Origin of the sequence: Brucella thiophenivorans (assembly GCF_002252445.1) — a bacterium.
In the GTDB taxonomy this organism is placed as follows: Bacteria; Pseudomonadota; Alphaproteobacteria; order Rhizobiales; family Rhizobiaceae; genus Brucella; species Brucella thiophenivorans.
Map to the genome: position 1 here is coordinate 1 of NZ_NNRJ01000049.1, position 115,343 is coordinate 115,343.

Here is a 115,343-nt window from a genome sequence, read left to right on the forward strand (position 1 = left end):
CCAATTTGAAAACCCAGTTTATGAGTGTGCGACCTAATTTACAATCTCCATAAAATTCCCCGCAACTGATTCCCAGTAGTGACACCAGTTTCAATTATGCAGAAGTTCACAGTCATCGCCGTATATTTGCGGGCCGAGCTAGATTATGGCTAGGTTATCTTGTATGACAGGTCAGAAATTACGACAAGTATCCGTCAATTATTTCCATGGGCTCTCTACTAATTAATCTAAGTTTAACAATATGCTAAAGGTTATCTTGCAGTGCATTCAGGTAATTTTTACACCAAGTAAACACGTTGTTTTCCTTGATTATTTTAATGATCGTTGAATGCCGCTCCTTTCTCTGATCCAATGGCATAGATACCGCACGACCGATCGCGTCAGCAATACTTTCCACGTCATAAGGGTTAACCAACAAAGCGCCAGTTCCGAGTTCATGTGCTGCGCCGGCAAAACGCGATAAGACAAGGACACCAGGATCTTCGGGATTTTGCGCGGCAACATATTCTTTCGCGACAAGGTTCATTCCGTCACGCAGAGGAGTTACCAATCCCACTTTTCCCATACGGTAAATAGCCGCCAAAACGTTTTGGCTGAAGGCGCGGTTTACATAGCGCACCGGCGTCCAGTCCAACCGTCCCATTGCACCGTTTATATGGCCGGCAATCTCGGCGACCTCACGTTGCAGAGCATCATATTCACCAACACCAGAGCGGCTTTTAGGCGTTACCTGCAAATAGGTCACTTTTCCATGCCATGCAGGATTTACCTCAAGAAAGCGCCGGTAGCCTGTCAGTCGTTCGGGAAGCCCTTTTGTATAATCCAACCGGTCGACACCGACGATCAGGTCGCGGCCTTCGAGCGAGGTTCGGAAGCGCTGTAAGGTGGCGCTGTTATTAAGCGTTTCGGCCGTTCGTATAAAAGCGTCTGTATCGATGCCGATTGGAAAAGCGCCGATGCGGAAACGACGATTTGGGTTCTCAAAGAGACTAGGGTTACCGTTAACCGGCTTTGCCAGACCTCCCCGTTTAAGGCATAGCGCGAAGTTTTCAGCATCATCTTCTGTTTGAAAGCCGATAAGGTCGAGTGCGGTCATAGCGCGTAGAAGTGTGTCCTGGACAGCGAGCGTGAAAAACACGTCCGGGGATGGCCATGGAATGTGCATGAAAAAACCCATGCGGTTTTTCAAGCCCATCTGCCGTAGTTCAGCGGCAAGCGGTAGCAGGTGATAGTCATGTATCCATATAAGATCATCATCTTTGATAAGCGGTGCGAGACGCTCGGCAAACAGACGATTTACCCGCAAATATCCCGCCATGTCGCGCCGGGCATAATCAGTCAGATCAATTCTATAATGACAAAGCGGCCACAGAACACTGTTTGCAAGCCCCTTATAATATTCTGCGAGATTGCGATCAGACAAATCAGTCAGGGCATAGGTAATGTGGCCTTCCTGACGTGTAATGAGGGGGCCGGGGCTATCCTCACCACTTGATTTTCCCGACCAGCCCATCCAGATACCTCCGCGCTCGTTGAGCGCTGCGTGAAGAGCAACAGCCAGCCCTCCGGTTGGTGGTTTGTCTGGGTCGGGTACACGATTTGAAACGACAATCAACCTGCTCACAGAACTTCCTCCCACGATCTTGAGAGAGCCATCGCCGCGTTGATCAGTCCAACCATCGAATAAGTCTGTGGAAAATTGCCCCACAATTCGCCGCTTTCGACATGCACTCCTTCAGACAAGAGACCTAGGTGATTTCTGCGCAACAGAACCTCATAGAATATTTCCCTCGCTTCGGCCTTACGGCCTGTCCTGACAAGTGCATCGATCAGCCAGAACGTGCACGCAGTAAATGCAGTCTCCGGTGCCCCAAAATCGTCAGGGGCTCGATAGCGATAAAGATGATTACCGAAGCGCAACTCGCTCTCACAGGCCGCAACTGTTGCCAGAAAACGTGGATCATCCGGCGGTATAAAGCCGGTTTCGGCCATCAGAAGCAGGCTGGCATCAAGCTCTGTCCCTCCGAATGTGGAGACAAAACTGTTCCGCTCTGCGCTCCATGCATTTTTTAGAATGAACTCGCGAATACGCAATGCACTGGCAGACCATCGCTCTAAGGACTCAGTCAGATTCAGCTTTTGTGCGATGCGCGAAAGCCTGTCACAGGCAGCCCAGCACATGAGCGCGGAATGTGTATGAACGTCATTTCTTGTTCGGAATTCCCAAAGTCCTGCGTCAGGTTTGTCCCAACGGGCTTCGGCTTCAGCGCCTAAACGCTCTAATCTACGGAAAAGTTGTTCTCCACCTATGTTGGGCAAGCGCTCATCGAAGAAGTATTGAGTTGCAGCCAGAATGACTGATCCATAGCCATCATTTTGAACCTGCGTCCAGGCAGCATTGCCGCGTCTTACCGGGCCAAATCCCTTGTATCCCTGGAGGCTGGGAACGGTATGTTCGTCGACCTCACGCTCCAGACCTAGCCCGAACAACGGTTGCATATAGCCATCAGACGATCCTGCTACGATATTTGACACATAAGTGAGATAATCTTCCATGGTCAGCGTTGCGTTAAGACTGTTAAGTGCTTTCACAGTGAAATAGGAATCCCGCAGCCAGCAGAAACGATAATCCCACGTGCGCTCGCTATCTCCATATTCAGGGATTGATGTTGTAAGTGCCGCGACGATCGCCCCAGTTTCTTCATTTGAACAAAGCTTGAGCGTTATCGCAGCACGAATAACAATGTCCTGATAATCGGCAGGCAATGCCAGGCTACGAACCCATTCAGTCCAGTAGGTCTGAGTTTTCTGCTGAAATAAACGGGCAACGGCCATCGGGCTGTCTGTCAAGCGCTCATCTGGTCCAAGAATAAATGCCAAAGGCCGGTCCAGAAGAAACTCAGTTTCGTTGAGTACATAATCAACGGCCGCATTTGTGGTCATTCTTAGGATCTGATTTCCGAGAATGTAGCGAACATGGCTCGTGCCCCTTGTCGTATCGGGTTTTTGTGCGCCATAATTATAGCGGGGTCTGAGTGATGAGCTGATAAATGGAGAGCCGGACAAAGCTTCGACAATGCGCACGAGAGTGAAGCCACGAAAAATGCGCCCTCCCATTTTGTATCGAGGCGCAAAATCTGTGATCTTAGCCTGATTGCCATGCTTGTCTGTCAGTATCGTTTCCAAAATAGCGGTGTTGCGAACATAATGCTGTTTGCTGCTAACCTGATCAGCCAACCGAAATTGCCACATCCCATCTATTTCATCTTCACTTGGATTGAGCAGTCCGCAAAAGACGGGGTCACCATCCATGCGTGGCGCGCACATCCACGAAACACCGGCGTCGCGACTGATAAGCGCTGCAAGTGAGGCATTTCCGACAACCCCGAGATCAAGGGACTGCGAAGCTCGTAAACCAGTATCTAATCTATTCATTCAACGAGTTTCCTGATCCATTTGCGGAAAAGCTGAGGGCTTTCTGCCACCAGCATTGCATTTGTTTTAAAGTCCTCAGTTGGAGAGCCGATGCGGATGCTCACACCATGCAGCCGATTTACCGTTGAAAACATGGCTTCGTCAGTGTGATCATCACCCGCAGCAATCGGACGCTTTCCTTTGAATGGCTCCGTTGACATCAGCGTTTCAATGGCAGTGCCCTTGTTGCTGGCAGAAGGCTTGAGTTCGATTACAAATTTACCCGCTTGCAACTCGAATTCTGGGCCCGCAATTTGACTTGCATCAGACATTAGTCGCCTGACCAAATGTTCCTGATGCGGGGTCTGGCGATAGTGAACAGCGAAGGCCCGACCTTTGTCTTCAAACACAAGGTCCGCGATCATTTTTGCAGAGTGTCGCGTTTTTTCGCGGGCTTTGTTGAAAGCTGAAGATGCATCTCCAGCGAAAATTTCAGTGGATCCATGAGATCTGATTTCTGCGCCGTGCAAGCCCGCTACAGTTAAATGATGTCCGGGAAGCAGCCGATCAATAAATTCAATGGACCGGCCGGAAACAATTGCAATGGCGCCATCTGTTTCTTCGGCCATTTTTTGCAACACAGCCTGCAGGCCATCTTCGACAGACACTTCATCAGGCGTTGGAGCCAAGTCCAGCAACGTTCCGTCCAGATCGAAAAAGAAACAGTATTCTCTTAAATTCATTCATCAGCAAATAGGAGACACGTCGCAGTTGGCAACCCGTTTGTCGAGTTTGACCTGATTTTGAACCAGTTTATGTTTCGGGGGGATTGCCGTAACCCACACTTCGACGGAAATAAACAACAAAATCAACAGGATATAGGTAGTATATCTGATAAGCACCAAACACGAAACTGGGTTAAACTCAGACAGAATTCAACAGTATCAACCCAAAATCACGATTTTCGCGCTGATAATAAGATGATGCGAGCCGTGTAGTTCTCGCAGATTGGTATGGTGTGGGTGTCTATTCAATCCATTTTGATTAGCTAGATGTATCTACACTGGTGTGTACGGACATGCCGGGCCTAATGTGCTCAACCGCATCTTGACCGCGTTCAAGGCCTATTTTTACTGTTAGACGCTGCACGACTTTGATGAGATTACCACTGGCATTGCCGGTTTTGAGCACGCTGAACTCGGTACCGGTGGCAGGAAAGATTTGCTCCACGACGCCTTGCAGCATCGCCCCATCGAGAGCGTCGACGCTAATGGTGGCGGGCTGGCCAGTCCTCATGTTCTTCGTCTGCGTTTCCTTAAAGTTCGCAACAACCCATGTTTCCTCGGGAACGAGCGACTGGACTTGCCCTGAATTAGTGGAGAGTTTCCGGCTCTAGATTTCGCATTGTCATCTCATATGAGATTGGCGATTTATATCGCAGTGCGAAATGTCTTCGGCTGGAATTATAGAAGCCATCAATATATTGTCCAATAGCCTTAATGGCTTCAATTCTTGGTTGAAACACCGTGCGTATCCGTCGTCATATAAAATTGGACATCAGAGCGGCTTGATTATTGGAGGCTCTGGTTCGTTTGTGAGACTGATTATGCCGCTTGTTTTTTATGTTGCAAGCGGCGTTGGTGGATTGTCAGTTTCTTGATCTTGTCCCTTTCTCTCAAGATGGCTTTGTCGCGTCCAAAATAGACGTCGGTGGGCGTGACGTTTTTCAAGCTCTCGTGGTAACGCTGATTGTTGTAGTATTCCACGAAGGTTCCGATCTGGTGTTTAAGGTGGCCCGGCAGGTCGTAATTTTCCAGTAGACCCCGGTTCTCCAGGGTCAGATCGGCGACGTATTCCTTCAACGACAAAGCTTCAGAGCGAAGGTCCTTTACTTCCGGCGACGTAGCTTGCCGTGCCGTGTTGCCCCCAGAGCTGACGCTTGCCCGCTTCCAGGAACTCCTTCGACCAACTGTAATAAAGGCTTTCGGCGATGACTTCGCGGCGGTACAACACAGAGATGCTTTCCTCTACCAAATAGGTTTGACGGGTCTTGCGACGGATGTTTTTGACAAGCTTGTCCGCCGCGTCCTCCGATGTCCCGGATGTCTTGTTCATCTTCAATCCATGAAAGTTATGATGAACCAGAAATCCTCCTTTGTCCACGCGACCTAAATCTGTCCCAAGGGTGCTGACTTCAGACAATCCATACATAAAAGGCCATCAGAGATAGAAGGCCATCAGAGATAGAAGAGCGTTCAATATGGGGTCATTGGGAAGGTGACCTGATCAGCGGTTCTGGAAATACACATATCGCCACATTAGTCGATAGAAAAACACGATTTCCGATGCTGCTTAAACTCCACGGCAAAGATACAATCTCCGTAACACGGGCGCTTGTAAAGCAATTTAAAAACCTACCCCATGTATTACGAAAAAGCCTGACTTGGGATCGTGGTATGGAGTTGGCAAAGCATCAAGAGTTCACAGAAGCAACAGGCATGCCTGTTTATTTTTGCGATCCGCAAAGTCCATGACAAAGAGATACGAACGAAAATACAAACCAGCTTTTACGGCAATCTTTTCCAAAGAAAACTTGCTTGAAGCAACATTCATCCAAGATGCTCGAACAGGTGGCCGATCAACTCAATTGCAGCCCCAGAAAAACATAGGCTATCAAACGCCACGAACCGCCATTTTATATGACGTTGGGTTGACGGGGGTGAATCTACATCGCTTTTATTCATAAGTCTCGTTCCTGATGCGAAAGGTTGGCCCTCTTTCGAAAGCGCGCCAGTTTCTGACTCCTGTCCTTATGCGGACGCGCAAGTAAATTTTTCTCAGCAAAATTACGCCGCCAACACTCAAGTGTTGACTCGCCAATTCCAAAAACACCGACAAGCGACGAAATGCTTCAGCCGCTTGGAGTGAAAATTCAAACGGCTTCGCGTTTAAACTCTTCGGTACATTCGCGCTGCATCAACTCTAAGCCTCCTGTCCGTTCTTTCTAACAGAAGCCCTTCACTTTTGATGGGGAAGTTCACCCGTTTATAGACTTCGCTGCGTCGGCAGTCGCCCGTTTGCGTTCACACTGGCGTCGATGATTGTTCCTCGTATTGTCCTTGCGGTGGGGCCGTTTAATCTGTTCGCTCAAATAAGGCTGGTCGCAACAAATTAGGGCTTGGTCATGGGCAATACCGTTTTATCAATCCCCTTCACCTTCATCGCGATTGCAGCCGCGCTCAACAGTTACGATTGGCAGCCTGATCAGGCAGCTTTGTCTTTGGGCGCAAGTCGCTTTCAGAAACCGTCGTGGGTTAAATGCAGAAAAAGTTGCGGTTCTCCTGACTGAATGAACGAATTTCTCTCATTTAGGGGCTGTCTGTCAGGAGGCCTGAAAAACAGGAAATCGTAATAAACCACCCTTAAAAGTATTGACTTTTACGCCTTATTATTCATAACCGACTGGTTGGTATTTAATTTGGTGATGCAATGTCTCGACCTCGACACATAGATCCTGATACAATCCTTGATGCTGCTGAAACGGTCATCTTGCGTGACGGCCTTGCTAAGCTGACGCTTGATGCTGTTTCGCAAGAAGCAAATGTTAGCAAAGCAAGCGTGCTTTATGATCTTAAATCGAAGCAAGGCCTTGTTCGCGCGATCGTTTCAAGACGTCTTTCCCGAGATCAGGAAGCTTTAGAGACGGCAATTGCTGCTTGCTCCAGCAGTTCCAATCCTCCGTTGGCTGGGATGATCGCCTTAACGCGAGAAAAAATATCTGAACGCGATCGGGTAATCACTATCGGGCTTTGCGCGGCATTCGTTCAAGATGAAGAAATATTAAAACAGGTTCGAACCTATTACAAATCGCTTTCTGATCGGATTCAAGAAGCGTCCGACAACAAAAAATCCGCAACGCTGGCCCATCTGGCTCTCGAAGGGCTGCGGTCGCTCGAATGGTATGATCTCTACGATTTGACACCTGCAGCTCGCACGCAAATCCTAGACGAAATTACGCAACTCTCCGGAATTAACGGCCCGCTTGGCGCGACGTGATCTCGCTTAAAAATCAAACTGAATTTGGTGCTCCAACCCCCTGGATAACACATGCTATCGACTAAAAAGACCCTCCTTTATGCCACCTCTCTTACAATGCTTCTTATTCTTGCTGCGTGCGGTGAAGGTGAGCAAGCCGCTTCTGAACAGCAAATGCCTCCGACATCGGTCGGTGTTATTGAAGTGAAATCTGAGAACATTCCGATCATTAGCGATCTTCCCGGACGTGTTGCTCCCACGCGTATCGCTGAGGTGCGCCCGCGGATTACCGGGATATTGGTTGAACGGGTTTTTGAACAAGGTGGCATGGTAGAGGCCGGCGATGTTCTTTATCGCATTGATCCGCAGCCATTCCGTGTACAAGTAGAGAGCGCCAAAGCCACGCTGCAAAGAGCTGAATCTGTTCAGATGCAAGCCAGGCAGACACAGGATCGCCAAAAAAATCTCGGCTCACGAAACATAGTTTCGACCCAACAGGTGGAGAACGCGGTTGCAGCGCTTGCGCAGGCGGATGCGGATGTCGCGATTGCAAAAGCCGGTCTTGCTTCGGCTGAACTCGAATTGAATTATGCCGATGTGAAGGCTCCTATCTCCGGCAAGATTGGGCGCGCACTGATTACCGAAGGTGCACTGGTGAGTTCTACCAATGCAGAGAGTCTTGCGACCATTCAGCAGTTGGACCCGGTTTATGCGGACTTTACACAAACTGCTGGTGATTTGATTAAGCTTCGCCGTGCCCTTGAGAGTGGTGCAGTTTCCAGCTCGGACGCAGAAGCGGCGACCGTAACATTGATTTATGACGATGGAACCGAATATCCACATAAAGGGAAGCTGCTGTTTCAGGAAGCGACTGTTGATCAAACAACGGGTCAAGTAACCTTACGCGGCGAGTTTCCAAATCCTGATGGCAATCTTCTGCCTGGAATGTATGTCCGCGTTCATGTGGAACAGGGCATCCAGCAAAATGCATTTGCGATCCCCCAACAAGCCATTCAACGAGACAATAGCGGTCAGGCCAGCATTCTGGTGGTTGGTGCTGAAGATAAAGCGGAGCTTCGCCGCGTTCGAACGGACCGCACTATTGGGGAGCGCTGGGTTATTTCAGAAGGCCTAAAAGATGGTGATCGCGTCATCGTTGATGGATTCCAGAAAATTGCACCGGGTGCCGCGGTAAATCCAACGCCTTGGCAGGCTGATGCTGATGAAGAAAAATCGGAGACTCAAACGCAGTCTTCCGATCAGTCCAGCGCGACCAAAGAATAACGGCAAAGGGATCGATTTTTTATGGCACAGTTTTTCATTGGACGGCCCATCTTTGCCTGGGTCGTTGCAATTTTCATCATGCTTGCGGGCATCATCGCAATTCCGATGCTGCCTGTTGCGCAGTATCCGAATGTTGCGCCGCCCCAAATCACTGTCTCAACTTCTTTTCCGGGTGCGTCGCCAGAGGATATTTATCAGAGTGTTACACGGCCCATTGAGGAAGAACTCAATGGCGTCAGTGGTTTGATCTACTTTGAATCAACGTCAGACTCTTCTGGTAGCGTATCCATCAATGTCACCTTCGCACCGGGTACGAATTCTGCGGAAGCCTCCATCAATGTTCAGAACGCCATTCGTCGTGTTGAAGCGCGACTTCCTCGCGTTGTAACGCAGCAAGGCGTTCAGGTCGAAGAAGCCGGCTCAGGGTTCTTGATGATGGTCGCGCTTGTTTCAAGCGATGGCAACACGGACGTAATTGGACTTGGCGACTATCTAAACCGAAATATTGTTGGAGAAATTCGCCGCGTGGACGGCGTCGGGAAGGCTCAGGTTTTTGCCAGCCAGCGAGCTATGCGTGTCTGGATTGATCCAGACAAAATGGTCGGCCTGAACATATCCGTCAGCGACATCAACGACGCAATAACCGCTCAGAATGCACAGGTCGCTGCGGGGCGAATTGGCGCGCAGCCGAACCCTATCAATCAACAGATCGCCGCAACGGTCCTCGTAAAGGGACAACTGACATCAGCAGAAGAATTCGGATCAATTGTTTTGCGGGCAAACGCTGACGGTTCTTCTGTATTGTTGCGCGATGTTGCACGTATTGAAGTTGGTGCCGAAGGCTATAATTTCTCGACGCAGATCAACGGGCAACCCGCAGCTCTTGTTGGTGTGCAGCTGGCACCAACGGGCAACGCTATGGCAACGGCGGATGCTGTGCGCGAAACTATGGAGGGGTTATCTGGCTATTTCCCTCAAGGGATAGAGTATATGATCCCTTACGATACGTCGCCCTTCGTGAAAGTTTCTATTGAAAAGGTTCTTTATACACTCCTCGAAGCCGTGGCGTTGGTCTTCGTCGTCATGTTCCTTTTTCTGCAGAACTTTCGCTATACAATCATTCCAACAATTATCGTGCCAATAGCCCTACTGGGCACGTGTGCAATTATGTACGTGTCAGGTTTCTCGCTCAACGTGCTCACGATGTTTGCAATGGTTCTTGCTATCGGCATTCTCGTCGATGACGCCATCGTCGTGGTCGAGAACGTCGAACGTATCATGGCGGAAGAAGGGCTGTCGCCCAAAGAAGCCACAAGAAAAGCCATGACCCAGATTTCCGGCGCCATCATCGGTATTACGACGGTTTTGACGGCCGTGTTTGTCCCTATGGCCTTTTTCCCGGGTGCTGTTGGCGTCATCTATCAGCAATTCAGTTTGACGATGGTGGTTTCAATTCTCTTCTCGGGCTTCCTAGCGCTGTCGCTGACACCGGCTCTTTGCGCGACTTTTCTAAAGCCGATCAAAAAAGGCCATCACGTTAAGAAAGGCTTTTTCGGCTGGTTTAACCGCAAGTTTGATAGCACAACCAACGGCTATACCGGTTGGGTGACTTATATCGTCAAGCGTAGCGGACGGTTTATGATCATTTACGTTGCAATTGTTGCAGGTCTTGCATACGCGTTCATGCAACTTCCTTCATCGTTTCTGCCAAATGAAGATCAAGGCTTTGTCATTGTTGATATGCAGGCGCCTGCAGAGGCCAGTGCCAATCGTGCAATGAACGTCACTGATCAGGTTGATGCAATCTTTGCTGAAGAACCGGCCGTTGATCGTCGCACGATGATCCAGGGCTTCTCGTTCTCGGGTGCAGGTGACAATGCGGGTCTGGCTTTCGTTACACTAAAAGACTGGTCAGAACGCGATGCGGATAACTCAGCCGATGCGCTTTCTGCGCGCATGAATGCCAAACTGTTCCAGATCCGCGATGCGATTGCATTTGCACTATCACCGCCTCCTATTCAGGGGCTTGGTACAACCGGCGGCTTTGAGTTCCGTTTGCAGGATCGCTCTGGTGCGGGCACGGAAGCGCTTGCAGCTGCGAGCCAGCAATTGTTGGCTGCCGCAAATAAAAGCCCTCTTCTGGTGGGCGTTCGCATCGAAGGCATGCCGGATGCGGCACAGCTCAATCTGGATATAGATCGCGAGAAAGCCAATACTTTCGGTGTCACTTTTGCGGCGATCAACCAGACGATCTCGACTAATCTTGGCTCCGCATACGTTAATGATTTCCCTAATGCAGGTCGCATGCAACGCGTGACAATACAGGCGGATCAGGAAAAGCGTATGGGGCCGGATGATCTGCTCAATCTGAATGTTCCCAATTCTAATGGCGGAATGGTTCCAATTCGTTCATTTGCGACAGTTGAGTGGAATAAGGGGCCTGCTCAGGTTGTCGGCTACAACGGCTATCCGGCTGTGAGAATAGGCGGCAATGCAGCTCCGGGCTACTCGTCCGGTGCCGCAATAACGGAGATGGAACGACTTGCAGGTGAGTTGCCTGACGGCTTCGGTTATGAGTGGTCGGGCCAGTCATTACAGGAAATTCAGTCGGGATCGACTGCTCCAATATTGGTCGCTCTGACAATCCTCTTTGTCTTTTTGCTTCTGGCTGCGCTTTATGAAAGCTGGTCCATCCCGCTTTCGGTCATGCTGGTTGTGCCGCTTGGCGTTATTGGCTCGGTACTCGCTGTTATGCTTCGGGACATGCCCAATGATGTGTATTTCAAGGTAGGTCTGATCACGATCATTGGTCTGTCCGCTAAAAATGCAATTCTCATTATCGAGTTCGCCAAAGATTTAAGAGCAGAAGGTAAACCATTGCTGGAGGCTACGATTGAAGCCTGTCGCCTGCGTTTCCGACCCATCTTGATGACATCTCTCGCCTTTACTCTTGGTGTTGTTCCTTTGGCGATCGCTTCAGGAGCAAGTGCGGCAAGTCAGAATGCGATTGGTACCGGCGTGTTGGGTGGCATGATCTCAGCTACGGTTCTTGCGATTTTCTTTGTGCCGGTATTTTTCGTTTTCATCATGAGCATCTTTGATCGCTCTCGTACTAAAGAGAACATCAGCGAGACAAAAGAAGAGACGAACGCCGTATAATCAAATCATAAGGAGCGTATGTTTGTACGCTCCTTAGCCTTCTGAAAAAATGGTGATAGACATTTGCTCCGCTGCCCTCGCAGCTTTACTATGTCTGCACCGATATACACATTTATCTCTCTGAAATTTGGGGCAAAACTCCAAACTCAGCCGTTGATTTTTAACGTGATTACGCTGCCTCACACCTGCGTTTCGTCGGTGCTGATACGCTCTGGCCGCCGATCTGCCGGTCCTGCCCGAAAACAATTGCTCCTAAGCTGTGCCAACACGATTCCGAAGGAGTATAGAATGCGCGGCGCGGATATTTTGGTCCAAATGTTGATTGGCTATGGTGTGGAGACAATCTTCGGGGTGCCGGGCGATACCAACGTGCCATTATATGAAGCGCTACAGCAGCGTGAAGGAGAGATCCGCCATATCATGGCCCGAGATGAACGCTCTGCGGGTTATATGGCCGATGCTTATGGACGGTTTACCAACAGGCCTGGTGTTTTTGAGTGTCCTTCTGGCGCAGGCGCGATGTATTCGCTGCCACCCGTCGCTGAATCAAACGGCTCGTCCATCCCTGTTATCCTGCTGACCATCGATATTCCGCTGCCTGGGGAAGGGCGTGGTGTTCTCACCGAGCTTGATTGTGCCAAGCTTTTTGAGCCGGTGACCAAGCTTTCTGTACAGGTAAAATCAGCCGATAAATTACCCGAAATCATTCGCCGCGCGTTTCGCGTCGCCTGTTCCGGCAAACCCGGCGCGGTACATCTTCAGATCCCTGAAGATATGCTTCTTGCTGAGGTTGATCCCGAACGAATTTCTCTCCATGTTGAAAATGAGTGCAAAACATTCCCCGCTTTCCCAACTCTTCCGCCCAAGCAGAAACTGCATGAACTTTTAGAACTGATTGCCAAGGCTGAGCGCCCGCTCATTGTGGCGGGCGGTGGCGTTAATCGCGCCAGAGCCGGTGAGCAGATTTCGCAACTTGCAGAAAAATACAACATTCCCATGTGCACAACCATGACGGGGCAGGGCGCTATTGATGATGATCATCGTTTGGCCATTGGTGTGATTGGTGACAATGGTTACCATCCCCATGCCAATTGGGCGCTGGAACATTCCGATTTCACATTGTTTGTCGGATCGCGCATCGGTTCTGTGGTGACGATTGGCTGGACATTTCCCAAGATTACACTCAATCGGCGTTTGGCCCAGATCGATATTTCGCCGGAAATCATGGCCAATAATTACGAGAACCTGCTCTCTGTTCAAGGAGACGCTTTGTTGGTCCTCGAAGAATTATTGCAGATTGAGCTGACAATCGAGCCTAAGAAGCACGATGACTGGATTGAAGACTTAAATGCTCACCGGCGTATTTTCTGGGAACATGCTGAGGAAGCTTTGAACGACGAGCGTATTCCTTTGCGTCCCGAACGTGTTGTGCGCTCCTTTAATAAGGCACTCAGTCAGTCGGGCCAACCAGCACTAATCTATTCAGACGCGGGCACACCGACACCTTATATGACCCGCTTTCTCAAGATCAATGACCAAGAAACCCGTTTTGCCATTCCGCGCGCTTTTGGCGGATTGGGTTCGGCTTTGCCTGCAACTGTTGGCGCATGGCGTGCAGACCCCGATAAGCGACCAATCGGACTGTTTGGTGATGGCTCCTTTGGCATGACAGTCGGTGAATTAGAAACGCTGGTGCGATTACAGGTGCCCGCGCTTCTGATCTTGTTCAACAATGCGACATTTGGCTGGATCAAAGGTCTGCACCGATTAAAGGGTCATAATCAGTGTTTCGGGGTCGATTTTCTGGCGCCAAAGGGACAGGCCATTGCCGAAGCCTATGGTCTGAAGGCATGGACTGCCAGAACCGCCGATGAGGTTGATCAAGCGATGGCTGAAGCCTTCGCGTGGAAAGATGGACCGTGCTTCATTGATATTCATGTTGAATCAATCGCTGATCGGGTGCCGCCCGTTTATTCATGGCTTTTGAAACGCGGCGAAGATCCTCTCAATCTAACGCCAACTGAACGTAGCTATATTTAAGCTTACGACGCCACAGACAGAGAATGTCTGTGGCGTTTTGCTTCTGCAATAAATCCATCGCGAAACAGGCGAACATTTTTTGAACCCTGACGCGCCTGCGCAGCACAGAGAAAATAGCTTTCTCCCGATGTTTGCACACGATCAAGCGCAAGCTTTAGTTTTCCGGACCGCAACTCCTCCTGTACGAATATTCTGGGCGCTATGGCGAGCCCCATACCAGCAACAGCACACTCGATAATAACGTCATGCGTTGGCAGGCGCGGACCAAAAATGCGCTTGTTGTAATGAATACCCGCACCACGCAGCCAGTGCAGCCAGAGGCTTGGCCGGTTTGAATTCTGAATCAGCGGAAAGTCGAGCAATTCGACATCTCCAGCCACCCCGTTTTCAGGCACAAGATCGGGTGAGCCGATAACCACAAGTTCTTCCGGGAAAAGCAGATGGCTGCGGACATTCGCCCAATTTCCAATGCCGCGCAGTACGGCTAGATCGAGATCGGACTTGCTCCAGTCGAGATCATGTGAGCAGGGAAACACTTCAAACCATATTTGCGGATAGGTTCGGGCGAAGGTGCTTATAATGTGAGGCGCCCATTTCCGCATAAGCGTCGGCGGCAGGCCAACTTTGAGCAGGCTTTGCGTTTTGTAACCACGCACTGCATCCATCGACACTTCTTCGAGCTTTGCAAGAATACGTGCGACTTCTTCGTAATAGCTTTGTCCTTCTTCCGTCAAAACCAGCCGTGGCCCGGCACGTTCAAAGAGCTTAAGCCCTAGAAAAGCTTCAAGATTTTGAATCTGCCTGCTGACGCCGCTCTGTGTCATGCCAAGATTCTCAGATGCACGCGTGAAACTCAGATAGCGTACGGACGCATCAAAAGCGTGCAAGGCGGAAAGAGATGGAAGAAAGCGGCGCATGGTTTCCCTCAGATTTCAATCATGATTTTAATTCATGCTTAATCCATTTTTCAATGCTTTTATTTGATGAGAAAGGGCCGCATTCTCATAAAAAATAAATATAAGGGAACACGATGGACTACGGTGATAGCATCGACCGAAATCTGGTCAGTATCCTGGAAGAGAATGCACGGCTTCCTGCAAGCGAATTGGCCCGGCGCGTCGGGCTTGCCCGATCAAGCGTTCAAGAGCGCATAGGCCGTCTGGAGCGGCGCGGTGTTATATTGGGCTATCGTGCCATTGTTCGTCGGGCAACGGACGATAACAGCATTTCTGCCTATTTGTTTATCACGGCCGCACAGCGCATCGCACAACGTTTGTTTGCGACATTGCGTGCTTATCCGGAAATCCTTACGGCGGATGCGATCAGTGGACCGGCCAACATTATGTGCCGCGTGCATGTCGGCTTTCTCGAAGACCTTGAGGCTTTGATTGAAGAGCTGGCACAGATAGAAGAGATCGAGAACGTCAGTTACTCGGTGGTACTTTCCAATAAATTTAATAGAGAAAGCAGCCTGGCGCATTCAAGTGCACAATAATGCTCGGTCAAAAAAGAGGGAAACAAAATGAACAGACGTAAGTTTATCCAGACAACGCTTATGGGCGGTACTGCTATCATGCTTGCACCCGGACTTTCCTGGGCTGTCGAAGAAGGTGTGACGCTCAAAGCGATCAAGGATCGGGGTGCGTTACGCATTGGCGTTTTTAACGGTACCCCGCCCTATTATCAGAAAAATCTTGCAACCGGCGAATGGGACGGCTTCTGCGTTTCCATGGGCCGCGACTTGGCCGAAAATATCGGTGTCCCGTTGGAAATGGTCGAAACCACTTGGGGTAACTCCGTTATGGACCTTCAGAGCGGCAAAATCGATATCATGTTTGCTCTGAGCAATAATCCTGAACGCGCGAAGACTGTCGATTTCACTGAAGCGATGATGGACAATGTCTTCACCATCATCACCAACAAGGACCGCGACGTCAAAACGTGGGAAGAACTGAACAAACCGGAAATCCGCGTCACGGTTGATCTTGGTTCTACGCAGGACCTTTTTGCCCGTAAAACATTGCCCAATTGTACGCTCGTCGCGCTCAAAGGTGCGGATGAAACCGTTATTGCCCTACAATCTGGTCGGGCCGATGCCATCGTGCAGGTCGCACTGATGTCTGTGGTAACAGCGCACAAGCTGGGTGACAAATTTAAAGTGTTTGTTCCGGAGCCATTGGATAGCCAGCCAACGACGATTGGTGTGCGTAAAGACGAAAAAGGCGAATTCCGCGACTACGTTGATGTCTGGCTGAAAAAGCGTCGCGAGGAGGGCAAGGTCAACGATTGGATCGTCGGCAGTCTTTCGCTTGTTGGCGTGCAGCCATCTGATCTGCCGCCAACGCTGAAATTCTGACGCGTCAATCGTCATGCAGTTCGAGCAAAAATCACTCGGTGTCATCATGCTTGACACCGGCTTTCCCCGTCCGCCCGGAGATGTCGGTAATCCGGCATCTTGGGAAATGCCGGTCCGGTTCCAAAAGGTATGCGGAGCATCGCCCGATAAAATTATTCGTCAGGGTGGCGCGGACTTGATTGAAGACTTCGTCAGGGCCGGGGAGGCTTTGATTGCTGTGGGTTGCAGTGCGCTTGTGACTTCATGCGGTTTCATGGCACGGCACCAAGGCACATTGAGTGCAAAGCTCTCGGTGCCGATAGGCACTTCAAGCCTGCTCCAGTTGCCAATGGTCAGCAGACTGATTGGCCCGCAGCGCAAGGTCGGCGTAATCACTTATGACGAAGTCAGCCTTGATGATGCGATCCTTATGGCCTGTGGAGCCGACATTCAAACACCGCGCATTGGCATGCCGAATGGCGGTGCGTTTCGCGAGTTGATTGAGGGGAACGGCGATTATGATCGCATCGCCCTGGAAGTGGAAATCATACAAGCGGCGCAAGAGCTGAAATTACGCGAACCTGATCTTGGTGCCGTTGTGCTTGAATGCACGAATATGCCGCCATTTGCACAAGCAGTGTCAAGAACATGTGGCTTTCCGGTTTTCGACGTTCTGTCGCTTGGACACTGGCTGTTCAGCTCAACCTCTGCCCGTGCCTTTGCCGGAATGTCAGAAAGAGTGAATTAATGGACTATCAATGGGATTTTTCCGGCCTGTGGCAATATCGGGGATTGTTTCTCCAAGGTCTGGCCTACACCGTCGGTTTCACATTTATAACAGTGATCTCCGGCATATTCGTTGGAACGGTCTTCGCTCTTGGCAGGCTTTCCGGCAATAAGATCATCACCGTACCCATTATGACGGTTGTAGAAGTATTCCGTTGTACGCCGGTTCTGGTGCAGCTTATCTGGTGCTATTACGCGCTCCCGATGCTGATCGGCCTGGAAATTTCGCCAGCAATGGCGGCGTTCATTACGCTTACTTTCTATGGCGCGGCATTTTATGCGGAAATCATTCGTGGTGGCATCGTTTCAATTGATGCAGGCCAGTGGGATGCGGGTCGTGCAATCGGTATGCGCCGCGGGCAGCTTATGAGCAAAATTATTTTGCCGCAGGCGTTGCGTCGCATGGTTCCGCCATTGGTCAACCAGTCCGTGCTTCAGCTTAAGAACACATCGCTTTTGTCGGTTCTTGCGGTGCCAGACCTCTTATACCAAGGCCAGCTTGTCACCTCAGCGACCTACCGACCGCTTGAAACCTACACCTTGATTGCAGTGCTATATCTTGCAGTTCTCTTCCCTCTGACACGGCTCGCTCATGGGCTTGAAGGCAGGCTGAAATGATGAGCCGCATGAAGCAAGTAATCGTTGGGGAGTTTAGCCATGAATGTTGAACCGATGATCGAAGTGCGTGGGCTTAAAAAGTCTTTCGGCGACATCGAGGTGCTGCGCAATATCAGCCTCACAGTGGAGCGAGGACAGGTGGTCGGTTTGATTGGACCGAGTGGTTCCGGCAAATCTACGCTGCTTCGCAGTCTCAATCTGCTTTCAATGCCTGATGCGGGCTACATCGCCATCGGTGAGCAGAAGATAGATTTTTCGTCCGGGACCTTGTCCTTAAAGGATAAATACCTCGCTGCATTTCGTGCCAACACCGGCATGGTGTTCCAGAACTTCAACTTGTTTCCGCATATGAGTGTTCTCGATAACGTCATGATCGGACCGGTTACGGTTTTAAAGCAAGACAAAAAAGAAGCGCGTCAACTGGCAATCGAACTGCTGGAAAAGGTAGGGCTTGCGGCGCGCGCTGATGCTCGGCCTGAGCAGCTTTCAGGCGGGCAGAAACAGCGTGTGGCGATTGCAAGAGCGCTCGCGATGCGTCCCGAGGTTATGCTGTTTGATGAGGCGACGTCGGCTCTTGATCCGGCACTGGTCGGTGAAGTGCTGGCGGTCATCCGGCAACTGGCTGAGCAAGGGATGACGATGATCCTTGTGACCCATGAAATGGCCTTCGCACGCGATGTTGCTGACAAAGTCATCTTCATGCAGGACGGCTACGTCGTTGAAACCGGCGATGCACGTGAGATGATTAATGATCCGCGTGAAGCCGCAACACGAGAGTTCTTGAGCCATTTCCATGGTGGTCTCGCATAGAGCGCCGCGCGTCTCGGACGCACAAAGCATGCTCTAACTATTTTATCTAAGCATCGTGCTGAACAAAAATCGATTTTGATTTCGTATCCGATGCTTCAAGCGCACACGCAGAACGGATAAATGTCATGACAGGCAATGTTATTGTCGTTGGGGCTGGCATTATCGGCTCCACCATCGCCTTAAGACTTGCTGAGGCTGGCCTGAAAGTAACGCTATGTGACGGCTCAGAACCGGGTGGCGAGCAAAGTGCGAGCTATGGCAACGGCGGCTGGATCAGCCCAGCTTCAATTATTCCCATGAGCATGCCGGGCCTATGGCGGCAGGTTCCAGGCTTCTTGCTGGATCGCAATGGTCCACTCACCCTTGACTGGAAATCGGTTCCAAAGCTTGCACCCTGGCTCACGCGGTTTCTGCTCGCAGGCGCTACAAAATCGAGGGTAACCAAGACCGCAGCAAAGCTGAACTGGTTGCTCAATGATGGACCAAAACGACACCTCGAACTCGCAAGAAAGACGGGGCAGGAGCATTTGATTGTCCAGAAGGGTTTGCTTTACGCTTATCCAGATCGGGCTGCCTTTGAGACCGAAGCACTGAGCTGGCAGTTGCGCCGCGATAACGGAATTCTGTTTGACGAATGGCAGGAAGCAGAACTGCGCGAACGTATTCCGGCGCTTGGGGGCAATTTTCGCTTTGCCATTCATGTTACGGAAGGTGCGCATTGTCTTGATACTGGCGGATATGTTGCCGGTATCGCAGCTCAGGCCGAAAAGGAAGGCGTTCGGTTCATTCGCAAAAATGTCGTTAGGGTACTCACCGGTGTTTCGCCGCGTGTCGTCTTTGATGACAATGAAAGTATTGCTGCTGATCACATCGTTCTTGCAGCAGGCATTCATTCCGGGCGCATCATGAGCGATCTCGGTTTGTATGTGCCGATGCAAAGCGAGCGGGGCTATCATGTCACTTTACCGATGAGTGAGCTTCCCTTTGATATTCCGATCATGCCGAGCACCGGGCGAATGGGAAATACGCCGACCAATATGGGGTTGCGTCTATCCGGTCAGGTCGAACTCGCAACGGTAGAAAAAGCCCCCGACTGGCGGCGTTCTGAGGTGCTGCTCAAACACGCTTTGGCAAGCTATCCCAATCTTGAGAAACAAGACTTGCAGCATCTCAAGCTCTGGATGGGGCATCGCCCGTCGCCTGCGGATGGCATTCCGGTGATAGGCAAGCTCACGCATCATCCGGGGATCATTGCAGCCTTCGGTCATGGCCATATCGGGATCGCCGCAGCGCCCAAAACCGCTGACATGGTGCTCAACGCAATCAACAATGTCCCATTTGAAAGTGCTGGTGTTTTCTCGCCTGCACGCTTCGGTCACTAATTCTATAATTTCCAAAGGAATGCAAACATGATGCTCAAAGGTGGCTACACCAATTATGGCCAGCAGATCGGTGTGCTTATGCTGGATACGATTTTTCCGCGTCCCGCTGGAGATATTGGCAATGCGCTATCCTATGATTTTCCTGTTCGCTACAAGACTGTGAAAGGTGCTCATGCCACCCGCATCATGGGCAACAATCCAGATCCAAAATTGATTGAACCATTCATTGATGCGGCGCGAGAACTCGAAGCAGAGGGCGTACGCGCCATTACCACGAGCTGCGGTTTTTTGGGTCCGTTTCAAAAAGACATTGCTGCAGCGGTCAATATCCCAGTCTTCACTTCATCGCTTATGCAAGCGCCGATTATTCACGCCATGCTGGCACCCGGCAAGGTGATCGGTGTCTTTACCGAGCGCGCACATCATATGAATGACGCTCATTTCAATGGTGTGGGCTGGTCCTCGGATGTGATCCCGGTCCAGGTTCAGGGCATGAAGGAGAATGCTGAATTTCCGCAAACCTACATCGACGGGCGCGATTATCTTGATACGGACGTTTTGAAAGAAGAAATGCTGGAAATGACGCGTGAATTCATGGCGAGCTGTGAAAATCCCGGGGCCATTCTGTTTGAATGCACCAATATGTGTCCGTTTTCGTCCTATGTTGCTGCAGAATCCGGATTGCCGGTTTTTGATATTAATACGCTGATCAATACTTTCTACCTGGCCGCCAATCCGCGCCGTTATCTCTAAATATATCACTACGATCTATTGCAGCGGCGGTCTGTTTTAGCCGCTGCAAGTTCTGTGGGAGACCGAATTTGAATCCCGGTTTGTTTACTCTAGAGCGGTTCATCTTTAAACGGAATCGTAGGAACCGCTCTATCGAATTGTTTTTACGCATTATACTACGTAAAATCGCTTCGCACTTTTGCTGGAAATGCTTTAGATTTGTCGGGAAAATCAGCACTGTTGTAGTGAATGTAGTCAGTTAAGTTTAAACAACTCAGCGTCAGGGTCTTTAACGCCATTGATTGCAGCCGAAACGATCTCTGCAGCAATCTGGCTAAACGTAATGCCGTTACCTCCAAATCCCATAACGCAATATACATTCTGCATTTCAGGCACTGGGCCTATTAGCGGCAGCCCCGTTGTTGTGGTTCCGAACGCTGCAGCCCATCGATATTCTACCGCACCGATCTCGCAACCAAGCAGGGAACTGACTTTTTCACGAATTGTTTTTGTCTTTGCATGAAGTTTGTCTTCAGATTGATAGGCAAAGGCATTTTCTTCATCTTCGCCACCGACGATGAGACGACCTTGGCTATCAGTTCTGAGATAAAGATAGGGATCTGATGCTTCCCATAAAATATGGTTACTCAACCAGTCCGGTAACGGGATTCCTGCTTTGCTGGCCATGGCCCATGTCGATATGATTTCGTGCTTTTTGTTTGCTACATTTTTCAAAAATTCGTAGCCGGTGCAGAACACCACATTCTCAGCGCAGATCAGTTTACCTTCTCCTGTTGCCAGGACCACCTCTTGGCCTAAACTTTTCATGTCGGTGATTTCCACACCGCTTACGATTTCTGCGCCTTGTTTTGCTGCGTAACGTAATAATCCGGCAGTGAGCTGTCCGGGATTGGCCGATGCTGATATGTCACTTAAAATCGCACCGGTTCGTTCAATCCCGTAGAGCTTTTTTAGTTCGGTCTTGTCGATGAAGCGGGCTTCAATTCCAGCATTTTTTCGTGCTTCGATTTCGGTGCTAAGGCCACGTGATCCCAACTGATCGCCTGCAAGATAGAGAGCCTTTTTACGTTTCATTGAGCAGGATATTTCAAGTGATCTAACAATATCTTCGAGTTTTAGAACCGCCTTTGCCGAGCGTTGCCAAGCCCTGTTTGCCTGCTCTTCTCCGATAAGTTTTTGGAGCTGGTGCAATGGAACGTCAATTTCATGTTGAATCATTGCGGTGCTGGCAATGCTGCTGCCGCCAACCGGTCGCCGCTTATCGACGATGAGCACTGATTGCCCTGGCTTTACCAAGGCTTGAGCGACCAGTGCCCCGCTGATACCCGCGCCGACAATAACAGTGTCATATCGAGCCATCTCGATATGACACTTGCTTCGTACTGTTATGCGAGGGCTATCGAGCCAAAGAGGGCGGGAATCTCTAAGGCTACGCTCGGTTGTCAGCTTATTCGTTGTCATGGCTGCTCACTGGGTAATCCGTAAGGCGGCAGTGCCGCTGGATGGAAGAAAATTGAGACTTATGACTGGGCTCGGCATTTAAGACGGTGGCGTATGATTGGCAGGTCGTAAGACCGACACTGCAATGACGATAAGAGCGAATTCGATAATGAGACCTTGAGAATTTTCAGCAAAAGTGCGAAGCGGTTTTGCGTAGAATAATGCGTAAAAACAATTAGATGGAGCAATTCCCACGATTCCGTTTAAACAGGAAACGCTCTAGCGTGATGAGATGAACAAACAGCCATTCCTCTCGCTAAGTCTTAGTTTTGATGAAAACGTGTTGGTGCTGAAGTTGTTCCAACTACGCTGTTGGATCAATCAGGGCGATGCCGAACTCTGGACGGTAGGTCCGCCGCAAGGCGGCAGGTGTCTCTCTGACAATTACCTCCAGCGTTGGGCGGACATAACCTCGAACAAAATGACCGCCACGCGTGTGTCCATCTGAAAGTCCCAATACGGCATGTAAATGTGGATTGGGTTTTCCATGCTCGTCCAAGGTAATATCGCCCATCAAACTGAGAACTTCACTTTGAACATTAACCGGAATATCGTTGTATTGCTGTGAAAGAATGTCAAAAAAGGCCAGTGTAGCTTTTTCAAATGCACCAATAGCTGTAACGGACGCCGCGTTGATGTTCTGATCAATTGCAAAGTCTTTGATAGAAGCAAACGCTTCTTCTCCGGGTTCAACAATCAGTATAAAAACACGATCACCATCATTTGAGAGCAGCTTGCTTTGCATTTTATCTCCCTTGCCTAAGTAGATGCCTGAAAAAAGGTTCAACGTAACAGATTTCTAATCTCAGGCCTTTTCACGGGGGTGGCGCCCTTCCTCAATTTCTTCCACAATCTTATCCACGAATGCGTCGAGATCATCCGGGGAGCGCGACGTAATGAGGCCATTGTCGACGACAACTTCCTCGTCGGTCCAAATCCCGCCGGCGTTTTTCAAATCGGTTTTTATTGAGTTGTAAGAGGTAACTTTTCGTCCTCTGACAGCGTCAGCCTCTATTAATAGCCATGGAGCATGACATATAGTGGCAACGACCTTTCCAGATTTGACAAACTCGCGCACGATGCGCATTGCGTCTTCGTCGGCCCTAAGTACGTCGGGATTAATCTGACCGCCCGGGAGTACAAGCGCATCGAAATCTTGGAGGGCAACTTCGTGCACAGAAAGATCTACAGCGATGGTATCACCCCAATCACCATCGTCCCAACTTTTGATCTCGCCGCTTTTCACTGAGGCGATTTTTACATTAGCACCACGCTGCCGCAGTTCATCGTAAGGAACCCGCAACTCTGAACGCTCGTAACCGTCGGTTGCCAGAATGACGATGTTCGCATTGTTAATATCGGTCATGTCTTATCCTTAGTCCCTAGATTGCGTCGCGATATAGGCGCGAAATTCTTCACGGTAGGAGCGTGCCGGACGGTTAAGAAGCTCGTCTGCCAATTCGTTGGCCATCAGAAGAAAACGGAAAAATCCTGATGTTCTTCAGCACCGTCATGTCCGTTTGACACGACATCGCTCCTGTTAGACGAACGTCGCTGGCGATGCTTTGTTCCCATCAAAAATTTGGTACGCGACACGGGAATTGTTTTAAAAATTTCTTAAGTTGGGCGGACCGCTTAAATTTAGTTGCCCTTTGCTTCGGAGCACATCCCGAAAGCCATGAAACGGCTTTCGGGTAAGATTAGCTTTAAAGGGTGAGGCCATTGCCCCGCAGTCGTCGTAAAATGTAGAAAGTCAACGCAATGCCGAGCGCAGACAGCACTGTTGCTAATGTGAAAAGATCGGCATAGCCAAATTTATCGGCAAGGTAGCCCGCAATCGAAGAGCCTACCAGATAGATAAACAGTTCGGCGCAGGCGAGGATCGTGAAATCCGTACCGGGTTGTTCGGAGGATGAAGCCTTCATGAATAGAGAATAGATTGCAACAAGTTCCATGTAACGCAGAAACGTCTGGAACGCCGAAACGGCCATCGCAATTGTGATGCCCGGCCATATTTCAGCAGCATTGAAACTGAAAGCCAGAAAGCAGACCGTGCGCAGCAATCCGAGCAGGATAAGAGCAGAGAAAAGCCCTGAGCAGCGGATCAAAAGTGCCGCTAAAGCTGCTCCGATCAGACCAGCACTTGCCGCGGCAGCGCCGGAGAGATAGCCGATCCACGATAGCGGCAGGCCAATGTCTACCAGATAACTGCCTTCCATACCCCGCACCATGCCTTCACTTGCCCGATAAGTCAGAGCGAAGCAGAGAATGAGCCAGGCATTTGGCTGCTCGAAAAAGCGTTTCAGGCTGGCACGCGGCTTTTCCCCATGCTGCTTCTGGTCACTTGTCTCGTCCATCCATAGACCGGCTAAAAGCGGTAACAGCGACAGAGCGGACACAATGAAGATTGTCGGGCGCCATCCAATCTTGTGAAAAAGGACCAAAGCCAACGTGCCACCAATGATGACGCCGAGTGCAACTGCACCAGCCTGGATCGCATTGCCGGTGGCGCGTGTCTTGTCATCGAGATGACGCACGGCATATCCGTCCGTTGCGATGTCCTGCAAAGACGAAAGAAGCGTTATGCAAAAACAGATCGCTAACAGTGCACCTGCCTGATTGGGTTCGACGAATGCCATACAGGCAATTCCGAAAGAGACGAAAAGCTGGGTGACAATTACCCAGCCGCGCCGATGGCCCCACCGAGCGATAAGCGGATAGCGATCTACCATTGGTGCAATAGCGAACTTCGCGATTAACGGGATCATTAAAAGATAAAAGAGCCCAATAGCGGTGCGTGAAGCACCGCTTTCACGCATCAGCGGCGGCAACGCAACCAACAGAAGATAGGTCGGAATGCCCTGCGCCAGATAAAGTCCGCCGAGAACGGTATAAAGGCGCGTATTCGCGCCCTTATCTTGTTTCGATAATTCGTTCTGTCGTGCAATCATCAGAAGTTCTTGCTCAATGACAGGGCGAAGGTCCTGCCGCGGCCCTTGTAATCGAAGATTTCTTCTGGTGCGAGCGCACCATAGAGTGCCTTGGCGCGAGATCCCCAGACGGTATTATATTCTTTGTTGAACAGGTTGTGGACGCCAAAGTTTACTGTCATGTCAGCCTTTTCGACCTGATAGGACCCAATAAGATCAAACAATGTATAGCCTTCAATCTCGTAACCGGCATTGTCTCCGAGGTTGAAGACGTGCTGGCCTTGTAAACGCAGATTCAGTGCCTCATTGCCCCAACCGACGTGACCGCCAAGCTTGGAAACGCTGGCACTGCCGATTGTGTCCTTAACCCAATCACCATCTAGCTCGACTTCAGTGCGTACCCATTGACCGAGGATGCCGACATCGAAACCGTGATCGAGTTTCATGCCTGCCTTGCCTTCAATGCCATAGACCCGACGTTCGTTATCCTCAAGCTCCACAGCGAGCGTCGTACGATTAAGAACAATGGAACGATCAGACGTTGAGTAAAAACCTGCAGCTTCCAGATTATAGGTACCATCATCAAGACGGTAGCCAATCTCGAAGGAATTGGTCTTAATGGCTTCAAGGGCGGAATCTGCAACATTCACGCCTCCAAGCAGTGAGAAGTGGCCATTTGATAGCGCGTAAGCGCCATAGCCATAATATTTCGCGGGATCGGGAAGCTCAAAGCCCTGGCTGAAATTTGCATAGACTTGCTGCGTGTTCGTCAGGCTGTAAGTCGCACCCGCATTGAACAGGAAAGCGTCGTAATCTACCGATCCGCCCGGGATTGCATCAGCTGATGTCGCCCTGCCATTCAGAATTGCTATCTGTTGTGCTGCGCCGACAAAATCGCCGACTTCCGTTTTTGTATATTGGTAACGCACGCCGCCGTTAAATGTCAGACGATCAGTGGCCTCATAGGACGCTTCTACAAAGCCCGCGAACGTGGTGACATCGATCTTTGGATAAAGTCCGGTGACACCAGCGGTCTGAAAGTCCATCGCACCGCTGAGCAGGGCCTTGTTCATGTCGAAAATATGCTGGTTGGACGAGAGTGAATCCTTGTCGGCATCCACACCGTAAGTGATGCGCAATCCTTCAACCGGCTCAGAAATGAGCGCTGCCTTCATCCCGTAATAATCGGTGTTCTGTGCGCTGCCGTAAAAATAGGTCGAACTCGGAAAGGGGTGAAAGTTGGTTTTCTCGCTACGGTAAAAACCTTGCAGCAGCAATTCCTGGCCCAAAAAGTCGTTGTCAGTATAGGTCGTGTTTAACATGACGCGTCGGGTACGCGGATTGAAATCCGAATTGTAGCCGTCCCGTGTTTCGATAAGGCTTGGATTGCGCAGCCCGGCCAGAAATTGCCCGAAATAGACGCCATAATCGGATTTCTGCTCGGAATTAAAGAACTGGCCGCTTACTTCCAGCCGTCGATCCGCATCAAACTGAAAACCTGCACTGCCCATGAGATCAAGGCGTCGGTTAAAGGCCGTAGAGGTCTGGGTAATGTCGGGCACGACCATCGTGCCGTCCGCGTCATAAAACGCACCACTGCGGTTGCCGGCAAGTGATAGTCGTGCGTCCCATGCTTCGCTGTTGTAAGTGACCGCCGCAGCGCCATTACGATCAAAGTCATTGCCGGAGCGGAACCCGCTTTCTACGCCAGCAGTGACCTCGCCATGCAAACCGTCCGGCGCATCTTTGCCCTTTTTGGTTATAATGTTGATGATGCCGCCTGTAGCGTTGCCGCCGTAAAGTGAGGTTGCGCCGGAAAGAACTTCAATCCGTTCGATGTTGAAGGGATCAATGGAATCGAACTGGCGGCTTAGTCCACGCGCGGAGTTCATGGATATACCGTCAATGAGCACCAGAGCAGTACGTCCGCGCAAATTCTGGCCATAAGACGTGCGTGAGCCTTGGCTAACCGGGTCAAAGCTTGGTATTTCCTGCGCCAGAATCTGCTGAATGGTTTCACCGGAACGTGCACGCATTTGAATCTGCTGGGATTCGATGACGTATACCGTGCGGGCTGTTTCAGAAATTTGCTGCCCGCCACGACTGCCCGTGACTGTAATGGCGTCCAATACCGTTGTTTTGGTGGTCTCAGCAGCCACTTGTTCTGTTGTTACCGCTGCTGTCGCACTCTGTGCAAATGCCTGTGTGACAAGGCTTCCGGTCGCCGCCAATGTCAGAACCGAAACGCCGAGATATTTATTATGCATGAATTTCTCCAAAGGGCACGAGCAACGCCTTACCTGCCCCTTTACCAGTGATTGCCAAACAGGACTATTTCGATCATATTTAATTTATTAAAAGCTTCATTGCTTGGAGACGAGCGAACCGGAAATGGATTGAAGCGAACATTGAAGAGCTTTTTGCATTGAGTACGATGGAAACTATCAATCCGGTGAAGTTTGGTAGCGCGGCTTCCAGAGCAACAGACGGACTAAAACCGTGCCTGAAGATATTACGGGACATGATGGGAATGCCGTCTGTCCTGCTTGCGCAGGGTGATCTGTCAAATGTGCGTGGATTATTCTGGAACCATGCATCGCTGGCACTGACAACGATTTATTTTCCGCTGACCAGCACCAGCCTGTCTGCACCCGGATCACGGGATTCGGGCATAATAATCATACGCGCCATGAGTGGTCCCGTTGATGTAGAACAGGCTCAGGTTCGGCTCAATGTATCAAAGGGCGAAGCTGTCTTCATGCCTTCTGACGTGCCGCTTTCACTAACGCTTCCAGAGGGCGGACGCCTTGACTGTGCTTATTTGCCATCAGGAGCCGTTGCCCAAATTAAGGGAGAGGCTGCGCGATTGTTCTGGCAACCGCTCCCCGCTACCTATCTGCCATTGCAATTGCTGGTTACTTACGCTGGCTATTTGTTGCAGCACGAATACCAAACGGAAAATGATGCCAAGGTCATGGTCAATCATTTCTATGAATTACTACCAATCCTTATCGAAAATTTGAGTTTGGGAAATACACAACGGGTTCTGACTGGCAGAATGGGTGCAATCAAAGCCCGTATAGAAGCGAGTATTAAAGATAGTGACTTTTCCATCGTGGAGATTGCACAATCGGAGGGAATAACGCCGCGTTCCATCCAGAAACTGTTTAAACGGGAAAATACAACATTCTCCCGTTATCTACTGGAGCGCAGGCTTGATCTGGCACGCACCGAGATACTTCGTGGTGAAATATCTGCCATCTCGCGAATTGCCTATAATGCGGGGTTTGATGACCCCGCCTATTTCAGCAGGGCCTTTCGTAGTTATTTTGGTGTAAGCCCGTCCGGCTTACGACAACAGATCGCCCGCAGTGTATCGGGATAGGGCGGCATAGCAATATACTTCGGGAACGCCAATCTGCTGAAAACAATTCGACGCTCTGAAATAATTATACCCGCATTTGCTAATTGAAGACTGCGTTTGGTGTGAGATACGTCTTCAAGAAAGCACGCGTGCGATCATTCTGAGGGTTCGCCAATATATCTTTTGGGCTTCCCTGTTCCACGACGATGCCGCCATCCATAAATAGGATCTTATCTGCAACTTCGCCTGCAAAGCGCATTTCATGCGTGACGATCAGCATCGTCATGTGCTCAGCGGCCAGTTGCTTCATCACCAGATTGACTTCCTCAACAAGTTCCGGATCGAGCGCAGATGTGGCTTCGTCAAACAGCATCACCTTGGGCTGCATAGCCAAAGCGCGGGCAATCGCAACACGCTGTTTTTGCCCACCAGAAAGGCGTGACGGGTACACATCGACCTTTTCTGAAAGCCCAACTTTGGAAAGAAGCTCCTTAGCCAACTCACGCGCAGCAGCCTTAGACATTCCCTTGAGTTTAATGGGCCCAAGCGTGATATTTTCCACCACAGTCAGATGCGGGAAAAGATTAAAATGCTGGAATACCATACCCATTTGCTGCCGCACGGCATTGATATGTTTTTCAAAGGCCTGCCCCTTGAGGGGCTGGTTCACCTGCATTCCGTCCAGCCACACCTCGCCACCATTCAGTGTCTCAAGATGATTGATCGAGCGCAGAAGCGTGCTTTTGCCTGATCCACTCGGACCAATAACGGCAATGATTTGCCCACGTGATACGGAAAGGTCGATACCTTTTAGAACCTCAAGTGCACCATAGGCTTTGCGGGCACCTTTAACTTCCACCATTGGTTTTAGAGTGCTCATCGCGTCACCTCCACTTTTCTTTCGATGCGGCGTAAACCTGCTTCCATCACGAGATTAGCCAAGTAATAAAGTGCGGCAGCGGTCAGATAAAATTCAAATGGGCTATAAGTTTCGCTGATAGCAATCTGTGCGCTGTGAACGAGTTCTGCAATTCCGATGATTGAAACCAGTGACGTGTCTTTGAGAAGCACAATCATATTGTTGCCAATAGGCGCGATTGTGTTTCGTACGGCTTGTGGAATGACGATGTAGCGCAAAGTCTGCACGCGGCTTAGGCCTATCGAACGTGCGCCTTCGGTCTGCCCCGGATCAACAGAGACAATGCCAGCCCGAATGACGTCAGCATTATAAACTGCAAAGTGAAGACTCAGGCCGATAATGCCTGCAAAAAGTGCGGGAATGTCGACGCCGATCTGAACCAGGCCGTAATAGATAAGATAGAGCTGCAAAAGCAGCGGCGTTCCCATGAACAGCCACATGAAGAAGCGTATCGGATATGCCAACACGGATGGCGCATAAAGAACAATAAGCGCAAAGAAAACGCCGAAAGCAAAGCTTAAAATGCTGGATGAGACAGCAAGAACAAGCGTCCACCACAATCCGGTAAGAAGCAATTCGGCATAAGGAGGAACAATGGTGAAGTCGAGAACTGGCATCTGATCCTCACTCAACGCGGCGCAAAACGTTTGTCGAGCAGATCGACAATCATAATGACGACATAGACAATGATCATGTAAAGGACTGCGGCAACGGCGAAGATTTCGAAAGGCTTATAAGTCGAGCTGATAAAGCGTTGCGCGGTATAGGTTAGCTCCACCACAGATATTGTGGAAACCAATGCTGATCCTTTGACGAGCGCCACAGCATTAACGCCAAGTGGACGGATCATCAGACGAGCAGCCTGGGGCATAACAATCAATCGGAGTGTGCGATTACGATCAAAACCGATGGAACGCGCGGCTTCTGTCTGTCCCCGATCAACGCTTGCAATCGCACCACGAATGGACTCTGCCATATAGGCACCGATATTCAGGCCAAGACCGATCACACCGGCTGCATATGGTTCCAGTTCCAGACCAATTTGAGGTCCGCCGAAATAAAGAACAAACAACTGAACCAGACAGGGCGTGCCGCGAAAAACGCTGACATAGGCGGCAGATATGAAGCGCATTATTCTACTGTTGGACAAGCGTGCCGCGACAAGAAAGCCTGCGATCACGAAACCCAGCAAGAGAGCAAGCACAGAAATCTGTACCGTGACCCACGCGGCCTCCAGAAAAAACGGGAGGACGCGCTGCATTAACGCTAGATCCATAAAACCACTCCGAAAAACTCGTATGAACCGGCCCAGATCAACCGTTCAGACCAATTGGGCCGGTTTGGAAATCAATCAGCGAATGTCGCTGCCAATCCATTCCATTGAGATTTTTTCGTAGCTGCCATCAGCAAGCATCTCGTCGAGAGCCTTCTGCATTGCAGCTTTGAGTTCAGGATTATTTTTGCGGATAGCAATGCCGAGGGCTTCACGTGCGCCTTCGATATTCGGCGTTTCAAGAATACGAACTTTCTGGCCTGTTTCCTTCACGGCAATCATGACCGGAATGCTGTCCATAACAAGCGCATCCAAACGACCGGCATCGAGGTCGATCAGCATTTCAGGCAAGCCTTTATAGGTGCGAACGGTCAGATCGCCTTGTGCCTTGGCCCACTTCTCATGGGAATCGCCCATTGTTACGCCAACGGTCTTGCCGTTAAGCTCTTCAAGCTTCTGAACGGGCGAACTGTCTTTGACGACGATTGTGCGGCCCGCATGATAGTAAGGTCCAACAAAATCGACAGCCTTCTCGCGTTCCGGTGTAATGGTCATGGAGGCAACAACGGCATCATATTTTTTCGCCAGAAGGCCGGCGATAATACCGTCAAAAGGTGTCGTTACGATTTTGGGCTTAACACCAACCTTATCGGCAATCGCTGAACCAATCGCCACATCGAACCCAACGACTTCATTTTGTTCGTTGGTGAAGCTGAATGGCGGATACTGACCGCTCATTGCAATACGCATTTCGCCAGATTCTTTGAGCTTTTCCAGCTCGTCAGCCTGCACAGGCGCTGTCGAAAAACTGGCAGCAATCGCCACAGCCGCAACGGCAATGAGACTCTTGATCTTAGAATTCATGTTTTTGTTTCCTCTGGAATTTTCTTGTTATTCTAGGGTTATGGTTTGCCATCAACCTTCATTGATGAGCTTCGCACAGGGCTCGAATTCAAGCATCCAGCAATATGTCTGCCAGCCCGACACATTGCCGGAATCAACCGGCATATTGTCGGAGAGTTAAGGGTTGCATGAGTATGAGCTGCCGCGGGTCCCGCTAACTCAATTATCCAAAAGTAAAGGCTGTGTTTTTGCCCGGCGATCCGGACAAAAACACAGCCTGATAACAGAGCTATTTATGGCGTAATTACTTCAATGCTGCTGCAAAGCTGTCACTGAGAACATCGAGAAGATGATCCGCATTTGCCCGGCTGAAAACCATCGAGGGGCGCATCTTCAGCACATTGTCATGTGGTCCTTCAGTCCCCATCAGAATACCTCGCTGTCTTGCACCATCATTGATCAGCCTTGCCAATGCAGTTGCCGGTGCCCTGGTCTTGCGATCTGTAACAAGTTCGATACCCAGAAACAGGCCGCTACCGCGAACATCGCCGATAATATCGTAACGCTTCTGCATATCTCGAAAGCCAGCAAGCAGATAATTACCCACATCCAGCGCATTTTCTCGCAACTTGTCTCGCTCAATTACATCAAGAACTGCAAGTCCGGCTGCACATGATACCGGATTGCCCCCGAACGTATTGAAATATTCCATGCCATTGTTAAAGCTATCCGCCACTTCACGCGTCGTCACGACTGCCGACATCGGGTGTCCATTGCCAATCGGTTTACCCATTGTCACAATGTCAGGAACGACATCCTGCATTTCAAATGCCCACCAATGGCTGCCAACACGACCGAAGCCAACCTGCACTTCGTCAGCAATACAGACACCACCAGCAGCGCGCACCATCGCATAAACTTCCTTGAGATAGCCTTCTGGAAGAAAGACCTGTCCGGCGACACTGGGGATGGACTCCGCGAGGAAATATGCCGGAGTGCGACCTTGAGCGCGCATTTTGTCTATGTGTTCAGCAATATTCTGAGCAAAGCGCTTGGCATGTTCTTCGATGGGCCAGTCTTCCGGCGCATGATAGCTATCAGGAATGATACCTTCATAAACATGATCAGGCCGACCCTTGCCGCCTTTGCGCTTATATTTGTAAGGGCTGAGATCAATCAGCTCCTGTGTCGTGCCGTGATAAGCCCAGTCAAGGACAATTGCCTCATTGCGGCCCGTATGCGTACGCGCCATGCGCAAAGCTAAGCTGTTAGCCTCACTTCCCGAGCAGGCAAAAGACGCGACGGTCAGACCTTCCGGCAACGTTGCCGTCAGTCGTTCCGCATAATTCACGATATTATCGTGCAAATAGCGCGTATTGGTATTCAGTAAAGCCGCCTGTCGGGCAATCGCGTCAACAACTTCAGGATGAGCGTGGCCGATATGGCAGACATTGTTGAAGCAATCGAGATAAGCACGACCATTATTGTCGATAAGCCACGCACCATCACCACGCACAAACTTGATCGGCTCCGAATAGGAAATTGTCAGGTTGGGCAGCAAAATTTCCTTGCGCTTTTCAATAATTTCCGCGCGGGTGTATCCATCTTTTCGGAATGTTTCAGGCGGTATGCCAGCAAGTGCTGCCACATCGGGGAACAAATCCGCCCATACATCAAGATATGCCGCCTCACCGACACCGAGAATTTCGGTCGCAGTCAAATGAATATCAGTGGTCATCTCAAAATGCAGGTGTGGCGTCCACCCACCATTTTCATGAATATCGCCCATATGGCCGACAAGATCGCCAGCCTGAAGTTGCTGACCGGGTTTAAGGCGCTCCAGTGCTTCATGCGCCATATGTCCCCAAAGGGTGACGAAAGGCGGGCACCCTTCTGGACGGTGTTCAAGCTTGATAAGGCCGCCATAACCAAGCGGTTCGTGTTCGATTTCCACACTCATAACCGTTGCTGCTAATGGCGCGTAAAGCGGCGTTCCGGCAGGCATAAACAAATCGACGCCGAGGTGATGGATACGGCGCTGACCTTCGATAAAGAGCGATTCAAAAGCCTTGTCAGTGTAGACGGTGCGTTCTTCACCCCATGCACCAATACCCAGTTCAATATTGTTGTCTGAGCAGAAATCGTCCCACCATTGCGTGGCTTCTGTCGCGCGCTGCTCTGCAGAAGCAACGGTCATAAAATGAGTTGCATCACCATAGGGAACGATTGCTTTGTTCATTGTTGCCGGTGATGGCCGCACCATCGGAGCAAATGACTTGCTGTTCTCGGCAACCCACTTTCGAACGGCACCAGCCCCGTCTATGGCATCAAATCCACATGCCTTACGCAAAATAGCCGTCGCAAAGCGTGGGTTCATTGCATCCATTTTTTCCAGCAGACGCCAGGCCGGTGCTTCGCTGATAGCCAGATAAGGATTGTCATCGGTCTTATCGTGGCGTGACGCGGAAAACGTCACGCTCGTCACCAGACGCATCGCAATGAGATCGAACAGAAGGTCGATTTCTTCGGGCTTAAGCGGGTGTTTTTCGTGAAAACCTGCCGTAAGTGCGGCTGCTGCACCGATGGGATCATCCATGTCAAGTGCTGCATAGGCGCAAGCGATGGCAACTTCGGCAATCAGAACAGTGTGAACTGCATCGCCAAAATCAATTAATCCTGCAATTTTCTCGTTATCATTTTTATCGACCAAAACATTCCAGTCATTGGCATCGTTGTGAATGACCTGAGCGCGCAGGGTTGGCAGTTTCGGAGCAACTGATTTTTCAAATCGCGTGATGAAACGCTCAAGGAGCGCCTTTTTTCCGGCATCGCGCACAAAATGCAAGCGTGTGCGTGCACGCCCCGCATGCCTTAAGTCCCAATCAAGCTCCCGCAAGGCGCCTGGATGAATGAAGCCCTGTAATGCATAATCAAGCTCGCCAAGTGAGCGACCGAGATTGCGCATAAGGTTGAATGTTCGGGGTACTTGTGCGAGTGGCGTACCAGCAAGCCAGCCAACCAGCCGCAAAGCGTGCTTTTCACCCCCAATTGCAACGGTTGATGCGAGAATATCGCCCGAAAGACTTGGTTTGAGGAACGGTACGGTCAGCTTGGCGTTCGCATTGGCGAGATGATGCAACAATGCAGTCTGAAACTCACTCTCGACCTTGGGTTCGCTGGCATTGACGATTTTCAGAATCCAACCGGCATCCGTTTCAGTTTTAAGCCGATAATTGCAATCGCGCTCGCTATCGAGTGCGATAGCACTGGCTGTTACACCGAATAGTTCCTTGGCGAGTTTTTCGGCGTCGACAGCAGAGAACTGAGGAGCAGGATGGGAAAGGTCGGTCATAGTCACAGTTTTCCAGGTTGCATTTCTTAACTGCAGCTTGGCATGCAATGTATTTTCGGGCATCAAGTATCCTGTCGGGACAACCGGCACTTTGTCGGAATAGACCGGCATATGTCCGGCAATGTGAATAGGTAAGTAATGCGGGAACTTGACGCAAAAGATCGCGAAATACTGGCAATTTTATCCAAAGAGGCACGCATAGCACTCAAAACGCTAGCGGGGCGTATTGGATTGTCCCGGAGTGCCACGAGCGAACGCGTCACGAATCTTGAGAAAAGTGGTGTCATCAGAGGCTACCGCGCTGACATTGGTGAAATTGATCCGAATGTTATCCGCGCAACCTTTCTGATCAACTTACGACGCACGCCCGCACATGAATTGCTGGACATACTTGCGCGTCATCCGGAAGTGCGGCGCGTATCATCTGTTAGTGGTCAGCTTGATCTTATTGTTGAATTGGAAACTGGTTCTATTGATGGTCTCAATCGTGTTCGCGATCTTATAGCCGTGCATGATACCGTGGAAGATCTCACGACTGCGATTGTGTTAAGGCGCGATATTGATCGGGAACAGCGCTGATTTCGAACAGGTAAGTCAGGTATCGAATTTTCTATCTTAAAAATCAGGCAAACACCGAATAACTCTAATGATACAAAAATGCTGAGGTTTGCGCCTTCAAGTCACAGCAGATTTTTAACTTGTTTCACGAAACCGTCTTGATTGCCCCCACCTTCTTTCGGAAACACAGATGAGATTTCAGGTGGCATCGGGCGCTCTAAAATGGCCAGGCATTCATCGGAACACGCTCTACCCATTTTTTTAAAGCGCACTTTTCAGGGTGCGCGTTACCCCCAGCGATGGTGTCTGGCTGTTATGTTTATTCAGAAAATTTTACAAAAATCCGCCTCTTCTAAGACTACCAAGGAACAATAGGTTGTGGCGTAAAATTATCCTATTAAAACGGCTTTTTAATAAGCAGTTCTACGTTTAAGTCTTCCGGGGCTCCCAGTCGGAAGGCTCTATCAAGGGCAGGATCATTCATCGCGAGTTCAAGGCTAAGTGCCGCTAAAGATGCTGCAGTCTGTTGGCCATCGCGTATGATTGAACTCGGAGATGAGTGATCTATAATTATTGCGAAGATTGATAAAGTCCCATCCCGGTTATCGAATATTTCGATCGTTCTTGATTGCTGTGGATAGTCGATGTGCGCTGCGGTATTGACCTCCCAAAAGCCATGCTGATTATTTCGGGGATCGTAGTGACTCCAGATACGATTGCAGTGGGTATGACCATTCACCCATAGAACCACGTTCGGGAACCGCGAAAGCAACGCAGTAAACTCAGCCCCACCGATACGGTTATTGTCAGGCTGGCCTGCTGGCGCGCGTTTGAGGTTATCAAAAGTGATTGAATTATGATGAGAAAATATCACGATGACTGCGTCTTTGTTTGTTGAGTTAACCAAAGACCCGTCTGGCGCATATGACTTCGATGAGTGTTCCGCTAATTGTCGTTCCAGCCATTCAGCCTGTGGAGTGTCAAGCGAGCCGTCGGGCCCGCCATTCGGATTGGTTGAATCGAGCATTATACCAACAACCCCATCCGCCATTGAGAACGCGTAGTAGGCAGTTTGGTCGGTTAGATTATCTGTAGAAAACCCATGGCCTGCAGGGCCGTAGGGACCTACCGCGTCGATATGTTTTTGTATAAACTCTTGCTTTGAAAAAGGTCGGCGATTGAGTGATGGCACCGTATCCATGGATGGTAGGCTGGATACTAATTTATTTATCTGGGAATTTGTACCCTGAGTGACAGCACCGATGAACATTTCAGGGGGCATACCTTTGGGTAAAGCCGTGACCACTCTGTTTGAAACACCCAACGCGGATATAAAATCCGAGATATTCCCTGCGCCGAAAACTCCATAGTCAAGCTGGTCATGATTCCCAAAGCCTGAATACCAAGGCATTTTGAAGCCTTCTGCTTTTATCGGATGACTGACAGCCGCTAAAAACCCGTCAACTTCAGGAAAGCCGAATGCCCGCTTCCACAGATCGGATTTATACCCGCCTGCTGCCGGTTCCGGATGCCAATAAGCATCGTAGCTTTCTTCAGACAGGCCGCTATTACTCTGAACGCCCACATACTCCGATCCGCTGGCCGACATTGTGGCCCATTCTCCGTTTAGAAGTGACAATACGGTTTCCAGCTCATGCATGGCGCGTGTATCGGCGCTATCACCAGTGGATATTGCAAAATCAAACATTCTTCCGGAAATCGGTCCTAACGAAATTGCGTTCAAACGCTTTATCATAGCATCCAGAACATGCACGGTAAGGGTTTCTTGCGGACGCCAAGCATTCGCCAGCGGTGCCCCATCAATGTTCCCGTTTGGCCCGCCATACTGACGCATAAAGGCCGCATGTCCGGGTGAGGACGCATCAATAATGTGTAAGTCGGTGATCTGGACAAAAGAAACGAGGGCTTTTCTGGTTTTCTCCCTGTCGTCAAAGGCTTCCGACAAGTCTTGTCGCACAATAATTGGCCAGCCAGCGTCAACAGTGGTCTTACGATATGGCTTTCCCTTTTGGAGGTAGTCACCTGGAACAATAGATTCTTCCAACGTGGTAACAGCTTCAGCATAAAAGCGGCTTTGCGCCATGACATTGTGCGTAGTGCAGCCACAGACAGCAAACGGTGCTGCACAGCCAGCCTTTATAAAATTTCTACGTGAAAGAGTAAAATTTTTAGATGAATATGATCCGATGCTCATAAAATATCTCTCTAAATACATAAAAATTATGAAATCAATATATCAATATTTTTACTAAGAGGTATATTTATTTTGATTATGCAAAATTGATGTATATATTTTATTTTAATAAATTAATTTATATAAAAAAAATAGATATTTTACTATGGTGGAAAATCAATTGATCAAATATTTGCTTATGAAATTTGTGAAAGCAAAGCTTTTGTGGAAAAATAGCTGCCTATTTGTAACAGCTTCTCTCGACGCGCGGAATATAAGGCAGCCGATGCGGGTGTTCGTTGAAAGACATAAAACAACCCGCATCACTAGAGCGCGTTTCGATCTGACTGAATCAGATCTGCGCTCAAAATCCTTTTATTTTAAGCATAATCTTATCGATTCTCGTTTCACTCCGGTCGGATTATGCTCTAATAAAAGGCCTGTACTTAAGCCTATTTGGCCAAACGCTTGCTTCCGTTGTGGGGAGCATGCATTAATTGTGGGAACATACATTCTACAAAACGTGCAGCTGTTGGCTGCGGTTCGTGATTGGCTAAGCCCGGACGCTCATTTGCCTCAATGAATACATAGTTCGGCGTCTCCGGCGATTTCACCATGAAATCTATGCCAACAACCGGAATATCAATAGCGCTCGCCGCCTTGCATGCAGCCTCAACCAAATCTGGATGAACCGTTGCCGTCACATCATGGATCGTACCGCCGGTGTGGAGATTGGCAGCCTTGCGCACGGTAATCTCGCGCTGGTCTTCAAGCATATCATCAAGGGTGAGGCCCTGTTGTTCAAGGCAGCGTTTTGTCTCGGCATCAATCGGAATACGGCTTTCGCCGCCTGTTGCGGCAAGACGGCGGCGGGACTGAACTTCGATAAGGCGTCTGATCGTGGATTTGCCGTCCCCGATCACGCGTGGCGGGCGACGCACGGCAGCGGCTACCAGCTTATAGTCGATAATCACCAGCCGAAGATCCTCACCCTCAAAGCAGGCTTCGAGCAGCACCTGATTGCAGACTTCGCGAGCCTGTTTGACGGCGGCGCGCAGGTCTTTCATTGTTGTGATGCCTACAGAAATCCCGCGTCCCTGTTCGCCGCGTGCAGGCTTTACAACCAGCTTCTGATGTTTGGCGAGAAAAGCTTCCAGCGTTTCATCATCCGCGTCGGCTGCGATCTGCTCAGGAACGCTCAGACCGACCTTCGCAACAGTTCGGCGGGTGACCGCCTTGTCGTCACAAATTGACATTGCGACACCGGATGTCATTTCCGAAAGGCTCTCGCGGCAATGGATCGAACGTCCGCCGTGCGAAAGCCGGAAGAAACCGCCTTCTGCATCGGTTATGTCCACATGAACGCCGCGGCGCAAAGCTTCATCAACAATAATGCGCGCATATGGGTTAAGCGCGCTCATTGAGCTGATCGGCTGTGCGAAGAACTTTTCATTGATTGCATTTTTGCGTTTGATGGCAAAAAGCGGAACGCGACGGAATTTCAGCTTTTCATAGAGGCGGATCGCATTGTCATTGTCGTAAAGCACCGACAGGTCGACATGATTGAGTCCATGTGCCTGAAAATGCTCGGCAAGCTTGCGCACCAGCTTTTCGCCAATGCCCGGCTGACGTGCCTGCGGATGCACCGCAAGACACCAGAGCGAGCCACCCTGATCGGGGTCATTGAAAAGGCGCTGATGGTTGATGCCAGTGACAGTACCGACAATTTCACCCGTCGTATCGTCCTGCGCGACGAAATAGGTGACAGCGCGGTTGTCGCGCTCACAGGAAAAGAAGTCGGCACGCAACTGCACCATGCCGCAAGCGGCATAGACTGCGTTGATGCCGTCTGCATCTATTTCCGATACAGCGCGGCGAATGCTGATGCCACGCGTTCGGCGTCCACCGGCGCGATAATTGGAAAGCTCAAGCCGATAGGTGTGCGAAGGATCGAGAAAGATTTCCTGTTGTGCTTGCGATAGCAACACGTGCGGATCACTCACATAAAACAGAATATCCCGACTGGCCGGTGCTTCTGAGCGCAACGCTTCGATAATGGCTTCATTGCTTTCGAACGTCTGCGCAAAGAGTAGCCGTCCCCAACCGCAATCGAGTATGATGTTGCGGTTGGCGTTGCGTTCTTCTTCAGGCGTGTTTGCGTGTAAATGTTCCTGATAGAAGCCTGCACTTTCCGGGATGCGCAACCGGTTAAGCCTGTGTGAGAAGGCATTTTTCCCTCTCATTTTCTGTTGTGTCATCTCAGGCCTCCTGGGTCTGCAACCACATTTCCAGAAGTCCCGCCTGCCATAGCTCAGAGCCACGCAAAGGCGTGATGTGTTCGGAAGGATTTGCAAACAAGCGATCAAGATAATCGCGTTGGAAAAGCCCGCGTTCACGCGCCTTATGTGATGACAACGCATCACGCAGCATATCCAGATAAGGACCGTCGATATATTTAAGCTGCGGCACAGGAAAATAGCCCTTTTTGCGGTCGATCACTGCACTTGGCACGATCTTACGTGCGACATCTTTCAGAATGCCCTTGCCGCCATCGCGAAGCTTTTCCTCTGGCGGCATGCGTGCTGCAAGTTCCACCAGTTCATGATCAAGGAACGGTACGCGGGCTTCAAGTCCCCATGCCATCGTCATATTATCGACGCGCTTGACCGGATCATCGACCAGCATGATGTTGCTGTCGAGGCGAAGTGCTGCGTCAACGGGCGTCTCAGCGCCATCGCGCAACAAATGCTCTTCAAGCAATTCGCGGCTGTAATCGCGATCGGGCATCCATTCCGGTGCAAGCTGGGTTGCCAGCGTTTCATGTGAGCGGTCGCAAAATGCTTTCGCATAATCGCCGACCACATCGTTGGAATCGACCAACGGCGGATACCAGTGATAGCCCGCAAAAACCTCATCGGCACCCTGACCGGATTGCACGACCTTGATATGCTTGGAAACTTCCTTCGACAGAAGATAAAAGCCAACATTGTCATAAGATACCATCGGTTCCGACATAGCGGCAATCGTTCCGGGAAGCGCGTCCATCAGATCAGAACTTGGCACGAAAATCTTATGATGTTCGGTGCCAAAATGCTTGGCAATCAGGTCGGAATAGACGAACTCGTCGCCCTTTTCGCCGTTGGCCTCTTCAAAGCCGACCGAGAAACTCATAAGGCCGGTTTGACCTGCTTCGGCAAGCAGGCCGACAATCAGGCTCGAATCCACGCCACCGGAAAGCAGAACACCAACCGGAACATCTGAAATCATACGGCGCTTGACGGCAACCCGCAGCATATCAAGAAGCTGCTCCTGCCAGTCTTCACGACTCATAGAGCTGTCGCCAGCCAGTCGGCTATGCGGCGGCTGCCAATAAATGCGGTCGCGGAATTCACCATTGGCCTGATAGACGCGAATGGTGGCCGCAGGCAGCTTTCGAACGCCATTGTAAATGGTGCGCGGTGGTGGCACCACGGCATGAAAGCTCATGTAATTATGCAGTGCTGCGCGATCAATCGACGTGTCGATACCGCCCGCTTTGACAAGTGCGGGGAGCGTGGAGGCGAAGCGCAATGCACCACTGACTTCTGCAAGGTAAAGCGGCTTGATGCCAAAGCGGTCGCGAGCAAGGATAATCCTGCCGGTGTCGCGCTCATGGATGGCAAAGGCGAACATGCCATAGAAGCGGGAAACGCATTCCTCGCCCCAGGCGTGCCATGCTTTTATGATGACTTCGGTGTCGCCATCAGAAAAGAAGCGGTAGCCCTTGGCTTCGAGCTCTGCGCGCAATTCGCGGAAATTATAAATGCAGCCGTTGAAGACAACGCTGATGCCAAGATCGGCATCAATCATCGGCTGCTGGGATTTTTCCGACAGGTCGAGAATTCTCAACCGCCGATGCCCAAAGCCAACATTGCCACGCACTGTAATGCCAGAAGCGTCTGGCCCTCTAGGGGCGAGAACGTCTGCCATTTTCGAGATTGCCGAAACCGACGGCGTACCGCCGTCGAACCTGACTTCTCCGCAAATTCCACACATAAAAAGGGTTGAAACCTCCATTATCATACACAACGAGCAAGGCCGTCGCGTGAGTTCTGGCGGCGGCCTGCGTATGGCTAATGCACGCGCGCCGGGATGGTTCCGAAATTTCTGATTTTTATGCGGAGTGAGCTTTTTTCAGCTTACTTTCTTTGGAAAGCATGTATTTTTCGGCTGAAATCATGTGTTCCAGCGCGATTTCTCGGGCATCTTCGGGTCTATTCTCAATCAGAGATGTGATAAGGCGATGTTGAAAAAGCAGACCTTCTTCGCGAGAAGCAGGTGTCGGATCTGCATAAATCAAGCGGGCAACGGACATGTTGCGCAGCAAATTATGTGTAAGCCCGCATGTAAATCCAAGCAGCCTGTTCGGGCAGAGTTGGGCAAGCTGCGTGTGGAAGTCGAGTTCTGCCACGCGTTGTTGAAACTGATTATCAAGACTGGTCGGCGGGCGATCATAAAACCGCATCGTGCTTTCAAGTTTTCCCAGATCGTCATGGCTTAATCCGCCTGCAAGCGATGCCGCGATTTCAGGTTCAAGAAGCTTGCGTAGGGAATATATTTCCTGAAGACTAGGCTGGTCGAAAAAGAAATAATGCCCGAGCATTTCCATTGCATGTTGCGCTGATGGTTCAGCTACGAATACACCACCACCGGGTCCGGTACGTGTGTAAAGCAGGCCCTGGGTTTCCAGTGCCTTCATCGCTTCGCGCACGGTGCCTTTTGCCGCCTTGAACTGGTCAATCAGGTCTTTTTCCTGTGGCAGCCGGTCGCCGGGTTTCAGATGATCCGTTTGAATGACTTGCCTGATACGCTCAGCAATAACCTCAGGTCGTCGCTTCGTTTTGGTCGGCGATGCAATATCTGGTTTACCCCGGCTTTTGCGTGCCATGCCGTGCTACTCTCTTTTCATACGCGGCGCGCTATCTATAAGCTGACGTGTATAGGCATGTCGCGGGTTGGCAAAAAGGTCTTCTGCTGTCGCTTCCTCGACGATTTCACCATAATACATGACAGCAACGCGGTCGCTGATGGCCTCCACCACCGCAAGATCATGACTGATGAAAAGATAGGACAGGCCAAACTGCTGTTTAAGCTCATCAAGAAGTAGCAGCACTTGTGCCTGAACAGACACATCAAGCGCGCTGACCGGTTCATCCAGCACAATGATTTCGGCATTTGCTGCAAGGGTGCGGGCAATGGCGATGCGCTGCGCTTGTCCGCCGGAAAACTCATGGGGATAGCGCAACAAACTATCCTTTGGCATCTGCACCGCATCGAGAAGTTCTTCCATACGCTTTTGGCGCTGACTGCGATCAAGCCCTCCAAGAAGTTTTAGCGGTGTTTCTAATATTTCCCGAATGGTCTTGCGCGGATTGAGTGAAGCAACAGGGTCCTGAAACACATATTGAATGACTTTGCCAAAGGCGCGGGGGCCGGAACGTTGAAGAGTATTCGCATCCTGACCGGCGATTTCCATCGTGCCCTCACTTGGCGCTGTCAGACCTACGAGCATTCGCGCCAGAGTGCTTTTGCCGGAGCCGCTTTCGCCAACAATGGCCAGCGTTTCTCCGCGTGCAAGATTGAGCGACACAGATTTGACCGCTTCAACAGCGTGGCGCTGTCTGCCAAAAAGTGTGCGTCCGCCACCAAAGGTCTTACTCAGATTATGGACGCTGATTGCAGCTTCGCTCATAGGGCGACCTCCGTCTGTTTTTGGCTGAACAGCTTTGCCACACGTTCATAAAAGTCCTTGCCGTGGCCAAGTTCGGGTACACAGGCAATCAGCCGCTTGGTATAGCTGTGTTGCGGATTGGCAAGCACCTCTCGGGCTGCTCCTGTTTCGACGATCACTCCGTCTTTCATGACGGCAACGCGATCACAGATTTCAGACACCACGCCAAAATCATGGGTGATGAACAAAAGGGCCATGCCGCGTTCGCGTTGGAGATCGCGTAACAGCTCAAGAATGCGCGCCTGCACCGTCACATCAAGTGCAGTGGTCGGCTCATCGGCGATGATGATATCGGGATCATTTGCCAGAGCCATGGCAATGCCGACACGCTGACGTTGGCCACCTGAAAGCTGGTGAGGATAGTGATCTGCACGTTCTTTTGCGTCCGGAATACCAACCTTTTCCAACAAAGCGATGGCTTCTGCCCGGCGTTCGGATTTGCTGATCGATTTATGCGCTGCAATTGCTTCCTCCACTTGTTTGCCGATTGAATACATCGGATGAAGCGTTGTCAGCGGGTCTTGAAACACATAAGCAACCTTGCTGCCGCGAATAGCGGTCAGTTCGGTTTCCGTCATGTCGAGTACATCTTGGCCGTCAAGATAGATCGCACCATTGCGGATCAATCCGGGCGGTGAAGCGACCAACCCCATGATGGAAAGTGCGGTCACGCTTTTACCGGAGCCGCTTTCTCCGATAAGGCCAACACATTCGCCACGATTAAGATGCAGCGAAATAGTGTTGACCGCAGGCGTGTAGCTGCCATTGCTGACGAAGCCCGTTTCGAGCTCCTCAATGGACAATGCTGCGTCAAGCATCTCGGTTCTAGGCACAGTTCTGTTTTTGGCGATTGCCGTTCTTGAGCTAGGTCTAGCCAGAGCCCCAGAGCGCAATCGCGGGTCAAGCACATCGCGGATGCCATCGCCCAGCACATTGAGGCTGATGACGATCAAAAAGATCATGACGCCCGGCACGATGGAAACATGCGGTGCGGTGAACATCTGCGCGCGGCCTTCACCAAGCATAGAGCCGAGATCGGCTTGCGGTGGTTGTGCACCAAGGCCCAGAAAGCTTAAGCCCGCCGTTTCAAGGATCATCCAGCCTGCAGTGGTCGACATGGTGATGACAATCACCGGCAATACGTTCGGCAGCACTTCGGTGAGCAGGATCGAAATGTGCCCTTTGCCAGAAAGTCGGGCGGCGTCGACAAATTCGCGATGGGCAAGGCCAAGCGTTGTGCCGCGCACATTACGCGCAAAGAACGGGATATTGACCACGGCGATTGCATAAAGCGCATTCATCAAGCCCGGTCCGAGCGCTGCGACGATTGCTAATGCCAGCAGGATATAGGGAAAGGCCATCAGCATATCGATGCCGCGCATCATAAGGTTGTCTGTGCGCCCGCCTGCATAGCCAGCGACGATGCCGATGGCTGAACCGATCACCGCGGCAATCAATGTGGCCGCAAAGCCGACCGCAACTGAGACGCGTGAGCCCCAGAGAAGGCGGCTTAGAATATCGCGCCCCAGCTGGTCCGTGCCCAGCAGATGACCGGCAGTGAAAAGCGGTTGCAGCCTGTTTGCAGGTGCTGTCACATTCGGGTTTGGCAATGGCAGTATCGGCACAATCAATATCAGCACGCAGATCAGTGCGAGCAGAAAAAAGCCAAAGGCTGCAAGGCGGTTGCTCATCAGCAGACGCCATGACGACAGGCGCGCAGGCGTTGCAGACGTGCAGGTTTCCGAAAGGGCGCTCATGTGCGTACCCTCGGATCAAGCATGGTTTGAAGAACATCGGCGAGCAGATTAAACAGCACATAGCTGGCTGCCACGATCAGCACGCCGCCCTGTACAAGCAGGATGTCGCGGGTGGAAATAGCCTTCACCAGCATGGCACCGATGCCCGGCCACTGAAAAACGGTTTCGATGTAAACTGCGCCGCCCAGCACAAAACCTGCCTGAATGCCGATAACGGGAATGACACTGACAAGCGCTGCGCGAAAGGCGTGGCCGTAAATCACACGACGCTCACTCAGCCCTTTGGCGCGTGCGGTGCGGATATAATCCTGCCGCAGAACTTCGAGCATTGCGCCACGCGTTAATCGTGCGATGACACCGGCTGCAACCACGGCAAGAGTGGAAGCAGGTAGGATCAGATGCCAGATCAGGTCCTTAAGATCACCGCCGCCATAGACCGCATACATGCCTGATGCCGGAAGAATGCGCCAATGCACCGCGAAGAGATAAATGAGCAGAAGGCCAAGCCAGAAAGACGGGATCGAAATACCAGCCAGCACGATGAAGGTGATGGTGCGATCAGCCCATCCGAACTGACGAACCGCCGATACGATGCCCGCCAAAAGCCCGAAGATAGAGCAGAGCACGAGCGCAACGCCCGCCAGAATAAGCGTTGCCTGAAAGCGTTCCAGCACCTCATCGAGAACAGGACGATTGAGCACGAAGGAGCGACCGAAATCACCCTGCAACAGATTGCCGATCCAGATAAAATATTGCTGGATGAGCGGCTTGTCGAGACCGAGATCGCGATTGATACGTTCGACATTTTCCGGCGTGGCATAAGAGCCAAGAAGCGCGGTCGCCGTATCGCCGGGAATTGAGGCCATCACCAGAAAGACGATGACAGACAGCCCGAAAAGCACGGGAACGACTGCGATGAGCCGTTTGAAGATATAGGCTGGCATTGGCCCTCCTTCGCTTCATTTTTCATGAAATGCGTTAGCAGAATTGCGCCAGCAGCCTAAACTTCTGGCGCAAAGCTTTATTGTTTGGTCACATCTTTGAGATGCAGCAGGAATGACGGCTGAAGCTTGAAATTCTGCACGGCTGCGGTTGTGACCGCGTTCTGTTTCCAATTGGCAACAAAGAGCCATGGTGCATCGTCGTGAACAATCGACTGAATTTCACCGTAAAGCTTGCCACGTTCCGCCTGATCCGTTGATTGACGTGCCTTGGTCAGCAATTCATCGACTTTTGGATTGGAATAATAGCCGGAATTAAAGCCGCCTTTGTCAGGCAGTGCTTCGGTGCGCAAGGTGAGAAAGGGAACCGTGTCTGGGTCGTTGGTCATCCACGCCATTTCGGCCATATCCGCCTTGCCATCGAGACCTGAATTCACGCGGCCAAGGAATGTGTTCCACTCATAGGTTTCAATCTTCACCTTGAAACCGACAGCCTCTAGATCTGCCTGAATGGCGGCACCCATATTGATTGGGTCAAGCATCCCCGAACCGCCTTCTGTGACATAGAAAGTAAGTTCCGGGTTGGTGGCACCTGCTTCCTGCAACAGCGCTTTGGCCTTTTCAGGATCGTATGGATAAGGCTCGGTTTTATCATCCACCCAGTTGAAAGCAGGTGGCACGGGACCAGCCGCTACAGTGGCAGAACCTTGCAGGACATTATCAACCAAGCCCTGTTTGTTGACTGCGTAATTTGCAGCCTGACGCACTTTCTTATCGGCAAACGGTCCGCTTTTCGTGTTGAGAATACTAAACCAGACATGCGGCCCCGCCTGTTCAGCGACTGCAAAATTTGCATCCTGTTTGAAGGTCGCAAGATTATCCGGCGGCACCTCGACCATAATGTCGATGCCGCCTGCCATCATTTCAGCAACGCGGGTATTTGCGTCGGTGATCGGGCGGAAGACAATAGCGTTGAGTGTTGGTGCCGTGTCCCAATAATCGGGATTGCGCTCGACGACCACTCGCTGACCAGACTGCCATTCGGCAAATTTGAATGGGCCGGTGCCCGACGGATGGCGGCTAAATTCAGTGCCATATTGTTCGACGGCGGCTGGTGAAACGATAAGGCCGGTCGGGTAGGCGAGGTTAGACAGGAAGGGCGCAAAGGGTTCTTTCAGTTTGAATTCGACCGTTTGTGCGTCAATCGCGTTGACGCTTACGACAGATTCGAAATTGAAAGATAAGGGGAACGGGCCGGTATTGTAGAACGGATGATCCTTGTTCAGCATTCGCTCGAAGTTGAATTTGACCGCTTCCGCGTTGAAATCTGAACCGTCATGGAACTTCACGCCCTGTCTTAGCTTGAATGTATAGGTCTTTCCATCGTCTGAAATGGCCCAGCTTTCAGCAAGCGCCGGTTCGATTTCAAGTGTGCCATCCTTATAGCGGACCAGACCGTCATAGACGTTTACAAGGATGCGAAAATCATTGGTTGCTGTGACCGTATGCGGGTCAAGCGATTGCGGTTCTGCAATCTGCCCGACGATCAGAACATCGGGCGGTGTCTGTGCGCCAGCGTGAAATGTCGCTGACCCAAGAACCAGAGTGGCCGCGGTTAAAACGGCGCGAAATAACCTCTTCATCAGCGGTTCCTTTCGTTTGGCCATGTTTGCCTATTAGTCTGTCAGAGACTAATTTATAGGGAGGAAACGACTTATATCAACAAATTATCATAATTAATTTGCGTGCTTATGGAATGTTTGAATGAGATCGGCGCTCTCATCATTTGCTTTAACGCGCATCTATTCCGAGAACCATTTTACACTTTTGGGGACATGCGCATGGAAAAGGCGGGATGAACCCGCCGTCAAAATCTTTGTGCTATTTTCCGCTATTCTGCTGGGGTGTCTTCCGGCTTTAGATCCTGTTCAGCGGTGGTCGACGTCTGATGTGTAAAGCCTTTGAGACCCTTCGTGGTTTCCTCGGCATCGCGCTTTATCTCAACCGCGCTCATTGCATAGTGTACGGTGAGTTTTGCAATTGATGTCAGTGCGCTCAAGTGAATACGCTCATAGCCATGCGAGGCATCGACGCCAAATGTCAGCAGAGCCGTGCGAACGTCGTGTCCGGCCTCTACCGCTGACGCGGCATCGGAGCGATAATAGCGAAAGACATCTTTCTGCACCGGAATATCGTGTTCGCCACAAAGCTCGTAAAGCTTCTTCGTCAGGTGATAATCGAAGGGACCGGTCTGATCCGCCATGGCGAGTGTTACGCCAAACTCGGACGAATTCTGGCCAGGTGCTGTGGTACCGTTATCAATTGCCACAAGCGATGCAATTTCAGGCACAACGGCAGCGGAAGCGCCCACACCTACTTCCTCTGCAATTGTGAATAGCCAATAAGTATCAACTGGTGTTTCGATCTCCAAACGTTGCATGGCTTCTAGCGATGCCAGCATGATGGCAACGCCCGCTTTGTCATCAAGATGCCGGGACACAATGAAGCCGTTGTCGATGAACTCCGGCATAGGATCGACGGCAACAATATCGCCAACATCAATGCCGAGTTCTATCAAGTCTTCCTTGTTGCGGGCAAGCGCATCGACGCGCAACTCGATATAGGTCCAGCCAACGGGAAGCGTATCCACTTCTTCGTTGAAAGTGTGGCCAGAGGCTTTCAGCGGCAGGATCGATCCGCGATAGGTGCCCTTTGACGAGAAGATCGAAACGCGCGCACCTTCTGCAAACCGCGCCGACCAGTTACCGATTGAAACAAGCTCAAGCCGTCCGTTGGATTTAAGATATTTGACCTGTGCACCAAGCGTATCAACGTGGGAGACGATGCCACGTGCAGGTTTTCGAGAGTTGCCTTTGCGGCGTGCGCGGATCGCCCCGCGCCGCGTAAGGATGACTTCGAGGCCAAGACGCTCCAGTTCGCGTGCAACGAAATGCACTGCTTCGTCTGTGAAGCCTGTTGGGCTTGGAATTGCCAGCAGTGCCGACAGTTTTTCAAGGAGGTAATTGTGATCAATCGCGATTTGGGTCATGCGGCGATAATTTATGGGTAAGTTCTTCAACGTCAACTGTTGAAGATAATTTAAATATTTTTGAACGTAATGTCATTTTTATCGAAATTTCATTTGATTGATCTGATACAAACAATTCTAATTAATAACAAGTAGAGAGGTATTATCTCTTGTAGCGCGCAAATCGAGAATGGCAAATTTTATGCGAACATTATAATTTCGGCAAAACAAAATGATATTGTTGTTGGTTCGTTTTTCAAAATCTGATAATTCTTGGAGAAGTTAATGTTTTTAATATTGAGGCTAACATTTTGGGTCGCATAGAGTTTCACATTGTATTCGGAGAGTAATTTTTATGCTTGGAATCCGTAATGGCAATGATAGGATATTTATTGCGCTGGCATCCATTATAGGAATCATAATAACTCTTACTCTTGGTCAACTTGAGCTCGTTCGACTTTCTTACGTCAGACTCAATGATTATCGTGATAATTTGCTCTCTCATGCAGTTGATGTTGCCAATGACAGCAAGAATACACTTGCTGTAGTTAACGGCAGTGATAGACAACCCTGTTCCGATGAGGATTTGACGGAAGTCCGTCGACTTGCTTTTAAATCGGCGTTTCTGGGCGATGTTGGTCGCGTGGAAAACGATAGGATCATCTGTACGGCGCTTTGGGGGCGGCTTTCGCCTTCGCAAATTTTACCGCAAAGCAACCGGGTGGTGGATGGCGGGCATCGTTTGTGGGCTAATGCGTCAAATGTGGGCAAACTTTCCGATAATGTGGACATGGTGGGCAAGGGAAGAGCTATTGTCTTTACATCACCGGTTGCCTTTACTTTGCAGGAGCGCACGGAGGAAAACTTAAGCGCCTATATAATCAGCCATGACAGCCGCTATATTTATCGTTCATTTGGTGATGTTCGAAATCTGGAAACCACTAAACCGCATAAGCTGGCCTGGTATGATCTAAGGTCGCGCCGTCTGGTTTCGAAATGTGCTGACGATGTTGATATTTGTGTGATTGCGAGCCTGACCGGCGTCAGTATGTTGCAACAGTCGATTGGGGTCTTGCTGGCAATTGGGGCTTTTGGAGCAATGGCTGGTGGCGGTGTGGGGCTGGCTGCAGTTCGCTGGCGGCGAGGGCATTCGTCACTACCCCAACAAATAAGACGCTCTATTGCGCTTGAGCGCTTTAACGTCGTGTATCAACCGCTTGTACGCCTGCATGATGAAGAAGTTATTGGCGTAGAGGTTCTTGCGCGTCTGTACGATGATCTCGACAATCCCATTGCCGCGGATGTGTTCATCCCCATCGCTGAGAAACTTGGTATCATCGGCAATGTAACCCGTCTTGTCATTCGCAACGCGCTGGATGAAATGCAGCCTTTTCTTAAAAAAAATTCAAATTTTTATCTGAGTATAAATGTTTCTGCAGAAGATGTGCTTGATACGAAATTGCGTGCTTTTCTTGAAAATGAGGTGATGCGCCATGGCCTGTCGGCAAGCCAGGTCATACTGGAAGTTACTGAACGCTCGACCGCTCATCATGGCGATCTCATCGAAGGGATGAAGTCGTTTCGGAAAAGTGGTTACGAGTTTTTTATTGATGATTTTGGAACGGGCTATTCCAATCTTTCCTATCTGGCAAAGTTGCCAATCAACGGAATTAAAATCGACAGAATGTTCACGCAAGCTATCGGAACCGAAGCAGTGAGCGCAGAAATCGTCGAGAATATTTGCAGTATTGCTCGTCGGTTGGACCTTAAGCTGGTTGTCGAGGGGATCGAAAAGCCTGATCAGGCAGCTTATGTGATGAAGCTGCACCCGGATGCCGTGGGACAGGGCTGGTTATTTGGACGGCCAGTGCCGATAGCTGATTTAGATTTAGAAACTAACAAAACAACTTAGTTTCACTCAGACCCTAGAGCATTTCCCGCAAAAGTGCATAGCGGTTTTGGGATAAAGACATGCGCTAGATAGATTGGTTTCTGCGATTCCCGTTAAACAGGATATGCTCTAAATTATTGGATGCGAAATTTTATGAAAAGATATTTTTAGCCTTGGCAGTGCACAAATTAGTGGTCACAACCGTCTAGGCCGTGTGGACGATTATGTTTTGGAGCGTGGTATGGATGAAAATAGCACAGGTTTAGGAGCAAAGCCGAAGGTGGAGTAGTTCTCCATCAAGGTTTTGCGACGCAAAGCTGGGTTATTTTCACCATATCCCTGCGGGACGTGGCGGATTTTCTCTCTGAATGCGTCGAACAACCCTTGTGGAGAGCCAACTCCATGGCGGTCTGTTCTCCTGTTCAGAAACAAAATACGTCTTACGCCACGCCCGAAAAATAATCGTCCACACGGCCTAATTATTAGAGAGCTGATTTCAGGATCCTATCGACTGGAATATTCGCGCGCTAACTGGGACAAACGACATGACTGACGCTGCCATTTTTGAAAAGCCCGTTATACTTTTCCGCTCAAAGAGGCTGAAAGCGCGAACAACGGGCACGCATGAACGTCTGGATCAGAGCATCATGGCCTGTGATCCGTTTGCTAGCCGCGAGCGCTATGCGATGTTTGTAAAAGTGCAGTATCAGTTTCATCGCGATATTGATGTGCTTTATGATGACCCAGCTCTTGATGCGTTGCTTCCCGATCTGAAAGGGCGCCGTCGCTTTGGAGAGGTCGGTCAGGATTTGATTGATCTTAGCTTTGATCTGCCTGCAGCTGACGCAGCCCCAGCTTTTGCAGCAGATACACAGGTTGATTTGCCGACAGCGCTTGGCTGGCTCTATGTCGCAGAAGGCTCCAATCTCGGAGCGGCTTTTTTGCTAAAAGAGGCTTTGAAGCTGGGTCTGTCTGAAGAGCTGGGCGCTCGTCATCTGGCAGGCGCTCCTGAAGGGCGTGGCCTTCATTGGCGCACCTTTACCGTAGCGCTTGATGAAATCGAACTCACAGATTCAGAAGAAGAACGTGTTGTGGCCGGTGCAGAAGCCGCCTTTCGTCGCGTTCATGGGCTTGTTCGCGAGATTTTCCATTCTTCGATTTGAATTCACCGATATGGCGGGCTGGTCATATGAAAGCGTGGAAAAATCTCCATATTGAGATAGTCCTCATCGAAGCTCGAAATATGTGTAAGCGCCGGTCTGTTGAGAAACTCAACGACATTGTTGCGGAAGGTCAACAGGCCATCGCTGCGCAATTCGCGTAGCATGCGATTGATATGAATAGGGGTCAGCCCCAGCGCATCGCCAAGCTCTGTTTGGGTGAGGGGGCAGAAAAAGGAAGCTTCTTTGCCTGTCCCGTTCAGGCGGGCGCGATGACCGAGTTCAAGCAGGAGATGTGCCACGCGCACCAGCGCACTGCGTCGTCCGATGCTAATTACATGTTCAACAAGAATGGCGCGCTGCCGGGCCATCAGTTCTATAAAAGTCATTGCGAGGCGCGGTGATTTCACCAAACATTCCGTCAGATGATCAAGAGGGAGCTCGAAGACGGAGAGTTCGGTGACGGAAATCAGTGTGTAATAATTAAAGCCGATCCCGGTTCGAAAGCCTAAGAAGTCTCCCTTCATCGGAAAATCGAGTATCTGGCGATCGCCATCCGCCAGATCGCGATAGATACACCCCCATCCGCCTTTAATGATATGGAGCGAGTTCGCCCAATCTCCCTGACTGCTGACGACAGTGTGCGGTGCATAGGTTTTCACCGATACGGGGAGTGCGCTCAGAATACTAAAATCACTTTCTTCGAAAACCGCACCAATTGGCGGGCTTTCTAGAAAATGGCGCAGCGTTTTTGAATCATCAACATTCACCATCATTGGCACTAGTCCTGCCGCCGCCCAAAAAAATGGAGCCTGATTTGTTGGCGATTCGCTTTTTTAGTGATTATTGGGGGACGAAACGCTCCAATAAGTGTCAGTGAGCGCTACTATTTTGGCAAGGTAGTAATCTCTACCACTAATTGCGTATAATTCTTATGTTTCACTAAACCATATTTCACTAAACCGCCTAATCTAGGTTAATGACACTGTTCTAAAATTCGGGCAATCTCCTAATCAACAAAATAAAAAATAAGAATTGATTACGGGGTTATAAATAAATCTCACATAAATCAGAAACAGGCGACCGCCGCGCTTCAGTCATTGTGGATTGAAAACAATGAATCGTGCGCATAAATCGGTTTTGAGGGCGAAAAAATGAACGTTTCTCCGCATTTTAGCAGCCGTACAAGTGAAATAAAGAATAATGGCCATATTGTATCTAGAGACGCATCGTTCAAGTCGGAAGATTCTTTCGAAAGTTTGCTTCCATTACTTGTTATCATCGACAACCGTGCGTTGGATCGTGAATGTCTTGCACATGGGCTGACCAACCACAGTATTGAAATGTCGATTGCAACCTTCAGCTCCTTTGAACAATGGCAACATCAGCGTCGCGGACGAACCGTCAGCGCTGTCCTTTTTAATATTGGTGGTCAGAAAGTTTCGGACCCTGCGGTCGGCAATTATCTCAACCGTATCGTTAGTGATTGCGCACCTGCTCCCGTGATTATTCTTGCCGACAAAGAGGATATATCTCAGGTTCTGAAGGCGCTCGATTATGGCGTCAAAGGCTATATTCCAACGTCAGTCAATGTGAACGTATGTGTGGAAGCGCTCCGGCTTGCCATGGCTGGCGGAACTTTTGTTCCCGCAAGCAGTGTGCTGGCTCTGCGTCATGCTTCAGATCCGAATTCGCATCGGCTCCAGCCACTTGGCGGTATGTTTACCCAGCGCCAGGCAGAGGTGGTCAATGCATTGCGCCGTGGCAAGGCAAATAAGATTATTGCCTATGAGCTGAAGCTGCGGGAAAGCACGGTTAAAGTTCATATCCGTAACATCATGAAGAAACTCAAAGCGTCGAACCGCACAGAAGTTGCCTGCATCATTAACGAGCTGTTCCCGTCGGAGTCGTCTTTCTCCGACATTCAGTGAAGCACCGTTAGCCCACTGAAACAACGCGTCACAACGCAGAACATTTCCTTATAGGGAGAGCTTTCGTGATCATCTCCGACGTTTCATCTGGAAACGCGCGGCAGCCCCTGGCTGACTTGCTCGAGACCATAAAGCGAAGAAAACTGTTGCTGATAGCGCCGGTCGTAGCGGGAACCTGCATTGGCTTTGCAGGTTACCTCACTGCACCGGTGAGCTATGTTTCAGAATCGGTTCTTGTTCTCGATATGCGACGTGTACAGGCGCTTCCCAGTGAAAGTGCCATAACACCTTTGCCGCAGGACAGTCCGGTTTTGCGCTCTGAACTCGACATCATCAGCTCGCGTATGATGGCACGTAAAGTCATCGACATTCTGCAAGCAAAAAACATTGTTGTTCCAACAGAGTTCCGGTCGCGAACGGTGCTTTCATCATCTCCGGACAGTCCGGCACAGGATCGGGGCGCTCGTGAGGTTGATGCGGCGGCGCGCGAAAGGCAGCGCATCGATCTTTTGTTGTCGCGTTTGCGGGTCAATAATGATGGACGATCATATACCATTTTTATTTCCTACCGTGCATCTGATCCCGTCTATGCAGCGCAGGTCGCGAATGCTTTTGTAACGGCTTATCTTGATCACCAGATTGACGTGCAGCAGTCGGCAGCGCGTCGTGTCAGTGAATGGCTTGGCGAAAAGCTTGTCACTTTACGCAGCAATCTTGAAGATGCCGAAAGTGCAGCTGAAGATTTCAGACAGAAATCGCGTCTTGCGGGCGATACGGGACAGATGAGCTTTCAGGCGCAGCGTGTTGCGGCATTGAATGCTGAAATCGTCGCAGCGACGGGTGCAGTATCACTTGCAGAAGCGCGGCTTCGGACGGCAGAGTCTCTTAAAACCAAAAATGAAGCGCCAGCTCTCACTGAGGTTCTGGCTTCTCCGGCTATTCAATCGTTGCGCAATGAACAGGCACGCGTCGAGCGGCAGCTTGATGAATTGCGTGCCAATGGCGCGTTGAAAAGTGCAGAAATCCCGGTTCTTGTGGCGGAAGGCGAAGCACTTAAACAGCAGATTACCGCACAGGTTGATGAAATCATCAAAAGCCTCAGCAACGAAATCCAGATTGCCCGGCAACGTCGTACAAGCCTTGAAGTGGCCCTTAAAGGTGCGGAAGCTGAACTGGGAGAGGCCAATCAGGCACAGGTCAAGGCCGTGCAGCTTGACCGCGAAGCCAATGCTAGCCGTACCGTTTATGAGAGCTATCTGACCCGCTACAAGCAGCTTATCGAGCAGGACGGTATTGCGGTTCCGGAAGCACAAATGATTTCTTCGGCTGAGCCTGCGATGGCAAAGGCCAGTCCTAATCTTGCGAACTGGCTGTTGTTAGGTTTGGGCCTGGGCACCATGGTATCGCTTTTGGGCACTGTATTACGAGAAACCTTTGATAAAATTCGACCAGCGCAGACCGCGTCTTTCATACTTCCCGGAATTCCAGCTGCAACGCTTCTTCCGCTGTCGCACCAGTTGACGGTGCCGCTTTTGGTTAATCGTGGACTTGATCCGACCAGCGCTTTTGGGCGTGCGATTAAATCCGTTCATGACCGTCTGCGCGTTCTAACGCGCGGTCGCGATTCACTCGCACTTTCCGTGGTGTCTTTGACAGAAAATGAAGGTAAGACGCTGCTTATTACGGCCCTCGCACAGCAATTTGCGGCGTCTGGTGTGGCGGTTGCGGTGATCGACGCGACCAATCGGCATTCGCGACTTTCAGAAGCTTTTGGACTACCCGGAAATGGCTATGGTGGCGTTTCGACCGATCGTCAGATTTCAGGAGCAACGCTTATTCATGATCATGGTTCAGGGATCGACATCATCACCCCGGGCGAACAACTGCAAGAAGGGGATTGGCTTGCAGAGCTGATCGCGCAATTGCGTGCCGATCATAAAATTATTCTCGTCGATCTACCGGCTGTGATGGAAGACAAACGCACGGTTCTGCTGTCGCGGGCGACCGATACCACACTTCTTGTGGTGCAACCGGATCGCAAAGATCAGCATGCAAATCATGCGCTGATCCAGACAATGGCCGCAATGGGACGCAAGCCGGCGCTGGCTGTCGTCAACCAGTTTTCAACATCGTATCGCAGCTGGATCAATATTGCATGGGCTTATTGCAGCCCCATGGCGAGACGAACAGGCGCGTTTCTGCGTGCCGCAATGAAGCGGCGTAATAGCGCTGCTGATCACGCACAAGATCAGGCTTGAGGGATCAAAATGCCAGTTACATCAAGGCACTCTCGTTTCATGTCGCATTTCAGGGCGACAATGTTGTCGGGCTTTATTGTTCTGGGTGCAGGCCAAGCAGTGCTCGCGCAGGCTGATGCTCAGGCACAGGCTTATCGCGTCAGCCCGAATGATATTTTGCAGGTGACGGTTTATGGACAGCCTTCGCTGACCGGGCTTTATCCCGTCGATGTGGACGGCAATATTGGTTATCCTGTGGTTGGCAACATTAATGTCAGCGGCCTTACAACACCGCAGATCAGTGAAAAAATTGCAGGATCACTCTCCCAGCATATTCCGGGACTGACTGTGACGGCAACAATCAATCAATATGCGCCCGTTTTCATCGTTGGTGATGTTAAGGCGCCGGGCAAATATGAATTTCGTCCGGGCATGGTTGCGCTTCAATTGATGGCATTGGGCGGTGGGGCTGGCAAAGGGGAAGCGCCGGCTGTCACTGCGGGTATGCAGTTGATTAGCGCGCAACAGGAATACGCCGATCTTCAAATGCAGATCACAACGACCAATATCCGCCGTGTGCGTCTTCAGGCAGAACTGAATGGAACAGAGTTTAACTATGATTTGCCGGATCAGCCCGCTGTCAATAAGCAGGCGACTGCACTGAGTCAGCATATGCTGGAAGGTGAAAAAACGCTGTTTAATGTGCGTCGTAATAATCTGGCAGCCGAGCGTCAGGCATTGGAAGCACAGGTTGCAAGCTATGGTGATGAAATCACAACGCTTCAGCAAAGCATGAAACTTCATGATACTGAAATTCAGTTGCTGCAGGAAAATGTTGATTCAAGCAAATCGCTCGTGGATCGTGGACTTGCCGCGAAATCCAATCTTCGCGATATGGAACGCGATCTTTCGGCAACGCGCCGCGATGCACTGGAACTGGGATCGTTTCTGGCGAGAGCAAGGCAAAACCAACTTGCAGTTCAGCAACGTATCGCCAATCTTGAAGAAGTGCGCAAAAGCGAGGCGGCAACCAGCTTGCAGGAATTGGATCTCAACATTGCGCGTATGGAATTACGCGCCAACGCACAGCTCCAGACCATGGCGGAAATCGCCAAGTCATCCGGCAATATTTCTTCCTCCGATATGCGTCAAAAGCTAGTCTTCACCATCAGCCGCAATGTCAGCGGAACGTTTGAGGATATTGTTGCCAATGAACGCACGGAAATCAAACCCGGCGATATTCTGCGCGTCGAGCTGGATATGAGCAAATTAACCGGCTCACCTTCATAAAATTATGATTTTAAATCGACTTAACCAAAAGGCGCTTCATAGCGTGAAGCGCCTTTTTGTGTTTAGTACGATAGTTGTTCAAGCGGCTTCGGAAGCCGTAACTTCCTTCGCCCAGGCGCGATAAACCTCTGAAATGCCATCCTTGAGACGGATATTCGGTTTCCAGCCCAACTCGCGCATTTTTGAGGCATCCAGAAGCTTGCGCGGGGTTCCATCAGGCTTGCTCAGATCATGCTCCAGCCTGCCTTCAAAGCCGACAATATCGGCAATCGTCAAAGCAAGCTCGCGGATCGAAATCTCTTCGCCGGAGCCAATATTGACAGGGTCTGAACCGTCGTTGAAGCGCAACAGGTGCAAGCAGGCATCTGCAAGATCATCGACATGCAAAAACTCGCGCAATGGTCTGCCACTGCCCCAAAGCGTGATGTGATCAGCATTGTTGATTTTGGCTTCGTGAATGCGGCGCATCAGTGCCGGTAAAACATGCGATGTATTGAGATCAAAATTATCGTTCGGTCCGTACAGATTTGTCGGCATGGCGGTCATAAAGTGGTTGCCATACTGCCGCGAACAAGCTTGCGCATATTTGAGCGCCGCAATTTTTGCGATTGCATAGGCTTCGTTGGTGGGTTCGAGCGCCCCTGTCAGAAGTGCCGGTTCGGTAAGCGGCTGTGTGGCATCGCGCGGATAGATACAGCTTGATCCAAGCCACAACAGACGTTCGACATTCGATAGATGCGCCGCACGAATGACATTCATGCCGATAGCGAGATTGTCGTAAAGAAAGTCTGCGGGATATTGCGAATTGGCAAGAATGCCACCCACACGTGCCGCCGCAACGATGATGACATTGGGCTTATGCTGGGCGATAAACTGCTCGGTCTCAGATTGTCGCGTGAGGTCAAGATCACGATGCGCGATGGTTATGATGTCGCAATCTTCCGATTGAAGCCGCCTTAATATCGCTGATCCGACCATGCCGGTATGACCGGCAACGAATATTTTCTTGCCCAAAGGTGAATAGACAGGACGAAGCGTTGCATCAGCCATAGAAATCATTGCGCCCTGCCTCCCGCATGATGTTGCGCATGTCCCAGTCAACCATTTCGGTGACGAGATTTTCAAAGCCAGTCGTGTGCTGCCACCCAAGCTTGTCCTTTGCCTTCGACGCATCGCCCAGCAGGAAATCCACTTCATTGGGGCGGAAATAGCGTGGGTCGATCTCAATCAGGCATTGTCCTGACTTTCGGTCGAGACCGATCTCTTCAACGCCATTGCCATGCCATTCGATCTGCTTGTCGACAGCTTTGAACGCATGTTCCACAAATTCGCGCACCGTATGGGTTTCGCCTGTGGCGAGCACATAATCATCGGCCACATCTTGTTGCAAAATGCGCCACATGCCCTCGACATAATCACGTGCGTGACCCCAGTCGCGCCGTGAATTCAAATTGCCAAGCCGCAGCTTGTCCTGAAGGCCGCGTTCAATTGCTGCGACAGCACGCGTGATCTTGCGTGTGACGAATGTTTCGCCGCGCAGCGGGCTTTCATGATTGAACAGGATGCCGTTTGAGGCATGAAAATTATAGGCCTCACGATAATTGACCGTGGTCCAATAGGCATAGAGCTTGGCCGTCGCATAAGGGCTTTGCGGCGCAAAGGGGGTCTGCTCGCTTTGTGCGTGCGGTGAGCTATTGCCAAAGAGTTCGGATGTCGACGCCTGATAAAAGCGACACGTGTTGCCAAGTCCCAGAATACGCATGGATTCAAGCAATCTCAACGTGCCAAGCGCATCGGTGTTTGCTGTATATTCCGGCGTTTCAAAACTTACCTGAACATGGCTTTGCGCGCCGAGATTATAAATCTCGTCGGGACGAACTTCTTGAACAACGCGGCAAAGATTGGTCGCATCGGTTAGATCGCCAAAATGCAATTTGAAGCGAATATCTTCATCATGCGGGTCTTGATAGAGATGGTCGATACGCGAGGTGTTGAATGACGAAGACCGTCGCTTGAGCCCGTGCACCCGATAGCCTTTATTGAGCAGTAGCTCACTGAGATAGGCGCCGTCCTGTCCGGTCACGCCAATGATGAGAGCTGTTTTTTCCTGCAAGGTCTTCCCTCCGACCAGTGTTTCATACAGCCATGATAATCATTTGAGCGCCCAACATAACGGCTTCAAAACGGTAAGCGGGGCACCTTGCATGCCACTTAGGATGAGCATGAGAGAGCGCCGAACATGCGCTGTTTCCACCAAAGAGGTAGGCATCTCGCCCGCTGTCTGTGTTCCCTATGCCATTGGGCTTCTTGCGGGATGGGAGATCGTGTTGCCATCCTATTTTGACAAACTAACGGGCAATGGGGAAACATCATCATGCGCGTCGTGCTTGCAAACCGGTATTTCTATCCTGATCAGTCTGCGACGAGCCGAATGGTGACGAGTCTGGCGCATGAACTGGTGCGCGAAGGTATTGAGACGACGGTTCTTGCCAGCCGCAGCTATCACGACAAAGGTAAAGAGGCACTGCGTGCGCGCGAGACGATTGACGGCATCAATGTGCATCGGATCTGGACATCCGGCTTTGGTCGCGGAAAGCTTGCGGGACGTGCGGTCGACTACGCTACGTTTCATCTTTCGGCGGCGGCATGGTTTGCAGCGAATGCCAAAAAAGATGATATTTGCGTGGTGTGCACGGACCCGCCTTTGTTGTCGGTTTCAGCGGCACTACCGATCAAGCTTCGGGGTGCACATCTTGTAAACTGGGTCATGGACCTGTTCCCTGAAACGGCCATTGAACTTGGGCTTATGAAAAATCAGGCCATTCCAAGCAGGCTCGCTGTCGCTTTGCGCAACTGGTCGATGCGTCAGGCAGCACTCACGATTTGCCCGATTGAGCGTATGGCGCGGTTTTTATCGGCCAATGGTATTGCTTCGGAAAAGCTGGCTGTCGTTCATCACTGGGCGGATAAGAGTGAAATCCTGCCGGTTGGTCGCGAAGAAAACGCACTGCGCCACGCATGGGGTCTGAGCGATAAATTCGTGATTGGCTATTCGGGCAATTTTGGTCGTGCGCATGAATTTGGCACTGTTCTCGATGCAGCCGAACAGCTTCAGACGATCCCCGATATTGTGTTCCTGATGATCGGTGAGGGGCAGCAGCGTCCTTATGTCGAACGCGAGGTGAAGCGACGCGGATTGACCAATGTCGTTATGAAGCCTTTCCAACCTGTCGAGCAGCTCTCCGAGAGCTTGTGTGCGGCAGATGTGCATCTGGTCTCGCTCAAACCCGAGCTTGAACATTGCATTGTTCCCAGCAAGTTTTATGGCGTTTTGGCGGCGGCACGCCCGACGATTTTCATCGGCGATCCTGATGGTGAAATTGCCAATGTCGTTCATGATTTTCTTTGTGGCCTGTCGCTCTCTCCGGGCGAAGTTGAAATGCTGGTCAGTTCGATTTTGCTTTTGAAAAACTCACAACTTTATCGCAATACGATGGGTAACAACGCCCGCTATCTCATGGAAACGGCCTATTCCAGAGAGATTGGAGCTGCCGTATGGCAAGCAGCCGTTGGGCGTATCGGTAAGAAAAGTGGATCTATTCCCATGCCGGTTCTGGATCGGCGTTTCCACACGGAGAAGATGTGATGGATGGTTCGTTTGTCGTCAGCCAATTGGGTGCGCGCATGCATTACGCCGTGCCGCGCATTTTTGCCAATCACCAGAAGCTCGCGCATTTTTATACCGATATTTGTGCCGTGCAGGGCTGGCCTCGTATGCTCAATCGTTTGCCAGCAACAATGCTTCCTGCCTCAGTGCGGCGGTTAATTGGGCGTACGCCAAAGGATATTCCGCAGGAACGAATGACGACCTTTCCCACCTTTGGCTTGCATTCGGCGGTCCGCAGGCTTTCGCATCAGAGGGGGCCTAAATCCACGGCCAATGCCATCTGGGCGGGTGAAACATTTGGCAAGCTCGTTGCTGCAAGTGGCTTTCATGGTGCGAGCGGGGTCTATGCTTTCAGCGGCGAAGCCTATGAGTTGTTAGGCGCTGCAAAGAAGCAGGGCCTCTGGACAGCGGTTGAACAGATGATTGCGCCGCGTGGCGTTGTCGATCAGCTGGCCTGCGAAGAGGAAATTCTGAACCCCGGCTGGCAGCTCTCGGCTGCCGATGATGAGAATGCCGAAGCTTTTGCGACACGAGAAAAGGCGGAGTGGCAGATAGCAGATGCTGTGATCTGTCCTTCAAATTTTGTGGCGCAGCACGTCATCGAAGCTGGCTGTGCTGTCGAAAAAGTAGTGGTCGTGCCTTATGGCGTTGATGATCGGTTTTTGATCGCTCCAGACGTACGCAAGCCGGGACCTTTGCGTGTTTTGACTGTGGGTGCAGTGGGTTTGCGAAAAGGTTCGCCCTACGTGGGCGAAGTCGCCCGCAAGCTTGGGCCGCAAGCCCAGTTCCGTATGGTCGGACCAATCGATATTCAGTCGGAAGCGCAGGAAAAACTTGGCAAAGTGGTTGAACTGACAGGACCGATCCCGCGCAGCGAAATGCGTGCGCAATTTGAATGGGCAGATGTGTTTTTGTTGCCATCGCTGTGCGAAGGTTCAGCAACCGCTTGCTACGAGGCACTAGCCGCTGGTCTTCCGGTTATCTGCACTGAAAATACCGGCAGCGTCGTCCGCCACGGAATAGATGGCTACATTGTGCCGACCCGTGATGTTGATGAGACAGCCGAAATACTCCGCCATTTTGCGGGCAGCCCCGACGCGCTTTCAAGAATGAGCGATAATGCGCGTGAAAGAGCGGCTGATTACACCGTTGTGCGCTACGGCGAACGGCTGATTGAAGCTTTATCAGGTCATCGCGTGGGGACTTTTTCATGAAAATAATCCATGTTATAGGCTCGTTCGATCCCGCCAAAGGTGGACCGCAGGCGGTTGTTGTGCGTCTGGCTGCAGCACAGGCAGCGCTCGGACATGATGTAACCATTGTCAGCTATAGCAACGACGAGGTTAATTACCGCGCGTCGAAAGCCACGGCCAGCATCCCTGATTTTGATAAGGTTCGGACATTTCTGTTGCCCATGCCGGACTTCCAAGAAAAGCTGCTTGGTAGTCGCGCGGCAAAGGCAATGTCAGCGTTTCTTCGTGCGGCAGATTTTGTGCATATACATGGCGTTTGGGAAACCAATTTGCTGAGAGCGGCAATGCTCTGTCGTCGTTATAAGGTTGCATATTGCATATGTTGTTGTGGGATGCTCGATAAATGGAGCATGCAGCAAAAAGCATGGAAAAAGCAGCTCGCATTGAAGCTCGGCTTTCGCAAGATGTTGGATGGCGCATCCTTTATTCAGGCGCTTAATCAGGACGAAATCGAACTGATGCGACCCTTAGGCTTGAAGCCTCCGTCAATCATCATTCCAAATGGCATATTTTTGAACGAAGTTGAGGGCGGCGAAGGCAACAGGGCCGGATTGCCGGATCGGCCTTATGTTCTTTTCCTGTCGCGGCTGCATTATAAAAAAGGCCTCGACATTCTGGCCGATGCTTTTCGTCAGATTGCGCCGCTGTTTCCGGAAATTGATCTTGTGGTGGCAGGGCCGGATGGCGGTGCGGTAGCAGACTTTTGTGACAGTATCCGCGCAGCCGGTCTTGAAAGCCGCGTGCATTTGACCGGCGGACTTTATGGCCCCGCAAAGATTGCTGCCTTGAAAAATGCGGCCTGTTTTTGTCTGCCGAGCCGCCAGGAAGGGTTCAGTGTTGCGATCACCGAAGCGCTTGCTTGTGGCGTGCCGGTTGTCATTACCGATGCCTGCCATTTCCCGGAAGTGGCGCAAGCGGGTGCTGGCGTTGTGTGTTCGTTGTCCGCTGAAGCTGTGGCCGATGGTCTAAGACAAATACTTGGAAGCATTCATCGTGCTGCCCAAATGGGCGCGGCGGGTAGCCGTCTGGTGCGGGAAAATTATACTTGGCCGCGCATTGCGGTTCAAACCATTGCTGCCTATCAGACAGCGCAACATGCCAAGGCTGGAGCCGTTCCTATTCGCGACAGGCTTACAGTCGTAACGACAGCTTAGGAAAGTCTTCGTCTTGCGCGAATTGGCTTTGCCGGATTGCCGGCATAGACCATCCAAGGCTCCATATCGCGGAAGCTGACTCCACGTGCGCCCAGAACAGCACCTTCATTCACCGTTACGCCTGGGCCGACGAAAGCTTCGGCTGCAATCCATGCGCAAGCCCCGATCACAATCGGGGATGCGGTCAGCGGAAAATCATGCTGATCGATATTGTGCCCAGCAGAGCATAGATGCGCGCGTTGCGAAACAATGGCGTAGGGCGCAAGCGTTATCGGCGCAACATTGTAGCAAATGGCACCCGGCCCAAGTGAAGAATGCGCATCCATGACAAGATTTGCTGGCCACCAGATACGCGCACTGCCGCGCACAATGGCGGTTTTGTGGATCGAGGCACCAAAGGCCCGCAGGATCATGCCTCGCCAGCGCCACAGAAAAGACGGCGTCCAAGCAGCTAGCGCCAACCATGTCGCCTGCCAGCAAAGACGCTGAATGCGGTGTTTAAATGTGAAGGTTGCACCGCCCTCCATCGGGCTGGAGCTTTCCTTACGACCGCTTATCGCGATGCGGTGATCTGATCGTGATGCAATGGACATTGATTTTATCCTCACATGTATTGTGGAACAGTCGAACCGCGTTGCAAAGCAGTCGGCAGACCGACCGATTTGTTGCGTATGCGGCAGAACCATAAAACCGGGATCAGGAAGATCGCCATATGAATCCAGACCGGGATAACCCAGTCTGTTTGATGGGAAATGGCATGCATAGCTGGTACGATCGACAGCATGTAAACGAGCTGCCCCAGCATTTCCCCGGCCATTGCGGTTTCCCAAATCCGTCGCATGATCCATGCAAGCAGCAAAAATTTTAATGCACCAAAATACCAGAAGGATGCAAAGGCATCGACCAGACCTGTTTCGGTGGTGCCGGTCAGCGGATTATAATTGCGGCTTGGTTTCGGTGTGTCGAACTGGAGGGATTCTTTTAATTTCGAGCCGACGAGCTGTGCTGGAACGAAAGTGAAAATCACGCGGTTCCAGTGAAACTTGCCGTAGTCGAACTCCAGCCGCTGGTCGATTTCATCAATACGCAGCACTGCATTGCGCATTTCAAGGCCACCTCGTGCCAGCGTCTCGCTGAAATTATCCGAATAATTAATTTGCATAATGTCATCAAGAACGAAGCCTGAGGCCGCCCGGGTGATCTGGCGATAATCGCCCATGCTGGTCATCAAAAATGTTCCGGCCAGAATGCCTAACGCCATAAGAATACGCGGTACAACAAACCGACGATAAAACCACAAAGGCAGCAAGATCATAAGCAAAAGCTGGATCGCTTCTGCGCGTTTGCCGGTTACGAGAATTCTGTCAAAATAGAAAAGGAGATCGAATATGATGATGGCCAGCGCCGTCCATGACGGTCTGCTTGCAAAGCAAAGCAGCGCGATTGCAAGACCGTAGGGCATGAGCTGTGCAAAGAACAAATAAACAACCGGCATACCCGTCATTTGGGTTCCGATCGATATATCACCGGGCAGGCGGCTCAAGAGAAAATAGAAAACTGCACCAAATATTGACAGGCCTGCAGCTGCCCATAAAAGCCGCTTCTCGCTGAAATGCATGCTGAGAAAGCCGATAGGCCGTTTGGCCATGCGCCAGCCAAGTGCCAGCATGGAAAGCGACAATATGCCCATGAACATGGTCTTGGTATAAGCCCCAGCTGGCAGAAACTGGTCATGCATCAAGGCTGGAATTTGCGGCAGAAGAAATCCGAATGTCATAACGCCTGCAAGGAACGGAAATTGATACATCCGGTCTGCGCGAAACAATAGTCCGCTTGCCAGAAAGCACCCCACGAGGCCAACGAAAATCCATGTAAGCGATACGTTCATCCATGGCCCCCATAGCGCTTACAAACGCTGGAAATGCTGGAAGGCGTTTCGTCGGTCATAAGGTCTGACGGATAGATACGGCCCGATGCCAGATACCAGCCAAGCTTTATATATTCTTTGGCGACAAGTTCGATGTCAGCCGAGGTTGTCGGAAAACCTCTCGGTCTTTGATCGCCGCCAATAGGCGCAGAACTGAAATGCATCTGCGGGCAGACTGCGCGAAAACTGGCAATTGCCCGGCGTGAATGATACCAGTTTGTAACGATGAGGGCTTTTTTCGCCTGAATTTCGCGCATCACAGGTGCGGAATAATAAGCATTCTGCCAGGTGCTTCCCGATTGGCATTCAACAAGGATCGCGGATGGATTAACGCCATTGCGCACCATGATCTGTTTGTTGAAAAGGCAGTCGCCGTCGCCGGTAATCAAAATGAGTGGCGACCGGCCTTCTTTCCAGAGCCGCGCTGCTTGTGCCGCACGCGGTGGCCCATCGCCACCCGGCACCACAATGACATCGGCCTTGATGCCATCATCTTGCAATGTCAGAACCGGTTCCGAATAGAACATGGCTGCAAGTCCAAAAATGACGACACAGGGAAACAGAACCAGTAGCATCATACCATATGCCGTTCCGGTTCTTGATGATCCATCATAGGGCGAACCGATACGCTGGCTGCCGTGTTCTGGTTGCGGCGCTGTTCTTCCATCTTGATGATGATCATGAATTCGTATGCAGCGAGCAGCCGACAATAAAGATAGCCGGGTTTGCCGTCGAGAAAACCGCGGCGCACAACATACATATAGAGAAACCGCAGCGAAGGCCTGAATGGCATATGATACGAGAGCGACTTCAATGCGCGCCTTCGCCTTTCAGGCGTGGTTGATAGCAGTCCGCCCCAGTCGATATTGCGCTCCAACAAACGACTGGAGGAGAGATCTGCTTCAGCGGATGAATAGCGATTGTGCTTATCGTACCAGGCCTCAAGCCCTTTGTTGAAACTGTAATGGATGAAATGGGCCTGCAAAGCCCCTTCCGGGCCACCACTTGCACGGGAATGCACGGAGCGCTCAAAGCGAACGCGGTCCGGGCGTACCAGACGGGTGATCCATGTGGGATAGAGACTTGCGTGTTTTATCCACCTTCCCATGAACATATTCTTGTAGCGGGCTTTGAAGAACACCTCTGGACGTGTCGGGTCTGCGGCAATTGCCAGCATCTCGTCGCGCAAATCTTCGGGCGTGATTTCGTCGGCATCGGGTGTGTAAACCCAGTCATGCTTGAACTCAATTTCCGAAAGTCCATGCATGCGTTGCCGGTCTTCGGTGTCGTAAACACGATGAAACACGCGGGCACCTGCGGCTCTTGCAATCTCTACCGTGCGGTCATTGCTGAATGAATCGAGTATCACAATGTCATCGCACCAATCGAGCGAGGCAAGACAGGCTGGCAGATTGACCTCTTCATTCAATGTCATGATGAGAACTGAAACGCTCATAAAGTTGCCCCCGGCAAAGTGATGTTTGGTTTGGATGGTGTCGTTGCTTCGACAACGATAGGGCGCAGGCTCTTATTGCTGCGAAGCACAAACAGCGTGTGCGCAATGGCTGGCAGGATTAGTGCCACGAGCATTGGCCATGCCGGTATTTCAAGGCGGATAGCGGCATAAGCGATTGCACCAGCCAGAAAATTGAGCGCCATAATGATGAGCGCGGTTTGGCTGTGCGAAAAACCATTGTCGAGAAACAGATGATGCAAATGTTGCCGGTCGGGTGAAAAGGGGCTTCTGCGTGCTGAAAGACGACGAAGAATGAGGCTCAGTGTGTCAATCACCGGTACAATCACCACCCACAGGAGAATTGGAAAAGCCATCGCAGCATTGGCATTGGTGAGGATCAGAATGATCCCTGCAAGGGTCGCACCCAGAAATGTGCTACCGCCATCGCCCAGAAACAGGCTGGCTTTCGCACGCCAGCGATGACGCATATTGAAGATAAGAAAGCCGATACAGGCTGCTGAAAGCGTGAGCGCCTGTAATCCGATATGGTTTTGGTCGATAGTGAAACTAATGGCTGCCAGCCAGAAGAAACTTGCGGCACTGGCAGATCCGGCAAGGCCATCGATACCGTCGCTCATATTGACAGCATTGACGAGGCCAACCACAAAAGTGATCGCAAGCAGTACGTAAACTGGTCCGCCCAATGTCATCGATTCCATGGTGTCTATGACACCAGAAGCAAAGCCGAGATGGATTTGTGTCAGTCCGGCAACTCCAATGATCATAAAAGCGGCCAGCACCTGCATGCCGAGGCGGGGTGCTACGGGCAGGTTAAACCTGTCATCAAGAACACCCGTTATAAGGATCAGAAGCAGACCTGGCAGAAGCGCAACGGCATTTGCTGATCCCACCATTGCGGGTGTCAGAAAAGCTGCTGCAGAAAAGGACAGGAAGATCGCAATGCCTCCGCAAAGCGGAACGTGACCGTCATGTGTTTTACGCGCATTGGGAATGTCGATGAGGTGCCATTCGCGTGCAAGCCCTTTGAATCCCAGACAGAATGCAACCGATAATGCAAAAGCCAGAAGCGTGATCCAGAAAAAGCTGATCATGTCTCCTCCCAAGCGCGTGTAAAAATTGCGACTGTGAAATTTTTACCGGCTCACGCGCAGACCCGCGACTTAGCTATAGAGCGTGGTCCATACGCCTTTCAGGTAAGTGTTAACACCAACGGCCACATTTCCCGCTGGTCTCAAACGTCTATTCTCGTCTGATGTAATAAAGAGCGGCGCTCGCTGCTTTTGATTTCTGAGGGACAGGGTGTTTTGAAGATAAGCAAGCAGAGCAGAATCAGGCTCCCGAATAGGAGCAGATCATGAAAGGCAACCGCAGAGGCATCGTCATGGCGGCGCTGGAGCAGTATGCCGCTCTGATCTTCAACTTTGGCACTGTTGTGGTTGTGTCGCGCTTCCTTGATCCGTCTGAGACCGGCTTGGGGGTGATCGGCCTGAGCATTGCAGCGATTGTGTTTTCGCTGCGTGAATTTGCCAGTGCCGAGTTCCTGATCAAGCTCAATCACGTTGAAGATAAAGATCTCCAGACGTCGCTCACTTTCCTGATGAGCATCACATTGGTGCTATCTATCGGCCTGTATCTGCTGCGTGACTTTTTTGCTTCATCTTATAGCGATCCAATGCTCGCCTTGTTTCTCGATATTACAATTGTTGCTGCGATAATCGAGAGCGTGTCGATGCCGGTTATTGCCCTGTTAAGGCGCGAGATGGCATTTGGCACTGTTGCGCGTATCCGTACCGCTGGCTCCGGCGTTGGGGCATTGGCAACAATTGTCAGTGTCTATCTGGGATGGGGCTATCTTTGTTTTGCCATAGGATTATTGGCATCGGCGGTTGTCATCACGGCTCTCGCCTTACGCGTCAATCCCTGGCGCAAATTGGTGCACCCAACATTTGCAAGCATTGATGCAGCATGGCGTTTTGGGATTTATCTAGGCGCTAGTTCCAGCCTCGGAAAAATATGTGAAACCTTTCCGCAGCTCATTTTGGGCCGCTTCATGCCTGTTTCCCAAGTTGGTATCTACAACCGCGCCAATACGGTAAGCGGACTGCCGGACAGGGTCATTCTGTCGGCGATTTTCGCGGTTGCATTCCCCATGTTGTCTGCTCAGGTTCGTGATGGCGCTGACATAAAGCAATCCTATATCCGCGCCCTTTCCTATATCAGTGTCGTCTACTGGCCCGCCCAGGCTATATTGGCTTTTCTCGCCTATCCGGCAGTGCGCATCATCCTGGGCGACGGCTGGCATGAAGCCGTACCAATTGTCGTTATTTCATGCATAGCGAATATGTTCTGGTGTCCCGTGCTTCTGACATATCCGCTTCTTATGGCGCTTGGTCACAATCGCGACGCGTTTGTTTTTACCCTCGTTTCGCGTTCGGTCGTTGCACCCATATTATGTATATCAGCGTTTTTTGGCCTCTATGCCGTAGCTCTTAGCCAGTTTGTGACTGCACCGTTCCAGATGATTGTTGCCATTCTTTATGTGAAAAAATATGTGCCGTTTTCGCGCAGCGAGCTGTTTGGAGCTTTTGCACACAGTGCGTTGGTGAGTGTTTTCAGTCTGGTGTTTCCGGTTGCAGCGTTTGTGGCCAACGGCTTTTCTTTTGATCTGCCGCCGCTGGTTGGGGTTGGCGTTGGTTGTTTGGCTGTGTTGAGCTGGATCGTTGCAGTTTTCGTGACGCGCCATCCATTCTCCGCAGAAATTCATCATGCATTTGCTACATTTTCAGGCATGACAGCCTTTAATCGCAAGATCTTTCGGCGGTGGCGCAGCGAATTAACGTCCTCAACACCTGCTGAGTGAGGAAGGCTCAATGCACAGCTTTGATATCGCAATTCCAAATTACAATTATGGACGCTATCTGCGCGATTGTGTTGAAAGCGTACTCTCGCAACGCGATGTCAATGTGCGGCTCTTGATAGTTGATAATGGCTCAACCGATGACAGTGCAATCATCGCCCGGCAGCTTGCCAAAGAAGATCATCGGATTGAACTGCGTTTGCGGGAAAAAAACCTCGGGCCCCATGCTTCATTTAATGAAGGCATTGAATGGGCGGACGCCGAGTTTTTCCTGGTTCTGTGTTCTGACGATCTGCTGGCGCCCAACGTGCTTATAGAGGCGGCAAATTTTCTGGATCAAAATCGCAATGTAAATCTGGTTTATGGCCGTATGTCTAAAATTCTGGCCGATACGCAGAGAGCCGATATTGTCGTAGACCATCGAGATACGAATTGGCGGATCAGATCGGGCATCGATTACATTGGCACATGTTGCCGCAATGCGATCAGCCTGATTGATGGACCTCTGGCAATCTCTCGTACGGATGTTCAGAAAAAAGTCGGATATTATCGATCGCAGCTTGCTCATACAGACGATATGGAGATGTGGCTGCGCTTTGCAACTTACGGCGATATTGGCCAGAGCGATGCCATTCAGGCCTATATTCGCTGGCATCCACAAAGTCGTTCTGCAGATATTTCCGGTATCTTGCAATGGAATCGCGAGGTGGAAAATGCTTTCATTTCATTCTTTGAGCATGAAGGACGCAATTTGCACAATCGACGGCAGCACCTAGAAGAAGTGGGTAATTGCCTCTCAAAGCGTGCTTATTGGTCGGCTATTTCAAATGCCGTGCGGCGTGAGAAGGGTGCGGCAGCACTGTTTGTTGATGCTTTGAAACGAAAGCCACTCATGGCTATCTTGCCGCCATTCGATTATCTTTTAAACCGAGCCGCTCGTCGCAAATATTTGTAATTATACAGGCTTATCATGAAATGCGTTGGCTTGAACTTGTCTTGTGGTCGCGCAATATTTGACCAAGCACTTCCTCCTGCCATTCCAGACGAAGGCGATATTGCTCGGTCCCTGCCCGTACACCACTTTCAAGTTGTGATCGGCGATGCAGCATTTCATCTATCTGCGTGATGATGGTCGCGGCATCGAATGTCTCCACATGATGGCAAAATTCACTCAAGCCGTTGTCAATCAACAGGGCATCGTTTTTCTGAGCATAGCTGAGCGAAATCGTTGGTCGTCCCATATGCAATGCACAGATTACATTGTGGTAGCGGCTCGCCACAACAATGTCTGTCTGTGCTATTTGTTTCATCAGATCATGAAGCGAGTTTACCGGCTCATAAATGAGTTGCGGGCTTTGTTCGTTGGGCGAAAGAAGTGACATCAGATCGCTTATTGCTCTGCGGTCAATATTGTCGCCGGTGAGCAATCTTACGCTGTTACCTTGCGCAATTTGCGATCTGATAATACTCGCCATTTTCGTTAAATAGTTTTGGTAAATGATCGTGCCTTTTGCGTCATGCCGCTTCCAGCCGCGATAGGCCATGATGCCTATTCCGATCCGGTTGATTTGCTGTTGGGGATCATTTTGTTCAAGTAAATTTTTGGATGGCTTTGGCAGCGAGAATGCCAGATCAGCACTGACATTGTCTTGGGCCTGATAGACGCCCAGCGTTTTCATGAATTCGTAAGAGGCTTTATCTCGATAGGTGCGAAACGAGGCCATGAATGCAGCGCGTTTCATCAGCCATCGGCTGAGCGGGTGATTGATTGGTCCTGCACCGATAGAGACCAGCAGAAGCTCGACCCCATTCAATCGGGCCGCCAGCGACCAGCGCAAGATTGCGAAGGGCCAGCCCAATGGGTCTGCGCTAAAATCATCCAGAAAGCCTGTGCCAGGGACGATCAACATATCGAGCTTGCGACTGAGTGCGAGCGAGCTGAGAAATCCTCGTATCCGTCTGGGGACTTGCAGAAGCAATCTATCGATTGCTCTGACTATGACACTGGACGATGCGGCACCGCCAATCGATACAGTCTCGATTCCGTAGTTCTGACGAATGACCTCTGGCCCGGAACAAATGCATACGACTTCAGCATGCGGGTCGGAGCGCTGCAATTGCCGCAACATCGCTTCCAGCGATCCGTCATTGCCGGTATTGCCAGAGCCAAACTGTCCGAAAAGACCTATTCTCATACAAGTGTCTCCAGCTTTATCTAGAAACTAAGCCTGTATGAGATTTTGTGAAAACTGGCAGAAGGGTGAACACCATCCTCTTATGTATGAGGGGATGTACCCCTCATAGACAAATGCGCGGCCACAGAATTTCGCTACACTGCTAAGCGGTATATCAAACGCCCCCCGATATGCCGGAGTAAAGCTTCGAGGGGCTTGTTCCCTCGAAGTCTTGATCCAGGGGAAGGGTGATGATCGTGAAATGTGCTTACTTTGTCCGTCCGCATATTGGCGGGACTTACTCGGTATTTACGCGCCTGAGTGCATCGCTTCGACAGTCGGGCGTTGAACTGCGCTGGCTGGCTGCAGGTGCCGCAGGAGAAACGATTAACTTCCCCTCTGCCGAGCAGGGATTGAGTGATGCCTTGCGTAAGGGCGATGCGATCGATCGCATGGGCGTTCTCGACGAGGAAACGCGTGCACGACGCATGATTGCCTTTTTGCGTGATAACAATTTCAAGGCCGTCTTCGTCAATGTCTTGTCCAGCCGCTTTGAAACCAATCTCGTGCGTTATCTGCCCGATGATATTCTGCGCGTCATGATCGTGCATAATATCACGCCGGGCACTTATGCGGCTGCGCGCGAAATCCGTGATCACGTTCATGCGACGGTGGGGGTCTCCAAACGCTGCCGAGACGATCTGGTCAGTCATTATGGCTTTGATCCGGCGCGAACACTTGTGATCCCACATGGGCTCAACAAGAGCATTCATAGCAAGGATAGTGCAACGGTTAGCGATCATTCACAGCCGTTACGTTTGCTTTATCTTGGTCGCATTGAGGATAATTCTAAGGGGGTCTTCTGGCTACCCAATATTCTGCGTGAGTTGAAATGCAATTATCATCTGACCGTGGCGGGTGATGGGCCTGATCTTGCAGAACTGCGTCATCGGCTTGAGAGCTTTGGCGACAAGGTGAGCTTCACAAGCTGGGTCGCACCATCTGATGTGCCATGGCTGGTTAGCCAACATGACGTCATGGTTATGCCATCGCGTTTCGAGGGTTTTGGCCTCACGCTGATTGAAGCCATGAGTGAAGGCTGTCCGGCAGTCGTTTCGAAAATCGCAGGCGTGACCGATTATATCGTCACGGATGGCGAAGACGGTTTTCTGTTTTCTGTCGGTGATTTCAGAGCCGCCGCGCGTCATATCAATCTCCTTGCCGATAACAGACAACTGCGTGCCAAAATGGCGGAGGCCGCGCGCTTAAAGGTTGCCGTCGCTTTTGACAATGATGTTGTAGGCCGCGTCTATGCCGAACTTCTTGAAGATCTGGTGCAATATCCGCCAGCCATTGCGGCACCTCTACCGCTTGCGCAATGGAAAATGCCCACAGCACTTCATTCAAGTCTGCGTAGCCGATTGCCGAAGCCCGTCAAAAACTGGCTCAGGCAGATGAGAGAACGTCTCAACACCGCATGGTCAGCAGTTTAAAAAAGGGAGAGGGGAATGAACCTTTTCACATCCCGGTTTCGCAATTCGCAATTGCTCAGAAGCAAGGCCCATACCCTGATACCGGGTGGATGCCATACCTATGCCAAGGGCGATGACCAATATCCGGTTCTTGCACCCGGTTTCATCCAGCGTGGTTCCGGTTCGCACGTGTTTGATGTTGATGGCAATCAATATATCGAATATGGCATGGGCAATCGCGCAGTCGGGCTAGGTCATGCCTACCCCCCGGTGCTTCAGGCAGTGCGTGATGCGTTGCAGGATGGCTGCAATTTCACGCGCCCAAGCGCGATTGAAATCGAATGTGCGGAAAGCTTTCTCGAACTGATCGAGGGAGCCGAAATGGTCAAGTTCTGCAAAGACGGATCGGATGCTACATCGGCTGCAGTGCGGCTGGCGCGTGCCTATACGGGCCGCGATATGATTGCCATTTGCGCCGATCATCCGTTTTTCTCGACCGATGACTGGTTCATCGGAACCACCAAGATGAACGCAGGCATTCCGGCGTCCGTATCCGCATTGACGACGACGTTTCGATACAACGATATCGCAAGCGTACAGGCTTTGTTTGAAAATTATCCTGGCATGATTGCAGCGCTCATTCTTGAACCTGCAAAGGCAGATGAACCGCAGGATAATTTCCTGCATGAAGCCAAGCGCATTGCGCATGAAAATGGTGCTTTATTCATTCTCGATGAGATGATTACTGGCTTTCGCTGGCATATGCGCGGCGCTCAAAGGCTTTATGACATTGAGCCTGATCTTTCCTGTTTCGGCAAAGCGCTGGGCAACGGTTTTGCGATTTCCGCATTGGCAGGCAAAGCCGAATATATGCAGCTTGGTGGACTGACGCAAACCGATCATCCACGCGTGTTTTTGCTTTCCACCACCCATGGCGCTGAAACGCATTCAATGGCTGCAGCCATTGCCACGATGAAGGTCTATCGCGATGAGCCCGTGATCGAAAGGCTCTATGAACAGGGTTCCAGACTTGCAGAAGGGGTGAATGCCGCGATTGCAAGCCACGGATTACAAAACCACGTCCGCTTGGTTGGTCGGCCTTGTTGTCTGGCTTATGCCACCCTTGATCAAAATGGTGAGGCGTCACAGGCATTTCGCACATTGTTTCTTCAGGAAACCATCAGGCGTGGAATTTTAATGCCGTCTCTTGTTGTGAGCTATACGCATAGTGACACGGATATTGCGCGTACGGTTGATGCGATTTATGGCGCGCTGGGTGTATACGCGCGCGCGCTCTATGATGGTGTGGATTCCTATCTTACCGGGCGTCCGTCACAGGTGGTCTATCGCCGGTTTAACGAGGCGCCATCTTATCCACCGGCTACACGATGAGGTTATGGCGGGCGGGTCTTATATTGGGCGTGCTGCTGTTCACAATGGGCGCGGCACCGCTTGAGCTGGCTTCCCCGATCAAGGTCAGTTGGGATCATCGTTTTTTTGAAGATGCGCAAGGTAAACCGTTCTTGTTGCAGGGCGATACGGCTTGGTCGTTGATCGCGGAGCTAAAGCGCGAGGATACCGAGATTTATCTTAAGGATCGCAGCAAGCGGGGTTTTAATGCCATTTTGGTCAACCTGATTGAACATCAGTTTTCCAGCAATCCGCCTGCCAATGCCTATGGCGATAAGCCGTTTTTAAAAGAGGCATTTGGGGAGCTTAATCCAAGATATTTTGACCATGCCGCATGGGTGATCGAACAGGCGCAGAAACAGGGACTGGTCGTCTTTCTGGCACCGGCCTATCTTGGGGTCAACGGCGGTAATCAGGGCTGGTTTGAGCAGGCTGAGGCGGCAGGGCCTGAAAAAATGCGCACATATGGTGAAGCAGTGGCCCACCGCTTTTCAAAATTTTCGAACATTGTTTGGGTTTTGGGTGGTGATTTCGATCCGCCTGATCGTGAACTCGTCATTGAGCTTTCGCATGGAATTACCTCTGTTTCTCCGAGCGCTATTCAGACGGTGCATACCGGAAGTAATGTGTCTGCTGGCGAAATTTGGAGCGACCAGCCTTGGCTCGGTATCGATACAGTCTATACCTATGATGATGTGAATGAGGCTGTTCTTCAGCGTACGAAGCTTATGAAAATGCCTGTCATATTGCTTGAAAGCTCATATGAATATGAGCGTGATACAACTGCACAGACTATTCGCCGAAATGCTTACGGAGCGTTGCTGGGCGGCGCTGCAGGGCAGTTTTTTGGCAATCATCCAATATGGCATTTTACCGGACCGGGACTTTTTGCGATTGAACGAAGCTGGCAGGAAGCGCTTTCCAGTCCGGGTTCGCAGTCGATGACAATTCTCAAAGACCTGTTTGATAAAATAGCTGTTCAGCAGTTACAGCCTGATCGCGATAATAATATCTCAGGCGTGGAGCGGAGTTATGCGGCAGCTTTGCCGGATCGCAGCCTTATCTTGATTTATGGCGATGTGGGTTCGTTCAAGCTCAAGCCAGACGTAATCGCAAGCGGGCAGACTGTTATCTGGCTTGATCCGGCAAGCGGAATGTTTTCGACTGCGAGCAAGCCGGATGTTGCGCAGGACCTTATTACCTATCAACCGCCGGACAAGCGAGACGATGTTATGGCAACTGACTGGCTTTTATTGATCGGCAGCGATGACCAGTTGCGCACTATCCAAAAGAAGTAGCCAGCACAACTTTTTGCATCCTTTATCAACGCTTGTCCGAAGCAAACATGCCATCGGTTAACTCGCCGCCTCTCTTCGCAGTCGCTAACCTAGGTCAATAAACGAGGTGAGGGACCGGACATGAAGGTACTTGTAACAGGGCATCAGGGCTATATCGGGTCGGTCATGGTGCCGACGCTGATCAATGCGGGACATCAGGTTTCAGGCTATGATATTGGCCTCTATCGGCATTGTCTTTTTGAAGAAGGCGGCGCGGTTTTTAATGTGCCGACCATCCGAAAAGATGTGCGTGATGTGTCGCCGCGAGATCTGGAAGGCTTTGATGCGGTTATTCATCTGGCGGCCTTATCCAATGACCCGCTTGGCAATCTCAACGAAAATCTGACCTATGACATCAACCATCACGCAAGTGTAGCGATGGCAAAAGCCGCGAAAGCTGCCGGAGTGGGCAGATTTCTGTTTGCATCCTCATGCAGCAATTATGGCATCAGCGATGCAGATCTGATTGATGAAGCGGGTGAATTAAAGCCTGTCACAGCCTATGGCCGCTCGAAGGTGAGAGCCGAGCAGGAAATACGAGAACTGGCAGATAAAAGCTTCTGCCCGGTCTATTTGAGACCCGCGACTGCCTATGGCGTCTCGCCGTTCCTGCGTTTCGATATTGTGCTCAATAATCTCGTTGCGTGGGCTGTAACCAAAGGGCTGATTTATCTCAAATCTGATGGCACGCCATGGCGACCCATTGTGCATATCCGCGATATATCCCGCGCTTTTAATGCTGCCATGCAAGCACCGCGTGAGAAAGTGTTCAACGAAGCTTTCAATGTCGGTTCAACCGAACATAATTACCGTATCCGCGATATTGCCGGTATCGTTGCCGATAATGTACCCGATTGCCGGATTGAATATGCCGATGATGCTGGCCCGGATACGCGCTCTTATCGGGTGAGCTTTGAAAAACTGGCGCGTGTTTTGCCAGAGGCAAAGCCGCAATGGGATGCCGTTGCCGGCGCGCGTGAATTGCTCGCTGCCTATAGCCGCTCGTCACTTACACTTGACGAATTTGAGGGACCACGTTTTCAGCGTATCGCCCATATTCGCAAGCTGATTGCTGAGGGCGAACTTGACGCTAGTCTGCGTCGTCCCGATGAACATCCACAACCACTTCGAGCATCCGCATAATGGATAATGGCTCAAGCATTCAGCGGCAAGGCACACGGATTTATGAACTGGCGACCCGGCTTTATCCGATTTGCCGTAGTCTCACTGGGAGTGGCGTGCGCGAGACGCTCGCCATTATCGGTGAATACTTGCCGCTGAAAACCCATGAGGTTCCAACCGGCAAAGAGCTTTATGATTGGCAGGCACCACAAGAATGGGTGATCCGCGAGGCCTATATCAAGGATTCTACTGGCAATAGGATTGTCGATTTTGCCCGGCATAATCTGCATGTGGTGAATTTCAGTGTGCCGGTTCGGGCAAAATTATCGCTTGATTCATTGAAAGAGCATATTCATACCTTGCCCGACCAGCCTGATCTCATACCCTATCGCACTTGCTATCATGCGGAAGCGTGGGGTTTTTGCATGTCGCATAATGCGCTGATGGATATGAAAGAAGACATTTACGAAGTGGTCATTGATGCAGAGCGTCGGAACGGCTTTCTCACCTTCGGCGAGTTCGTGCATCATGGAGAAACGGAAGACGTCTTCCTGCTTTCCGCCCATCTCTGTCATCCCTCGCTTGCCAATGATAATTGTTCGGGGCTGGCGCTTTTAGCCGTGCTTGGTCAGGCGCTCATGCAGCGCAAAACCCGCTTCACTTACAAGCTGTTGTTTGGCCCGGCGACATTTGGGGCGCTTGCATGGCTCAAGCAAAACGAAGAGCATCTCTCCTTTGTGAAGCATGGACTCGTTTTATCCTGCGTGGGGGATAGTGGTGGCCCTAATTACAAGCGCAGCCGTCGGGGCAATGCGGAGATTGATCGTATCATGGCGCGAGTGCTTGAAGGCTCAGAGCTCACAGGCGCAAAGCTGCATGACTTCTGGCCCTATGGCTATGATGAACGGCAGTTTTGCTCGCCGGGGTTTAATCTGCCTGTTGGCCTGTTTCAACGTAGTCTTTATGGCGCTTTCCCAGAATATCACACCTCGGCTGACAATCTTAATTTCATCAAGCCGCAATATTTGGAGCAATCCTATAATCTCATCATGCAGGCGATTGAGATTGCTGAGCGTAACTGGACGCCGCTTAACACATCGCCAAAGGGTGAACCGCAACTGGGGCGTCGGGGGCTTTACGGCAGCATGGGTGGGGATCGCAATGCTGCCGAGCGCGCTATGGCTTTGCTATGGGTGCTTAATCTCGCTGATGGAGCTCATTCGATCCTCGACATGGCGGAGCGTTCGCAGTTGTCCTTCATGCAGCTTGTAGAGGCAGCCGACAGGCTTCGCGATGTAGGATTATTGGTTCAAGCCTAAAGATGCGGCCACGCCCGGTCTTTTTCAGACATCACACTTGGCTCGTCTGGCCATGGGATTCCCAATGCGGGATCGTCATAGCGTAGCCCGTTTGCTGAATCCGGTGCGTAAGGCGTTGAGATCATGTAGCGCAGCAACACATTGTCGGTCAGCGTCTGAAATCCATGTGCACAGCCCACTGGAATGTAAAGCTGCACGCCATTGTCGGCTGAGAGTTCCAATCCGGTCCAGCGCCGATAGGTTGGAGACTGAGGTCTGAGATCCACCAGAACGTCCCAGATCACGCCTTGCAGACAGGTGACGAGCTTGGTCTCGGCATGCGGTTCATTCTGATAATGAAGGCCGCGCAAAGTTCCCTTCTCGCGAGAAAATGAAAGGCTATGTTGCGGAAAATGGGTTTCAATTTTCCGCTCGGTAAATTCTGCCTCGCAAAAGACGCGTGTAAACCAGCCCCGCTCATCTTCAAGCCTTTCCGGCTCAATCGAATATGCACCATCAATGTTGAGTGGGGTGAATCGCATCCGTTACCTCAATTGTTAGAGCGCGTTTCGATCTGATTGAATCAAATCGGCGCTCTAATCATTCGTTTGTGCGCGCATCTTATCCTAAAACCGTTTCACACTTTTCGGGATGCGCTTTAAGCGCATTCATTCTGACAGTTTCAGGCTCGCGAGATAGTCTCGTTTTTGGCTCAGGCGAATGGTCTTAGGTTTAGAGCCAAACGCTCCTAAAGGCTTAGGCGCATACCCCACTTCCGACATAGGGAGAAGGCAGGGGGATTGTTCATACTCATTCGACGGGTGGTGGGTGCGCCCGATCGTATATACAGCTCGCCCCTCATTACAGTCTCGGAAATCGCCAACGCACTGGATAGTTTTACTCATCCGGCATCGATCGGAGTTCACACCCACATACCCATAAGGGCCGGGCAGGGCGAGGTATCTCATATGACCATCCAGACGCCGGGCATATCGCGGAGTGCAAGCATGGCCAAGGAACAAACAGGCTGTCGTTTGTGCGGAACGCTCCTCAAACACACATTTGTCGATCTGGGTATGTCGCCGCCCTGTGAGAGTTTCATCACCGCGGAACAGCTTGATCAAATGGAGCCATTTTATCCGCTTTATGCCTATGTATGCGATCACTGTTATCTGGTGCAGCTAAAGGAATATTTTAGCCCGGCCGATATTTTCACTGAATATGCTTATTTCTCATCCTTCGCCACGAGCTGGGTCAATCACGCCAAAATCTATTGCGATGAGATTACCGAGAAACTGAGCCTTAATGGCGATAGTTTCGTCGTCGAAATTGCGAGCAATGATGGCTATCTGTTGCAGCACTTTCTGCCCAAGGGCATTCCGATCTTAGGTATTGAGCCCGCTGCCAATGTGGCCAAAGCGGCAGTCGCCAAGGGCGTTCCGACGCGTGTAGATTTCTTCGGTGCCGATCTTGCTTCGCGCATGGTCAGTGAGGGCAAGAAGGCTGATCTGATCATCGGCAACAATGTTCTGGCGCAGGTGCCGGACCTCAATGATTTTGTTCGTGGAATCCAGATTCTGCTCAAGCCCGAAGGTGTTATAACGCTTGAGTTTCCACATCTGACCAATCTCATCGAACACAACCAGTTCGATACGATTTATCACGAGCATTTCTCTTATTTCTCGCTGCTGACCATCCGCTATATGGCGCATCGTCATCATCTGAAGGTGATTGATGTCGATGAATTGCCAACCCATGGCGGATCGCTGCGGGTTTATCTTGCGCATAATACCAGTAAGCGAAAGGCCGGGCCGCGTGTGTCAGCCCTTCTCAAACGCGAGCAGGCATTTGGCATCAATGATATTTCGACTTACGAGCAGTTTGCCGAAAAGACGCGGCGAACAAAGCGCGATTTGCTGTCATTCCTGATTGCTGCCAAGAACTCGGGCAAACGCATCTGTGGTTATGGTGCGCCGGGCAAGGGCAATACATTGCTCAATTATTGCGGCATTGGCACCGATTTTCTCGATTTCACAGTGGATCGAAACCCTTACAAACACGGGCGCTTCACGCCCGGTATGCATATTCCGATTTACGACACGACGATGATCGACAGCTATAAGCCCGATTACATTCTGATCCTGCCATGGAACTTCAAGGACGAGATCGTGCGTCAGATGCAGCATGTCGCTGAATGGGGCGGCAAGTTCATCATCCCGATCCCGCATGTCACGCTGATCGATCCAGCATTACTTACAGAGGAGCGCTAAATTATGAAAGTCGTTCTGTTCTGCGGTGGTCTTGGCACCCGAATAAGGGAATATTCAGAAAATGTTCCAAAGCCGATGATCCCGCTCGGTCATCAGCCGATCCTGCATCATGTCATGGAATATTACTCGGATTATGGACATAATGATTTCGTGTTGTGTCTTGGCTATAAGGCCAATGTGGTGAAGGACTTTTTCCTCAACATAAGGCCGCAGACATTTGCCGATTGCGTGGTGTCGGATGGTGGGCGTAATGTGCGCTTGCTTGAGGACGTTGACCGCGACTGGAGTGTAACGCTGCTCGATACAGGGATTTGGCGCAACATCGGCGAAAGATTATGGAGCGCGCGCTCTCACGTCGAGGGCGAGGATATGTTTCTCGCAAATTACAGTGACGGACTAAGCGATGTCGATCTTGACGATATGACCGAAAGGTTCCGCAAAAGCGGTAAGATTGCCTGTTTTCTGGCTGTGCGTCCGCCACTGACCTACCATCTTGCAGATATTGCAGAGGGTGGCGATGTAAGGGCTTTCAGGACTTCCAACACCTCCGACATCTGGATCAATGGCGGCTATTTCCTGTTTCGCAAAGAGATATTCGATTATATGCGTGAGGGTGAGGAACTGGTGCTCGAACCATTCAGCCGCCTGATCGCCGATAACCAGCTTATGGCCTATAAATATGAAGGCTTCTGGCGGTCGATGGATACGTTGCGGGACTGGCAGACGCTGGAAGATATGGTCGAGAAGGGGGATATGCCCTGGAAGAAACATAAGACCGAACTTAGTGCAGCCAACATTGCGATAGCCCTATGATCGATCTTACCTCTCTCAAAAATTTCGGCAGGCCGCTCAATATTCTATGCCTTGGCGCGCATTCCGACGATATTGAGATTGGATGTGGCGGAACGCTTCTCAACCTCATTGAAATGGGAACGTCGCTGCATATCGATTGGTGCGTTTTGTCAGGTGGAGACCAGCGGCGCGCGGAGGCGGAAGCTTCAGCGCGCGATTTTCTGCGCGGTGCGACCAGTAGCAGCATTCATCTGGCAGAATTTGAGGATAGCTATTTTCCGGCACAAAGCAGGATCATCAAGGAATGGCTGATTGCCCAGCGCAGCCGTGGCCAGCCAGATATTGTGTTCACGCATCAAAGGCAGGATGCACATCAGGACCACCGCACGGTCAATGAACTCACATGGAATATTTTTCGGGATCAACTCATTCTCGAATATGAAATCCCAAAATGGGATGGCGATCTTGGTCGCCCGAATGCCTATGTTGCAATTCCGTCAACCATTCTGGAGCGAAAAATCGAATTGCTGATGCAGCATTTTGGAACCCAGTGTTCCAAGGATTGGTTCGACACGGAAACATTTCGTGGGCTGTCGCGCCTGCGCGGCATGGAGTGCCGCGCAGCAGAAGCCTATGCGGAGGCATTTTATGCCTCCAAAATCAGAATTCTCTAAAGCAGTTGAGTTTAAGCCGCTTTGAGCAAATGGCGCAGGCTTTTGTTCCATCGCTCATAGGCTGCTGCCATTCGGCTGTCATACCGATTACGCGCAAAAGCTGGCCCATTATAACGACGTGCAAAACTGCGCCAGTCGCGTGCTTCAAGGACCTGTTTTAGTGCTGCTTTGTCGATAAAGCGCAGCATAAGCGACACTTGCCCCGCAACGCTGCTACGCGCATCTGCCACCAGTTCTTCGATACTGCGATAATCGAGCCACTCCCAATGTGCACCCATCACCTGACCCAATCCCCAAGAGGTGGATTCAAGCGCTGCCTTTTTATGAATGCTCATGGCGCGTTCAAGCAATAACCAGCGCTCGCGTTGGGTTTTGGGATTGCGAATTCTCCCAGCTTCGGGCGCTGCCAGTCCCGCCTGACGCGCCTGATCGCGGATACGGCCAGACAGTCGGCGGTCAAAATAATGCCCTTCAAACCGGATCGCCGGTTCCTGCACGCCATTGACGTGAAAGAGCGCCCGCCCGCCGCTTTCCACTTCTGCTACGGCCAGCACAGATGCGGGATCAAGCCCTGCTTCGCCTGAGAGTGAAATGATTGCTGCAAAAGTCTCGGTGTCAAACATCTGGCTTTTCCTCTTTAAACTTAGTTCATCGAGGTGAGATTTTGACGGCCTGTAAGCGATGGGGGATAAATAACTTGAATTTACTTCGTCTGGGGCTTACCTCGAAGGAAATTTGAAAGAGATAGATCGATGAGCAATTTACCTTTTAGCGTTGCTGCCCTTTATTGTTTTGCACGTTTGCCCCAATATGAAAGCCTGCGTGAGCCGCTGGCTGAACTTTGCTGCGCCAACGGAATAAAAGGAACGCTGCTGCTTGCAGCCGAAGGTATCAATGGCACGGTTGCTGGGACGAAGCCTGCGATTGATAAGCTTGTTGCTTACATCACCGCGATCCCGGAGCTTGCCAATCCCGAACTCAAATATTCCCATGCCAGCGAAATGCCGTTTTACCGCATGAAGGTGCGGTTGAAGCGCGAGATCGTCACCATGGGTGTCGATGGCATTGATCCTCTGAAAAGCGTTGGTACTTATATTGCGCCAAAGGATTGGAATACGCTGATTGCCGATGACAACACAGTGGTTGTCGATACGCGCAATGATTATGAATATGCCATCGGCACATTCGAGGGCGCGCTTGATCCCAACACCAAGACCTTCCGCGAGTTTCCTGAATGGGTAGAGCAGAACCGCGACAAGCTTGAAGGCAAAAAGATAGCCATGTTCTGCACCGGCGGCATTCGCTGCGAAAAGGCGACGGCTTTCGTTAAAGGTTTGGGCTTTGACGATGTGTTCCACCTTAAGGGCGGTATTCTCAAATATCTTGAGGAAGTGCCAAGCGAAGAAAGCATGTGGAATGGCGAATGCTTCGTGTTCGACGAGCGTGTCGCCATCGGCCATGGTCTGAGCGAAAGCGACATTGAGCTTTGCCGCGCCTGCCGCCGCCCGATTACCGCTGAAGATAAGCTTTCGCAGTTCTTCGAGGAAGGTATTTCATGCTCTGGTTGCTATGACGAGCGTACGCCGGAAGATCGCGCTCGTTTTGCGGAACGCGAAAAGCAGGTCCGGCTCGCAAAGCTGCGCGGCTCCAAGCACAAGCATATCGGGCGTTAAATATCAGATGATGCGGCCCATTTGCCGCATCATTGCTCATAAGACTAGCCAAAAACAATTCCCCCTATTATGGTGGCCTTGTTTTCGGAACGATCTGAGTTCGTTACGGAAATTTGGGCGGCTTTTGCATGGACGCCCGTGTTAGCCAAGGGTCTGACGGCATCCGGGTCGCGTTTGCCTCCACCATACCCATCATCGCAAGTGAGAGCATCGAGAGCACATCCCGAAAAGTGTGAAACGGTTTTCGGACAAGATGCGCTTTAAAACAAACAGTTAGAGCGCTGATCGGTTTTAACCGATCGAAACGCGCTCTGGTTTGAAACATGATGCTTCAACAAAAACAGCGCTGGTAATTCCGGCGGATGATGTTGTTTGTCTGCAATCGGGGACAAAGTGGAGAACGCAAATGAAAAAATTACTCGCTGCATTTCTCGTTGTAGTTGCTGGAAGTATTGCATCGGTCGCACAGGCTGCCGAAAAGGTTACCGTTTTTGCTGCCGCCAGCATGAAAGAGGTGATTGAAGAAGCTGCAAAGCAGTTCAAAGCGAAGGATGGCACGGAAGTAGTTGCATCTTTTGCATCTTCCTCTGTGCTTGCAAAGCAGATTGAAGCAGGTGCGCCAGCGCAGATTTTTATCTCCGCCGATCTCGACTGGATGGATTACATCGAAAAAGCCGATCTGATCGACAAGGCATCGCGCGAGGTGATTGCTGGCAACGCGCTGGTTATCGCCACGCAGAAAGACGACGCCAAAGGTGATGCCAAGGAACTTTTAAGCGCTGGTCGCTTTGCAATGGGCGATCCAACCAATGTTCCGGCGGGCAAATATGGCAAGGCCGCACTCGAAAAGCTCGACATCTGGAAAGATGTAGAAAAGAACGCAGTTTTCACCGAAAACGTGCGCGTTGCGCTTCAATATGTGAGCCGTGCCGAAGTGAAAGCCGCTATCGTCTATGCATCGGATCGTGCGGCTGCGCCTGATCTGGTTGAAGCCTATCGTTTCCCTGCTTCAAGCCACGCCCCGATCCTTTATCCTGCGGCGCTGATTGCAAAGAACGAAAATGATGCTGCAAAAGCATTCCTTGCGTTCCTTGAAAGCGATGCCGGTCAGGCCATCATCAAGGACAAGGGTTTTGTTGGTGCGCAAGAGGCAGCTCAATAATGATTGAGGGTAATGTTTGGCAGATCGTACTTCTGTCGCTTCGGGTAGCCGGAATAGCTATTATTGTCGCTCTGCCAATCGCCTTCGTCGTTGCGTGGATTCTTGCCCGGTTTAACTTTCCGGGCAAGTCACTTGCGCAGGCCATTGTCACCATGCCGCTGGTTCTACCGCCGGTGGTGACAGGCTATCTTTTGTTGGTCCTGTTTGGTTCGCGCGGTGCGCTTGGTGCGCCCTTACAGGAATGGCTGGGGTTTTCTTTCTCCTTCCGCTGGACGGGGGCAGCGCTCGCTGCTGGTGTCATGGCGTTTCCATTGCTTGTACGTCCCATTCGTTTGTCGATTGAAGGCCTGGATCGTGGGCTTGAAGAAGCGGCCCGCACGCTTGGTGCAAACAGGCTGACAGCCTTTTGTACGGTGATATTGCCGACGTTGCTTCCCGGTATTCTGGCCGGTGGTGTTCTGGGTTTTGCCAAGGCACTGGGCGAATTTGGCGCGACGATCACCTTCGTTTCCAATATTCCGGGCGAGACACAAACGCTTTCACTGGCCATTTATTCACTGTTGCAGACACCCACAGGTGATGCTGAAGCTTTCCGCCTCATTCTCATTTCTGCGGCTATTTCCATTGCTGCGGTGGTGCTGTCCGAATGGTTGCAGCGTAAGCTCGCAGGAGATGCGAAATGAGCGGGCTTAAGGTTTCCGTAACAGGTCGCAACGGCAAGTTCGCCATTGAGGCCAATTTTTCTGCCGGTTGGGGTGTGACAGCGCTTTTCGGTCATTCGGGCGCTGGCAAAACGACGCTGCTCAAGATGATTGCGGGTACGCTGCGCCCTGAAAGCGGACGGATCGCAGTCGGCGATTTTGTGCTTTTCGATGCGGATAAGGGCATAAATCTTCCCCCTGAGAAGCGCCGCATCGGTTATGTCTTTCAGGAAGCACGGTTATTCCCGCATATGAGTGTGAAGAGTAATCTCACTTACGCCCGCTGGGCTGGCAGTCGTGAAAGCATCCGCAGCCTCGATGAGGTTGTTAAGCTTCTGGGCATCGATCAACTGCTTGACAGACGTCCGTCCACACTTTCAGGTGGCGAACGTCAGCGCGTTGCCATTGGCCGGGCGCTGCTTTCTGATCCAGCACTTTTGCTGCTTGATGAACCTCTGTCGTCGCTTGATCATGCGCGCAGGCAGGAAATATTGCCCTTTATCGAGCGGCTGCGCGATGAAAGCCATGTGCCGATTGTTTATGTGAGCCATGAAATTGACGAGGTTGCGCGGCTTGCCGATGAAATCGTTCTGCTGCAGGGTGGCAAGGTGAAAGCCAGCGGCGAGGCTGCCGAGATTTTCCCGCTGATTGATGGGGACGGTGAGGGCGCTGGCGTGCTGCTTGAAGGCTCTGTTTCTGCTTATGATGAGCGCTACAAGCTTGCGGAAATCGATCTTGGTGGGACGACGTTCCAGCTAAGCGATGCCGGGCTTAAGCAGAACATGCATGTGCGTCTTCGGATTCGCGCACGCGATGTCTCCATTGCGCGCAAGGCGCCTGATGCGATCAGTATCCGCAACGTGCTGCCGGTTTCCATTGTGGCGATTGAAGCGGGAGAAGGGCCGAATGCTCATGTCGCGCTTGACTTTCAAGGGCGTCGTCTTGGTGCGCGGCTGACGCGCCGCTCGGTCGATGATCTGGGCCTTGCCGTTGGCGATCAGGTCGTGGCGCTGGTAAAGGCTGTCTCCGTGGATCGTGCCGCAATCAGAGAAAAATGAAACTGAGACAATAATCCGGTTTTCGTTCTGCATCTTTTATGCTCCTTTCTCTTTTAGATGGGAGCATTGAAATGACTGATTTGCGAGATTGGACGCCACGCCCGAAGCCTGAACGCAAAGTTCTTGAAGGACAATATGTCAGGCTTGAACCGATTGATGCGCAAAAGCATGGCGACGAGCTTTTTGCAGCGTCCTCCGTCAATGATGCGGATCAGCGTTTCACATGGTTGTTTGAGGTTCCGCCTGCGACGCGTGAAGCTTTTGAGCCGTGGCTCGAAAAGGTGTCTGCCAGCGAAGACCCGTTGTTTTTTGCAGTCATCGATAAAGCAACGGGCAAGGTCGCTGGCCGTCAGGCGCTGATGCGCATAGATCCGGCACATGGTGCAATCGAGATCGGAAACATCTATTGGGGACCGCTCATTTCACGCAAGCCTGCTGCAACGGAAGCGCAGTTTCTGTTTATGCAATATATTTTCGATGAGCTGGGTTATCGCCGCTACGAATGGAAGTGTAATGATGACAATGCGCCTTCCAAGCGTGCAGCAGAGCGTTTCGGCTTTACCTTTGAAGGTATTTTCCGGCAGCATATGGTCGCCAAGGGTAAAAACCGCGACACAGCATGGTTTTCCATCATTGATAGTGAATGGCCTGCATTAAAGAATGCCTATCAGGCATGGCTTGCGCCGGAAAATTTTGATAGTGACGGTCAGCAGATCAGGAAACTCGAGGATTTTCGCAGTGGTGGCTGAACCGAAAAAAAACAATCCGGCATTAGATCGCCGTGCGTCCTATCGGACGCACAAAGGACGATCTAACGGATTGATTGAGCATCGGAGTAACCGAAAACCGGAATCCACTTTTCGGTCCGATGCTCTAGCCGCAGCCGTCATTATGATCGGCTTCGGCCTGCTGGCTTTTTATTTGCCGAACATTATGCTCGCTCTTGGTGAGCGTTCACATGTTGCCGCAGCCATTTTTGGCTTACTCTTTGTCTTGAGTTTTTTCGCAATTTTCTGGTTGCGTGCGCGCTACCAGAAGAAATCTAATAACTCAAAGCAGCGCTGAGCAATAATGCGCCGGTAAGCGCGATAAACAGCGCTGCCGCAACTTCAATTCCAGCTTTCAGTCTGCCGGATGCCGCATTGTGGCCCGCAATGCGCAAGGCTGTGTTCTTTGCGGTGACGGCAAGGGTTGCGAGTGCTGCAACGGTTATGAATGTGCCAAAGGCCATTGCGAAAGTTGAAAGCAAGCCGCCGAGCAAAATGCCGTTCAGCAGCGAAAATGTCAGTACAATCAATGCACCAGAGCAGGGGCGAAGGCCAACTGACAGAATTGCGGACCAGGCTGTTTTCCAGTTGAAATCCTCGCCGAGCGTCGATGGATCAGCAATATGGGCGTTTCCGCAATCAGCGCAGATATCGCCCTCGCCGATAAATACGTGATCGGCTGTCGCATTGGAAGGCTTGTAGTTGAGTTTAACCGTGTTGCTGGTGCCGAGCGCACGCGTGCTTTGCGAAACGCTGCCCTGCCATGCTGGGCCGCTGGCCATTGCTGTTTGAGGCGCTGCTGCAAAAAGCGGGCTTGTCGGGGACGGTTTAGTGCTGTCGCGCTTTTTGAACAGAAGTGGCAGCTTGCGTGTAAGAAGCCATAGGCCGAAAAACAGCACCAGCGCAAAGCTTGCTATTTCCATATAGCGCGCTGTCTGGTTCATCGAAATGCCAGTGCCGCGCAGCACGAGCCATGCAAGCCCGACCACGATAATCGCAACAATTGCCTGCAACATCGAAGACACGAAAGACAGCATGATCCCGCGCTTGAGCGCCGTTTCATTGGCAATCATATAAGACGAAATCACCGCCTTGCCATGACCCGGACCAGCAGCATGGAAAATGCCGTAAATGAATGAAAGGCTGACCAATACGGAGGCATGCCATGGGTCGTCGCGCATTGCTCTTAATGCGTTCGTCATGGCGAGATAGAATGTGCGCTGCTGTTCGTTCATCCAGAGAATGATGTGGGCAAACGGTCCGGTTGGCTTCATGGCAACTTCATTGGCACCGATACCCAGCGATGATTGCGCCAATGCATTGGCGGCGACCGTCACAAGGATAGCTGTGAGAATGAAACGGACCGTATTTTTCATAAATCTGTCTATCCTTTTGCAGCGCAGTCTATTTCAAGGCGAGTGGCGAAAATCTTCGACATATCTGTCCCGGCAGGATCGTTAAAAAAGGCATCCGTTAAGCTACCCTGGTTCTGGGCGATTGCTTCATCGGGGTTTGGACGAACGACTTTCGATGTGCACCCTGCAGGCAGTCCTTTAACCACCAGCTCATTGTCGCTCACATAGTCGATAGCTGTGTAAAAGGTCGGATCGTAAACCCCGAAACTGACCTTGTGTCCGGGTTCAAGCTTCAGTGGCTTTTCAGGCTTACTAGTAAAAACGATCATCAGATGGTTGTCAGAGAAGTCGGCTGCCAGATCTTTCGGACGTGCCATTTTCAAATCTTTGCCATCGGCAAGCACGGTTTGAAAGTATTTAAATTCGGCGATGGAGCTGTTGATGACATGGCCAAGATCAATCAGCTCGTTTTTGTCGAGCTGCAAATCCCCGTTTTTGTCGAACTCCATTAGAACCGTGGATGAAAATACATCGTCGAAGCGCCAGATATGAGCGAGCTTTTCCACAGTTCCATCGGGAGCAATTGATACCTCAAGCCGAGCATCAGCAAAGACATGCGGATGTGCCTGTACACTCACGGGCGTAAGGATTGCGGCCAGTGTTATGGCGAGGCCCAGACGGCTTTTGAGCCATGATGGCAAATCAAGCATGAATTGTTCCGTAATTTCATATGCAAGGCATAGCCGCGAAGGCGGCAAAAGTGGGACGATGCACCGTCTTTATACCATTATCTTTTACAGTTTTGCGTCTTCGCGCAGTTCCCGATCCTTGAACCACTGCGCCAGAAAGTCGACAAGTGCTCGAATTTTGGCGGGAAGATAACGGCGATGCGGGTAAACAGCGTAAATGCCGCCATCTCTGACGATAAATTCATCAAGGCACGGGATGAGCCTGCCGCGCTCGATCTCTTCTTCGGCAATGAAAGCGGGCAGGGTGCAAAAGCCAAGTCCGGCAATAGCAGCGGTTTTGGTCGCAACAGGGCTGTTGACTTCAATTGGTCCGTTGACCGTTACCGTCATCATTGAACCATCGGTATTGCGGAAATGCCAGTTGTTGCGCGAGCGAGCATTGGTATCAATGATGCACGGTTTGTCAGCAAGATCTTCGGGGCGTTCTGGTTTGCCAACGCGTGCGATGAGCTCTGGCGCGCCGCAGAGTATTGAATGGAAAGGTGAGAGTCGTTTGGCGATCAAAGAGGAATCCTGCAAGCGCGTGATGCGGATTGCAAGGTCGAAGCCTTCTTCCACCATATCGACGAAGCGATCATCCAGCCGCACATCGAGCACGATTTCGGGGTGCGCAAGACAGAAATCGATAAGCGATTGTCCGATCACCGCATCGGCAAAAGTGCGCGGCGCTGAAAGTTTTATACGCCCGCGTGCGTCGGAACTGGTTTCGCTGACAGCATCCTGAAGTGCATCAATCTCGCGGATAATTTCGATTGCGCGATGATAATAGGTGTGACCGGCTTCGGTTAGAGAAAACTGGCGTGTGGTGCGATTGAGAAGCCGCGCGCCGAGTTCATCTTCCAGTTCGCGCACATATTTGGAAAGCAGCGCTTTGGAACGCCCGATTTTTCGGGCTGCGGCTGAAAAGCCTTCCGCTTCCACCACGTCAATAAATGCACGCATGCGTGTGAGGGTGTCCATAGCTCAGCCTTGTGTCTTTGTGAGGAGTGTCTTGGTGAGGATATTTTTCGCGAGGGTGATTAGTGCACGGTCACTGCCGCGTGGCCCGATGAAAGAAATGCCCATGGGCGCATTATGGACTGTTCCAAGCGGGAGTGTGATTTGCGGAAGACCCGAAAGGACAGCAAGGCAAAGTAGCCGCAACGCCTGTTCGCGATAGGCTTGTAAGGTCTCGAAAGGTTCATTGGCGAGAGGCGCTGCACCGGGTACGGTTGGCAGTACAAGAACCGCATTGTCGCCGATGATTGTTTCCAATTCGAGGCTGAAGCGGGCGCGGCGGCTGCGATGATGGGCAACGGCTTCATTCGTGATCGCTGCTCCGTAAGCAAAGCGATCTGCCACGCCGGAACCCAGATTGCGTTCGCCCGATGAAATCCATGCACCATGGCTGGCCCATGCTTCTGCACCCTGTATCTGGCGGAAGGTGAGATAAAGTTCATCAATGGATAGTGTAGACTGACTTGACGCTTTGATACTTGCAAAATGTGGACGCACGGCGGTAAACATCGCACGATAGGTGTCGGTTTCCTCATGGCCGAGCAGTAAATGCTCCAGAAGAGGCGTATAAAGAAGCTGCGAAAAGGCAAAGCTCTCTTTGTCCTCGCCAAGCAGAATTTCGCCCACCTTTTCATAAAGATCGATGTCGCGTGCAAACCAGCCGATTGTATCAAGAGATGGTGCAAGCGGCATAATACCTTCAAGCGGAATACGGCCATGCGTGGTGCGCAAGCCGATCAACCCGCAGAAACTGGCGGGCGCACGGATCGAACCACCTGTATCCGAACCAAGTGCTATGTCGGCAAGCCTGCCTGCAACAGCCGCTGCCGAACCCGACGATGATCCGCCGGTGACGCGGTCAGGCGCGGAAGGGTTGATCGGATGCGAGTAATGCGCGTTCTGACCCATGAGCGAGAATGCCAGCTCGTCTGTCTGCGTCTTTCCGATGAATTTGCTACCTGCTGCGAGAAGTTTTTCGACCGCTGGAGCTGATTTATTAGCAACAGGTGATTCGGCCAAAATTTGTGGATTTCCGCAGCCGGTTTTCATGCCTGCCACGTCATAAATGTCTTTGATTGCCAAAGTTGCGCCTTCAAGCTGGCTTCGGACCGAATAAGGCGGGGCATTTTCCGCTTTTGCGATGAAGGCGTTGAAGGTATCAAGGCTGGTCATTGTTCACGACTTGCTGCAGGAATTGGCATTTATGGTTAAGGAAAAGGAATTTTTCCCGGAAGATTGTTTCACTAATGTTGAACAATGGCAAGCTGACGGATCGTATTCAAAGCCTTAAAAATTATTTTTGCGCAGCCGATATTTGTCATTGAATCAACACATCTTTGAGATTATATCGCCCTTGCCCAAAGTCGCACGTGCCTGTGGGTGTCCGCCGATCCTCGAATGGTGAGGAATTCGGTATGGTACCTGGACCTAACCGCTCCAGTTGATCTGTAGGCCAACCGCCAGATCAAGGACATCTTGAAGCAACGACGGTGCGGGCCTTTCTAGTGTCTTTCGGCTGTCCAAAAGCCGGAATTACTGAAGAGGCACACCTTCATTGCCAGAAGTGCGGATGCGGTTCCCCAATTCCAATCCAAGGCAGACAAAGCGGAGTAACGCGGGTTTAGCGTTGTTCCATCGCCGCATGAGTTTTCGCGTGACATCAGCATCTCCAAAGGCTGTCCTCACCGTGGATGCGCTTATGCTTACTTTGTCTCTTAGAGAATTTCTTGGCCCATGGTGGGCTTGGTCATATTCCCTAAGTGTTTTTTCTGCGCAATTCCGCAAAGGGATTGCGCTCTAGATGCGGCCAATCAAGCCGCGCGGGAGAACGACCATGGCAACACAGCGTATTATTGATTTCCTCAACACCCGCCGCCCAGATGGCCCTTGCCTCGTGGTCGACACGGATGTCGTGCGCGAAAACTATCAGAATTTTGAAAAGGCATTGCCTTACTCGCGCATTTTTTATGCTGTGAAGGCAAATCCTGCGCCGGAAGTCCTGCGTCTTCTGGCTTCCCTTGGCTCGTGCTTCGATACGGCATCGGTTGCCGAAATAGAAATGGCACTGGAAGCCGGTGCAACGCCAAACCGCATTTCTTATGGCAACACCATCAAGAAAGAACGCGATATTGTGCGTGCTTTCGAACTTGGCATTCGCCTCTATGCGGTTGATTGCGTTGAAGAAGTCGAAAAAGTTGCGCGTGCTGCTCCTGGCAGCCGCGTGTTCTGCCGCGTGCTGACCGACGGTGAAGGTGCTGAATGGCCGTTGTCGCGCAAGTTTGGCTGCGTGCCTGCCATGGCAATTGACGTGCTGCGTCATGCAAAGGCACTGGGCCTCGACTCCTACGGTGTGTCGTTCCATGTCGGCTCGCAGCAGACGGACCTCACCGCATGGGATCGCGCATTGAGCGATGCCGCATCGGTATTCCGCACACTTGCTGACGAAGGCATTGTTCTGCGCATGGTCAATATGGGCGGCGGTTTTCCAACCCGTTACCTCAAGGATGTACCAACCGCTCAGGCTTACGGCATGGCGATTTTCGATGCGCTTTCAAAGCATTTCGGCAACCGCATTCCAGAAACCATCATTGAGCCGGGTCGCGGCATGGTTGGTAATGCAGGCGTGATCAAGACCGAAGTGGTTCTGGTTTCGCGTAAGTCGGACAACGACAATGTGCGTTGGGTTTACCTCGACATTGGCAAATTCGGTGGTCTGGCCGAAACCATGGATGAGGCGATCCGCTACCAGATCGTGACCCCACGTGACGGCGGTGAAACCGAGCCGTGTGTGTTGGCTGGCCCAACCTGTGACAGTGCGGACGTTATGTATGAAAAGACGCCTTATCCGTTGCCAGTGTCGCTGACCATCGGTGATGAAGTCCTCATCGAAGGCACGGGCGCTTACACCACCACCTATTCGGCGGTGGCGTTCAACGGGTTCGAACCGCTCCGATCATACGTCATCTGATCTTTTAGGTTTTAACCTAGAGATCCTCTCAATCTGCCCGGTGCTGAAAAGTGCTGGGCAGGATGTGCGGCTACCCATTTTGGGGTGAGATGTCATGAATGCAAATCTGGAAATTCAAGAAAATATCGTAACCGGCCTGTTGCCGCTTTTTCACCCGGTCTTTGCGATTACCGGTGAAACGGCCATGCATATTGGCGCACGTGAAGCTTTGCTCGACCGCGCCATGGGCGAAGGCCGTCGCAGAAAGTCGTCGGAAAAGCTGCGCCGTGGTCGGCTTCCCGCCGAAGGTCTGGCTTTTGCTGCTGTCGGAGCCGATGGTTCGCTTGCTGGCACCGTACGGTTATGGAATGTCCATGCCGGACTGGATGCATTTGGCTTTCCGGTCAAGGCTTTGCTGCTCGGACCGCTTGCGGTTGACCCATCGGCAGGTGGTTGCGGCATTGGTTCGGCACTGATGCATCATGCGATTGATGAAGCAAAACGCCTTGGCCACGGCGCGATTTTGCTTGTCGGCGACCCGGAATATTACGAGCGCTTTGGCTTTTCGGCTGAAAAGACCGCAGAGCTTTCTATGCCCGGTCCTTTTGAAAAGCGCCGTTTTTTGGCGCTGGAATTGAAGGCCGGTCATCTCGATGGCGTGCAGGGTATCTTGCGAGCTAGTGGGCGTAAAGTTTCAAAATCCTAGAGCGTTTTCGATTTTGATTTAATCAGAAGAAAGGCTCCATTCTTTTGTTTTTACGCATTGTCCTACCCAAAAAGCTGACGCACTTTTGCTGGAAATGCTTTAACTGATACGCACCAACCGTCCGAAGTTGCGGACGGCTGTAATGGCAAGACCTGCCAAGAACCCTGCAATAAGACCTGCAATCACAATCAGCTTGCGCGACGATCCTGCGGGATCAAGCGGCGGACGCGCTTCCGAAATCACTCGGACATTGGTGGTGGTGATGCCTTCCTGTTCGCTCGTTTCACGCGAGCGAAGCAGAAATGCTTCATAGACCGAGCGCAGCGTCGAGGCCTCGCGTTCCAGTTCGCGCAGCTTCACCCGATCATCATTGCTATTGGCCTGCTGCGATTTGAGCTGTGCCAGACGGGCGCTCAAGTCACGCTCCTGCTGAACAGAGCGGGCAACTTCCACCTGCAAAGAGGCGCGGATACGGCGCAGTTCTGCATCAATATCGTTGAGAAGGGTCTGCTTCTGCGTTTGAAGCTGAATATATTGCGGATGGCGCGGCCCAAGCTGAGTCGATGCGCCGTTTGCGGTCTGGCTGGCCTGAGCAAATTGCGCGCGCAAAGCCGTCAGCGTGTTGGAACGCAAGTCTTCCGGCAGTGTACCGGAAATGACGCTGCCGGTATTGGCATCGCTAAGCACCTGAACACGCGCCTGAAGCCGCATGGTTTCGGCGCGCTGATTGGTTAGCTGGTCGTTGAGCCGCGTCAGATCATTGTCGCTGATCAGTTTGCCATCGACATCGACGAGATCACGCGATGCACGAAAATCAGCGGCCGATTGTTCTGCCTTTTCAACGCTGCCACGCATATCCGCTAGGCGCTTGGAGAGTTCTTCCGAATTGCGGCGCGCAGCGTCCGATTGGAGCGAGTCCAGTTCGCTCTCAAAAACGGTGCCGATCAGATTGGCGATTTCAGCGGATTTTTCAGCGCTGCGTGTTTTAACTGAAATGGAATAGATAAAGGTTTTGGCATCGCGCCCGATTGTCAGGCTGTCATAGAGATTATAAAGAACGCGGGTTTTAAGCGCCTGACTATTGCTTTCTGTTTTTGGGCGAAACATCGTTTTGATTTGAGCAAAAAAGCCTGCAATGCCGGTCGGCACCAGAGTTCCATTGAACTCGGGATCGTTGGTAAGATCAGCCTCGTCGATCACTTTCAGCAAGACGCTGGACGAATCTAGTAGTCGTGCCTGACTTTCGGCAATGGCCAGCGATGCATCGGTGGGTAATTGACCGGGGGTCAGTTCGGTTCCGACCGACTTGATATTGCGCGGATCAACCAGAATATCGGTCGATGCGACATACAACTGCGGTATGGTCATGGCATAAAGCGCTGCTGCAATGCCGCCGATTAGTGTGGTTGCGATCAGCAGTCTGCGCGAGCCATTGACCACTTCAATCACCACCCGCGGATCAATCAGCGGCTTCCATTCATTGTCAGTCACTTCGCGTCGCACAGGTGGCGGCGTTTGTGTTGCGATCACTGCTGGCTCCTGTGCGATTTCGTCAACAGTTTGATTTTTCTTCGCATTTTCACGCTCAGCGATCTTGCGCTCGAGTTCAGCCTTGATTGAAGCCATGCGGGCGCGAAGCTCAGTAGCTTCCTGCTCGGCGGTTGCCTTGTTTTCCTGCTGTGTGCGGAATAGTTCGGCGCGTTCTTCAGGGGTCGCAGGCGGTGTCCAGGGTGGGGTAATTGTCTGCTTTTCGCGTTTAGACGTGTCAGATTCGTCGCGGCTTGCCTCAGGCGCGTCTGAAAATGCCAGAAGAGGCTTTTCCTCTCTTCCCTTATTGCGCTTGTCGTCACCGCTCATCGTCAAAGATGTCCGTACCCCGAAATGACTTATCTGCTTTGGACTATAGTTTTTTTATGCAGAACAAATGGTTAATAGGCAGATTGATAATCGTTTTGGTGCATTTTAATTAAGTCTTTTTGTCTAAGTTTCGCATAACGGTCGGAAAATACGGCCTTATAAGCAACGGCTAAGTAAATACGGGGCCTTGAGTGATCGCAAAAGCACTCCAGAAATTATCGGGTAGCCGAGGCGCAGTGGTGCGGGATTACTTTTCGCTCTTTTCCGGTTCAGCCGGGCGATTGGTCGTTTCGCTTCTTTATTTTATAGCACTTGCAAACACGCTGCCCACTGGCGACTTCGGCATTTTTGCCACCGCTTCCGGCACCGGTGTTGTCTTGTCGCGTCTTGTCTCGCTCGGCTTTAGTTCGCCGCTTTATCGTATCTCGACGGTCAAACCATTACTGCTCGGGACCTATACCGCCGGGTATCTTGCAGCGGTTATGATCTCTCTGCCGCTTTTCGCCGTTTGTTCGTGGCTCGTATACTTCGTCTTTTTCAGCCGTGATATTGCGTTTTTGCCATTTGCAGTTGTGGTGATTGCCGAAGCGCTTTTGTGGCGCTCCACCGAGATGATTATTATCGTCAACAACGGGCTGCGCCGCTTTGGAATTTCGGCACTGCTTGTGATTTTTGGCACCACGACTCGTGCTGTTGCCGCTGTGTTGTTCATGTTTTTTGCAGCAACCCACGATATCGCGCATTGGGCGTGGTGGTATGTGGGGTGCAATGCGGTTGCGCTTATTGTTGCACTGCGCTTCTATCCAAAAGTGAAGTTGCGGTTTGAGCCGCGGCTTTATTATCGTCGCCTGTCGGATTCGATTGCGGTCATGGGCGCTGAACTGCTGTTCTATATCCAGAGCGAACTCGACAAGCTTCTGGTGTTGAGCATTGGCGGACCGACCACCGCGGGTATCTATGCCATCATCATGCGGCTTGTCGATCTGACGGCGCTACCGATCCGGTCGTTCAATATGATGCTGGTGCAAAAGCTGATGCGTAGCCCCGATATGCTGGCTTCATTACGCATAAGGGCTGGGCTGGAGTTTGCAGTCTTTAGCGTGTCCGTTGCAGGCCTTGGCGCGATGGTGATCTTCCTGCAATTCTTCCCCAAGGCGCTGGGCGCAAGTGTTGCCCCGATCGTAGGCCTTTTGCCGCTGGTGCTGCTGGTACCGGGTTTCCGCAATATGATCGAGTATCAGACGGAGATACTTTATGCGCGTGGTCAGTCTGGTCTGCGCACGATCAGCATGGTGCTAATGACGAGTGCCAAGGCATTGTTCGTCTGGCTGTTGCTGATTTATCATGGCGACAATAATGACTGGATTGCTGGGCTGAACTTTGTCTTTGCGGGGATTTATCTGCTTTCGCTGGTTTTCACTTACACGAGCATGAAATTACCGGCAAAGCGGGTGTAAAAAAAGCCCGAAGCGATGCTTCGAGCTTTATGTTCTCAGGATTGGGTTCTTAAGCGCCGATGATACGGCGGATGTCGCCGACCGACAGGCTTAGGAAGGACTGCATGCCGATGGCAACCTGATGCGGCTCCATTTCGGCAATGAACGTGCGAAATTCTTCTTCCGTGGGTGGAGGCGCAAACCACTGCATACGGCACAGATCATGCGTGTCGTGGAAATGCCCCGCACCCTCCAGAACATCATCGACATAATGGCCATAAATAAAGCATTCTGAAAAACGACGCACATTTCCGATAGCTGCAACCCAATGCTGGCCGGTGTGCTTTTCGATACGCTCGCACATACCGACGACCGAATCCCTGCGCCAGGACACAAGCTGGCCGATATAGTCATTGAGCACGCTCTTGCCGTTTTTGACACCAAGCAGTTTCCCGGCATTTTCCGCCCAGACCGGATGCTCCGGCCATTCGGGATTGGCAAGCGCATCGGGCCGATAGAACAGCCGCAATTTGTCACCCTGCCAGAGTGTTCTGCAATCAAACGGCTTTACAAATGCAGTGTCGGAATCTGTGTAAAGAAGCCCGTCTTCTTCCACCTTGCTTGCGAGCGCAATGCGGCGCAACTGCTGCACATGCCAGCCGCGCAAGGGTTTGGTTTTAAACGACAACCAGACACGTCGACGTCCAAGATAGCTTGGGTCCGGGAATGCGCGCAGCCATGAGGGCAGCAGATCACGCTCGTCAATGACGATGCGGTTTGCACTTTCTATTTGGCGGAAAAGCGCCACATCTTTGCTGTCGACAAGGATGTAATGCTTGGTGAAACCGGTGACATATTTGTCCATGGTTTCGCATAAGAGCTTGCAGCGCTCAAAATCCTGATCCCAGCTTGCCGTAACAATGGCTGTCTTCACGGCTTGCCCCCTGTCAGCTTTTCCTTTGCGACGTGCCAGAGAAAGACCGGATTGCCGATAAGGTAGCGCTTTGCCAGACGGCGCGGCTCCTGCATCAAACGGTGTACCCACTCCATTTTGAGCGTGCGAACCCAATGCGGCGCACGCTGTACGCGTCCTGTATGCAGATCAAACAGCGCGCCGACAGCACTTGCAATGGTGCAATGTTGTGCGGTGATATAATGATCAATGAACATTTCCTGCCGTGGCACGCCCATGGCGACGAGCAAAATATCCGGGTGATAATCAGCAAGCTGACCCAAAATGCCGTCAATATCGGCAGGCTTGAAATAGCCGTCAGAAATCACACGGAAATCATGCTGGGGAATTTGGCTTGTGAAAAGCTGTGCGGCTTCGTCTGCAACACCGGGACCGCCGCCCAGAAGTGCGACTTTCATAGGCTGTTTGACATGCTGCATCAGGCCGGGAATGAAATCGGTACCATTGAGATTGGCTGGAAATTTATTGCCATAGGCAACCTTGCTTGCAATATCGACACCGATACCGTCAGGCAGGATCAGGAAGTCTTCGAGAGCCTTCATATAGGCTGGGTCTTCATGCGCGATATTGGCGTTGTTGGCGTTAAGCCAGCCCTGTTTCATGAACTCGCGGCTCACAATCCGCTTTTCAAAATAAGCGAATGAACTGTCCCAGTCGAAACATGCGACCTTGATGCCGAGAATATTCCGATATTCGATGTTTTCGGGGGAGCTTTTTGTCATGTCAGTCTGCTTTTCCTGTCACGTCCCGAAGTGTTTTGAGGCCTCTGGTAATAGCAACGTCCATGCCATTGATTTGTGCTTGTTTGAACGCTTTGCCATCCAAGCGCTGACGGTCGCCATCATTGATTGTTTTCAGGCGCTCGACGATAGCGGCTGCAAATTCTGCAGGCTTGTCGGCAATGGTGCAATTGGCCGGAATATTGCCAATGCCGCGCACCGAATGAGCCGTTGCGACACTTGGCATTCCAAGCTCGAAAGTCTCGATGGTTTTGAGCTGAACGCCGGTTCCCGCACGGCTGATCAGCGGCACGAGCTTCCCGCTTTCTACAAATTCTGTCGCATCAGGAACTTTACCGACGAAATTAATACCCGGCCATGCGCTCATCAGATCGGCAGGCGTATTTCCGGCAATTGCGATGGAAATGTCTTTTGGCAGCAAAGGTTTGACTTCACGCAGGAACCATTCAAGTCCGATGCGGTTGGGATGCCATGTCCATGTGCCAATCAGCGCCAAATCGTGCTTTGCGGGATGAACCGTTGATGACGCACCATTGCCCGGCATCACAAGTGGCAATGTCGCGAATTTTTCGCTGCTCAAACCCAGTACCGTGCCATCATCCTCCGCAAATGTGAAGACGAAATTTGCCTGTTTGCAAAGCCGGTTTTCGAGCTTTTTGAGAATGCGCGCTTCGCGGCCAAACAGATATTTCTGAATTTTGCCTTTGGCGTCGGCTGCATTTTCTTCTGCCGAACGATATTCGACATTATGCGCGACAAAGATCGAAGGCTTGTTTTTAAAAATTTTTTCGAAAGCGCCGGGCAACGTCACACCATTCAACACATAGGCATCGAAATCACCAAGTTCGGTGATTGCATTATGTAGCTCAATCGCTGGAATAACCCGCAGCTTTGCCGATGATACAGTGAGCCCGGTGAGGAAAGATGTGGCCACCCATTCGATCTTGCGCTTGATACCTGCGCCTTCGGTGCGCACTTCCACTTCGCCAAGCACGATTGTGTCTTTGTTTTCAGCAGCCTTATGTCCTGGCCAGGTAAAGCCCAGAACCGTGACATGGGCACCGGCGCGACGAAGACCATCAATAACGGCGGCATTCGCAACTTCATAACCCGTCGAAGCGATAGCATGGGGAACAAGTGATGTTACGAAGACAAGACGAAACGGTTGCAAATCAGCTCCTGAACGATCTTAATAATTCTCTATTAGAGCGCGTTTCGATCTGAATTATCATATCGCGCTCTAAACTCTTTTACTTGAAGCAAAATCTTTTCGATCCTCGTTTCACTCCGGTCGGATTATGCTCTAAAGACAGTCTCTACAGACATGCGGTGAACTTTTCTTTAAACGTTTATCAATAGTGGAAAGATAAACATAAAATATAAATCTCTGAAATAAATCGGAAGCCGAGATGATAGATTTACCGGATCATATTGAAGTAATCGCTAAAACACCCGGGCTTGCTTATGACGAGATTGATATCGTCGTCTCGCTCCCGACATTTAAGCGGCCTGAGCACCTGATCAGAACGCTCGATACGCTAAACGCGCAGACAACCAAGCGTCGCTGGGCGGTGGTGGTTATCGAAAACGAGACTGAAAAGAAAGAGGGCGCAACAGTTGCTGCCCCGCTTTTTGAGGCTGGAAAATATAGCGGGATGCTGATTGGCGAATCCCATCGCGGCAATTGCAATGCTTATAATGCAGGCTGGCTGACCGCGACCAAGTTCTTCCCGAATTTCAAATATGTCATTGTCATTGATGATGATGAACTGGCCGATCCTGATTGGATCGAAAACATGGTTTCGACCGCTGAACGTTATGATGTCAGTCTGGTTGGTGGTCCGCAGTATCCGATTTTCGAGAAGCCAAACTCGGATCAGTGGAAAAAGCACCCTGTTTTCCTGCCGCATTATACCAAGACTGGCCCGGTGCCGATCATCTATTCTTCGGGCAATCTGCTGATTGCGCGTCCTGTTCTGGAAGCGCATGGCTATCCGTTCATGGATTTGAAGTTCAACTTCACCGGCGGCGGTGATTCCGACTTCCTGTCGCGCTCAATTGCCAAGGGTTTCAAGGTTGCCTGGTGTGCTGAAGGCATCGTGCGTGAAACTATTCCAGAGCGCCGTCTGGAAAATGATTGGATCAGGTCGCGCGGCCTTCGCAATGGTGTTCTCTCTACCCTGATCGAACAGCGCAAGCGCAAGGATGAGCCTCTTGGTCAGGTACGCGTGTTCCTTAAGAGCCTTGCTCTCCTTGCCTATTCGCCGATCAAGGCTGTGAGACGAGGCGTTGCAGCGGGCTTTGCGCCGGTTGGTACTTATTTCATCCATATCGGTCTTGGTCGGGTGATGGCGCATTTTGGATATTTGAATGAGCAGTATCGCAACCCGGACAAGAATTGATACCACTTCGTCCGATCCCTTGAAGGTGACGATGCGCCAGATCGCGCTCGTCACCGCGACGGTTATATTCTGCATTCTGCTGATTTCTTTTCGCCCGTTTTCGCCGGTCGTCGTTGTCGATGGACAGCAGGTGGGCGATTCTGTCAATCAGCTTGGCTTTGGACTTGTCGGCGTTATTTCGCTGGCAGCACTTGCAATGTTTGCCAATCCGAACAAGGTCTTGCGGCTCGCAAGCCTTGGCTGGGGGCTTATGTTTGCAATTCTGCTCATGTCTGCCTTCACCAGTCCTGATCCCGGAACCGCTATTCGCGGCATTATGCTGACCCTGATCGGCGTGATTGCGATCATGGCCGTTCTGGCTTTGCCGCAAGATGCGGATGGCTATTCTTGGATGCTGCTGATTGTTGCGTCTATCGTGATCCTCATCTCCTATGTCGGTGTTGTTTTACTGCCCAATCTTGGCACTCATGGCGCGGATGCAGCCGAGCCGCAGAATTCATATCTCTGGCGTGGGGTGTTTACGCATAAGAATATTGCCGGGCCGGTTATGGCAGTATTTGCCTTTGCGGGGATTTATCTGTGGCGGCGTGGCTGGCGCATAAGTGGTGCGCTTATCGCCTTGTCAGCCCTGTTTTTCGTGGCTCATACAGGTTCAAAAACAACTGTAGCTCTTGTTCCCTTTGCCATGCTTTTGGTCATCGGACCGGGGCTCTTTGGCCTGCGTGGGCTTGCGCCACTGATGATCTTCGTCATTCAGTTGTTGTTTGCGCTTTTTACCATCGGCACAGTGTTGTTCGAACCGCTGCACCAGCTCGTGCTGAATTTTTCAGTCGACCCGACATTTACTGGGCGCACATCCATCTGGGCTTTTGCGATTGAGGCACTGCATAGTCGTCCATGGACAGGCTTTGGCTATGAAAGCTTCTGGAGTACGGGTTTGGCCAAAAATGCTGCCAATCCCTATTATCTTGATTGGGATGTGCGCGGCATTGTGCACGCGCATAATGGTTATCTCGATATCACGCTTTCCATGGGACTTATCGGGCTTATCTGCGCAATCGTGGTGATTATCATCATGCCGCTTGTCAATTATATGCGGTGTAAGCAAACACGTGAAAACCTTCTGCTTGCAGATTTTTTTCTGATGTTCGTGTTTTTCGGCACGCTCAATGCGATGCTCGAAAGCTTCTTCTTCCGACGCATGGATCCGGTCTGGCTCATGCTCATTTTTGCAATTTTTGGCCTGCGCATGACGGCTAAAGTTACGATCCCCAAGCGGAGTTACTTATGAATATCGCTATCATTGGCACGGGCTTCGTCGCCGATTATTATATGACTACGCTGCGCAATTATCCGCAATTGCGCCTGCTTGGCGCGTTTGATCGCTCAGTGGAGCGGCTCAAAGTTTTCGCGGCGCATTATGGCGTGCGTGCCTATGAGAGCTATGAGGCGGCTTTGGCCGATGAGCAGGTGCAGATTGTACTTAATCTCACAACGCCTGAAAATCATTATGCCATTTCGCGTGCGGCCCTTGAGGCTGGCAAGCATGTCTATTCGGAAAAGCCTTTGGCGATGGATTTCAACGATGCCAGGGCGCTCGTTGAATTTGCCAGCTCAAAAGGCCTGACACTTGCGGCAGCACCAGCCAATGCTTTGAGCGATGCGCAGAAGCTTGTTGCAAGTTCGATGAGCGAGATTGGCACACCGCGACTGGTCTATGCCGAAATGGAAGACGGTCCGGTTTTTCGCGATAAATGGGCGACATGGCGCTCGCAATCGGGCGCACCTTGGCCGGGTCTGCATGAATTTGAGATTGGCTGCACGCTGGAACATGCAGGCTATGCGCTTTCGTGGCTGGTGTCGCTGTTTGGTCCGGTGGAAAGTGTGACTGCTTTTTCTTCGATCACCTTCCAGAACAAAGGACCGGGCACTGAGCATCTGCACATGGCACCGGATTTTTCCGTTGGTTGCCTGCGGTTCAAATCGGGTCTTGTGGCGCGTCTGACTTCCGGGCTTGCAATGCCAAAAGATCGCAGCCTGACGATTGTTGCCGACAAAGGATCGATCACCGTTGATGATCTTTGGGATAACCGATCCGCAGTTCGCCTAGAATCAACAGAGCGCAAGCGATCCATTCTTTCACGTGTTTTTGGTCGTCTCGAAGCCAAGCTCGGTAAGACGCTTGCATGGAAACCAGCCGCCGGCAGCAAGCTTAATTATCCGAAAAGCGATGCGGTCACTTTGCCATCTTTCCCGTCGCAGATCGATTTCATGCGCGGCGTGGCCGATCAGGCGCGCGCCATTGAAACAGGTGGCACGGCCTTTTTTTCGGGCGCTGTGGCACTGCACATTACCGAAGTGGCGCTTGCGCTCAACAATGCCGGTGAGAATGCGGCACCCTATAAGGTTCAAAGCAGCTTTTAGTTCGGCTTCTGCGATAACACAGTGCTGACGATGTTTGCCACGACAGCGCTGTGTTCCAGCGGCATGATCGGGCTAGATATTTCGCCGCGCATCACTGCATCACGCACGGCTTCCGCCTGAAATTGTAGCCCATTGCCTGAAAATGCATAATGCTCAACCGTTCTGCCGGGCAGCGGCAGGCGGTTGAGGATTTTTCCAACAAGACCGCCCGGCCCCTTTGGGCCGATGGGGGAATTCAGCACCTTCTCCGAAAAGATCGTGAGGCGTTGCGCCTTGAGAAACGGCGCGTTCAGCAAAATCGCGCCCTTGGTGCCTTCAATCAGCAGCTGGTTTGTGCCGTCATGATCAAAGCCGCAGGAAAGCTGCGCTTTGGCATTGGGGTAGCTGAGTTCGATGACAGTGCGCATATCCACACCACTGTTTGCGCGTATCCAGCGTCCGCTCACCACATCAGGTAAACCCAGAAAACTAAGTGTCAGCGAAACCGGATAAACGCCGAGATCAAAGGCTGCACCGCCACCGAGTGCTGGATCGAAAAAGCGGCTTTGTGGGTCTTCCTTGCGAAAATAGGACAGGTCAGCCTCAACGCGGTTGATCGCGCCGATCCGACCGGTCGCAATATGCGCGTGCGCGGCCTGAACCGCCGGTAGAAAACGGCTCCACATGGCTTCCATTGCAAAGACCTGATGCGCCTTGCTCGCCGCTTCGATCTGGTTTGCGCCGGCTGCGTTGAGCGTAATCGGCTTTTCCGTGAGGCAAGCTTTTCCGGCGGCTATCGCCTGCAAAGTTTGTGGCACATGCATCGCGTTCGGCGTGGCAATATAGACTGCATCGATTTCCGGATCGGCGAGAAAGGCCTGCGCATTATCATAGGCGCGCTCTGCATCGATGCGGGTTTTGAAATCTTCTGCGGTATTAAGCGAGCGTGAGCAAACAGCGCTTACACGCATATTGCGGCTTGCCTGAATATCGGTTGCAAAGGCGCTGGCAATCGTGCCGGTTCCCCAGATGCCCCATCGAAAATCTTTGCCGTTGCGCTGACTGTTTGTCATGATTTGCCGCCGAGCCTTTATAATCCCCTGTCACTCATTTGCTAACGTTGTTGCGTGATAAATGCGAGAGGGCAGGTGCATTTAAATCGGTTAGTTTTTTTGGAAAAGGCCTATCAAATTTGCGTCATATGCCCTAGATCATCCAAGAATAGGATACAGACTGGAAAGCGCTGGCGCTCAAGAGTGCGACAGCAAGTAGCGAAGACAGTTCAGTATTTCCGTATGACAAGCCAAAGGCTGTGTATTTCAAAAGGGCAAAAAATGGAAAAAGCAGATATCGGAATGGTCGGCCTCGGCGTTATGGGTTCGAACCTTGCGCTGAATATCGCCGAGAAGGGCTATACTGTAGCCGTCTATGACCGCGACGAGCCCGTCCTGAAAGCATTCATCGAAAAAGCTGGCGCGCTGCGTGACAAGATCATCCCTTGCGCCACTTTTGAAGAGCTGGCTGACAATATCCGCAAGCCGCGCCCGATCATTTTCCTCATCAAGGCTGGCGCGCCGGTCGATGCGGAAACCACCCGCCTCAAGGCCTATCTTGAGCATGGCGACATCATGATCGATGCCGGCAATTCCGATTACCGCGACACGATGCGCCGTCTGAAGGCGCTTGGCCCGAATGATCCAACCTTTGTTGGTATGGGTGTTTCCGGTGGTGCAGAAGGTGCGCGCAATGGTCCTTCAATGATGGTTGGCGGCACGCAGGAAGCCTATGATCGCATCGCGCCAATTCTTTTGGCGGCGGCTGCGAAATATAAGGGCGAGCCTTGCTGTGCGCTGGTCGGACCCGATGGTGCAGGCCATTTCGTGAAGACGGTTCACAATGGTATTGAATATGCCGACATGCAGATGATTGCCGAAATCTATGGCATTCTTCGCGATGGTCTTGGCCTTTCGGCACCCGCAATTGGTGATGTTTTCGAAAAGTGGAATGCCGGTCCGCTCAATTCCTATCTTATTGAAATCACTGCCAAAGTTTTGAAGGCAACCGACCCTGAAACCGGCAAGGCGATGGTCGATATGATTCTCGACCAGGCCGGACAGAAGGGCACTGGTCGCTGGTCGGCGATTGAAGCGCAGATGCTGGGCGTTCCGGCGACCGGCATTGAAGCGGCTGTTGATGCGCGCTCGATCTCTTCGCTGAAAGCTGAACGTCAGGCCGCTGAAAAGGCTTACAAGCCTGGACCGCGCACGCTTGATATTGCGGATCAGGCACAGTTTCTTGCTGATCTTGAACAGGGTCTGCTGGCTGGCAAGATTGTTGCCTATGCGCAGGGGTTTGCCGTTCTGGCGGCTGCTTCAAAAGAACATGGCTGGAATATTCCGCTTGCAACCACTGCCCGCATCTGGCGCGAAGGTTGCATCATTCGTTCGCTGTTCCTCGACGATATTGCGCAGGCCTTTGAAGGACAGGAAATCGAAAATCTTCTGTTGGTTCCTGCTTTCGTCGAACGTATGGGCAAGGCATCGAAGGGCCTTCGCAAGGTTGTGGCACAGGCAGCACTGGCTGGTCTGCCGCTTCCAGCCCTTGGTTCGGCATTGAGCTACTTCGACAGCTTCACGCAGTCGCAGGGTACGGCCAATGTCATTCAGGGCCAGCGCGACTTCTTCGGTTCGCACGGCTTCAAGCGTGTGGACAAAGAAGGCGATTTCCACGGCCCCTGGAACTGAGATATTTCGGCTCTTACGGCCTGCAAATAGCGTCTTTCTGCGATCCGGTGCTCACGTACTTTATGTACGCTGCGCTCCGGTTCTCGAAAGCCACAATTTTCGGCACGTAAGAACCAAAATCTCAACAGCTCCAGCGATGTAGTTTTCACAAAAAAAAGCCGCCAGTTTTGGCGGCTTTTTCGTCGGTTTTATGCGTTTTTAAGGTTTTAATCTGCCAGAACGAGCAGATCGTGCGAGGCAAAATGCACAGTCACCCTGTCGCCGCGCTGCGGCGGTTGCTGTGTCGGATCGTTGAACGTGTCGAACGAAAGTTGGTTCTTACCAAGCGCCACGCGCGTACGGATAACCGAGCCAAGGAAATGCACATCTTCGATGGTTGCGTCGAGCGATGTATCATGGCTCTTGCGCGCTTCAAGGCTGACAGCTTCCGGGCGCAGCGCAAGCGTAATCACCTTGCCCTTTTCGTGATGACCAAGCTTTTCATGAACCGTTATGGTGCGGCCATCAAGATCAATGCTGTTTTGCGCCGGTTCATTGACCGATGCTTCGAGCATATTGAGCGTGCCAACGAAAGACGCGACAAAACGCGAGGCAGGGCGGTTGTAAATGTCGAATGGTGTGCCGATCTGATCGGCCTTGCCTTCATGCATCACGACGATTCGATCGGAGATCGACAGCGCTTCTTCCTGATCATGCGTCACGAACACGGTGGTAATGCCAAGCTTCTGCTGGATCGCCCGGATTTCTTGACGCAGTGAAATACGAATCTTTGCATCAAGCGCCGATAATGGTTCGTCGAGAAGAAGCACTTGCGGTTTGGTTGCAAGCGCACGCGCCAGCGCCACGCGTTGCTGCTGACCGCCGGACATCTGATATGGATAGCGATCTGCGAGATGCTCAAGCCGGATAAGGCTGAGCATTTCTTGGACCGTCGCATCGATTTCTGCCTTTGATTTGCCAGAAACACGCAGCCCAAACGCCACGTTTTGTGCAACCGTCATATTTGGAAACAGTGCATAGGCCTGAAACACCATGCCGATATTGCGCTGGTTCGGTTTGAGATCAACCACATCCTTGCCGTTGATCTCAATTGCACCGTGATCCGCGCCCTCGAAGCCAGCAATCATGCGCAGAACGGTGGTCTTGCCACAGCCCGAAGGCCCGAGAAAGGAAACAAATTCGCCTTTCTCGACAGCGAGATTGAAATCGTGGACGACGGTATTGGCGCCGAAGCTCTTTTTCAGGTTTTTTAGATTAAGAAAAGCCATGAAGGTTACCCGGCGGTTGTCTTGAATTTGTTAAGGCGTGAGACAAGCTGCAACATGATGATGCTGAGCCATGTAATGCCAAATGAGATAATCGCCAGCGCCGATGGTTCGTAAGCGCGATTGGCGCCGACAAGCTGGAGATAGGGGCCGAAAGCCGGACGATTAAGGAGTGAGGCCAGCGTGAATTCACCAATGACGATGGCGAAAGTGATGAATGCACCGCTCATGACGCCCGACATGACATTGGGGAAAATCACTTTGAACATGATTCGCCCCCAGCCAGCGCCAAGGCTTTGCGCTGCTTCGGTCAGTGTTCGAACATCAATCGTGCGCATGGCTGTATCGACGGCACGATACATATAAGGCAGCGACAGGGTCATATAGCCGAACATCAGCAACAGATCGGTTGCGCGTGTCGATGAGGTGAATGGCAGCCATGACGACGAATTATAAATGCGCAAATAGCCGAACACGATGACGATTGCCGGAATAACCAGCGGCATCAAGGTGATGAACTCAATCAAAGGGCGCAGATGCGGCAGGCGCAAGCGGACCCAATAGGCCGTCGGCACCACAAGCAGTACGCCGAAGATAATTGTCAGGATGCCCAGCACTATGGAATAGGTGAAGGTCGCCTGAAAATTCGGATCGGCGAACACAACGCGGTAGGCATCGAAAGAATATTCGCCGCGCCGCATGCGCAACGAAAATTCGAATGTGCCGATCAGCGGCACGAGGAAGTAGATCGCACCAATCAGGAACGCGATCCATGCCCCGATTTTCTGCGGATTAAAGGCCTTTTTCATCGCTGCCACCTTTCGGCACGCATACGCAGCCAGATGTAAAGGAGATTGGAAAGCCCGGTGATCACGATCATGCCAAGCGCCAGCGCGTAACCGAGATTCTGGTTATGCAGAACGTCACCTCTGATCTGCGCATAGAGCAGGATCGGAACGATGTTGAGCGAAGAACCGGTCAGTGCATAGGCTGTGGCAATCGCGCCAAAGGCGTTCGCAAACAAAAGCAGCGTTGTGCCGAGCAGGCTTGGCCAAAGAATCGGAAACGCGACCATGCGCCAATATTGAAGATTGGTAGCGCCTAAGATCGAAGATGCTTCGCGCCATTCCTTCTTCAAACCGTCGAGTGCAGGTGTGAGAATCAGCACCATCAACGGTATCTGGAAGAACAGATAGGTGATCGTCAGGCCGAAGAAGCTGAGCAGATTAAAGCCGGTGGAGTAGAGATTAAAGCCGAACCATTCGCGGAGCAGAATCGTCACAAAGCCGGTGCGGCCAAGGGTTGCCAGAAAGGCAAATGCCAGCGGCACGCCAGCAAAATTGGATGCAACGCCGGAGAATGTCAGAACGGTCGGGCGCAGCCAACGCGGCAGATTGCCAAGCACCACGGCCCAGGCCAGAAAGAAGCCAATCAAGGCACCACCGAGCGCAGACGCGAGACTGACTTTGATCGAGATCCAGTACGCACTCATAATCTGAGGCTGGAGAAGATCCTGAATGTTCTTCAAGGTGAAGTTGCCGTCCGGATCCTGAAACGCACCGACAACAAGATACATCGTCGGCCATAACAAAAAGAGAATGGCGAACAGGAAAAAGGGCGCAACGCCGATATATGAAAGTGGCAGTTGCCGCTTACGCACCCGGCTTGATGCTGCGACTGTTTCGGCTGGTGAACTCATGCGTTCTTTCTTTAAGAGCGCGTTTCGATCCGTTTTTTCAGATCGGCGCGTCTCAACCATTTGTTCTTGCGCGCATCTTCTCCGAAACCGTTTCACAGTTTTCGGGTTGCGCTCTAACCATTATGCAAACACTGTGACGACCATTTCTGGTCGCCACAGATCTAACAGGAGCGATAGATCGCTTACTGAACGTTCGCGCCGACAACGCTATCCCAGTTCTTGGTGATTTCTTCCTGAGCGGCTTCAATCTGTTCCAAGGTTGGGAAAATTGCCTTTTCATAGGCTTCTGCTGGTGGCAGCTTGTCGAGCAGATCCTGCGGGATCTTGCCAGCCTTTGCCATCGCGTTGAAGCGGATCGGGTGGCAATAGCCCTTGAGGTAGCCAAGCTGGCCTTCGTCAGAGTACAGGTGTTCCATCCAGAGCTTTGCAGCGTTTGGATGTGGTGCGTAAGCGCTGATTGCCTGCACGTAAACGCCAGCAATGATACCGGACTTCGGAATGACGGTTTCGATTTCCGGATTGCCCTTAAGCGTATCACGGTCTGCGAGCGCGTTATAATCCCAACGGACGATGATCGGGGTCGAACCCTGTGCAAGCGAAGCAGCCTTGCCGATAACCGGAACGAAGTTCCCGTTGGCATTGAGCTGCTTGAAGAATTCAAGGCCCTTCTTGCCAGCTTCAGCACCTGGTTCTGCACCGGCTGCGATACCTGCAGCGTGAACGCCCAGGATAGCCTGTGCGGAAACGCGTGGATCACCAGCAAGCGCTACGGAATTTGCATAATCGCTTTTCAGCAGGTCTTCCCAATCCTGTGGGGCGTCCTTGACGATGTCCTTGTTGATTTCAAAGGAGAGAACGCCGTAGTAATCGCCATACCAGTAGCCTTCTGGGTCCTTGGCGCTATCTGGAATTTCGTCCCAGGTTGCAACCTTGTAAGGCTGGATCAGGCCGTCTTTCTTGGCGGTGGTGCCGAAGGCGAAGCCGACGTCGATCACGTCAGGAGCCTGTGGGCCTTTATTGTCCTTGTTTGCCTTGATGGCTTCGATTTCGTCGCCCGAACCCGCATCAGGGTTCAGTTCGTTGACTTTAAGGCCATACTTGTCTTTGAAGCTCTGGATGATTTCGCCATAACCACACCAATCATGTGGAAGGGCGATTGTTGTCAACTGGCCTTCGGCCTTTGCAGCGGCGATAAGTTCAGCTGATGGTTCGGCTGCAGCAATAGAAACTCCGCCAACGGCGATTGCCGTCGATAGAGACAGCAGACGCGCAGTAAAAGCAAGCATTGTTAGACTCCCCTGTTAAGTCGGACGAACGCTCCCGGTCGATTCCAGTGTTCGCGCACTCCCGATAGCCGTCCTACATGACGGTTGGATGACAGATTGCGGCTTGTCACAAAATGTCAGCGACGGAAAGTGAAACACGTTTTCAGAGACTTAGCAATTGACCCATAAGGTTGAACGTCATTTTTATGACAATAAATGTGACAGAGCTTTCGTCGCTGTCACAATTCTTAGGGAGGCTTTTTCCAAAACGACAGGATTTTGTCTGCATGCGGCACGGCACAACAAGGCGTCGTTCAAACGAAAGCAACTAGACAAATGACGAAGCTGAATCAGTTTCGTTTGAACTTGGAGCGCCTATGCTAGGAAATGAGTCCACCGAACTAATTTATCCCCTCGCGTCGATCAGATAAATGCGCATGGCAATAAAAAGTTTAGTGGCCGCCGCCACCTCCGGCACCCGCTTTTGGTTTGCGCAGCAGGATCGAACAGACCGCAAGCGAGCAGAACATCATCGTCAGGATGAAGAACACATCGATGAAAGACATGAGCGTTGCCTGCTGGCGAACCATGCCCGACATTTTGGAGATCGCGATGGTTGCGCCATCCATGCCGGCTGCATTGTATTTTGCAGTGAGATTGGCGAGCATTTGCTCGGCTTCCGCATTGCCCCAGCGGACATGTTCTGCGAGCCTATCATAATGCATGTCGCCTCGGCGCGTCAGGATCGTGTTGATGACAGCCAGACCAACAGCCCCACCTAGATTTCGCGTAAGGTTGAACAGACCGGATGCATTTTTCATTAGGGCAGGCGGCAATGTACCAAGGGCGAGGTTGTTGATCGGTACCATGCAGAGCATCAGCGAACAGCCGCGCAAAATCTGCGGCAACAGAAGTTCGTAGAAGTCCCAGTCCGCAGTTAAGCCTGTCACCATCCAGGTGCCTGCCGCAAAGCCAAGGAAACCGATCATCATCATGAGACGCGGGTCCATGCGGTTGGAAAGGAAACCCGCAAGCGGTGCTGTGAAGAACATGGCAAGGCCGCTGACAAACAGCGCTTCACCGATCATCAGCGCATCATAGCCACGGATGCGACTAAGATAGAGCGGATAGAGATAGGTAAGGCCATAAAGACCGACGCCCATCACGAATGAGAACAGGGAGCCGAAGGCGAAGTTCACGTTTTTGAAGGCGCGCAAATCCACAATCGGTTCTTCGGCTGTAAAGGCCCGATAGAAGAAAACAATGCCGCCAATCGTCATGACCCCGGTCAGAATGAAGATCGCGTCATCCTGAAGCCAGTCATTGCGAGGCCCCTCTTCCAGCACATATTCCATAGAACCGAGGAATGCGGCCATCCCCGCCAGACCCCACCAGTCGAATTTGCTTAGAAGCGAGCTGTCGCCTTCGTCGAAATCAATGAGGTTCCATGCGGCAATCGTCACCAGAATGCCAGGGCCGACATTAACGAGAAACAGCCAGTGCCAGGAGAAAGCATGGCTCAGATAGCCGCCGACTGTCGGTCCGATGGTTGGCGCAAGTGTTGCCACTAAGCCGATGATCGGGGACACGATGGAACGTTTTGAGGGTGGGAAAATCGTGAACGCGGCTGCAAACACGCTGGGAATCATACCGCCGCCGATAAAGCCCTGAATAGCGCGGTAGACGATCATCTGATCAATATTAGTGGCTGTCGCGCAAAGCATGGAGGCCAGTGTAAAGCCAGCAGCGGAAACGGTGAACAGAACGCGCGTTGAAACAAGGCGTCCGAGAAAGCCGGAAAGCGGAATCATGATGACTTCCGCAATCAGATAAGATGTCTGAACCCAAGAGATTTCATCGGAACTGGCGCTAAGACCTGCCTGAATTTCGGCCAGCGATGCGGAGACGATCTGGATGTCCAGAATCGCCATGAACATACCGAACACCATCGCCAGAAAGGCAAATGCCTTCTTAGGATCAATGCGGTCTTCTGCCGGGGCCATTTGGCCCATTGTGGTGTCTGCGGCCATAAAGGCGCACTCCGAAATGGAAAGGCGACACGGAATTTTTCAGCCGTGTCGCAGCATAAAGAAAGAGCTAGTATTTAATATTAGCCAGCATCGCCGTCGGGCGCCGTGCGCGTATCTACCTCGACGGTTACACTCAGACCTGCGCGAATTTTCCCGGAATCAAGCACTTCCTGAGGGATGGTGATGCGAACGGGAACGCGCTGCACAATCTTGGTAAAGTTACCGGTGGCATTTTCGGGGGGCAATAAGGAAAACACCGCACCGGATGCAGGCGCAACAGAAGTGACCTTGCCCTCAAAATATGGGCCGTCGATGGCGTCCACATAAATACGTGCGGTCTCGCCAGTTTTGATGTGGCCGAGCTGCGTTTCTTTGAAGTTGGCATCAATATAGAGCGCATTTACCGGAACAAGCGCTGCAATCTTCTGGCCAGCAGAGACGAGATCGCCTTTCTTGCCGGAAAGATTGCCGACAACGCCATCAAATGGCGCGCGTAGACTGGTGAAAGCAAGATCGCGGCCCGCTTTGTCACGGGCAAGCTCCAGTGAACGAATGCCGCTCTCTGCTTCCTTGTACTGCGCGTTCAGCACTTCAATATTGGCATTTGCCGAAGCGATCTGTGCATTTGAACCAGCAAGCTTTGCTTTCGCCTGATCGAGCGAGGACTGCGCGTTGTCGAGTTCAGATTGGGCGGAAAAGCGCGTATCGTGCAGCTTCTGAATACGCACCATCGTGCTTTCGGCGTTCTTCAACACGGCCTGTGATGCCTGCTCATCCGCTTTTGCCTGCTCAAGAGTAGCCTTTGATGCTTCGATCTGGGCGGTAATGCGGTTCAGTGTCTGCTGCTGAGTGGTGAGTTTTGCTTCAGCCTCGTCCAGTGCGATTTGATAATCACCAGAATCAAGCTGGAAGATGACATCGCCCGCTTTGATATGCTCGTTCGCCGAAACAGGAATATTTTCGATGTAGCCGGTGACTTTCGGCGCGATCGATGCGATGTCGCCTTGTACATAGGCGTCATCGGTAGAGACCATAAAGCGGCCAACCGTCCACCAATCATAGCCATACCAGAGTCCGCCTGCTAAGGCGACAATCAGAATACCCGGCAGCAAAACGCGTTTTCCGAAACCTTTCTTACTGTCGCCCTCTGTTTTTTTCGCGGGGGGCACAGCAGTTTGCGGCTTGGTGTGTGGCGCTGGTTGCTCACTAAGCGGGTCTGCATGGACCTTGCTCTGCTCGTCCGAAACAGAAGGCTTCGGAAATTGGCGAATATCAGCCGTATCAACAGACTTGGAGGCGGACATGAGGATAACTTTCTATACAACCGCTTCAACGAACCGCTTGGTTCGATGTTGACTTAGGGCAATAAGTCACCCATATCAAGAGTGATCGAACCGCTTGGTTCGAAAAAAATCATGAGTTTGTACAATGAATCGTGAACGCTGCATAGAAGATGCTGCTGATGTCGTCTTAGAAAGCGATGCAGCAGACCTGCTCCTCGACGAGTCTGATGGGGCGCGGACGCGACTTGCGGCTGGACAAGACCCGATCAAACGCCGACAAATTCTTGAGGGTGCTCAGAATGTCTTTTTGCGCATGGGTTTTGATGCCGCCAGCATGAATGACATTACGCGTGAGGCTGGCGTTTCAAAGGGCACCATCTACGTCTATTTCAACTCCAAAGAAGATCTTTTCGTAGAGCTCTGCGAACATTATCGGCAGACACTGTTCAGCAAGCTGCTGGACACGCTGGATCGTGGGTTCTCATCGCGTCAAGAGCTTGTCGAGTTCGGCGTTGCGCTGGTTACACTCATTACGTCGTCGACGGCTGTGCGTGCGCAGCGGATTATCATTGGCGTTAGTGAACGTAAGCCCGAACTCGCGGCACGGTTTTATGAACGCGGACCCAAGCGCACCTTGATTGTCATGGCTGACTATATGGATCGGATGATCAAGGCAGGTGAGCTTGAACCATTT

At 51.4% G+C, this 115,343-nt stretch carries 96 protein-coding genes and 4 pseudogenes (1 of these 100 running past the window's edge); 46 read left to right on the plus strand and 54 right to left on the minus strand.

The features are described 5' to 3' along the window. Nucleotides 1–244: 244 nt before the first annotated feature. The 7 genes and pseudogenes from otsA to CEV31_RS13430 all read right to left on the minus strand — a co-directional run. Nucleotides 245–1,624, minus strand: a complete 1,380-nt coding sequence (gene otsA, locus CEV31_RS13405; protein ID WP_094507568.1) for an alpha,alpha-trehalose-phosphate synthase (UDP-forming) — start codon at nt 1,622–1,624, stop codon at nt 245–247. Continuing rightward, a complete protein-coding gene (locus CEV31_RS13410) occupies nt 1,621–3,435 on the minus strand; it encodes a glycoside hydrolase family 15 protein (RefSeq protein WP_094507569.1) in 1,815 nt (604 codons plus the stop codon). The genes otsA and CEV31_RS13410 overlap by 4 nt, the downstream gene beginning before the upstream one ends. Next, nucleotides 3,432–4,157, minus strand: coding sequence for a trehalose-phosphatase (otsB, locus tag CEV31_RS13415; RefSeq protein ID WP_094507570.1), 726 nt, complete (start codon nt 4,155–4,157; stop codon nt 3,432–3,434). The genes CEV31_RS13410 and otsB overlap by 4 nt, the downstream gene beginning before the upstream one ends. 301 nt (nt 4,158–4,458) lie before the next feature. Further along, entirely contained in the window at nt 4,459–4,710 is a 252-nt protein-coding gene (locus CEV31_RS13420; RefSeq protein ID WP_094507571.1) for an HlyD family secretion protein, read from the minus strand. Nucleotides 4,711–4,786: 76 nt separating this feature from the next. Further along, nucleotides 4,787–4,945: pseudogene (locus tag CEV31_RS21305) on the minus strand (IS3 family transposase); the annotation flags it as partial. A gap of 73 nt (nt 4,946–5,018) precedes the next feature. Further along, entirely contained in the window at nt 5,019–5,231 is a 213-nt protein-coding gene (locus CEV31_RS21230; RefSeq protein WP_407923143.1) for an IS3 family transposase, read from the minus strand. After that, nucleotides 5,220–5,529: pseudogene (locus CEV31_RS13430) on the minus strand (IS3 family transposase); the annotation flags it as partial. The pseudogene CEV31_RS13430 and the gene CEV31_RS21230, both read right to left, overlap by 12 nt. Before the next feature lie 116 nt (nt 5,530–5,645). Between CEV31_RS13430 and CEV31_RS21310 the strand changes: the two are divergent. Further along, a pseudogene (locus CEV31_RS21310) lies at nt 5,646–6,160 on the plus strand (IS30 family transposase); the annotation flags it as partial. Here the strand turns inward: CEV31_RS21310 and CEV31_RS21315 are convergent. Further along, nucleotides 6,158–6,391, minus strand: a pseudogene (locus CEV31_RS21315) (IS3-like element IS1953 family transposase); the annotation flags it as partial. The pseudogenes CEV31_RS21310 and CEV31_RS21315 sit on opposite strands and share 3 nt — an antisense overlap. Before the next feature lie 512 nt (nt 6,392–6,903). On the opposite strand from CEV31_RS21315, the gene CEV31_RS13445 reads away from it, so the two are divergent. From CEV31_RS13445 to CEV31_RS13460, 4 genes are all read left to right on the plus strand, one after another. After that, a complete protein-coding gene (locus CEV31_RS13445) occupies nt 6,904–7,470 on the plus strand; it encodes a TetR/AcrR family transcriptional regulator (protein ID WP_094507575.1) in 567 nt (188 codons plus the stop codon). 51 nt (nt 7,471–7,521) lie between these two features. Then, entirely contained in the window at nt 7,522–8,733 is a 1,212-nt protein-coding gene (locus CEV31_RS13450) for an efflux RND transporter periplasmic adaptor subunit (protein WP_094507576.1), read from the plus strand. A gap of 21 nt (nt 8,734–8,754) precedes the next feature. Next, the gene (locus CEV31_RS13455; RefSeq protein WP_094507577.1) at nt 8,755–11,892 is read left to right on the plus strand and encodes a multidrug efflux RND transporter permease subunit; all 3,138 of its coding nucleotides are present in this window, start codon (nt 8,755–8,757) and stop codon (nt 11,890–11,892) included. A gap of 288 nt (nt 11,893–12,180) precedes the next feature. Further along, nucleotides 12,181–13,932, plus strand: coding sequence for a thiamine pyrophosphate-binding protein (locus tag CEV31_RS13460; RefSeq protein WP_094507578.1), 1,752 nt, complete (start codon nt 12,181–12,183; stop codon nt 13,930–13,932). A 2-nt stretch (nt 13,933–13,934) separates the two neighbouring features. Here the strand turns inward: CEV31_RS13460 and CEV31_RS13465 are convergent, their stop codons facing one another. Further along, nucleotides 13,935–14,849, minus strand: coding sequence for a LysR substrate-binding domain-containing protein (locus CEV31_RS13465; protein ID WP_094507579.1), 915 nt, complete (start codon nt 14,847–14,849; stop codon nt 13,935–13,937). 113 nt (nt 14,850–14,962) lie between these two features. Between CEV31_RS13465 and CEV31_RS13470 the strand changes: the two genes are divergently transcribed. The 7 genes from CEV31_RS13470 (at nt 14,963) to CEV31_RS13500 (ending at nt 20,616) form a co-directional block, all read left to right on the plus strand. Further along, a complete protein-coding gene (locus tag CEV31_RS13470; RefSeq protein WP_094507580.1) occupies nt 14,963–15,427 on the plus strand; it encodes an Lrp/AsnC family transcriptional regulator in 465 nt (154 codons plus the stop codon). Between the two features lie 27 nt (nt 15,428–15,454). Beyond that, the gene (locus tag CEV31_RS13475; protein ID WP_094507581.1) at nt 15,455–16,288 is read left to right on the plus strand and encodes a transporter substrate-binding domain-containing protein; all 834 of its coding nucleotides are present in this window, start codon (nt 15,455–15,457) and stop codon (nt 16,286–16,288) included. A gap of 13 nt (nt 16,289–16,301) precedes the next feature. Next, complete coding sequence (locus CEV31_RS13480) at nt 16,302–17,015, plus strand: aspartate/glutamate racemase family protein (protein ID WP_094507582.1); 714 nt, start codon at nt 16,302–16,304, stop codon at nt 17,013–17,015. Then, nucleotides 17,015–17,671 (plus strand): amino acid ABC transporter permease, encoded by a 657-nt coding sequence (locus CEV31_RS13485; protein ID WP_094507583.1) that lies wholly within the window; start codon nt 17,015–17,017, stop codon nt 17,669–17,671. Before CEV31_RS13480 ends, CEV31_RS13485 begins: the two co-directional genes overlap by 1 nt. A 39-nt stretch (nt 17,672–17,710) precedes the next feature. Beyond that, nucleotides 17,711–18,481, plus strand: coding sequence for an amino acid ABC transporter ATP-binding protein (locus CEV31_RS13490; RefSeq protein WP_094507584.1), 771 nt, complete (start codon nt 17,711–17,713; stop codon nt 18,479–18,481). Between the two features lie 125 nt (nt 18,482–18,606). Continuing rightward, the gene (locus CEV31_RS13495; protein ID WP_094507585.1) at nt 18,607–19,863 is read left to right on the plus strand and encodes an NAD(P)/FAD-dependent oxidoreductase; all 1,257 of its coding nucleotides are present in this window, start codon (nt 18,607–18,609) and stop codon (nt 19,861–19,863) included. Between the two features lie 27 nt (nt 19,864–19,890). Further along, nucleotides 19,891–20,616, plus strand: coding sequence for an aspartate/glutamate racemase family protein (locus CEV31_RS13500; protein ID WP_094507586.1), 726 nt, complete (start codon nt 19,891–19,893; stop codon nt 20,614–20,616). A 234-nt stretch (nt 20,617–20,850) separates the two neighbouring features. On the opposite strand, the gene CEV31_RS13505 is transcribed toward CEV31_RS13500, so the two are convergent. From CEV31_RS13505 to CEV31_RS13525, 5 genes are all read right to left on the minus strand, one after another. Next, nucleotides 20,851–22,077, minus strand: coding sequence for an NAD(P)/FAD-dependent oxidoreductase (locus CEV31_RS13505; RefSeq protein ID WP_094507587.1), 1,227 nt, complete (start codon nt 22,075–22,077; stop codon nt 20,851–20,853). Nucleotides 22,078–22,420: 343 nt separating this feature from the next. Beyond that, nucleotides 22,421–22,861: a PPC domain-containing DNA-binding protein gene (locus CEV31_RS13510; RefSeq protein ID WP_094507588.1), complete on the minus strand. Its 441-nt coding sequence runs from the start codon at nt 22,859–22,861 to the stop codon at nt 22,421–22,423. Between the two features lie 60 nt (nt 22,862–22,921). After that, on the minus strand, nt 22,922–23,482 hold the full coding sequence (locus CEV31_RS13515) for a type 1 glutamine amidotransferase domain-containing protein (RefSeq protein ID WP_094507589.1): 561 nt from the start codon (nt 23,480–23,482) through the stop codon (nt 22,922–22,924). Between the two features lie 340 nt (nt 23,483–23,822). Beyond that, nucleotides 23,823–25,067, minus strand: coding sequence for a RhtX/FptX family siderophore transporter (locus CEV31_RS13520; RefSeq protein WP_094507590.1), 1,245 nt, complete (start codon nt 25,065–25,067; stop codon nt 23,823–23,825). Further along, entirely contained in the window at nt 25,067–27,313 is a 2,247-nt protein-coding gene (locus tag CEV31_RS13525) for a TonB-dependent receptor (RefSeq protein ID WP_094507591.1), read from the minus strand. The genes CEV31_RS13520 and CEV31_RS13525 overlap by 1 nt, the downstream gene beginning before the upstream one ends. 263 nt (nt 27,314–27,576) lie before the next feature. Between CEV31_RS13525 and CEV31_RS13530 the strand changes: the two genes are divergently transcribed. Then, a complete protein-coding gene (locus CEV31_RS13530) occupies nt 27,577–28,431 on the plus strand; it encodes a helix-turn-helix transcriptional regulator (protein ID WP_235818107.1) in 855 nt (284 codons plus the stop codon). Nucleotides 28,432–28,510: 79 nt separating this feature from the next. Here the strand turns inward: CEV31_RS13530 and CEV31_RS13535 are convergent, their stop codons facing one another. The 5 genes from CEV31_RS13535 to CEV31_RS13555 all read right to left on the minus strand — a co-directional run bounded on the left by CEV31_RS13535 (nt 28,511) and on the right by CEV31_RS13555 (nt 34,797). Further along, entirely contained in the window at nt 28,511–29,290 is a 780-nt protein-coding gene (locus tag CEV31_RS13535) for an amino acid ABC transporter ATP-binding protein (RefSeq protein WP_094507593.1), read from the minus strand. Next, nucleotides 29,287–29,946 carry an amino acid ABC transporter permease gene (locus tag CEV31_RS13540; RefSeq protein WP_094507594.1) on the minus strand — a complete coding sequence of 220 codons (660 nt, stop codon included), beginning with the start codon at nt 29,944–29,946 and terminating at the stop codon, nt 29,287–29,289. The genes CEV31_RS13535 and CEV31_RS13540 overlap by 4 nt, the downstream gene beginning before the upstream one ends. 11 nt (nt 29,947–29,957) lie before the next feature. Further along, entirely contained in the window at nt 29,958–30,605 is a 648-nt protein-coding gene (locus tag CEV31_RS13545; protein ID WP_094507595.1) for an amino acid ABC transporter permease, read from the minus strand. A 75-nt stretch (nt 30,606–30,680) separates the two neighbouring features. Beyond that, the gene (locus CEV31_RS13550) at nt 30,681–31,466 is read right to left on the minus strand and encodes an ABC transporter substrate-binding protein (RefSeq protein WP_094507596.1); all 786 of its coding nucleotides are present in this window, start codon (nt 31,464–31,466) and stop codon (nt 30,681–30,683) included. 283 nt (nt 31,467–31,749) lie between these two features. Beyond that, complete coding sequence (locus CEV31_RS13555; RefSeq protein ID WP_094507666.1) at nt 31,750–34,797, minus strand: aminotransferase class III-fold pyridoxal phosphate-dependent enzyme; 3,048 nt, start codon at nt 34,795–34,797, stop codon at nt 31,750–31,752. A gap of 138 nt (nt 34,798–34,935) precedes the next feature. Here CEV31_RS13555 and CEV31_RS13560 point away from each other — a divergent pair, with 138 nt between their 5' ends. Further along, a complete protein-coding gene (locus CEV31_RS13560) occupies nt 34,936–35,376 on the plus strand; it encodes an Lrp/AsnC family transcriptional regulator (protein ID WP_094507597.1) in 441 nt (146 codons plus the stop codon). A gap of 376 nt (nt 35,377–35,752) precedes the next feature. On the opposite strand, the gene CEV31_RS13565 is transcribed toward CEV31_RS13560, so the two are convergent. The 9 genes from CEV31_RS13565 to CEV31_RS13605 all read right to left on the minus strand — a co-directional run bounded on the left by CEV31_RS13565 (nt 35,753) and on the right by CEV31_RS13605 (nt 49,066). Then, complete coding sequence (locus tag CEV31_RS13565) at nt 35,753–37,570, minus strand: TIGR03767 family metallophosphoesterase (protein ID WP_169717358.1); 1,818 nt, start codon at nt 37,568–37,570, stop codon at nt 35,753–35,755. 431 nt (nt 37,571–38,001) lie between these two features. Beyond that, a complete protein-coding gene (gene ngg / locus CEV31_RS13570) occupies nt 38,002–39,807 on the minus strand; it encodes an N-acetylglutaminylglutamine synthetase (RefSeq protein ID WP_094507599.1) in 1,806 nt (601 codons plus the stop codon). A 1-nt stretch (nt 39,808) separates the two neighbouring features. Further along, nucleotides 39,809–41,584: an N-acetylglutaminylglutamine amidotransferase gene (locus CEV31_RS13575; protein WP_094507600.1), complete on the minus strand. Its 1,776-nt coding sequence runs from the start codon at nt 41,582–41,584 to the stop codon at nt 39,809–39,811. 118 nt (nt 41,585–41,702) lie between these two features. Beyond that, the gene (locus CEV31_RS13580; RefSeq protein WP_094507601.1) at nt 41,703–42,476 is read right to left on the minus strand and encodes a FadR/GntR family transcriptional regulator; all 774 of its coding nucleotides are present in this window, start codon (nt 42,474–42,476) and stop codon (nt 41,703–41,705) included. A 6-nt stretch (nt 42,477–42,482) separates the two neighbouring features. Next, the gene (locus CEV31_RS13585; RefSeq protein ID WP_094507602.1) at nt 42,483–43,280 is read right to left on the minus strand and encodes an ATP-binding cassette domain-containing protein; all 798 of its coding nucleotides are present in this window, start codon (nt 43,278–43,280) and stop codon (nt 42,483–42,485) included. Beyond that, on the minus strand, nt 43,277–45,076 hold the full coding sequence (locus CEV31_RS13590) for a dipeptide/oligopeptide/nickel ABC transporter permease/ATP-binding protein (protein ID WP_094507603.1): 1,800 nt from the start codon (nt 45,074–45,076) through the stop codon (nt 43,277–43,279). The genes CEV31_RS13585 and CEV31_RS13590 overlap by 4 nt, the downstream gene beginning before the upstream one ends. After that, the gene (locus CEV31_RS13595; protein ID WP_094507604.1) at nt 45,073–46,020 is read right to left on the minus strand and encodes an ABC transporter permease; all 948 of its coding nucleotides are present in this window, start codon (nt 46,018–46,020) and stop codon (nt 45,073–45,075) included. The genes CEV31_RS13590 and CEV31_RS13595 overlap by 4 nt, the downstream gene beginning before the upstream one ends. A gap of 77 nt (nt 46,021–46,097) precedes the next feature. Continuing rightward, nucleotides 46,098–47,660 (minus strand): ABC transporter substrate-binding protein, encoded by a 1,563-nt coding sequence (locus CEV31_RS13600; RefSeq protein ID WP_094507667.1) that lies wholly within the window; start codon nt 47,658–47,660, stop codon nt 46,098–46,100. Nucleotides 47,661–47,908: 248 nt separating this feature from the next. Beyond that, nucleotides 47,909–49,066 (minus strand): osmoprotectant NAGGN system M42 family peptidase, encoded by a 1,158-nt coding sequence (locus tag CEV31_RS13605; protein ID WP_094507605.1) that lies wholly within the window; start codon nt 49,064–49,066, stop codon nt 47,909–47,911. Nucleotides 49,067–49,400: 334 nt separating this feature from the next. Here CEV31_RS13605 and CEV31_RS13610 point away from each other — a divergent pair, with 334 nt between their 5' ends. Together CEV31_RS13610 and CEV31_RS13615 are read left to right on the plus strand one after the other, a co-directional pair. Beyond that, nucleotides 49,401–50,957: an EAL domain-containing protein gene (locus CEV31_RS13610; protein ID WP_094507606.1), complete on the plus strand. Its 1,557-nt coding sequence runs from the start codon at nt 49,401–49,403 to the stop codon at nt 50,955–50,957. 524 nt (nt 50,958–51,481) lie between these two features. Beyond that, nucleotides 51,482–52,099, plus strand: a complete 618-nt coding sequence (locus tag CEV31_RS13615) for a biliverdin-producing heme oxygenase (protein ID WP_094507607.1) — start codon at nt 51,482–51,484, stop codon at nt 52,097–52,099. A 2-nt stretch (nt 52,100–52,101) separates the two neighbouring features. Here the strand turns inward: CEV31_RS13615 and CEV31_RS13620 are convergent, their stop codons facing one another. Continuing rightward, nucleotides 52,102–52,872 carry a Crp/Fnr family transcriptional regulator gene (locus tag CEV31_RS13620; RefSeq protein WP_094507608.1) on the minus strand — a complete coding sequence of 257 codons (771 nt, stop codon included), beginning with the start codon at nt 52,870–52,872 and terminating at the stop codon, nt 52,102–52,104. A gap of 378 nt (nt 52,873–53,250) precedes the next feature. Between CEV31_RS13620 and CEV31_RS13625 the strand changes: the two genes are divergently transcribed. The 3 genes from CEV31_RS13625 to CEV31_RS13635 all read left to right on the plus strand — a co-directional run bounded on the left by CEV31_RS13625 (nt 53,251) and on the right by CEV31_RS13635 (nt 57,554). After that, on the plus strand, nt 53,251–54,027 hold the full coding sequence (locus CEV31_RS13625) for a response regulator transcription factor (protein ID WP_094507609.1): 777 nt from the start codon (nt 53,251–53,253) through the stop codon (nt 54,025–54,027). Between the two features lie 65 nt (nt 54,028–54,092). After that, nucleotides 54,093–56,285, plus strand: a complete 2,193-nt coding sequence (locus CEV31_RS13630) for a GumC family protein (RefSeq protein WP_094507610.1) — start codon at nt 54,093–54,095, stop codon at nt 56,283–56,285. A gap of 39 nt (nt 56,286–56,324) precedes the next feature. Further along, nucleotides 56,325–57,554: a polysaccharide biosynthesis/export family protein gene (locus tag CEV31_RS13635; protein WP_094507611.1), complete on the plus strand. Its 1,230-nt coding sequence runs from the start codon at nt 56,325–56,327 to the stop codon at nt 57,552–57,554. A 78-nt stretch (nt 57,555–57,632) separates the two neighbouring features. Here the strand turns inward: CEV31_RS13635 and CEV31_RS13640 are convergent, their stop codons facing one another. Together CEV31_RS13640 and gmd are read right to left on the minus strand one after the other, a co-directional pair. Next, complete coding sequence (locus tag CEV31_RS13640; protein WP_094507612.1) at nt 57,633–58,613, minus strand: GDP-L-fucose synthase family protein; 981 nt, start codon at nt 58,611–58,613, stop codon at nt 57,633–57,635. After that, on the minus strand, nt 58,597–59,667 hold the full coding sequence (gene gmd / locus CEV31_RS13645) for a GDP-mannose 4,6-dehydratase (protein ID WP_094507613.1): 1,071 nt from the start codon (nt 59,665–59,667) through the stop codon (nt 58,597–58,599). Before gmd ends, CEV31_RS13640 begins: the two co-directional genes overlap by 17 nt. 261 nt (nt 59,668–59,928) lie before the next feature. Between gmd and CEV31_RS13650 the strand changes: the two genes are divergently transcribed. Genes CEV31_RS13650 through CEV31_RS13660 form a run of 3 tightly spaced genes read left to right on the plus strand, consistent with a single transcriptional unit; the run spans nt 59,929 to nt 63,628 of the window. Continuing rightward, nucleotides 59,929–61,200 (plus strand): glycosyltransferase family 4 protein, encoded by a 1,272-nt coding sequence (locus CEV31_RS13650; RefSeq protein WP_094507614.1) that lies wholly within the window; start codon nt 59,929–59,931, stop codon nt 61,198–61,200. Beyond that, the gene (locus tag CEV31_RS13655; protein WP_094507615.1) at nt 61,200–62,435 is read left to right on the plus strand and encodes a glycosyltransferase family 4 protein; all 1,236 of its coding nucleotides are present in this window, start codon (nt 61,200–61,202) and stop codon (nt 62,433–62,435) included. The genes CEV31_RS13650 and CEV31_RS13655 overlap by 1 nt, the downstream gene beginning before the upstream one ends. Next, complete coding sequence (locus CEV31_RS13660) at nt 62,432–63,628, plus strand: glycosyltransferase (RefSeq protein ID WP_094507616.1); 1,197 nt, start codon at nt 62,432–62,434, stop codon at nt 63,626–63,628. The genes CEV31_RS13655 and CEV31_RS13660 overlap by 4 nt, the downstream gene beginning before the upstream one ends. Here the strand turns inward: CEV31_RS13660 and CEV31_RS13665 are convergent. Genes CEV31_RS13665 through CEV31_RS13685 form a run of 5 tightly spaced genes read right to left on the minus strand, consistent with a single transcriptional unit; the run spans nt 63,625 to nt 68,123 of the window. Then, nucleotides 63,625–64,221 (minus strand): LbetaH domain-containing protein, encoded by a 597-nt coding sequence (locus CEV31_RS13665; protein ID WP_094507617.1) that lies wholly within the window; start codon nt 64,219–64,221, stop codon nt 63,625–63,627. The genes CEV31_RS13660 and CEV31_RS13665 overlap by 4 nt on opposite strands. A gap of 11 nt (nt 64,222–64,232) precedes the next feature. Next, nucleotides 64,233–65,516, minus strand: a complete 1,284-nt coding sequence (locus tag CEV31_RS13670; RefSeq protein ID WP_094507618.1) for a hypothetical protein — start codon at nt 65,514–65,516, stop codon at nt 64,233–64,235. Further along, nucleotides 65,513–66,130 (minus strand): YdcF family protein, encoded by a 618-nt coding sequence (locus CEV31_RS13675; RefSeq protein WP_210190927.1) that lies wholly within the window; start codon nt 66,128–66,130, stop codon nt 65,513–65,515. The genes CEV31_RS13670 and CEV31_RS13675 overlap by 4 nt, the downstream gene beginning before the upstream one ends. Beyond that, nucleotides 66,130–67,011 (minus strand): glycosyltransferase family 2 protein, encoded by an 882-nt coding sequence (locus CEV31_RS13680; protein ID WP_094507620.1) that lies wholly within the window; start codon nt 67,009–67,011, stop codon nt 66,130–66,132. The genes CEV31_RS13675 and CEV31_RS13680 overlap by 1 nt, the downstream gene beginning before the upstream one ends. Beyond that, nucleotides 67,008–68,123: a glycosyltransferase family 4 protein gene (locus CEV31_RS13685; protein ID WP_094507621.1), complete on the minus strand. Its 1,116-nt coding sequence runs from the start codon at nt 68,121–68,123 to the stop codon at nt 67,008–67,010. The genes CEV31_RS13680 and CEV31_RS13685 overlap by 4 nt, the downstream gene beginning before the upstream one ends. Before the next feature lie 263 nt (nt 68,124–68,386). Between CEV31_RS13685 and CEV31_RS13690 the strand changes: the two genes are divergently transcribed. Then, on the plus strand, nt 68,387–69,892 hold the full coding sequence (locus CEV31_RS13690) for an oligosaccharide flippase family protein (protein WP_094507622.1): 1,506 nt from the start codon (nt 68,387–68,389) through the stop codon (nt 69,890–69,892). A 10-nt stretch (nt 69,893–69,902) separates the two neighbouring features. Then, on the plus strand, nt 69,903–70,844 hold the full coding sequence (locus CEV31_RS13695) for a glycosyltransferase family A protein (protein WP_094507623.1): 942 nt from the start codon (nt 69,903–69,905) through the stop codon (nt 70,842–70,844). 13 nt (nt 70,845–70,857) lie between these two features. Here the strand turns inward: CEV31_RS13695 and CEV31_RS13700 are convergent, their stop codons facing one another. Further along, on the minus strand, nt 70,858–72,084 hold the full coding sequence (locus CEV31_RS13700; protein ID WP_094507624.1) for a polysaccharide pyruvyl transferase family protein: 1,227 nt from the start codon (nt 72,082–72,084) through the stop codon (nt 70,858–70,860). A gap of 236 nt (nt 72,085–72,320) precedes the next feature. On the opposite strand from CEV31_RS13700, the gene CEV31_RS13705 reads away from it, so the two are divergent. From CEV31_RS13705 to CEV31_RS13725, 5 genes are all read left to right on the plus strand, one after another. Continuing rightward, a complete protein-coding gene (locus tag CEV31_RS13705; protein ID WP_094507668.1) occupies nt 72,321–73,556 on the plus strand; it encodes a glycosyltransferase family 4 protein in 1,236 nt (411 codons plus the stop codon). 15 nt (nt 73,557–73,571) lie between these two features. Further along, nucleotides 73,572–74,927: a glutamate-1-semialdehyde 2,1-aminomutase gene (locus tag CEV31_RS13710; protein ID WP_094507625.1), complete on the plus strand. Its 1,356-nt coding sequence runs from the start codon at nt 73,572–73,574 to the stop codon at nt 74,925–74,927. Further along, nucleotides 74,924–76,243, plus strand: a complete 1,320-nt coding sequence (locus CEV31_RS13715; RefSeq protein WP_094507626.1) for an apiosidase-like domain-containing protein — start codon at nt 74,924–74,926, stop codon at nt 76,241–76,243. The genes CEV31_RS13710 and CEV31_RS13715 overlap by 4 nt, the downstream gene beginning before the upstream one ends. Nucleotides 76,244–76,363: 120 nt before the next feature. Next, a complete protein-coding gene (locus CEV31_RS13720; protein WP_094507627.1) occupies nt 76,364–77,425 on the plus strand; it encodes an NAD-dependent epimerase/dehydratase family protein in 1,062 nt (353 codons plus the stop codon). Further along, on the plus strand, nt 77,425–78,723 hold the full coding sequence (locus CEV31_RS13725; protein ID WP_094507628.1) for a DUF4910 domain-containing protein: 1,299 nt from the start codon (nt 77,425–77,427) through the stop codon (nt 78,721–78,723). The genes CEV31_RS13720 and CEV31_RS13725 overlap by 1 nt, the downstream gene beginning before the upstream one ends. Here CEV31_RS13725 and rfbC read toward each other — a convergent pair. Further along, nucleotides 78,720–79,244 (minus strand): dTDP-4-dehydrorhamnose 3,5-epimerase, encoded by a 525-nt coding sequence (gene rfbC, locus CEV31_RS13730; RefSeq protein ID WP_094507629.1) that lies wholly within the window; start codon nt 79,242–79,244, stop codon nt 78,720–78,722. The genes CEV31_RS13725 and rfbC overlap by 4 nt on opposite strands. Before the next feature lie 426 nt (nt 79,245–79,670). On the opposite strand from rfbC, the gene CEV31_RS13735 reads away from it, so the two are divergent. Genes CEV31_RS13735 through CEV31_RS13745 form a run of 3 tightly spaced genes read left to right on the plus strand, consistent with a single transcriptional unit; the run spans nt 79,671 to nt 82,438 of the window. Beyond that, on the plus strand, nt 79,671–80,972 hold the full coding sequence (locus CEV31_RS13735; protein ID WP_094507630.1) for a class I SAM-dependent methyltransferase: 1,302 nt from the start codon (nt 79,671–79,673) through the stop codon (nt 80,970–80,972). Nucleotides 80,973–80,975: 3 nt separating this feature from the next. Further along, complete coding sequence (locus CEV31_RS13740) at nt 80,976–81,785, plus strand: sugar phosphate nucleotidyltransferase (protein WP_094507631.1); 810 nt, start codon at nt 80,976–80,978, stop codon at nt 81,783–81,785. Then, nucleotides 81,782–82,438, plus strand: a complete 657-nt coding sequence (locus tag CEV31_RS13745) for a PIG-L deacetylase family protein (protein ID WP_094507632.1) — start codon at nt 81,782–81,784, stop codon at nt 82,436–82,438. Before CEV31_RS13740 ends, CEV31_RS13745 begins: the two co-directional genes overlap by 4 nt. An 11-nt stretch (nt 82,439–82,449) precedes the next feature. Here CEV31_RS13745 and CEV31_RS13750 read toward each other — a convergent pair whose 3' ends face one another. Continuing rightward, on the minus strand, nt 82,450–83,061 hold the full coding sequence (locus CEV31_RS13750) for an N-acetylmuramidase family protein (protein ID WP_094507633.1): 612 nt from the start codon (nt 83,059–83,061) through the stop codon (nt 82,450–82,452). 129 nt (nt 83,062–83,190) lie between these two features. On the opposite strand from CEV31_RS13750, the gene trhO reads away from it, so the two are divergent. The 6 genes from trhO (at nt 83,191) to CEV31_RS20950 (ending at nt 88,097) form a co-directional block, all read left to right on the plus strand. Beyond that, nucleotides 83,191–84,111: an oxygen-dependent tRNA uridine(34) hydroxylase TrhO gene (trhO, locus tag CEV31_RS13755; protein ID WP_094507634.1), complete on the plus strand. Its 921-nt coding sequence runs from the start codon at nt 83,191–83,193 to the stop codon at nt 84,109–84,111. Nucleotides 84,112–84,517: 406 nt separating this feature from the next. Continuing rightward, a complete protein-coding gene (gene modA / locus CEV31_RS13760) occupies nt 84,518–85,273 on the plus strand; it encodes a molybdate ABC transporter substrate-binding protein (protein WP_094507669.1) in 756 nt (251 codons plus the stop codon). Further along, the gene (gene modB / locus CEV31_RS13765; protein ID WP_094507635.1) at nt 85,273–85,956 is read left to right on the plus strand and encodes a molybdate ABC transporter permease subunit; all 684 of its coding nucleotides are present in this window, start codon (nt 85,273–85,275) and stop codon (nt 85,954–85,956) included. The genes modA and modB overlap by 1 nt, the downstream gene beginning before the upstream one ends. Continuing rightward, on the plus strand, nt 85,953–87,032 hold the full coding sequence (gene modC / locus CEV31_RS13770; RefSeq protein WP_094507636.1) for a molybdenum ABC transporter ATP-binding protein: 1,080 nt from the start codon (nt 85,953–85,955) through the stop codon (nt 87,030–87,032). The genes modB and modC overlap by 4 nt, the downstream gene beginning before the upstream one ends. Before the next feature lie 71 nt (nt 87,033–87,103). After that, nucleotides 87,104–87,781: a GNAT family N-acetyltransferase gene (locus CEV31_RS13775; RefSeq protein ID WP_094507670.1), complete on the plus strand. Its 678-nt coding sequence runs from the start codon at nt 87,104–87,106 to the stop codon at nt 87,779–87,781. Further along, on the plus strand, nt 87,771–88,097 hold the full coding sequence (locus tag CEV31_RS20950; RefSeq protein WP_143850950.1) for a SoxR reducing system RseC family protein: 327 nt from the start codon (nt 87,771–87,773) through the stop codon (nt 88,095–88,097). Before CEV31_RS13775 ends, CEV31_RS20950 begins: the two co-directional genes overlap by 11 nt. Here CEV31_RS20950 and CEV31_RS13785 read toward each other — a convergent pair. The 4 genes from CEV31_RS13785 to CEV31_RS13800 all read right to left on the minus strand — a co-directional run bounded on the left by CEV31_RS13785 (nt 88,075) and on the right by CEV31_RS13800 (nt 92,072). Beyond that, complete coding sequence (locus CEV31_RS13785; RefSeq protein ID WP_094507638.1) at nt 88,075–89,175, minus strand: nickel/cobalt transporter; 1,101 nt, start codon at nt 89,173–89,175, stop codon at nt 88,075–88,077. The genes CEV31_RS20950 and CEV31_RS13785 overlap by 23 nt on opposite strands. 8 nt (nt 89,176–89,183) lie before the next feature. Then, a complete protein-coding gene (locus CEV31_RS13790; RefSeq protein WP_094507639.1) occupies nt 89,184–89,864 on the minus strand; it encodes a DUF1007 family protein in 681 nt (226 codons plus the stop codon). 84 nt (nt 89,865–89,948) lie between these two features. Beyond that, nucleotides 89,949–90,863 carry a LysR family transcriptional regulator gene (locus CEV31_RS13795; protein ID WP_094507640.1) on the minus strand — a complete coding sequence of 305 codons (915 nt, stop codon included), beginning with the start codon at nt 90,861–90,863 and terminating at the stop codon, nt 89,949–89,951. A gap of 3 nt (nt 90,864–90,866) precedes the next feature. Then, nucleotides 90,867–92,072: an amidase gene (locus tag CEV31_RS13800; RefSeq protein WP_094507641.1), complete on the minus strand. Its 1,206-nt coding sequence runs from the start codon at nt 92,070–92,072 to the stop codon at nt 90,867–90,869. A 661-nt stretch (nt 92,073–92,733) separates the two neighbouring features. Here CEV31_RS13800 and odc2 point away from each other — a divergent pair. Together odc2 and CEV31_RS13810 are read left to right on the plus strand one after the other, a co-directional pair. Next, nucleotides 92,734–93,867: an ornithine/lysine decarboxylase gene (gene odc2, locus CEV31_RS13805; RefSeq protein WP_094507671.1), complete on the plus strand. Its 1,134-nt coding sequence runs from the start codon at nt 92,734–92,736 to the stop codon at nt 93,865–93,867. A 94-nt stretch (nt 93,868–93,961) separates the two neighbouring features. Further along, complete coding sequence (locus tag CEV31_RS13810; protein ID WP_094507642.1) at nt 93,962–94,552, plus strand: GNAT family N-acetyltransferase; 591 nt, start codon at nt 93,962–93,964, stop codon at nt 94,550–94,552. Nucleotides 94,553–94,651: 99 nt separating this feature from the next. Here the strand turns inward: CEV31_RS13810 and CEV31_RS13815 are convergent, their stop codons facing one another. Further along, complete coding sequence (locus CEV31_RS13815) at nt 94,652–96,409, minus strand: GumC family protein (protein WP_094507643.1); 1,758 nt, start codon at nt 96,407–96,409, stop codon at nt 94,652–94,654. A 191-nt stretch (nt 96,410–96,600) separates the two neighbouring features. Here CEV31_RS13815 and CEV31_RS13820 point away from each other — a divergent pair, with 191 nt between their 5' ends. Further along, on the plus strand, nt 96,601–97,866 hold the full coding sequence (locus CEV31_RS13820) for a lipopolysaccharide biosynthesis protein (protein ID WP_094507644.1): 1,266 nt from the start codon (nt 96,601–96,603) through the stop codon (nt 97,864–97,866). A gap of 49 nt (nt 97,867–97,915) precedes the next feature. Here CEV31_RS13820 and CEV31_RS13825 read toward each other — a convergent pair whose 3' ends face one another. Genes CEV31_RS13825 through CEV31_RS13835 form a run of 3 tightly spaced genes read right to left on the minus strand, consistent with a single transcriptional unit; the run spans nt 97,916 to nt 100,729 of the window. Then, nucleotides 97,916–98,779 carry a DUF6492 family protein gene (locus CEV31_RS13825; protein WP_169717359.1) on the minus strand — a complete coding sequence of 288 codons (864 nt, stop codon included), beginning with the start codon at nt 98,777–98,779 and terminating at the stop codon, nt 97,916–97,918. Further along, nucleotides 98,776–99,540 (minus strand): WecB/TagA/CpsF family glycosyltransferase, encoded by a 765-nt coding sequence (locus CEV31_RS13830; RefSeq protein ID WP_094507645.1) that lies wholly within the window; start codon nt 99,538–99,540, stop codon nt 98,776–98,778. Before CEV31_RS13830 ends, CEV31_RS13825 begins: the two co-directional genes overlap by 4 nt. Before the next feature lies 1 nt (nt 99,541). Next, nucleotides 99,542–100,729, minus strand: coding sequence for a glycosyltransferase (locus tag CEV31_RS13835; protein WP_094507646.1), 1,188 nt, complete (start codon nt 100,727–100,729; stop codon nt 99,542–99,544). A 238-nt stretch (nt 100,730–100,967) separates the two neighbouring features. On the opposite strand from CEV31_RS13835, the gene CEV31_RS13840 reads away from it, so the two are divergent. From CEV31_RS13840 to CEV31_RS13850, 3 genes are read left to right on the plus strand one after another with little or no spacing between them, the layout of a single operon-like run. Further along, a complete protein-coding gene (locus CEV31_RS13840) occupies nt 100,968–101,960 on the plus strand; it encodes a glycosyltransferase family 2 protein (RefSeq protein ID WP_094507647.1) in 993 nt (330 codons plus the stop codon). After that, a complete protein-coding gene (locus tag CEV31_RS13845; RefSeq protein ID WP_094507648.1) occupies nt 101,929–103,251 on the plus strand; it encodes an O-antigen ligase family protein in 1,323 nt (440 codons plus the stop codon). The genes CEV31_RS13840 and CEV31_RS13845 overlap by 32 nt, the downstream gene beginning before the upstream one ends. After that, nucleotides 103,248–104,384 carry a Gfo/Idh/MocA family protein gene (locus tag CEV31_RS13850; protein ID WP_094507649.1) on the plus strand — a complete coding sequence of 379 codons (1,137 nt, stop codon included), beginning with the start codon at nt 103,248–103,250 and terminating at the stop codon, nt 104,382–104,384. The genes CEV31_RS13845 and CEV31_RS13850 overlap by 4 nt, the downstream gene beginning before the upstream one ends. On the opposite strand, the gene CEV31_RS13855 is transcribed toward CEV31_RS13850, so the two are convergent. Beyond that, nucleotides 104,381–105,436: a Gfo/Idh/MocA family protein gene (locus CEV31_RS13855; protein WP_094507650.1), complete on the minus strand. Its 1,056-nt coding sequence runs from the start codon at nt 105,434–105,436 to the stop codon at nt 104,381–104,383. The genes CEV31_RS13850 and CEV31_RS13855 overlap by 4 nt on opposite strands. Before the next feature lie 261 nt (nt 105,437–105,697). On the opposite strand from CEV31_RS13855, the gene gndA reads away from it, so the two are divergent. After that, complete coding sequence (gene gndA / locus CEV31_RS13860) at nt 105,698–107,107, plus strand: NADP-dependent phosphogluconate dehydrogenase (protein WP_094507651.1); 1,410 nt, start codon at nt 105,698–105,700, stop codon at nt 107,105–107,107. Between the two features lie 206 nt (nt 107,108–107,313). On the opposite strand, the gene CEV31_RS13865 is transcribed toward gndA, so the two are convergent. From CEV31_RS13865 to CEV31_RS13890, 6 genes are all read right to left on the minus strand, one after another. Continuing rightward, nucleotides 107,314–108,375 (minus strand): ABC transporter ATP-binding protein, encoded by a 1,062-nt coding sequence (locus CEV31_RS13865; RefSeq protein ID WP_094507652.1) that lies wholly within the window; start codon nt 108,373–108,375, stop codon nt 107,314–107,316. A gap of 5 nt (nt 108,376–108,380) precedes the next feature. Beyond that, complete coding sequence (locus CEV31_RS13870; protein ID WP_094507653.1) at nt 108,381–109,181, minus strand: ABC transporter permease; 801 nt, start codon at nt 109,179–109,181, stop codon at nt 108,381–108,383. Then, nucleotides 109,178–110,071, minus strand: coding sequence for an ABC transporter permease (locus tag CEV31_RS13875; protein WP_094507673.1), 894 nt, complete (start codon nt 110,069–110,071; stop codon nt 109,178–109,180). The genes CEV31_RS13870 and CEV31_RS13875 overlap by 4 nt, the downstream gene beginning before the upstream one ends. A gap of 182 nt (nt 110,072–110,253) precedes the next feature. Then, nucleotides 110,254–111,357, minus strand: coding sequence for an ABC transporter substrate-binding protein (locus tag CEV31_RS13880; RefSeq protein ID WP_094507654.1), 1,104 nt, complete (start codon nt 111,355–111,357; stop codon nt 110,254–110,256). A 431-nt stretch (nt 111,358–111,788) separates the two neighbouring features. Beyond that, nucleotides 111,789–113,366, minus strand: coding sequence for a DHA2 family efflux MFS transporter permease subunit (locus CEV31_RS13885; protein ID WP_094507655.1), 1,578 nt, complete (start codon nt 113,364–113,366; stop codon nt 111,789–111,791). Nucleotides 113,367–113,446: 80 nt separating this feature from the next. Further along, on the minus strand, nt 113,447–114,670 hold the full coding sequence (locus CEV31_RS13890) for an HlyD family secretion protein (RefSeq protein ID WP_094507656.1): 1,224 nt from the start codon (nt 114,668–114,670) through the stop codon (nt 113,447–113,449). A 124-nt stretch (nt 114,671–114,794) separates the two neighbouring features. Between CEV31_RS13890 and CEV31_RS13895 the strand changes: the two genes are divergently transcribed. After that, nucleotides 114,795–115,343: the 5' portion of a TetR/AcrR family transcriptional regulator gene (locus CEV31_RS13895; protein ID WP_094507657.1), read on the plus strand. Its footprint extends 174 nt past the window's final position; 549 of the gene's 723 nt are visible here — the first part of the coding sequence; it begins with the start codon at nt 114,795–114,797; its stop codon lies beyond the right edge, outside the window.

What these genes read in the sequence shown, in the direction of transcription:
- CEV31_RS13410 (WP_094507569.1), bottom strand. Translation starts at nt 3,435, where the DNA reads ATGAATAGATTAGATACTGGTTTACGAGCTTCGCAGTCCCTTGATCTC.
- otsB (WP_094507570.1), bottom strand. Translation starts at nt 4,157, where the DNA reads ATGAATTTAAGAGAATACTGTTTCTTTTTCGATCTGGACGGAACGTTG.
- CEV31_RS13420 (WP_094507571.1), bottom strand. Translation starts at nt 4,710, where the DNA reads ATGAGGACTGGCCAGCCCGCCACCATTAGCGTCGACGCTCTCGATGGG.
- CEV31_RS13445 (WP_094507575.1), top strand. Translation starts at nt 6,904, where the DNA reads ATGTCTCGACCTCGACACATAGATCCTGATACAATCCTTGATGCTGCT.
- CEV31_RS13450 (WP_094507576.1), top strand. Translation starts at nt 7,522, where the DNA reads ATGCTATCGACTAAAAAGACCCTCCTTTATGCCACCTCTCTTACAATG.
- CEV31_RS13455 (WP_094507577.1), top strand. Translation starts at nt 8,755, where the DNA reads ATGGCACAGTTTTTCATTGGACGGCCCATCTTTGCCTGGGTCGTTGCA.
- CEV31_RS13460 (WP_094507578.1), top strand. Translation starts at nt 12,181, where the DNA reads ATGCGCGGCGCGGATATTTTGGTCCAAATGTTGATTGGCTATGGTGTG.
- CEV31_RS13465 (WP_094507579.1), bottom strand. Translation starts at nt 14,849, where the DNA reads ATGCGCCGCTTTCTTCCATCTCTTTCCGCCTTGCACGCTTTTGATGCG.
- CEV31_RS13470 (WP_094507580.1), top strand. Translation starts at nt 14,963, where the DNA reads ATGGACTACGGTGATAGCATCGACCGAAATCTGGTCAGTATCCTGGAA.
- CEV31_RS13475 (WP_094507581.1), top strand. Translation starts at nt 15,455, where the DNA reads ATGAACAGACGTAAGTTTATCCAGACAACGCTTATGGGCGGTACTGCT.
- CEV31_RS13480 (WP_094507582.1), top strand. Translation starts at nt 16,302, where the DNA reads ATGCAGTTCGAGCAAAAATCACTCGGTGTCATCATGCTTGACACCGGC.
- CEV31_RS13485 (WP_094507583.1), top strand. Translation starts at nt 17,015, where the DNA reads ATGGACTATCAATGGGATTTTTCCGGCCTGTGGCAATATCGGGGATTG.
- CEV31_RS13490 (WP_094507584.1), top strand. Translation starts at nt 17,711, where the DNA reads ATGAATGTTGAACCGATGATCGAAGTGCGTGGGCTTAAAAAGTCTTTC.
- CEV31_RS13495 (WP_094507585.1), top strand. Translation starts at nt 18,607, where the DNA reads ATGACAGGCAATGTTATTGTCGTTGGGGCTGGCATTATCGGCTCCACC.
- CEV31_RS13500 (WP_094507586.1), top strand. Translation starts at nt 19,891, where the DNA reads ATGATGCTCAAAGGTGGCTACACCAATTATGGCCAGCAGATCGGTGTG.
- CEV31_RS13505 (WP_094507587.1), bottom strand. Translation starts at nt 22,077, where the DNA reads ATGACAACGAATAAGCTGACAACCGAGCGTAGCCTTAGAGATTCCCGC.
- CEV31_RS13510 (WP_094507588.1), bottom strand. Translation starts at nt 22,861, where the DNA reads ATGCAAAGCAAGCTGCTCTCAAATGATGGTGATCGTGTTTTTATACTG.
- CEV31_RS13515 (WP_094507589.1), bottom strand. Translation starts at nt 23,482, where the DNA reads ATGACCGATATTAACAATGCGAACATCGTCATTCTGGCAACCGACGGT.
- CEV31_RS13520 (WP_094507590.1), bottom strand. Translation starts at nt 25,067, where the DNA reads ATGATTGCACGACAGAACGAATTATCGAAACAAGATAAGGGCGCGAAT.
- CEV31_RS13525 (WP_094507591.1), bottom strand. Translation starts at nt 27,313, where the DNA reads ATGCATAATAAATATCTCGGCGTTTCGGTTCTGACATTGGCGGCGACC.
- CEV31_RS13530 (WP_235818107.1), top strand. Translation starts at nt 27,577, where the DNA reads ATGCCGTCTGTCCTGCTTGCGCAGGGTGATCTGTCAAATGTGCGTGGA.
- CEV31_RS13535 (WP_094507593.1), bottom strand. Translation starts at nt 29,290, where the DNA reads ATGAGCACTCTAAAACCAATGGTGGAAGTTAAAGGTGCCCGCAAAGCC.
- CEV31_RS13540 (WP_094507594.1), bottom strand. Translation starts at nt 29,946, where the DNA reads ATGCCAGTTCTCGACTTCACCATTGTTCCTCCTTATGCCGAATTGCTT.
- CEV31_RS13545 (WP_094507595.1), bottom strand. Translation starts at nt 30,605, where the DNA reads ATGGATCTAGCGTTAATGCAGCGCGTCCTCCCGTTTTTTCTGGAGGCC.
- CEV31_RS13550 (WP_094507596.1), bottom strand. Translation starts at nt 31,466, where the DNA reads ATGAATTCTAAGATCAAGAGTCTCATTGCCGTTGCGGCTGTGGCGATT.
- CEV31_RS13555 (WP_094507666.1), bottom strand. Translation starts at nt 34,797, where the DNA reads ATGACCGACCTTTCCCATCCTGCTCCTCAGTTCTCTGCTGTCGACGCC.
- CEV31_RS13560 (WP_094507597.1), top strand. Translation starts at nt 34,936, where the DNA reads ATGCGGGAACTTGACGCAAAAGATCGCGAAATACTGGCAATTTTATCC.
- CEV31_RS13565 (WP_169717358.1), bottom strand. Translation starts at nt 37,570, where the DNA reads ATGAGCATCGGATCATATTCATCTAAAAATTTTACTCTTTCACGTAGA.
- ngg (WP_094507599.1), bottom strand. Translation starts at nt 39,807, where the DNA reads ATGACACAACAGAAAATGAGAGGGAAAAATGCCTTCTCACACAGGCTT.
- CEV31_RS13575 (WP_094507600.1), bottom strand. Translation starts at nt 41,584, where the DNA reads ATGTGTGGAATTTGCGGAGAAGTCAGGTTCGACGGCGGTACGCCGTCG.
- CEV31_RS13580 (WP_094507601.1), bottom strand. Translation starts at nt 42,476, where the DNA reads ATGGCACGCAAAAGCCGGGGTAAACCAGATATTGCATCGCCGACCAAA.
- CEV31_RS13585 (WP_094507602.1), bottom strand. Translation starts at nt 43,280, where the DNA reads ATGAGCGAAGCTGCAATCAGCGTCCATAATCTGAGTAAGACCTTTGGT.
- CEV31_RS13590 (WP_094507603.1), bottom strand. Translation starts at nt 45,076, where the DNA reads ATGAGCGCCCTTTCGGAAACCTGCACGTCTGCAACGCCTGCGCGCCTG.
- CEV31_RS13595 (WP_094507604.1), bottom strand. Translation starts at nt 46,020, where the DNA reads ATGCCAGCCTATATCTTCAAACGGCTCATCGCAGTCGTTCCCGTGCTT.
- CEV31_RS13600 (WP_094507667.1), bottom strand. Translation starts at nt 47,660, where the DNA reads ATGAAGAGGTTATTTCGCGCCGTTTTAACCGCGGCCACTCTGGTTCTT.
- CEV31_RS13605 (WP_094507605.1), bottom strand. Translation starts at nt 49,066, where the DNA reads ATGACCCAAATCGCGATTGATCACAATTACCTCCTTGAAAAACTGTCG.
- CEV31_RS13610 (WP_094507606.1), top strand. Translation starts at nt 49,401, where the DNA reads ATGCTTGGAATCCGTAATGGCAATGATAGGATATTTATTGCGCTGGCA.
- CEV31_RS13615 (WP_094507607.1), top strand. Translation starts at nt 51,482, where the DNA reads ATGACTGACGCTGCCATTTTTGAAAAGCCCGTTATACTTTTCCGCTCA.
- CEV31_RS13620 (WP_094507608.1), bottom strand. Translation starts at nt 52,872, where the DNA reads ATGATGGTGAATGTTGATGATTCAAAAACGCTGCGCCATTTTCTAGAA.
- CEV31_RS13625 (WP_094507609.1), top strand. Translation starts at nt 53,251, where the DNA reads ATGAACGTTTCTCCGCATTTTAGCAGCCGTACAAGTGAAATAAAGAAT.
- CEV31_RS13635 (WP_094507611.1), top strand. Translation starts at nt 56,325, where the DNA reads ATGTCGCATTTCAGGGCGACAATGTTGTCGGGCTTTATTGTTCTGGGT.
- CEV31_RS13640 (WP_094507612.1), bottom strand. Translation starts at nt 58,613, where the DNA reads ATGATTTCTATGGCTGATGCAACGCTTCGTCCTGTCTATTCACCTTTG.
- CEV31_RS13650 (WP_094507614.1), top strand. Translation starts at nt 59,929, where the DNA reads ATGCGCGTCGTGCTTGCAAACCGGTATTTCTATCCTGATCAGTCTGCG.
- CEV31_RS13655 (WP_094507615.1), top strand. Translation starts at nt 61,200, where the DNA reads ATGGATGGTTCGTTTGTCGTCAGCCAATTGGGTGCGCGCATGCATTAC.
- CEV31_RS13660 (WP_094507616.1), top strand. Translation starts at nt 62,432, where the DNA reads ATGAAAATAATCCATGTTATAGGCTCGTTCGATCCCGCCAAAGGTGGA.
- CEV31_RS13665 (WP_094507617.1), bottom strand. Translation starts at nt 64,221, where the DNA reads ATGTCCATTGCATCACGATCAGATCACCGCATCGCGATAAGCGGTCGT.
- CEV31_RS13670 (WP_094507618.1), bottom strand. Translation starts at nt 65,516, where the DNA reads ATGAACGTATCGCTTACATGGATTTTCGTTGGCCTCGTGGGGTGCTTT.
- CEV31_RS13675 (WP_210190927.1), bottom strand. Translation starts at nt 66,130, where the DNA reads ATGCTACTGGTTCTGTTTCCCTGTGTCGTCATTTTTGGACTTGCAGCC.
- CEV31_RS13680 (WP_094507620.1), bottom strand. Translation starts at nt 67,011, where the DNA reads ATGAGCGTTTCAGTTCTCATCATGACATTGAATGAAGAGGTCAATCTG.
- CEV31_RS13685 (WP_094507621.1), bottom strand. Translation starts at nt 68,123, where the DNA reads ATGATCAGCTTTTTCTGGATCACGCTTCTGGCTTTTGCATTATCGGTT.
- CEV31_RS13690 (WP_094507622.1), top strand. Translation starts at nt 68,387, where the DNA reads ATGAAAGGCAACCGCAGAGGCATCGTCATGGCGGCGCTGGAGCAGTAT.
- CEV31_RS13695 (WP_094507623.1), top strand. Translation starts at nt 69,903, where the DNA reads ATGCACAGCTTTGATATCGCAATTCCAAATTACAATTATGGACGCTAT.
- CEV31_RS13700 (WP_094507624.1), bottom strand. Translation starts at nt 72,084, where the DNA reads ATGAGAATAGGTCTTTTCGGACAGTTTGGCTCTGGCAATACCGGCAAT.
- CEV31_RS13710 (WP_094507625.1), top strand. Translation starts at nt 73,572, where the DNA reads ATGAACCTTTTCACATCCCGGTTTCGCAATTCGCAATTGCTCAGAAGC.
- CEV31_RS13715 (WP_094507626.1), top strand. Translation starts at nt 74,924, where the DNA reads ATGAGGTTATGGCGGGCGGGTCTTATATTGGGCGTGCTGCTGTTCACA.
- CEV31_RS13720 (WP_094507627.1), top strand. Translation starts at nt 76,364, where the DNA reads ATGAAGGTACTTGTAACAGGGCATCAGGGCTATATCGGGTCGGTCATG.
- CEV31_RS13725 (WP_094507628.1), top strand. Translation starts at nt 77,425, where the DNA reads ATGGATAATGGCTCAAGCATTCAGCGGCAAGGCACACGGATTTATGAA.
- rfbC (WP_094507629.1), bottom strand. Translation starts at nt 79,244, where the DNA reads ATGCGATTCACCCCACTCAACATTGATGGTGCATATTCGATTGAGCCG.
- CEV31_RS13735 (WP_094507630.1), top strand. Translation starts at nt 79,671, where the DNA reads ATGACCATCCAGACGCCGGGCATATCGCGGAGTGCAAGCATGGCCAAG.
- CEV31_RS13740 (WP_094507631.1), top strand. Translation starts at nt 80,976, where the DNA reads ATGAAAGTCGTTCTGTTCTGCGGTGGTCTTGGCACCCGAATAAGGGAA.
- CEV31_RS13745 (WP_094507632.1), top strand. Translation starts at nt 81,782, where the DNA reads ATGATCGATCTTACCTCTCTCAAAAATTTCGGCAGGCCGCTCAATATT.
- CEV31_RS13750 (WP_094507633.1), bottom strand. Translation starts at nt 83,061, where the DNA reads ATGTTTGACACCGAGACTTTTGCAGCAATCATTTCACTCTCAGGCGAA.
- trhO (WP_094507634.1), top strand. Translation starts at nt 83,191, where the DNA reads ATGAGCAATTTACCTTTTAGCGTTGCTGCCCTTTATTGTTTTGCACGT.
- modA (WP_094507669.1), top strand. Translation starts at nt 84,518, where the DNA reads ATGAAAAAATTACTCGCTGCATTTCTCGTTGTAGTTGCTGGAAGTATT.
- modB (WP_094507635.1), top strand. Translation starts at nt 85,273, where the DNA reads ATGATTGAGGGTAATGTTTGGCAGATCGTACTTCTGTCGCTTCGGGTA.
- modC (WP_094507636.1), top strand. Translation starts at nt 85,953, where the DNA reads ATGAGCGGGCTTAAGGTTTCCGTAACAGGTCGCAACGGCAAGTTCGCC.
- CEV31_RS13775 (WP_094507670.1), top strand. Translation starts at nt 87,104, where the DNA reads ATGACTGATTTGCGAGATTGGACGCCACGCCCGAAGCCTGAACGCAAA.
- CEV31_RS13785 (WP_094507638.1), bottom strand. Translation starts at nt 89,175, where the DNA reads ATGAAAAATACGGTCCGTTTCATTCTCACAGCTATCCTTGTGACGGTC.
- CEV31_RS13790 (WP_094507639.1), bottom strand. Translation starts at nt 89,864, where the DNA reads ATGCTTGATTTGCCATCATGGCTCAAAAGCCGTCTGGGCCTCGCCATA.
- CEV31_RS13795 (WP_094507640.1), bottom strand. Translation starts at nt 90,863, where the DNA reads ATGGACACCCTCACACGCATGCGTGCATTTATTGACGTGGTGGAAGCG.
- CEV31_RS13800 (WP_094507641.1), bottom strand. Translation starts at nt 92,072, where the DNA reads ATGACCAGCCTTGATACCTTCAACGCCTTCATCGCAAAAGCGGAAAAT.
- odc2 (WP_094507671.1), top strand. Translation starts at nt 92,734, where the DNA reads ATGGCAACACAGCGTATTATTGATTTCCTCAACACCCGCCGCCCAGAT.
- CEV31_RS13810 (WP_094507642.1), top strand. Translation starts at nt 93,962, where the DNA reads ATGAATGCAAATCTGGAAATTCAAGAAAATATCGTAACCGGCCTGTTG.
- CEV31_RS13815 (WP_094507643.1), bottom strand. Translation starts at nt 96,409, where the DNA reads ATGAGCGGTGACGACAAGCGCAATAAGGGAAGAGAGGAAAAGCCTCTT.
- CEV31_RS13830 (WP_094507645.1), bottom strand. Translation starts at nt 99,540, where the DNA reads ATGACAAAAAGCTCCCCCGAAAACATCGAATATCGGAATATTCTCGGC.
- CEV31_RS13840 (WP_094507647.1), top strand. Translation starts at nt 100,968, where the DNA reads ATGATAGATTTACCGGATCATATTGAAGTAATCGCTAAAACACCCGGG.
- CEV31_RS13845 (WP_094507648.1), top strand. Translation starts at nt 101,929, where the DNA reads ATGAGCAGTATCGCAACCCGGACAAGAATTGATACCACTTCGTCCGAT.
- CEV31_RS13850 (WP_094507649.1), top strand. Translation starts at nt 103,248, where the DNA reads ATGAATATCGCTATCATTGGCACGGGCTTCGTCGCCGATTATTATATG.
- CEV31_RS13855 (WP_094507650.1), bottom strand. Translation starts at nt 105,436, where the DNA reads ATGACAAACAGTCAGCGCAACGGCAAAGATTTTCGATGGGGCATCTGG.
- gndA (WP_094507651.1), top strand. Translation starts at nt 105,698, where the DNA reads ATGGAAAAAGCAGATATCGGAATGGTCGGCCTCGGCGTTATGGGTTCG.
- CEV31_RS13865 (WP_094507652.1), bottom strand. Translation starts at nt 108,375, where the DNA reads ATGGCTTTTCTTAATCTAAAAAACCTGAAAAAGAGCTTCGGCGCCAAT.
- CEV31_RS13870 (WP_094507653.1), bottom strand. Translation starts at nt 109,181, where the DNA reads ATGAAAAAGGCCTTTAATCCGCAGAAAATCGGGGCATGGATCGCGTTC.
- CEV31_RS13875 (WP_094507673.1), bottom strand. Translation starts at nt 110,071, where the DNA reads ATGAGTTCACCAGCCGAAACAGTCGCAGCATCAAGCCGGGTGCGTAAG.
- CEV31_RS13880 (WP_094507654.1), bottom strand. Translation starts at nt 111,357, where the DNA reads ATGCTTGCTTTTACTGCGCGTCTGCTGTCTCTATCGACGGCAATCGCC.
- CEV31_RS13885 (WP_094507655.1), bottom strand. Translation starts at nt 113,366, where the DNA reads ATGGCCGCAGACACCACAATGGGCCAAATGGCCCCGGCAGAAGACCGC.
- CEV31_RS13890 (WP_094507656.1), bottom strand. Translation starts at nt 114,670, where the DNA reads ATGTCCGCCTCCAAGTCTGTTGATACGGCTGATATTCGCCAATTTCCG.